The sequence below is a fragment of the Olivibacter sp. EAT-5 genome, from assembly GCF_044784325.1.
Classification (GTDB): Bacteria; Bacteroidota; Bacteroidia; order Sphingobacteriales; family Sphingobacteriaceae; genus Olivibacter; species Olivibacter oleidegradans.
This window is the reverse complement of record NZ_CP173028.1, coordinates 1,614,801-1,730,143: the sequence shown is the minus strand read 5'-3', so window position 1 is coordinate 1,730,143 and position 115,343 is coordinate 1,614,801. Positions and strand designations below refer to the sequence as shown.

General features: G+C 39.4%; 95 protein-coding genes, 2 tRNA genes and 1 riboswitch (2 of these 98 cut by a window edge). Of the genes, 51 read left to right on the top strand and 46 right to left on the bottom strand.

The annotated features are described in order from the left end of the window. The 3 genes in view from ACH11B_RS06970 to ACH11B_RS06960 are tightly spaced (each overlapping or abutting the next) and all read left to right on the top strand, a layout consistent with a single transcriptional unit that may run on beyond the window. Nucleotides 1–1,096 carry the 3' portion of a class I SAM-dependent RNA methyltransferase gene (locus ACH11B_RS06970; protein WP_013664622.1) on the top strand. The gene continues 80 nt to the left of window position 1, outside the view, so 1,096 of the gene's 1,176 nt are visible here — the last part of the coding sequence; its start codon lies beyond the left edge, outside the window; it ends in the stop codon at nucleotides 1,094–1,096. Then, complete coding sequence (locus tag ACH11B_RS06965; protein WP_013664621.1) at nucleotides 1,059–1,448, top strand: hypothetical protein; 390 nt, start codon at nucleotides 1,059–1,061, stop codon at nucleotides 1,446–1,448. Before ACH11B_RS06970 ends, ACH11B_RS06965 begins: the two co-directional genes overlap by 38 nt. Further along, the gene (locus ACH11B_RS06960; protein ID WP_377613145.1) at nucleotides 1,445–2,095 is read left to right on the top strand and encodes an HD domain-containing protein; all 651 of its coding nucleotides are present in this window, start codon (nucleotides 1,445–1,447) and stop codon (nucleotides 2,093–2,095) included. Before ACH11B_RS06965 ends, ACH11B_RS06960 begins: the two co-directional genes overlap by 4 nt. 60 nt (nucleotides 2,096–2,155) lie before the next feature. On the opposite strand, the gene rplS is transcribed toward ACH11B_RS06960, so the two are convergent. The 5 genes from rplS to ACH11B_RS06935 form a co-directional block, all read right to left on the bottom strand. Next, on the bottom strand, nucleotides 2,156–2,503 hold the full coding sequence (rplS, locus tag ACH11B_RS06955) for a 50S ribosomal protein L19 (RefSeq protein WP_013664619.1): 348 nt from the start codon (nucleotides 2,501–2,503) through the stop codon (nucleotides 2,156–2,158). Nucleotides 2,504–2,625: 122 nt separating this feature from the next. Continuing rightward, a complete protein-coding gene (trmD, locus tag ACH11B_RS06950) occupies nucleotides 2,626–3,303 on the bottom strand; it encodes a tRNA (guanosine(37)-N1)-methyltransferase TrmD (protein ID WP_041388015.1) in 678 nt (225 codons plus the stop codon). A 5-nt stretch (nucleotides 3,304–3,308) separates the two neighbouring features. Further along, complete coding sequence (gene rimM / locus ACH11B_RS06945) at nucleotides 3,309–3,833, bottom strand: ribosome maturation factor RimM (RefSeq protein WP_377613144.1); 525 nt, start codon at nucleotides 3,831–3,833, stop codon at nucleotides 3,309–3,311. A gap of 122 nt (nucleotides 3,834–3,955) precedes the next feature. Then, nucleotides 3,956–4,486 (bottom strand): 30S ribosomal protein S16, encoded by a 531-nt coding sequence (locus ACH11B_RS06940; RefSeq protein WP_013664616.1) that lies wholly within the window; start codon nucleotides 4,484–4,486, stop codon nucleotides 3,956–3,958. A 119-nt stretch (nucleotides 4,487–4,605) separates the two neighbouring features. Beyond that, nucleotides 4,606–4,761, bottom strand: a complete 156-nt coding sequence (locus ACH11B_RS06935; RefSeq protein ID WP_377613142.1) for a hypothetical protein — start codon at nucleotides 4,759–4,761, stop codon at nucleotides 4,606–4,608. Between the two features lie 197 nt (nucleotides 4,762–4,958). On the opposite strand from ACH11B_RS06935, the gene ACH11B_RS06930 reads away from it, so the two are divergent. Next, entirely contained in the window at nucleotides 4,959–7,136 is a 2,178-nt protein-coding gene (locus tag ACH11B_RS06930) for a bifunctional alpha,alpha-trehalose-phosphate synthase (UDP-forming)/trehalose-phosphatase (protein ID WP_130854612.1), read from the top strand. 5 nt (nucleotides 7,137–7,141) lie between these two features. On the opposite strand, the gene ACH11B_RS06925 is transcribed toward ACH11B_RS06930, so the two are convergent. The 3 genes from ACH11B_RS06925 to mqnB form a co-directional block, all read right to left on the bottom strand. Next, a complete protein-coding gene (locus ACH11B_RS06925; RefSeq protein WP_377613141.1) occupies nucleotides 7,142–8,935 on the bottom strand; it encodes a glycoside hydrolase family 15 protein in 1,794 nt (597 codons plus the stop codon). A gap of 75 nt (nucleotides 8,936–9,010) precedes the next feature. Next, entirely contained in the window at nucleotides 9,011–9,868 is an 858-nt protein-coding gene (locus ACH11B_RS06920; RefSeq protein WP_130854614.1) for a 1,4-dihydroxy-6-naphthoate synthase, read from the bottom strand. A gap of 106 nt (nucleotides 9,869–9,974) precedes the next feature. Continuing rightward, nucleotides 9,975–10,625, bottom strand: a complete 651-nt coding sequence (mqnB, locus tag ACH11B_RS06915; RefSeq protein WP_377613140.1) for a futalosine hydrolase — start codon at nucleotides 10,623–10,625, stop codon at nucleotides 9,975–9,977. A gap of 56 nt (nucleotides 10,626–10,681) precedes the next feature. Here mqnB and ACH11B_RS06910 point away from each other — a divergent pair, with 56 nt between their 5' ends. The 4 genes from ACH11B_RS06910 (at nucleotide 10,682) to ACH11B_RS06895 (ending at nucleotide 16,511) form a co-directional block, all read left to right on the top strand. Continuing rightward, entirely contained in the window at nucleotides 10,682–11,095 is a 414-nt protein-coding gene (locus ACH11B_RS06910; protein WP_130854615.1) for a 6-carboxytetrahydropterin synthase, read from the top strand. Nucleotides 11,096–11,115: 20 nt separating this feature from the next. Continuing rightward, complete coding sequence (gene folE / locus ACH11B_RS06905; RefSeq protein ID WP_041387150.1) at nucleotides 11,116–11,757, top strand: GTP cyclohydrolase I FolE; 642 nt, start codon at nucleotides 11,116–11,118, stop codon at nucleotides 11,755–11,757. 50 nt (nucleotides 11,758–11,807) lie between these two features. Continuing rightward, nucleotides 11,808–12,695 (top strand): ACP S-malonyltransferase, encoded by an 888-nt coding sequence (gene fabD, locus ACH11B_RS06900; protein WP_377613139.1) that lies wholly within the window; start codon nucleotides 11,808–11,810, stop codon nucleotides 12,693–12,695. Nucleotides 12,696–12,788: 93 nt separating this feature from the next. Further along, nucleotides 12,789–16,511, top strand: a complete 3,723-nt coding sequence (locus ACH11B_RS06895) for an ATP-binding protein (protein WP_377613138.1) — start codon at nucleotides 12,789–12,791, stop codon at nucleotides 16,509–16,511. A 9-nt stretch (nucleotides 16,512–16,520) separates the two neighbouring features. Here ACH11B_RS06895 and ACH11B_RS06890 read toward each other — a convergent pair whose 3' ends face one another. Then, a complete protein-coding gene (locus ACH11B_RS06890) occupies nucleotides 16,521–17,489 on the bottom strand; it encodes a hypothetical protein (RefSeq protein ID WP_130854618.1) in 969 nt (322 codons plus the stop codon). Between the two features lie 240 nt (nucleotides 17,490–17,729). Here ACH11B_RS06890 and ACH11B_RS06885 point away from each other — a divergent pair, with 240 nt between their 5' ends. After that, a complete protein-coding gene (locus ACH11B_RS06885) occupies nucleotides 17,730–19,280 on the top strand; it encodes a glycoside hydrolase family 10 protein (protein WP_130854619.1) in 1,551 nt (516 codons plus the stop codon). 19 nt (nucleotides 19,281–19,299) lie between these two features. Here ACH11B_RS06885 and ACH11B_RS06880 read toward each other — a convergent pair whose 3' ends face one another. Both ACH11B_RS06880 and ACH11B_RS06875 read right to left on the bottom strand, forming a co-directional pair. Further along, nucleotides 19,300–19,662: a TM2 domain-containing protein gene (locus tag ACH11B_RS06880; RefSeq protein ID WP_013664604.1), complete on the bottom strand. Its 363-nt coding sequence runs from the start codon at nucleotides 19,660–19,662 to the stop codon at nucleotides 19,300–19,302. A gap of 108 nt (nucleotides 19,663–19,770) precedes the next feature. Then, on the bottom strand, nucleotides 19,771–20,265 hold the full coding sequence (locus tag ACH11B_RS06875; RefSeq protein ID WP_130854620.1) for a thioredoxin family protein: 495 nt from the start codon (nucleotides 20,263–20,265) through the stop codon (nucleotides 19,771–19,773). Between the two features lie 49 nt (nucleotides 20,266–20,314). Here ACH11B_RS06875 and ACH11B_RS06870 point away from each other — a divergent pair, with 49 nt between their 5' ends. The 3 genes from ACH11B_RS06870 to ACH11B_RS06860 all read left to right on the top strand — a co-directional run bounded on the left by ACH11B_RS06870 (nucleotide 20,315) and on the right by ACH11B_RS06860 (nucleotide 27,667). Continuing rightward, nucleotides 20,315–23,659, top strand: coding sequence for an exodeoxyribonuclease V subunit beta (locus tag ACH11B_RS06870; RefSeq protein WP_130854621.1), 3,345 nt, complete (start codon nucleotides 20,315–20,317; stop codon nucleotides 23,657–23,659). A 23-nt stretch (nucleotides 23,660–23,682) separates the two neighbouring features. Continuing rightward, nucleotides 23,683–26,595, top strand: coding sequence for a PD-(D/E)XK nuclease family protein (locus ACH11B_RS06865; protein ID WP_130854622.1), 2,913 nt, complete (start codon nucleotides 23,683–23,685; stop codon nucleotides 26,593–26,595). Between the two features lie 88 nt (nucleotides 26,596–26,683). Continuing rightward, nucleotides 26,684–27,667 carry a pyruvate dehydrogenase complex E1 component subunit beta gene (locus ACH11B_RS06860; RefSeq protein WP_013664600.1) on the top strand — a complete coding sequence of 328 codons (984 nt, stop codon included), beginning with the start codon at nucleotides 26,684–26,686 and terminating at the stop codon, nucleotides 27,665–27,667. Nucleotides 27,668–27,971: 304 nt separating this feature from the next. Here the strand turns inward: ACH11B_RS06860 and ACH11B_RS06855 are convergent, their stop codons facing one another. Both ACH11B_RS06855 and ACH11B_RS06850 read right to left on the bottom strand, forming a co-directional pair. Continuing rightward, nucleotides 27,972–28,445: an Lrp/AsnC ligand binding domain-containing protein gene (locus ACH11B_RS06855; RefSeq protein WP_013664599.1), complete on the bottom strand. Its 474-nt coding sequence runs from the start codon at nucleotides 28,443–28,445 to the stop codon at nucleotides 27,972–27,974. A gap of 532 nt (nucleotides 28,446–28,977) precedes the next feature. After that, the gene (locus ACH11B_RS06850) at nucleotides 28,978–29,490 is read right to left on the bottom strand and encodes a DUF2911 domain-containing protein (protein ID WP_130854623.1); all 513 of its coding nucleotides are present in this window, start codon (nucleotides 29,488–29,490) and stop codon (nucleotides 28,978–28,980) included. Between the two features lie 172 nt (nucleotides 29,491–29,662). On the opposite strand from ACH11B_RS06850, the gene hisS reads away from it, so the two are divergent. After that, on the top strand, nucleotides 29,663–31,054 hold the full coding sequence (gene hisS, locus ACH11B_RS06845) for a histidine--tRNA ligase (RefSeq protein WP_013664597.1): 1,392 nt from the start codon (nucleotides 29,663–29,665) through the stop codon (nucleotides 31,052–31,054). Nucleotides 31,055–31,136: 82 nt separating this feature from the next. Here the strand turns inward: hisS and ACH11B_RS06840 are convergent, their stop codons facing one another. Continuing rightward, nucleotides 31,137–31,937 carry a phosphatidate cytidylyltransferase gene (locus tag ACH11B_RS06840; protein ID WP_377613137.1) on the bottom strand — a complete coding sequence of 267 codons (801 nt, stop codon included), beginning with the start codon at nucleotides 31,935–31,937 and terminating at the stop codon, nucleotides 31,137–31,139. 17 nt (nucleotides 31,938–31,954) lie between these two features. Then, a complete protein-coding gene (locus ACH11B_RS06835) occupies nucleotides 31,955–32,830 on the bottom strand; it encodes a CPBP family intramembrane glutamic endopeptidase (protein WP_165446902.1) in 876 nt (291 codons plus the stop codon). A gap of 190 nt (nucleotides 32,831–33,020) precedes the next feature. Here ACH11B_RS06835 and dusB point away from each other — a divergent pair, with 190 nt between their 5' ends. From dusB to ACH11B_RS06810, 5 genes are all read left to right on the top strand, one after another. Continuing rightward, nucleotides 33,021–34,022 (top strand): tRNA dihydrouridine synthase DusB, encoded by a 1,002-nt coding sequence (dusB, locus tag ACH11B_RS06830; RefSeq protein ID WP_130854626.1) that lies wholly within the window; start codon nucleotides 33,021–33,023, stop codon nucleotides 34,020–34,022. Between the two features lie 74 nt (nucleotides 34,023–34,096). Continuing rightward, nucleotides 34,097–34,483, top strand: a complete 387-nt coding sequence (gene apaG / locus ACH11B_RS06825; RefSeq protein ID WP_013664593.1) for a Co2+/Mg2+ efflux protein ApaG — start codon at nucleotides 34,097–34,099, stop codon at nucleotides 34,481–34,483. Nucleotides 34,484–34,720: 237 nt separating this feature from the next. Continuing rightward, nucleotides 34,721–36,562, top strand: a complete 1,842-nt coding sequence (locus ACH11B_RS06820) for an ABC-F family ATP-binding cassette domain-containing protein (protein ID WP_377613136.1) — start codon at nucleotides 34,721–34,723, stop codon at nucleotides 36,560–36,562. Nucleotides 36,563–36,612: 50 nt separating this feature from the next. After that, nucleotides 36,613–38,475 (top strand): tRNA uridine-5-carboxymethylaminomethyl(34) synthesis enzyme MnmG, encoded by a 1,863-nt coding sequence (gene mnmG, locus ACH11B_RS06815; protein ID WP_377613135.1) that lies wholly within the window; start codon nucleotides 36,613–36,615, stop codon nucleotides 38,473–38,475. A 74-nt stretch (nucleotides 38,476–38,549) separates the two neighbouring features. Then, nucleotides 38,550–40,256 carry an Ig-like domain-containing protein gene (locus tag ACH11B_RS06810; protein WP_130854629.1) on the top strand — a complete coding sequence of 569 codons (1,707 nt, stop codon included), beginning with the start codon at nucleotides 38,550–38,552 and terminating at the stop codon, nucleotides 40,254–40,256. Here the strand turns inward: ACH11B_RS06810 and ACH11B_RS06805 are convergent. Together ACH11B_RS06805 and nadB are read right to left on the bottom strand one after the other, a co-directional pair. Next, nucleotides 40,234–40,749 (bottom strand): gamma carbonic anhydrase family protein, encoded by a 516-nt coding sequence (locus ACH11B_RS06805; RefSeq protein ID WP_013664589.1) that lies wholly within the window; start codon nucleotides 40,747–40,749, stop codon nucleotides 40,234–40,236. The two genes, ACH11B_RS06810 and ACH11B_RS06805, sit on opposite strands and share 23 nt — an antisense overlap. Before the next feature lie 4 nt (nucleotides 40,750–40,753). Beyond that, nucleotides 40,754–42,340: an L-aspartate oxidase gene (gene nadB / locus ACH11B_RS06800; protein ID WP_013664588.1), complete on the bottom strand. Its 1,587-nt coding sequence runs from the start codon at nucleotides 42,338–42,340 to the stop codon at nucleotides 40,754–40,756. 483 nt (nucleotides 42,341–42,823) lie between these two features. Here nadB and nadA point away from each other — a divergent pair, with 483 nt between their 5' ends. Together nadA and thiL are read left to right on the top strand one after the other, a co-directional pair. Beyond that, entirely contained in the window at nucleotides 42,824–43,819 is a 996-nt protein-coding gene (nadA, locus tag ACH11B_RS06795; protein WP_013664587.1) for a quinolinate synthase NadA, read from the top strand. A 29-nt stretch (nucleotides 43,820–43,848) separates the two neighbouring features. Next, nucleotides 43,849–44,886 carry a thiamine-phosphate kinase gene (gene thiL / locus ACH11B_RS06790; RefSeq protein ID WP_013664586.1) on the top strand — a complete coding sequence of 346 codons (1,038 nt, stop codon included), beginning with the start codon at nucleotides 43,849–43,851 and terminating at the stop codon, nucleotides 44,884–44,886. Between the two features lie 113 nt (nucleotides 44,887–44,999). Here the strand turns inward: thiL and ACH11B_RS06785 are convergent, their stop codons facing one another. Continuing rightward, on the bottom strand, nucleotides 45,000–46,343 hold the full coding sequence (locus ACH11B_RS06785; RefSeq protein WP_377613134.1) for a DNA recombination protein RmuC: 1,344 nt from the start codon (nucleotides 46,341–46,343) through the stop codon (nucleotides 45,000–45,002). Nucleotides 46,344–46,637: 294 nt separating this feature from the next. Between ACH11B_RS06785 and ACH11B_RS06780 the strand changes: the two genes are divergently transcribed. Next, nucleotides 46,638–47,330: a zinc metallopeptidase gene (locus ACH11B_RS06780; RefSeq protein WP_013664584.1), complete on the top strand. Its 693-nt coding sequence runs from the start codon at nucleotides 46,638–46,640 to the stop codon at nucleotides 47,328–47,330. A gap of 59 nt (nucleotides 47,331–47,389) precedes the next feature. Here the strand turns inward: ACH11B_RS06780 and ybeY are convergent, their stop codons facing one another. Next, nucleotides 47,390–47,824 (bottom strand): rRNA maturation RNase YbeY, encoded by a 435-nt coding sequence (ybeY, locus tag ACH11B_RS06775; RefSeq protein WP_377613133.1) that lies wholly within the window; start codon nucleotides 47,822–47,824, stop codon nucleotides 47,390–47,392. 535 nt (nucleotides 47,825–48,359) lie between these two features. Between ybeY and ACH11B_RS06770 the strand changes: the two genes are divergently transcribed. From ACH11B_RS06770 to ACH11B_RS06760, 3 genes are all read left to right on the top strand, one after another. Next, a tRNA-Pro gene (locus ACH11B_RS06770) sits at nucleotides 48,360–48,433 on the top strand. A 200-nt stretch (nucleotides 48,434–48,633) separates the two neighbouring features. Beyond that, nucleotides 48,634–49,131: a hypothetical protein gene (locus ACH11B_RS06765; protein WP_377613132.1), complete on the top strand. Its 498-nt coding sequence runs from the start codon at nucleotides 48,634–48,636 to the stop codon at nucleotides 49,129–49,131. A gap of 30 nt (nucleotides 49,132–49,161) precedes the next feature. Beyond that, nucleotides 49,162–50,277: a hypothetical protein gene (locus ACH11B_RS06760; RefSeq protein ID WP_377613131.1), complete on the top strand. Its 1,116-nt coding sequence runs from the start codon at nucleotides 49,162–49,164 to the stop codon at nucleotides 50,275–50,277. Between the two features lie 153 nt (nucleotides 50,278–50,430). Here the strand turns inward: ACH11B_RS06760 and ACH11B_RS06755 are convergent, their stop codons facing one another. The 8 genes from ACH11B_RS06755 to ACH11B_RS06720 form a co-directional block, all read right to left on the bottom strand. Continuing rightward, nucleotides 50,431–51,636: a GIY-YIG nuclease family protein gene (locus ACH11B_RS06755; protein WP_377613130.1), complete on the bottom strand. Its 1,206-nt coding sequence runs from the start codon at nucleotides 51,634–51,636 to the stop codon at nucleotides 50,431–50,433. Then, nucleotides 51,629–53,620 carry a DEAD/DEAH box helicase gene (locus ACH11B_RS06750; protein ID WP_377613129.1) on the bottom strand — a complete coding sequence of 664 codons (1,992 nt, stop codon included), beginning with the start codon at nucleotides 53,618–53,620 and terminating at the stop codon, nucleotides 51,629–51,631. The genes ACH11B_RS06755 and ACH11B_RS06750 overlap by 8 nt, the downstream gene beginning before the upstream one ends. Before the next feature lie 231 nt (nucleotides 53,621–53,851). Beyond that, nucleotides 53,852–54,349, bottom strand: coding sequence for a hypothetical protein (locus tag ACH11B_RS06745; protein ID WP_377613128.1), 498 nt, complete (start codon nucleotides 54,347–54,349; stop codon nucleotides 53,852–53,854). After that, nucleotides 54,339–55,094: a DUF3800 domain-containing protein gene (locus ACH11B_RS06740; RefSeq protein WP_377613127.1), complete on the bottom strand. Its 756-nt coding sequence runs from the start codon at nucleotides 55,092–55,094 to the stop codon at nucleotides 54,339–54,341. Before ACH11B_RS06740 ends, ACH11B_RS06745 begins: the two co-directional genes overlap by 11 nt. 2 nt (nucleotides 55,095–55,096) lie before the next feature. Beyond that, nucleotides 55,097–57,799: a class I SAM-dependent DNA methyltransferase gene (locus ACH11B_RS06735; RefSeq protein ID WP_377613126.1), complete on the bottom strand. Its 2,703-nt coding sequence runs from the start codon at nucleotides 57,797–57,799 to the stop codon at nucleotides 55,097–55,099. 154 nt (nucleotides 57,800–57,953) lie between these two features. Next, nucleotides 57,954–59,693, bottom strand: a complete 1,740-nt coding sequence (locus ACH11B_RS06730) for a hypothetical protein (protein ID WP_377613125.1) — start codon at nucleotides 59,691–59,693, stop codon at nucleotides 57,954–57,956. A 23-nt stretch (nucleotides 59,694–59,716) separates the two neighbouring features. Further along, nucleotides 59,717–60,934, bottom strand: coding sequence for a hypothetical protein (locus ACH11B_RS06725; RefSeq protein ID WP_377613124.1), 1,218 nt, complete (start codon nucleotides 60,932–60,934; stop codon nucleotides 59,717–59,719). Between the two features lie 5 nt (nucleotides 60,935–60,939). Continuing rightward, nucleotides 60,940–61,968, bottom strand: a complete 1,029-nt coding sequence (locus ACH11B_RS06720) for a hypothetical protein (RefSeq protein WP_377613123.1) — start codon at nucleotides 61,966–61,968, stop codon at nucleotides 60,940–60,942. 140 nt (nucleotides 61,969–62,108) lie between these two features. On the opposite strand from ACH11B_RS06720, the gene ACH11B_RS06715 reads away from it, so the two are divergent. After that, entirely contained in the window at nucleotides 62,109–62,519 is a 411-nt protein-coding gene (locus tag ACH11B_RS06715; RefSeq protein ID WP_377613122.1) for a helix-turn-helix transcriptional regulator, read from the top strand. Between the two features lie 106 nt (nucleotides 62,520–62,625). Here the strand turns inward: ACH11B_RS06715 and ACH11B_RS06710 are convergent, their stop codons facing one another. Then, nucleotides 62,626–63,600, bottom strand: a complete 975-nt coding sequence (locus ACH11B_RS06710) for a nitrilase family protein (protein ID WP_377613121.1) — start codon at nucleotides 63,598–63,600, stop codon at nucleotides 62,626–62,628. Nucleotides 63,601–63,662: 62 nt separating this feature from the next. Beyond that, nucleotides 63,663–64,460 carry an AraC family transcriptional regulator gene (locus ACH11B_RS06705; protein ID WP_289554201.1) on the bottom strand — a complete coding sequence of 266 codons (798 nt, stop codon included), beginning with the start codon at nucleotides 64,458–64,460 and terminating at the stop codon, nucleotides 63,663–63,665. 230 nt (nucleotides 64,461–64,690) lie between these two features. On the opposite strand from ACH11B_RS06705, the gene ACH11B_RS06700 reads away from it, so the two are divergent. Then, a complete protein-coding gene (locus ACH11B_RS06700; protein WP_013664580.1) occupies nucleotides 64,691–65,026 on the top strand; it encodes a hypothetical protein in 336 nt (111 codons plus the stop codon). Between the two features lie 36 nt (nucleotides 65,027–65,062). Here ACH11B_RS06700 and ACH11B_RS06695 read toward each other — a convergent pair whose 3' ends face one another. The 5 genes from ACH11B_RS06695 to ACH11B_RS06675 all read right to left on the bottom strand — a co-directional run bounded on the left by ACH11B_RS06695 (nucleotide 65,063) and on the right by ACH11B_RS06675 (nucleotide 69,241). Then, on the bottom strand, nucleotides 65,063–65,974 hold the full coding sequence (locus ACH11B_RS06695; RefSeq protein ID WP_377613120.1) for an alpha/beta hydrolase: 912 nt from the start codon (nucleotides 65,972–65,974) through the stop codon (nucleotides 65,063–65,065). Further along, nucleotides 65,916–66,515 (bottom strand): hypothetical protein, encoded by a 600-nt coding sequence (locus ACH11B_RS06690; RefSeq protein ID WP_377613119.1) that lies wholly within the window; start codon nucleotides 66,513–66,515, stop codon nucleotides 65,916–65,918. Before ACH11B_RS06690 ends, ACH11B_RS06695 begins: the two co-directional genes overlap by 59 nt. Before the next feature lie 107 nt (nucleotides 66,516–66,622). Beyond that, nucleotides 66,623–67,423: a GNAT family N-acetyltransferase gene (locus ACH11B_RS06685; protein WP_130854646.1), complete on the bottom strand. Its 801-nt coding sequence runs from the start codon at nucleotides 67,421–67,423 to the stop codon at nucleotides 66,623–66,625. A gap of 118 nt (nucleotides 67,424–67,541) precedes the next feature. Beyond that, nucleotides 67,542–68,705 (bottom strand): hypothetical protein, encoded by a 1,164-nt coding sequence (locus ACH11B_RS06680; protein ID WP_130854647.1) that lies wholly within the window; start codon nucleotides 68,703–68,705, stop codon nucleotides 67,542–67,544. A gap of 188 nt (nucleotides 68,706–68,893) precedes the next feature. Continuing rightward, nucleotides 68,894–69,241 (bottom strand): DUF4180 domain-containing protein, encoded by a 348-nt coding sequence (locus ACH11B_RS06675; protein ID WP_013664576.1) that lies wholly within the window; start codon nucleotides 69,239–69,241, stop codon nucleotides 68,894–68,896. 297 nt (nucleotides 69,242–69,538) lie between these two features. On the opposite strand from ACH11B_RS06675, the gene ACH11B_RS06670 reads away from it, so the two are divergent. From ACH11B_RS06670 to ACH11B_RS06620, 11 genes are all read left to right on the top strand, one after another. Beyond that, nucleotides 69,539–70,345 (top strand): siderophore-interacting protein, encoded by an 807-nt coding sequence (locus ACH11B_RS06670; RefSeq protein ID WP_377613117.1) that lies wholly within the window; start codon nucleotides 69,539–69,541, stop codon nucleotides 70,343–70,345. Between the two features lie 72 nt (nucleotides 70,346–70,417). After that, on the top strand, nucleotides 70,418–70,780 hold the full coding sequence (locus ACH11B_RS06665; RefSeq protein ID WP_377613116.1) for a hypothetical protein: 363 nt from the start codon (nucleotides 70,418–70,420) through the stop codon (nucleotides 70,778–70,780). Between the two features lie 392 nt (nucleotides 70,781–71,172). Beyond that, nucleotides 71,173–71,778: an RNA polymerase sigma-70 factor gene (locus ACH11B_RS06660; protein ID WP_377613115.1), complete on the top strand. Its 606-nt coding sequence runs from the start codon at nucleotides 71,173–71,175 to the stop codon at nucleotides 71,776–71,778. A 96-nt stretch (nucleotides 71,779–71,874) separates the two neighbouring features. After that, a complete protein-coding gene (locus ACH11B_RS06655; protein WP_377613114.1) occupies nucleotides 71,875–73,083 on the top strand; it encodes a FecR family protein in 1,209 nt (402 codons plus the stop codon). Nucleotides 73,084–73,382: 299 nt separating this feature from the next. Next, complete coding sequence (locus ACH11B_RS06650) at nucleotides 73,383–76,625, top strand: SusC/RagA family TonB-linked outer membrane protein (protein WP_377613113.1); 3,243 nt, start codon at nucleotides 73,383–73,385, stop codon at nucleotides 76,623–76,625. Nucleotides 76,626–76,653: 28 nt separating this feature from the next. Then, entirely contained in the window at nucleotides 76,654–77,781 is a 1,128-nt protein-coding gene (locus ACH11B_RS06645) for a RagB/SusD family nutrient uptake outer membrane protein (protein ID WP_377613112.1), read from the top strand. Further along, nucleotides 77,700–78,086 carry a RagB/SusD family nutrient uptake outer membrane protein gene (locus ACH11B_RS06640; RefSeq protein WP_377613111.1) on the top strand — a complete coding sequence of 129 codons (387 nt, stop codon included), beginning with the start codon at nucleotides 77,700–77,702 and terminating at the stop codon, nucleotides 78,084–78,086. Before ACH11B_RS06645 ends, ACH11B_RS06640 begins: the two co-directional genes overlap by 82 nt. 38 nt (nucleotides 78,087–78,124) lie before the next feature. Next, entirely contained in the window at nucleotides 78,125–79,777 is a 1,653-nt protein-coding gene (locus ACH11B_RS06635) for an FAD-dependent oxidoreductase (protein WP_130854653.1), read from the top strand. 130 nt (nucleotides 79,778–79,907) lie between these two features. Next, nucleotides 79,908–80,426, top strand: a complete 519-nt coding sequence (locus ACH11B_RS06630) for a DinB family protein (RefSeq protein ID WP_013664568.1) — start codon at nucleotides 79,908–79,910, stop codon at nucleotides 80,424–80,426. Nucleotides 80,427–80,458: 32 nt separating this feature from the next. Further along, complete coding sequence (locus ACH11B_RS06625) at nucleotides 80,459–81,241, top strand: helix-turn-helix domain-containing protein (RefSeq protein ID WP_377613110.1); 783 nt, start codon at nucleotides 80,459–80,461, stop codon at nucleotides 81,239–81,241. An 86-nt stretch (nucleotides 81,242–81,327) separates the two neighbouring features. Then, complete coding sequence (locus ACH11B_RS06620) at nucleotides 81,328–81,954, top strand: NAD(P)-dependent oxidoreductase (protein ID WP_130854655.1); 627 nt, start codon at nucleotides 81,328–81,330, stop codon at nucleotides 81,952–81,954. On the opposite strand, the gene ACH11B_RS06615 is transcribed toward ACH11B_RS06620, so the two are convergent. Together ACH11B_RS06615 and ACH11B_RS06610 are read right to left on the bottom strand one after the other, a co-directional pair. Further along, nucleotides 81,947–82,453 (bottom strand): hypothetical protein, encoded by a 507-nt coding sequence (locus ACH11B_RS06615; RefSeq protein WP_130854656.1) that lies wholly within the window; start codon nucleotides 82,451–82,453, stop codon nucleotides 81,947–81,949. The two genes, ACH11B_RS06620 and ACH11B_RS06615, sit on opposite strands and share 8 nt — an antisense overlap. Before the next feature lie 9 nt (nucleotides 82,454–82,462). After that, nucleotides 82,463–83,044 (bottom strand): hypothetical protein, encoded by a 582-nt coding sequence (locus ACH11B_RS06610; protein ID WP_130854657.1) that lies wholly within the window; start codon nucleotides 83,042–83,044, stop codon nucleotides 82,463–82,465. 180 nt (nucleotides 83,045–83,224) lie between these two features. Between ACH11B_RS06610 and ACH11B_RS06605 the strand changes: the two genes are divergently transcribed. Next, nucleotides 83,225–83,298: transfer RNA gene (locus tag ACH11B_RS06605), tRNA-Pro, on the top strand. 228 nt (nucleotides 83,299–83,526) lie between these two features. On the opposite strand, the gene ACH11B_RS06600 is transcribed toward ACH11B_RS06605, so the two are convergent. The 4 genes from ACH11B_RS06600 to ACH11B_RS06585 all read right to left on the bottom strand — a co-directional run bounded on the left by ACH11B_RS06600 (nucleotide 83,527) and on the right by ACH11B_RS06585 (nucleotide 90,781). After that, nucleotides 83,527–85,035, bottom strand: a complete 1,509-nt coding sequence (locus ACH11B_RS06600) for a choice-of-anchor I family protein (RefSeq protein WP_130854658.1) — start codon at nucleotides 85,033–85,035, stop codon at nucleotides 83,527–83,529. A gap of 171 nt (nucleotides 85,036–85,206) precedes the next feature. Beyond that, the gene (locus tag ACH11B_RS06595; protein WP_130854659.1) at nucleotides 85,207–86,727 is read right to left on the bottom strand and encodes a RagB/SusD family nutrient uptake outer membrane protein; all 1,521 of its coding nucleotides are present in this window, start codon (nucleotides 86,725–86,727) and stop codon (nucleotides 85,207–85,209) included. A 10-nt stretch (nucleotides 86,728–86,737) separates the two neighbouring features. After that, the gene (locus ACH11B_RS06590) at nucleotides 86,738–90,037 is read right to left on the bottom strand and encodes a SusC/RagA family TonB-linked outer membrane protein (protein ID WP_377613108.1); all 3,300 of its coding nucleotides are present in this window, start codon (nucleotides 90,035–90,037) and stop codon (nucleotides 86,738–86,740) included. 171 nt (nucleotides 90,038–90,208) lie between these two features. Continuing rightward, nucleotides 90,209–90,781, bottom strand: coding sequence for a 4'-phosphopantetheinyl transferase family protein (locus tag ACH11B_RS06585; protein ID WP_377613107.1), 573 nt, complete (start codon nucleotides 90,779–90,781; stop codon nucleotides 90,209–90,211). 41 nt (nucleotides 90,782–90,822) lie between these two features. Here ACH11B_RS06585 and ACH11B_RS06580 point away from each other — a divergent pair, with 41 nt between their 5' ends. Then, a complete protein-coding gene (locus ACH11B_RS06580) occupies nucleotides 90,823–92,121 on the top strand; it encodes a cytochrome P450 (protein WP_377613106.1) in 1,299 nt (432 codons plus the stop codon). A gap of 44 nt (nucleotides 92,122–92,165) precedes the next feature. Continuing rightward, nucleotides 92,166–94,097, top strand: coding sequence for a non-ribosomal peptide synthetase (locus tag ACH11B_RS06575; protein WP_377613105.1), 1,932 nt, complete (start codon nucleotides 92,166–92,168; stop codon nucleotides 94,095–94,097). Nucleotides 94,098–94,099: 2 nt separating this feature from the next. Here the strand turns inward: ACH11B_RS06575 and ACH11B_RS06570 are convergent, their stop codons facing one another. Next, entirely contained in the window at nucleotides 94,100–94,954 is an 855-nt protein-coding gene (locus ACH11B_RS06570) for a lysophospholipid acyltransferase family protein (RefSeq protein ID WP_013664550.1), read from the bottom strand. A 104-nt stretch (nucleotides 94,955–95,058) separates the two neighbouring features. Further along, a complete protein-coding gene (gene def / locus ACH11B_RS06565) occupies nucleotides 95,059–95,628 on the bottom strand; it encodes a peptide deformylase (protein ID WP_130854664.1) in 570 nt (189 codons plus the stop codon). Between the two features lie 120 nt (nucleotides 95,629–95,748). Between def and ACH11B_RS06560 the strand changes: the two genes are divergently transcribed. The 10 genes from ACH11B_RS06560 to ACH11B_RS06515 all read left to right on the top strand — a co-directional run bounded on the left by ACH11B_RS06560 (nucleotide 95,749) and on the right by ACH11B_RS06515 (nucleotide 108,936). Continuing rightward, nucleotides 95,749–96,579: a helix-turn-helix domain-containing protein gene (locus tag ACH11B_RS06560; RefSeq protein ID WP_377613104.1), complete on the top strand. Its 831-nt coding sequence runs from the start codon at nucleotides 95,749–95,751 to the stop codon at nucleotides 96,577–96,579. 179 nt (nucleotides 96,580–96,758) lie between these two features. Then, nucleotides 96,759–97,799 carry a fatty acid desaturase family protein gene (locus ACH11B_RS06555; protein WP_377613103.1) on the top strand — a complete coding sequence of 347 codons (1,041 nt, stop codon included), beginning with the start codon at nucleotides 96,759–96,761 and terminating at the stop codon, nucleotides 97,797–97,799. 10 nt (nucleotides 97,800–97,809) lie between these two features. Continuing rightward, on the top strand, nucleotides 97,810–98,802 hold the full coding sequence (locus ACH11B_RS06550) for an SMP-30/gluconolactonase/LRE family protein (protein WP_013664546.1): 993 nt from the start codon (nucleotides 97,810–97,812) through the stop codon (nucleotides 98,800–98,802). A gap of 38 nt (nucleotides 98,803–98,840) precedes the next feature. Further along, a complete protein-coding gene (treF, locus tag ACH11B_RS06545) occupies nucleotides 98,841–100,349 on the top strand; it encodes an alpha,alpha-trehalase TreF (RefSeq protein WP_256377671.1) in 1,509 nt (502 codons plus the stop codon). Nucleotides 100,350–100,388: 39 nt separating this feature from the next. After that, the gene (locus ACH11B_RS06540; protein ID WP_377613102.1) at nucleotides 100,389–101,735 is read left to right on the top strand and encodes a deoxyguanosinetriphosphate triphosphohydrolase; all 1,347 of its coding nucleotides are present in this window, start codon (nucleotides 100,389–100,391) and stop codon (nucleotides 101,733–101,735) included. Between the two features lie 287 nt (nucleotides 101,736–102,022). Beyond that, a complete protein-coding gene (gene rlmD / locus ACH11B_RS06535) occupies nucleotides 102,023–103,453 on the top strand; it encodes a 23S rRNA (uracil(1939)-C(5))-methyltransferase RlmD (protein WP_377613101.1) in 1,431 nt (476 codons plus the stop codon). A 65-nt stretch (nucleotides 103,454–103,518) separates the two neighbouring features. Then, a complete protein-coding gene (locus ACH11B_RS06530) occupies nucleotides 103,519–103,935 on the top strand; it encodes a hypothetical protein (protein WP_013664542.1) in 417 nt (138 codons plus the stop codon). Nucleotides 103,936–104,161: 226 nt separating this feature from the next. Beyond that, complete coding sequence (locus ACH11B_RS06525) at nucleotides 104,162–105,625, top strand: IS1182 family transposase (protein WP_404274010.1); 1,464 nt, start codon at nucleotides 104,162–104,164, stop codon at nucleotides 105,623–105,625. A gap of 89 nt (nucleotides 105,626–105,714) precedes the next feature. Next, nucleotides 105,715–105,966: a hypothetical protein gene (locus ACH11B_RS06520; RefSeq protein ID WP_377610158.1), complete on the top strand. Its 252-nt coding sequence runs from the start codon at nucleotides 105,715–105,717 to the stop codon at nucleotides 105,964–105,966. A gap of 246 nt (nucleotides 105,967–106,212) precedes the next feature. Then, nucleotides 106,213–106,357, top strand: a riboswitch (TPP riboswitch). A 71-nt stretch (nucleotides 106,358–106,428) separates the two neighbouring features. Continuing rightward, nucleotides 106,429–108,936, top strand: a complete 2,508-nt coding sequence (locus tag ACH11B_RS06515; protein WP_130854670.1) for a TonB-dependent receptor — start codon at nucleotides 106,429–106,431, stop codon at nucleotides 108,934–108,936. A 99-nt stretch (nucleotides 108,937–109,035) separates the two neighbouring features. On the opposite strand, the gene ACH11B_RS06510 is transcribed toward ACH11B_RS06515, so the two are convergent. Continuing rightward, nucleotides 109,036–110,133, bottom strand: coding sequence for a DUF2891 domain-containing protein (locus ACH11B_RS06510; RefSeq protein ID WP_130854671.1), 1,098 nt, complete (start codon nucleotides 110,131–110,133; stop codon nucleotides 109,036–109,038). 146 nt (nucleotides 110,134–110,279) lie between these two features. On the opposite strand from ACH11B_RS06510, the gene ACH11B_RS06505 reads away from it, so the two are divergent. After that, a complete protein-coding gene (locus ACH11B_RS06505; RefSeq protein WP_130854672.1) occupies nucleotides 110,280–112,409 on the top strand; it encodes a S9 family peptidase in 2,130 nt (709 codons plus the stop codon). A gap of 97 nt (nucleotides 112,410–112,506) precedes the next feature. On the opposite strand, the gene ACH11B_RS06500 is transcribed toward ACH11B_RS06505, so the two are convergent. From ACH11B_RS06500 to ACH11B_RS06490, 3 genes are all read right to left on the bottom strand, one after another. Continuing rightward, nucleotides 112,507–113,523, bottom strand: a complete 1,017-nt coding sequence (locus ACH11B_RS06500) for an asparaginase (RefSeq protein WP_130854673.1) — start codon at nucleotides 113,521–113,523, stop codon at nucleotides 112,507–112,509. A 182-nt stretch (nucleotides 113,524–113,705) separates the two neighbouring features. Next, on the bottom strand, nucleotides 113,706–114,470 hold the full coding sequence (locus tag ACH11B_RS06495) for a TatD family hydrolase (RefSeq protein ID WP_130854674.1): 765 nt from the start codon (nucleotides 114,468–114,470) through the stop codon (nucleotides 113,706–113,708). 91 nt (nucleotides 114,471–114,561) lie between these two features. Then, nucleotides 114,562–115,343, bottom strand: partial view of an FKBP-type peptidyl-prolyl cis-trans isomerase gene (locus ACH11B_RS06490; protein WP_130854675.1) — the 3' portion only. The gene runs 193 nt beyond the window's last position; only the last 782 of its 975 coding nucleotides appear in the window; its start codon lies off the right edge, out of view; its stop codon occupies nucleotides 114,562–114,564.

Sequence of the window (115,343 nt, the reverse complement as noted above, 5' to 3'; positions counted from 1 at the left end):
AGCACTCGGTTTTTCCATTAAAAGAGCTTTTAGTACCGGCGTCGAAATCAGCGCAAGTATGAACGACTGTATTACGCTCAATCTCAATTTGTATTGTGCGAGTCAAGTGCTATATTCAATCAGCTCTTTCATAGCCGCTGATGCCGCTCAGCTTTACAGCGAAATAAAGAAAATTGCCTGGGAAGATTTGATCGACTTTAATGGATATTTTTCCGTTACATCTACCGTTAATAACGAAACGATTACAACCCCATTATTTGCCAACCTGAAGGTAAAGGACGCTATCGTTGATCGTATTAAAGAAAAGAAGGGTGTCCGCCCCAATTCGGGAGCGGAACTTAATAAAGCTGTTGTTCACCTCTTTTGGCAAGAAAGCAAGGCAGATCTATACTTAGATACTTCCGGTGAAACCTTAGCCAAACATGGCTATCGCAAGCATCCCGGGAAAGCCCCCATGTTAGAGGCCTTAGCCAGCGGCGTGTTGTTTGCTACGGAATGGGACAAAAAATCACCGTTTATTAATCCGATGTGCGGATCAGGGACACTAGCCATAGAAGCTGCGCTCCATGCAACCAACAGAAAACCTGGCCTATTTCGCATGAATTATGCTTTTATGCATTTCTTGGGCTATGATGAGCAGGTATTTTTCGCTGCAAGGAGAGCGCTAAAAGAAAAAATCATCAAACCAACGGATTTAAAAATCATTGCTTCCGATATTTCGCAAGAAGCCGTGGAAATAGCAAAGGCTAATGCCAAAACGGCCGGCGTAGATCAGCTAATTACATTCGAAGTTTGTGATTTTGCACAAACGACCGTGCCCTCTTCCTCCGGCGTTATTGTTTTTAACCCTGAGTACGGAGAACGTTTGGGTGTTCACACCAAACTCGAACAGACCTATAAACGCATGGGTGATTTTATGAAACAATCATGCAAAGGTTACAATGGTTTTATCTTTACAGGAAATCCCGACCTTGCGAAAAAAATTGGGCTTCATACCTATAAACGGGTAGAGTTCTACAATGGAAAATTGGATTGCCGCTTACTGGCATACGAACTTTATGATGGAAGTAGAAGAACCCATCCTGAACATGATTAAAGCGTATATACTGTATACCGGTGCCGATGGCCACTCTCATTTTAAAGAGGGTTTCGTTACCAATGATTTAATAACCGATGTTAGGCATCTACACTTCAAAGAAACCGCCGCTAAAGCATCTTATGACTGGCATACCGCACCACGGACACAATATGTAATCACCTTGAAGGGAAGCTTGGAGTTTACCACTTCTTTGGGAAAGACATTCATACTACAAACAGGGGAGGTTTTAATCGCGACAGATACCACTGGCAAAGGGCATAAGTGGAAGCTGATCGGTACCGATCCTTGGTTAAGAGCCTATGTTGCTTTTGAGGAGAACGAACCCATCAATTTTCAAGAACACTTATGACCAACGGCATTATATTAAAAACCAAAGAATTTGTTCAATCAAAACTAAAAACGGCTGAAGCAGGTCACGATTGGTTTCATGTGGAACGTGTATGGAAAAACGCAAGGCTCATTTTAGAAAATGAAACAGCGAACATCATGGTTGTCGAGTTAGCGGCCTTATTGCATGATATAGCTGACAGCAAATTTCACGACGGCGATGAAGAATTAGGCCCCCGAATAGCCCGTTCCTTTTTAAGCTCCCTTCACCTTGAGGAGACGACGATTGCACATGTCTGCAACATTATTAAGAATATGTCCTTTAAAGCAAGCTTAGGGAAAATTGAATTTTGGTCAAAAGAATTAGAAATCGTTCAGGATGCAGATCGCTTGGATGCTATTGGTGCAATTGGTATCGCTCGTGCCTTTAATTATGGGGGATACAAAAACAGAAGCATGTACGACCCGGCCATAAAACCAAAAGAGAACCAAAGCAAAGAGGAGTATAAAAATACAACCGCTCCAACGATTAATCATTTCTACGAAAAACTCTTGCTGCTAAAGGACAAAATGAATACGGAAACGGGAAAACGTTTGGCAGAATCACGGCATCAATATATGCTAGACTTTCTTCATCAATTTTTCAATGAATGGGAGGGAAAGCAATAAAAAAAGCCTCTTGTCATTAAGAGGCTTTTTTATTTCGTGCGCAGAATGAAATCGCTCTGCTTATACTCTTTTCGATTTAATACGAGCGGCCTTACCGGTTAAGCTACGCAAATAGAATAGTTTTGCTCTACGTACTTTTCCGTATGTATCAACGACAATTTTATCAATATTAGGTGAGTTTACAGGGAAAATACGTTCAACACCAATGCCATTAGACATTTTACGAACCGTAAAGGTTTCATTTGATCCTGCCCCATTTCTTTGAATAACTACCCCTTTATATACCTGTATACGCTCTTTGTTACCTTCGCGAATTTTATAGTGAACGCTAACGGTATCACCAGCTTTAAATGCAGGAACTTCATTTTTTGCTACCGCCTGCTCTTCTACAAATTTTACTAAATCCATGATTTTAAGTAATTAACAACGATTTTTAACCCGTAAAAATCGGACTGCAATATTAGCTATTTTATTTTAAAATTAAAAACCTATTTTGCTTTTTTATTTTTACTTGCTTTTGTCTTTATCAACTATTCATCCAAGAGATCAGGCCTTCTTTCGCGTGTTCTTGCCAGCGACTGTTCATATCGCCAGTTATCGATTAATGATTGATTACCGCTCAACAGGATATCCGGAACTTTATGCCCACGCCATTCAGCAGGTCTGGTATAGACGGGTGCATCCAATAGTTCTCCCTGAAAGGAGTCAGAGAGCGCTGAAGTCTCATCCGATAGGACTCCGGGAATAAGGCGAGCAATTGCATCAACCAATACCGCAGCAGGTAATTCCCCGCCGGATAATACATAATCACCAATGGAAATTTCTTTCGTAACGTAGAGATCCCTTATTCGCTGATCAATCCCTTTGTAATGTCCACAAAGAATGATAAGGTTCTCGTGTAAAGCCAGCCCATTGGCAATCGTTTGATTTAAGCGTTCCCCATCGGGGCTCATAAATATGACCTCGTCATAATTCCTTTCCCTTTGAAGCTTCTCAATGCAAGCGGCAAAAGGCTCTATCTGCATAACCATTCCGCTTCCTCCTCCATAAGGATAATCATCTACACTTTTATGTTTATTGGTAGCATAATCACGTAGATTGTGAACATAAATCTCTACCAATCCTTTTTTTTGGGCCCGCTGCAGGATAGAATGAGCAAAAGGACTTTCCAAAAGCCCCGGAAGTACGGTTATGATATCAAAGCGCATAATTATCATTCATTGTAAACATCAACCAATCCCTCGGGTAGGTCGACATGCAAAACATGTTGTTCTTTATCTATTTTCACAATAAAATCATCATTCACCGGAAACATCAGCTCCTTAAACCGATAGTGAACCACCGCGATATCCTGTTGGGGATATTCATTGATCGCTATAATCTCCCCCAATTCGCCATGATGCTCATCATACACCAAATAACCTACAAGATCGGAGGTATAGAATTCATTTTCATCCCTTTCAGGCATTTTGCTTTTAGGCAGATATACAGACTTACGCAAAAGCTCTTTTGCCGCGTCTATATGTTCCACATCTTCAAAAAAGAAATATCCGGTTTTATTAGATTGGATTTTAAAAGAATCGACAAAAAAAGGAACGAGTTTTTTCTCGATCTCTAAAAATACCGTATCGAAATCTAACTTTTTATAGTCGTCAAACGCAAAATATAGCTGGACTTCCCCCTTTAAACCCCTTGTTTTACTGATATAACCAATATAAAAACAATCCTCAATATGCATGACTCATTCCCTTTGTAAATGCTAATGGAATATGTACTCTCCTGAAAAATAGCTTGAAAAACAAAATGCCATTCTTAAGATGTTTCTTTAAGAATGGCACTTAATATTAATACGCTATTCTATTACTCAGCGCTTGTAGTTTCTTCGCTATCAGAAGCATTCTCCGGAGCCTCTTCAGAAGCAGGCTCTTCCACAGGAGCATTTTTAGCCGCTAATGCCGCTGCTCTCTCTTCTTTCTTTTTGGCTTCTGCTGCTAATGCTGCTTTTTTAACTTCCTCTTTTGATTTAGAAAGCGAGTCTTTCTTTCCTTCTATTTTCTCCTCTTTTCCTTTTAACCAATCTTGAAAGCGACTTTCAGCCGTTGCTTCATCAAAAGCACCTTTCTTTACACCGCCTAACAAATGCTTTTTGTAAAGCACGCCTTTGTAAGACAAAATAGCACGCGCGGTATCTGTAGGTTGTGCCCCTTTCGTTAACCAGTCTAAAGCCTTGTCGAAATTTAGGTCTATTGTTGCGGGATTCGTATTCGGATTGTACGAACCTAACCGTTCAATAAATTTACCATCGCGAGGTGCACGTGAGTCTGCCACTACTACATGATAAAAAGGTTTTCCCTTTTTACCGAATCTTTGCAATCTTATTTTAGTTGCCATTTGAGATAATTTATGTATTCAACATATTTCCCGGAGCTATATACTGCGGGGCTGCAAAGATAAAAAAAATTCCTATTAAAAAATAAAAAACTACAGCAATTATTTGAAGCTCTTTAAACTTATATGTATTTTAACAGCAAATATACCCAAAACACAACGATGGCTACTACAAGTACCCGACCAAAACCTTTCTTCAATTTTTCCGGCATGCCTTTGTAATAAAAAGAGAAGAGGGCAACAAACAATATCAATAAAAATGGTAAAAGTTTTTTCATTATATTGATGTCAAACCTACGGTTTATTCTTATTGTTCTCACTATAAAAGATGCACTTTAACAGGTTTCGATTACGCTCCGCCCCTAAATAAATTTTGTTATATTTAACAACTTCGTAAAAAGCACGCCAAAAATTGGCCCTTTTCCAAACTGTTGATCCGTTTTTTGGTTAATAATCATAAAAAATTAAAAATATCGTGAACAAAACAATTATCGTTTCGAATAGATTACCTGTAAAGATTGTTGAAGAAAATAACGAATTGAGTTTTATTCCAAGTGAAGGAGGACTAGCTACCGGTTTGGGCTCTATTTATAAAGAGGGAAACAATATATGGATTGGATGGCCTGGAGTAGACGTTCAGGGAGAACGTGAACAACAGGAGGTTACGCAAAGACTAAAGTCGCTCAACTTAATTCCGGTATTCTTAAATAAAGAAGAAATTAAGCGCTACTATGAAGGCTTTAGCAATGAAGTCCTTTGGCCTATATTTCATTACCTGTCTACGTATGCAAACTACAACTACCAAAATTGGTTAGCTTATGTTCAGGTGAACCAAAAATTTGCTGACATTATCCTACGCGAACTAAATCCCGGCGATACGGTATGGGTCCATGATTATCAGCTTTTGTTGGTACCGGGCTTAATCCGGCTGAAACAACCCGAAGTGTCCATTGCCTTTTTTAACCACATTCCTTTTCCTTCGCAGGAACTCTTTCGTTTAATACCTTGGCGAAAAGAACTATTGCGTGGGATGTTGGGGGCAGATCTACTCGGTTTCCATACCTTTGACGATGTTCGTCATTTCCTTAGCGCAGCTACACATTTGCTTCCCATCCATGCAGATGCAAATCGGCTGCGTGTAGAAAATCGTATTGTTCTGGCTGAACCTTTTCCAATGGGCATGGATAGTGAGAAATTTTCGCGATTAGGAAACGATCCGGAAGTATTAGCGCATATTCAGAATTTTAAGCAAAACTTTAATGGAAAAAAGATTATTCTATCCATCGACCGGTTAGATTACAGTAAGGGTATTATTCAACGATTAAATGCTTTTGAACTGTTACTTTCAAAAAACCCTGAATATATTGAGCAGGTTACTCTTTATATGATTGTGGTACCATCCCGCGACACCGTACCGCAATATAAACGATTAAAAGACGAGATTGACCGGCTTGTGGGCCACATTAATGCACGATTTAGAACATTCGAATGGCACCCGATTGCTTATTTTTATCATGGGTACCCAATTGAAATTATCTCTGCTTTATATAATGTTGCGGATGTATGCCTCGTCACGCCGATGCGTGATGGGATGAATTTAGTAAGCAAAGAATATGTTGCGAGCCGAAACGATAATACCGGCGTCTTAATTCTTAGTGAAATGGCGGGAGCATCAAAGGAACTTAACGATGCTTTACTGGTAAACCCAAACAATATTTCAGAAATTCGAAAGGCCTTGATAACCGCTTTAAATATGCCGAAAGCCGAAATGGAAGAAAGAATGAAAGCCATGCGAGCGGTCGTTTTCAAATTCAACATCAAACATTGGGTAAAGATTTTTATGAATCGTTTACAGGATGTCAAACAGATGCAAAAGAATTCGATGGCGAATTTAGTGAAAGCTTCTATTCGGCTTGCCATACAAGAAAGATATAAGGCAGCCCGTAATCGCCTGTTGTTATTTGACTACGATGGCACGCTTGTTGGCTTTAAAAAGGAAATCGACGAAGCTTCCCCCGACCTGGCCTTATATAATTTATTGGATGCTTTCGTTGCGGATAAAAAGAACACATTGGTTATTATAAGCGGAAGAAAACACACCACGCTCGAACAATGGTTCGGAGCAAAAAGCTATACATTGATTGCCGAACACGGCGCTTGGAAAAAGAATAGCGTCGGCGATTGGGAGCAAGTTCCCGGACTATCCACTAACTGGAAAAGTGAAGTGCAAAAGTTGATGGAGGATTATACGGATAAAACACCAGGTTCCTTTATTGAGGAGAAAAGTTATTCGCTAGCCTGGCATTATCGCAAGGTACAGAAGGGACTAGGATCGCTTCGTGCAAACGAACTAATGGATAATCTTCAATATCACTTAAATGCCTACGGTCTTAAAATGCTTGATGGGGACAAAGTCGTAGAGGTGAAAAATGCAGACGTAAATAAAGGTCGGGCTACACTAAATCTTTTACACGACACTGATTATGATTTTATTCTAGCAATAGGTGATGATAGAACCGACGAGGACACTTTCAAAGCCCTGCCTGAAAAAGCGATTAGTATCAAGGTTGGTAGCAATGTGTCAGCAGCAAAGTATTATTTGGAAGATCAGGAAGAGGTCCGCGATTTGCTTACTTTCTTGGTAGAAACGTAACGGGATTAAGATCCCGTTACCAAAAATCGTGGTGTCCCTAATTTCACAGCAATTCTGTTAACGGCATTAATAAGCCCCACATGGCTATATGCCTGGGGGAAGTTTCCCCACTGATCGCCATTATTTGCATCAATATCTTCGCTAAACAGCAGCAGATGGTTTGCATAAGGCAACAGATTCTCGAAGGTTTCAATCGCATCTTGTGTCCTTCCTACAGAAGCCAGGGCCTCGACATACCAAAAGGCACAAATAAGAAAAGTCGATTTGGGTTTACCGAAATCATCGGCATGAAGATACCGATAGAAAAGACCATTTTCAGCTCGGAGCTCTCCTTCAAGCGCTCTTAAATGATCTCGGGCCTTTTGAGACGCCGGATCCAGATAATTCATGATAATAAGCTGCAACGTACTGGCATCCAGATGCCCACTACCTACCGCGTGCGTGTAAACTTTTCTTTGGGGATCATAACAATCTTCAATATGCTTTGAAGCCCGTAAAATCAATGCTTCTGCACGTTGTTCTAATTTTGGTTCCCGGATTTCCTTAGCAATCCGATAGGCCGCTTTGGCTCCTGCCCATTGAAAGAGATTCGTATAGCAATGGTAATTGGCAAAATTTCTAAATTCCCAAATTCCTGCATCCTTTTCGTCAATTGTTTGCTCTATTTTACCAATGATCATATCCAACCATGCTGAGGAATGCCCTTTCTCTTTTCCTACGAAGCGCTTGTCTGTATACAGGGGCAGCAGTGATAATAAGACTTGGCCGTAAACATCGTTTTGCACGTGTTCATATGCTTGATTCCCTAACCGAACCGGCTTATTATCCATATAACCCGACAGATGACTCAGTTCCTCTTCGATTAATTCCTTTCGTCCCGTAATGCTATAAAGTGGTTGATACCGCCCTTCTTCATTAGCAGATATATTCGAAATAAATTCGGCATAATGTTCCATTTCTTCAAACTGACCGATACGAAGCAGTGAAGCCAACACATAATAGCTATCTCTTATCCAACAATATCGATAGTCCCAATTTCGTCCGCTGCCCGGCGACTCAGGCAAACTGGACGTGCTCGCGGCAATGAATGCACCGGTATCTTCATATTGATGAAGCTTCAAAGCCAATGCCGATCTAATAACCGCCTCCTGATAAAATGGAGGAATCGTGGTGTGTTTAATCCACGTACGCCAATAATTTATGGTTTGTCGCAGAAATGTTTCTGCCGTCTCCTCAAGAGGCGCTTCTAAGGGCTCTCCATAAGTTAATATTAAATACTTCGTGTCATGAAGTACAAAAGTACCTGGCTCAAAAAAATGGCTGATAGGAACATTCGTTGTTAACCGCATGTGATCGCTGCCGCCCGTAAATTCGACATGATTACTCCCTCTATGCCGGTCCTGCGCAGTCCTTCCATAATCGGTTACCGGATAACAACGCATGCGAACACGCGGCTCCCCACTAATACGCTCTACCTTCCTAATTAACATCAATGGCTTAAAATAGCGGTCATATTGTCTAAATCGAGGAGCAAAATCGGTTACTTTATAGGTCCCCTCTTCATTAGAAATTATCGTCTCCAGAATATTGGTATTTGGAATATACCGCTGCTCCGACTGGAACTTCCCATCGGGAAGAATTGAAAATTCACCGCCTTTTTCCTTATCAAGTTTACTGCCAAAAACAAAGGTGCTATCGAAGGCCGGCCAGCATAACCAAGAAATATTCGTATTTGTTTGTACATGCGCAATGTAGGCACAATTTCCTATTATTCCACTTTGATAGGTGTGTCTATTCATTCTTTAAGTATTTTCAGTTTTAGAACAACAAAAACATGTTTCTGTTTAGGCCAACGGATCAAAAGGCACTTTTTGCTAATTTAAGAACAAGTTTTTCCGGATCGCAGGTATTAAATTTAACTGGCGTGCTTTCTCAAACATAACCTGTACGGCCTTCCTGCCTTCTTGTCCCAAATTAAGCGAGTACTTGTTAACATACAATTCAATATGCTTATACATGACCTCCTCACTCATTTCCTGCGCATGTTGACGAATAAAATCAATGCCGGAATCCGGATGTGCAAAAGCATATTCTACACTTCTTTTTAGAATACGATTGACCTTCATTTTGATATCATTCGGTATATCTCTTCTTATTACGATTCCTCCCAATGGAATGGGACATCCGGCTTCTTTTTCCCAAAAATCGCCTAGATCGAGAACCTTATGCAGCCCTTTATCTTGATAAGTAAAACGATTTTCATGAATTATTAAACCAAGGTCGACCTGCTCTTTCAATAACGCTGGTTCTATTTCGGAAAAAACGAGTATCTCTTTGTTTTGAAGCTGAGGAAAGGCTAAACCAAGCAGAAAGTTCGCCGTTGTATACTTCCCCGGTATTGCAACTTTTAAATCCGATATAACTTGTTCGTCCCTTCCCTGAAGCACTTGCTGCACCAGTTCCTCCTTTTTGCAAATAAGCAAGGGGCCGACGCCGAAACCCAGAGCACTTCCTGCGTCCAGCAAGACGTATTTTTCAAGCGCATAAGCATAGGCATGAAAACTTAGCTTGCTAATATCAAGCGTGCCATCAAATGTTTTATGGTTTAAGGATTCTACATCCTCATAAAATACATCAAAAGTTAATCCCTCCGTATCAATTTTGTGATGGATCATAGCATCAAAAATAAAAGTATCGTTGGGACAGGGAGAAAATCCAAGTGTCAAATTCATTGCTTTTCTGTTTACGTTCTATTTCATGTGAACATCCATAGCAAAAGTAGCAGAACCCGCAGCATCTTTCTTGTTTAGAATGTCATTTTATCTCAAAAGATGCTGTTTAGTTAAAATAAGAGATGAGCCAATCATTTAGATTTTTGACAGCGAGCCCGATCTGCCAATTTTCCCGATTACGCCTTTCAATATAGTTGGATATGCTTCGTATCTGTACACAAGGTAGCATTATTTGTTCGCAGGCGTAATAGAACGCTGCACCTTCCATACTTTCAACTTCCGCTTGTTGCCTTTCCAGTGCAAGCTTAATACTTTTATCATTTCCATGAACCCTGTTGACGGTTAGCCCGCTTACGCTTCTAAACCTTCCGATAAGATCTGCGGGGAAGCCCGGTATCGCCCGAAACGCAGCCTTCCCAAAACCCAGTTCATCTATCGATAAAAACTGCAGATCATCTTCTGCCCCCAATTCATAAAACAGGTCTTTTTCAATGAAAACGATGTCGCCAAGACCGATATCCCTTGAGAAAGACCCGCCAATCCCAACATTAATCGCAAAATCATAGCTTTTGTTATGTAAGGTCTTTCCCAAGGCAAAAGCGGTAGCAACCATGCCAACACCTGTTATTAAGATATCCGGTTTTTGCTCCTTTCCTTCTAGAGATTGAATAAAGGGCCCTATCTCTGCAGCGGTTGCTGCAACTATTAAACATTTGGTCATAAGTAATAGAAAGGCAATATAATGATTTTCATCCATCAAAATCCTAAAATGTTAAAATTATTAAGCTTATCTTTGCGGGCTAATAATTGATTATGATTTATATTACTCGTAGAGAGCGTTTTAGTGCAGCCCATAAATTATACCGCGACGATTGGAGCTTGGAAGAAAACGAAGCGACCTTCGGTAAATGTAGCAATCCTAACTGGCATGGTCATAACTATGAACTATTTGTTACCATCAAGGGCGAGATAGACCCCACCACCGGGTTTGTAATGGATTTACGAATCCTTAAGACTATTATTTTGCAACACGTTGTCGAAAAGCTAGACCACCGAAACGTAAACTTGGACGTGGATTTTATGCGTGGTAAAATGGCTTCTACCGAAGTTCTTGCCGTAGAGATCTTCAACCAGCTCAAAAGCCCTATTGAGACGGCAGGCGCACAACTGCATAGTATAAAACTTCAGGAAACCGAAAACAATTCGGTGGAATATTTTGGAAACTAATAATAATGAGGAACAATCCGATGAATATTAACAATAACGAAGCCCCTTTGGATGATGAGGAGCTTGATGGTTATGTAAAAATTGATCGTTATAACACCGATAAAATTGAGAGTATAGCCAACCACTACGAAGACATTCTATCTCAACTTGGCGAAAACCCAAAACGTCAGGGCCTATTAAAGACACCCGAGCGTATTGCTAAAGCCTTGCAATACCTAACCCATGGCTATGATATCGATCCTGCTGCCATCTTAAAAAGCGCTATGTTCGAAGAAGATTATAGCCAAATGGTGGTCGTAAAAGATATAGAAGTCTATTCAATGTGTGAACATCACCTTTTACCCTTCTTCGGAAAGGCACATATTGCCTACATTCCAAAGGGACACATTGTTGGTCTCAGTAAAATCCCGCGGGTAGTAGATGCTTTTGCCCGCCGCCTGCAGGTACAAGAAAGGCTTACCAATGAAATAAGGGATTGTATTCAAGAAACATTGAATCCGGCTGGAGTTGCGGTAGTAATCGAATGCAAGCACCTGTGCATGGCTATGCGAGGTATACAAAAACAGAACTCGGTTACCACTACTTCTGCGTTTACCGGAGAATTCGCCCACGAACGCACGAGAGCTGAGTTCTTGCGGCTGATAACCGCTAGTCTAGACTAATTTGCTTCATCTTTCTTTCCTTAATTATCCATTAAAACAATCATAAACGCATGAAGAAGGCCTATTTATTCCCTGGACAAGGAGCCCAATTTGTAGGAATGGGACGGGATCTTTACGAATACAAAGAAAATACCCGTAATCTATTTGAACAGGCAAATGAACTCTTGGGATTTCGTATTACGGATATAATGTTCGAAGGAACAGAAGAGGATCTTAAAAAAACGAACGTTACACAACCCGCAATTTTTTTACATTCCGTTATTCTAGCTCAAGCACTCGGCGATCAATTTGATCCACAAATGGTAGCAGGACATTCACTGGGTGAGTTTTCAGCACTTGTGGCAGCCCAAGCGCTAAGCTTTGAAGATGGTCTTATCTTAGTATCCAAAAGGGCCAACGCCATGCAGAAGGCTTGCGAGATTCAGCCTTCGACCATGGCTGCTATTTTAGGCTTGGACGATTTTACGGTCGAAGATATTTGCCAGCGCGTTAGTGACGTCGTTGTTCCTGCCAATTATAATTGTCCCGGACAATTGGTAATTTCCGGAACGATTGCGGGAGTCGATAAAGCTTGTGAACTCTTATTGCAGGCGGGCGCAAAAAGAGCGTTGAAATTAAATGTCGGAGGCGCTTTTCATTCCCCATTAATGGAAACGGCACGCGCAGAATTGCAAGAAGCCATTGAAAAAGTGTCCATCAAAGAACCGATCTGTCCGGTATATCAAAATATTGATGCCAAAGCCTATTCCGATCCTGCTAAAATTAAAGAAAATCTCATTGCGCAGTTAACCGGTGCCGTTAAGTGGACACAAACTATTGAACACATGTTAGCCGATGGGGCAACGTCTTTTACAGAAGTAGGTCCGGGAAATGTGTTACAGGGACTGGTAAAGAAGGTAAATAGGCAAGCAGAGACCGCCGCTGCTCAGCTCCCCTAAATTTACGGATACCGTATTCTTTCTACACCTCATACGTTTTCTTTATACGTATGAGGTTTTTTCATATTTTTACCAAAAGCAATACTTTTTACTTTGAATAACTCTTTAAAAATACGGGTATTACTTCTGGTACTAACACTCTGCTTTATTGGCACGGCACTAACTATTCATTTAACTTTCAGAAAGGAAGAAATTTTACGGATAGAGGCAAAACGGATCGAGCAGAACCTACATAAAAAGGAACTCTTCATAAAAGCTTTTCTTAAAGATAGTGCCAGTTTTAATGCGCTTAAAGACATTCAAAACAATGAGAAATTAACGGCGCACGTTGTTCAATATTTTGGGGAAAAGAAAAAAGTTCTGGTATATACCTATTCCAATAGCGAGCTGACCTTTTGGGGCTCCGATAAGATCGTGCCGCAATCAGATGCCGGATTACCCGAAGGAAGCTCATTAATTGTAGCAGATAATGGTTGGTATGAAGCGATTAAAAGATCAAAAGGTGGATTTTCTGTAGTTTGCCTAATTCCTATTAAATCGAAATATGCACTAAAAAACGATTATCTCAACGAGGACTTTTCACCGGATTTAATCCGTAGCCAGAATCTGACGATTGCCAATTATGACGATAATCCTGTATATAATATACGAAGTAGCGATGGGAAATACCTGTTTTCGGTGAAGCTGAAACAACAGACATACAATACGCTCTTCTCCAAGTTAGAGCTGGCGATGTGGCTTGCCGCTATGTTTTTTGCAACCGTTCTAATGAACAGCGTTTGCGCGTGGATGGCAGGTAAAGGAAAAGTAAAGTTGTCAGCCTTGGCCTTTCTCTCATTTTTTATCCTGACAAGATACCTCGATTTATCTAATGGTTTACTCGCCACTCACTTTTTTAACGAGATTTTTGATCCGAAATATTATGCCTCAAGCTTTGTTTTCCCCTCTTTAGGTGCCTTTTTATTGAATGTAATTGCCGGTGCCTGGTTTATGTGCTATATCTACAATTATCGATTTCAGCTTTTTGTAAAGAGGCCTTCCATCAATACTTTTTTAAAAGTAGTATTTTTCGTAATATCATCACTTCTCATTTATCTGATCAGTTCTCAAATTGTTCAGGTTTTTAGTGGGTTAATCGGAAATTCAAATATTCAATTCGATGTCACGAATGTTTTGAAACTCAACATTTTTAGCTGGCTGGGAATCTCTGCTTTATGCCTGGTTATACTCAACCTTTATTTACTGTTGGAAGTGTTGATGGCAGTTAGTTTAAGCTTTGATATTCACAAACGCCAATGGTTCACGTTGTCTTTTATAACACTTGTTGTTTACAGCGTTACTCTTCTTTTCATAAACGAACTGACCTTATCCTTCTTTCTTTTTAGCAGCATCATTTTACTGCGAGCCTTAACTTTCTTCAGCAAGAAAGATTTTAACTTAGTTGTATTCATTACCACCCTGCTGCTTTTTGCATGGATTGCATCCTTAAATCAGACTAAGTTTATTAATGATAAAGAACTGGAAACCCAGAAATTAATCTTGCAGCGCTTGGAGTCGGCAGACGACCCGGATGCTGTATTTATTTTTTACAGCATAGAAAATACGGTTGCGAAAGATCATTATCTAATAAACTATTTCTCACAACCTCAAAAGTATAATGTTCATGTGCTGAACGATTACATCAAACAAACCTATTTCAGCGGTTACCTTTCTCGCTACGAATTTAACATATATGAACTGAAAAAAGGTTTCACCAATGAGGTTAAGAATGTTCAAAAATTAGCTTATTACAAAGAAAAGGTGGAATCTGGTTCCATCAAGGTTTCGGAATATTTTTATCGCATTAACAACAATTTCGGAAGCCTTTTATATTTTGGTCTAATCCCGGTTATTGCCGATGGAAAAGAAGTGGGCACTACATTAATTGAATTGACAAGTAAGGCCTTCGAGCGTTATGCATCCTTTCCTGAAATCCTGAGTAATGGTCGACTTAATAAGCAAGAAAATCTAGAGCAATATTCCTTTGCCCTTTACCGGAACGGAAAGTTGCTCAATCAGTTCGGGGATCATCTTTTTCCTGCAAACGATCGTGATTATCCAAAAGAACGTTTTCAATTTATTCGGGTAAACACGGTAAATGGGGGAGGGGAACTCATGTATCGACCAAATGAGCATATATTAATGGTATTAAGCAAAGATCGGCAAGGCCTTTGGATGCAATTAGCCTCCTTGTCCTTTTTATTCCTTGTACTTCTGGTTTTTGCGGTTACGGTCTATGCCTCACAATGGTTGATTATAACTTTTAAAAATTATGATTTCAGTTTTCGAACAGTAAGGCGCTCTTTTTGGATAACACAAAACAAGATCCTGTATCGGACACGTATACAAGCTTTTGTTGTTTCGGCTGTTGTAATTACCTTGATTATCGCCGGTGTTATTACCTTCTTCAGTGTAAGTAATCAATATGCACACCAACAGGAAATAAATACAGTTAAACGCATTAATCAAATGGTTTCCGGTTTAGAAACCATTACATCCGGGCTGGAATCTTCCGCCTTTAAAAATACCGAAGCCAAAAATCCCGAAATTGAAAAAGAACTTTACAATACCGCAACTTCAAACGCAACCGATATCAGTCTTTACAATACAGAAGGTGTTTTATTTTATACTACCCAAAGTAAGATTTACGACCTGGGCTTAACGTCAAAACACATGAACGCCAAAGCTTGGTTGCATATGTCTAAATTCCGGCGATCTGAATATTTCCATAAGGAAGCGATCGGCAATTTAGAATACCCGGTTGCTTATGCCCCTATAAAAAATGATCAGGACGAAACGATTGCTTATTTAAGCCTTCCTTATTTTTCTGACGAAAAGGAATTTGCGGATCGGATAGGGATGTTGCTAAGTACGCTGATAAATATATACGCACTGGTAATAGTCGCTTTAGGTTTATTTGCCGTGTTTATTGCTAACCGGATTACCTCGCCTTTAAGCCTAGTTCAGAGAAGTTTAGCAAAAACTTCTATCGGAAAAACAAATGAGCCCATTTTCTGGAAAAGAAACGATGAAATCGGCTCCTTAATCAAAGAATATAACAACATGATTGCGGCTTTGGAAATAAGCGCTAACAGAATAGCGCAATCTGAAAGGGAGTCTGCTTGGAGGGAGATGGCTAAGCAGGTGGCTCACGAGATAAAAAACCCGCTAACGCCTTTAAAACTCGGTGTGCAATTACTAGAACGCTCGTGGAAGGAAAATGATCCTAATTTTGACCAAAAATTCAAGCGCTTTAGTAAATCGTTCATTGAGCAGATCGATAGTTTATCCACTATTGCCTCCGAATTTTCAAATTTTGCGAAAATGCCCGACACACAGCTTGAAGACGTGGATATTATCGATACAATAGAAAAAATAATACCGATCTACAACAACACCGCCGCCGTTGAGATTTCTTTCAGCAACCAGGCAGAGGGATCTGTGATGGTAAGAGGAGACAAAGACCAACTCCGAAGATCCTTTAGCAACCTCATTAAAAACGCGATAGAAGCAAAGGCTGGCCGCGGAAAATGCTTAATCCATATCTCTGTGAAAAGAAATAAAAGCTTGCTGATTATCGCCATTAAAGATAATGGAAATGGAATAGATGAACAGGTTCGAGATCGCATATTCCAGCCAAATTTCACGACCAAAAGCTCCGGTACCGGACTGGGTTTAGCTTTCGTAAAACAAACCGTTGAAAGTATGAAAGGCTCGATCAGCTATTCAACAGAAATCGGTAAAGGAACGACCTTTTTTATAGAAATACCACTCTGAGCTTTCCGTTTACGTCAGTCGAATGGTCCCCTTTCCCATGGTTCCCTTATTCGTATATAATACAATGGTGTATGTTCCGGGTTTAAAATTTTCAGCGCCTTTCCACTCAATCGTATAAAGTTTTCCGTCGTTTGAAAACTCTATTCCCGTCTTGTCTGTATATTGCATCTCTACGCCGTCTACTTCGAAAATGTGGTTCTCTGTAATCAACAGATTTCCATTGGGTTCTATCACTCTGATGTAAACATCGTAAATCGCTTTTTTTGCAAGTGGATTATCGGCAATACTAAACTCTATCTTTAACTTATCCGTACGTTTTGCTTTGGTCTCTACACTTTCATTGTTGCTTTTTCGTTCTCTAACTGCATTTATATTGATCGAAGAAAGCTTCAATGCCGTAGCAATTTCTACTTTATGTTCAAGTTCACTATTAATATTCTCCAGCTCGCTTGCTTTCTTTGTCGCTGTAGTAACACTCTCTTTCAGACGATCCCTCTCCGATACCAATAACGCATTTTCGTTTTTCAACTGCTTGATATCCTTTGTATACCTAGATACTGCTCCTCTCAGTTCGGCAATTTCCTCCCTCGCCCTTTGAAGCTCGGTACGATTCAATTCGTTTTGAGTCAGTTTTGCACGCAATTCCTCTATTTTGGTCCGCGCATTATCTTGTGTTGCTTTTAAGGATTCCGTTAAATTCAGGTTTTCTTTGGTAACGCGGTCCAACTCCACTTCGATCCTATCCAGCTCGGTCTCCATCTGAATTTTCTCACTCAATATCGTTGTTTGTTGTTCGCTGGAACTCTTATATTTAATATAAAAATAAATGTTCGTAGCTAGTAACGCTAAAATAGCGAAAATGAAAAAATAAATCTTTGGATTGTCTTTTCCTCGTTCCTGTACGTCTACTTGCTGCTCAACACCCCCATTGTTATCTAGTTTAACAGACGGTTTATAGACTATATCATTCTCTTCCATTTTTGTACGTTTAAACATTAGGCTCAAAACGATTAGCAAAAATTGTTCCAACAACAATTATCCTAAAAAAGCAGTATATCAGTGTGCTTTCATGGTGATAAACCTTCGCCTGTACTATTATCAATACATACCGCGATCAGCAGTTACACTTTTGCTCAATTTTTTTCTCATACTCAATACTATACTTATCTTTACAGCTTTTTATAAAGAAAAGCTACTGAAACAAATACTGTATATTTGATGAACATTCACCTCTTTAATAAATCATTAGGCCTCTTATTTTACCTTTTTCCATTTCTTTGCTTGAGTACGCAAGCACAAAGTACAGATCCTATTCCTAAGAGAGAACTAAGAGGTGTTTGGGTATCCACTGTTGTCAATATAGATTGGCCAAGTAAAGCCGGCCTGTCATCCGACATCCAAAAACAAGAACTTTTACGGCTCTTAGATGCCCATCAACGGGCGGGCATTAACGCTATATTCCTACAGGTCAGGCCCTCCGCCGATGCAATATATGCACGAGGAAAGGAGTTGTGGTCACGCTTCTTAACCGGCAGCCAGGGACAGGCTCCCAATCCTTTATATGACCCCTTGGATTTTGCCATACAAGAAGCCCACAATAGGGGAATGGAGCTACACGCTTGGTTTAATCCTTATCGTGCTACCTTCGACTTAAACGAAGCAAATGTTAGTAGCAATCATATTACCAAACAACATCCCGACTGGTTTTTCACTTATGCAGGAAAAAAGCTCTTCAATCCGGGTATCCCCGAAGTAAAAAAGTACATTGTGGAAGTAATTATGTCTGTTGTTAAAAACTACGATATTGACGGCGTTCATTTTGATGACTATTTTTATCCTTATCCAGCGGGGGGACAATCTATTCCCGATGCAAATACTTTCCAACGCTATGGACAAGGCTTTTCAAGGATAGATGATTGGCGAAGAAATAATGTCAATCAATTGATAAAAACATTGGCAGATAGTATCCACCACGAAAAGAAATATGTAAAATTCGGTATCAGTCCTTTTGGTATCTGGCAAAATAAAAAACAACATCCTGAAGGCTCTGAAACTTCCGGTTTAAGTGGTTATTCTCAATTGTACGCTGATGCAAGAACATGGCTCCAAAATGGCTGGGTTGATTATATTAATCCGCAGATATATTTCCCTTTTAATAATCGCGCTGCGGCCTATGAAATACTCATCGATTGGTGGAATACAAATGGCTACGGCAAGCATATATATATTGGACAAGCCGCCTATCGAGCCGCGGACAATAGCACGGGGTGGAGGGACAGACGTCAACTTCCAAATCAAATTCGCCACTTGAGGAAGTTTTCGGCTATACAAGGAAGTGTTTATTTTAGCTCCAAATCACTTGTGAATAATCTTGGTGGCTTTAGGGATTCCTTACAATACAATTTCTATCGATACAAATCCCTCCAGCCTACCATGCCCTGGCTCGATAGTATTCCTCCATTGGCTCCACAAAATCTCCTCTATCATAATTTAACTACCGGCGGTGTATCCTTACGATGGGATAAACCCCCAATGGCAACCGATGGGGAAACGGCCTATGGCTATGTTGTGTATCGATTTGACGAAGGGGAGGAAATTAATTTAAATAATGCTCAAAATATCCTGGAAATAATCTTTGATGCGAATCGAACCTTTTATACCGATCAGGCTGTCAGAGGAGGGTCGCGATACACTTATGTCATAACAGCTATTGATCGCTTAAAAAACGAAAGCGGGCCATCGAATATGCAGACTACGATACCTAACTGACAAATGCAACCCTTTGGAGTTAAGCGCGATAGATTTGCATAAGCTGCATTGTTTCAAGAGCCATTTGTTCGTTATAATCGCTCGTAAGCCTTTTGTGATTGATGAGATCTACAATTGTTCCGACATAACAAAAGCCAAAGGTCAAAAGATATAATATGCCCATGCCGATTTGTTTTAGCATAAAGCGTTGGATGCCTGCAATGCCAAGAAAGCCTATTAAGGTCATCAGCATCACTTCTTGCGTCCCTTTTCTTTTCCCTTTGTAAAGAAAAAGAAATTCTTCTGCATTCTCTTCCTTAATAGCTTGTAAAGCGCTCCTTAAAAATATCATTTCCTCCGGTGCAATATCCGGAATCATCATCAAGATTTTTTGCTCTTTCATTACCTTTACTTTTAATATTGGAGCTTAATATAGCACTTTTGTTACATAACTTCATGAGTAAAGTATGATACGTCATTTATTTCCATCACGAGACATCCTCCTGAAAAATTACTGCTTGTACGATTTCGGGTCTAATGCTGTGGGTGACCAGTTCTCCAAAAATTCAAGTACCTTCTTGGCGCTATGTCCTTTTCCTTCTTCCAAATAGGCACTATTCTGGGTATGAATCCGATTCCCCTTTTCGTTCAAAATAACAAATACCGGAAACCCGAACCGCTGTGGATACTCTAAGGAAGCTAGTACGGCTTCGTTCTTGTTCTCTTTACTATAATTCACATGCACAACCTCATAATTACGTTGTATATAATTCTTCAATGTATCATTTCCGGTAACCAGTTCATTAAATCGCAAGCACCAGACACACCAGTTTCCTCCGATTTGGATAAAAACATGCTTTCTTTCTTTTTTTGCCTTTTCGACAGCTGCTTGTATTTCAGATTGTGCATCTGCTTCAGGGTGGTACAATTTCTGTCTTTCTTGCTGTGCAGCTACTTGTAAAACAAAAACAATATAAATAAAGAATATACCCAGGATTTTCTTCATCACGCTGAATAAATTTACGTACTTTACAAAGTAAAGCGTTTTGTTTAATATGGCCAATCTTCCTCCAGTAAAAATATTAAAGGCTTCGGCCGGATCCGGGAAAACTTTTAGCTTAACCGCTCATTACATCAGTCTGCTCTTCACTAGTAAAGTTCATTTTTCGGAAATTCTAGCCGTCACCTTTACCAATAAGGCTACTGCCGAAATGAAACACCGCATTTTAACGGTCATTGAAGGCCTCGCGCTAGGCAGCGAAGCGGTCGAATCTTATCGCAATATTATATTAGAGGCCCATCCACAACTCTCCAGGCAAGATATACAGCAAAAAGCGATGGAGGTTTACAGGCAAATTTTACATAACTATAGTCGATTTGCCATCAGTACAATCGACGGTTTTTACCAAAAGATTATTAGAAGTTTTAGCTTCGAACTGGGCTTAAATGCAGCCTATCGCTTGGAAATGAATAGCGATAAAGTGAAGCAAGATTTGGTAGTACGGCTCAATAAACTATTGAACGATCGTGATGACTTGCTACAGTGGATTATCAATTACGCCAGAAAGCAGATAGAGAACGACAGGAATTGGAATTATACAACGGTACTGAAAAAACTTGCCGATGAACTTTTCAAAGAACGATTTCATCCTTTTGACGAAGCCATTTCTCAGCTGAGCGAAGCTGATCGACAAGTGGTTTTCACAACGATTAGCGATCTTTCGGACGAACTCATTACTCGTTTTGAAAAAGAAATCGAACGCTTGTTAAAAATTGCGACCGAAATAGTGAATAGCTCGGGGGTATCAAGCGACCTTTTTCTACGTAAATCGCAAAACCTGATTCCTAAAATCCCGTCCTTGGCTCCCGATAATTTAGAAGCCATCGACAAGTTTGCCGATTATATTGATAATCCGGAAAAGTGGCAAAAGAATGGCGTCAGTGGGGCTGTATCCGACCTGTATAATAAACTGAATCCGCTTTTGCGGCAGATTCTAAACTATAAAGAAGAACATAGTCGCACTTACTTTTTAGCAAAAGCGGTTCAGGCTAATTTTTACTACCTACGTCTACTAAAAGAAATGAGCGTGTTGCTTGCTGATTACAGAGCAGAGCATGACGTCTCTCTTATTAGTGATGCACAAAATCTCCTGAAAGAAATCAATCGCCATCAGGACCAAAACATTTCTTTTATTTATGAGAAAGTCGGGAATCGTTATAAATATTTTCTGTTCGATGAATTTCAAGATACTTCGTCGAACCAATGGTATAACTTTCAACCTCTGTTGGTGAATGCGCTGGCTAGTACAGAAGGGAACCGATCGATTCCCCATCACCTCATTGTAGGTGATGTTAAACAAAGCATCTATCGTTGGCGAAATGGCGACTGGCGGATTCTACAGTATCAGTCCACAAGAGATTTAGGCGATCATCACATCCGTTTTCAGACGCTTCAAGAGAACTATCGAAGCCTTCCCAATATCATTAAATTCAACAATTTTTTATTTACTCAAGCACCTAAACTTTTACAACAAATAATAAATGATAAGATTTACACCGAAATAGGTGATAGCTTATATAATTCATGGTGGCAGGCTTCGGGATATACACAGATATTAACCGACGCCTATGCAGAAACCGTCCAAAAAATCCCCTCCGACAAAGGCGAAGAAGGAGGGAGGGTTACCGTTTCTTTTTTTCCCGTTACGAGCTCCTTCGCAAAAACACGCGGTAAAGAGATTAAACCAGCAGCTTTAAAAGCGCTATCCGACACGATTATCAATTGGCTGACTGAGGGCAGATACCAAGCTCGCCAAATAGGTATTCTGGTACGAAACAACACGGAGGCCCGCGAAATTATCGAGTATTTGCTTCACATTCAGAAGGAACTGGACGAATCTCATAAGTTCGAGGTAATCTCGGGAGACGCGCTTTTATTGGTCAACAATCCCGGCATACGCTTGCTTATTAACACCCTGAAAGCTATGATTACACCCGTAGAGGAGGCCTCGCTTTATCGAGCAAATTGCCTCCTTCTTTATCAACAAGTTTACGGATTAAATCAAGAGGACGAAGCCTCGATTTGGTTAAATGCCACGCAATACGATATTAAAGTCTGGGGAAAGATCTTGCCCCCTATTGTCATTAATAATTGGTACGTATGGCAACAACACCCTTTAACAGAATTAGTTGAATCGTTGATCAATGGCTATGGAATAACCCATGATGAAGCCACCATTCCTTATTTAATAGCCTTTAGGGACATTATAGCTGAATTTAGTTCGCAGGGCGAACGCGGCATCGCTTCCTTCCTTAGTTATTGGGATGAAGAAGGAAAAACGAAGGCATTGCCGGCAAACGAAGGCAGTAATGCGGTAGAAATTATGACTATTCATAAGTCAAAAGGCCTGGCATTTGATGTTGTAATGATTCCGTTTTGCTCCTGGGAGCTTGACGGAATGGTTAACAGCAACTTTTGGGTGGATACAAGTGGCACCTCTTATGAAATTCTTCGAAGTGTTCCCGTAAAATACAACAGTATGCTGGTCAAATCATCGCTATTCAAGGCATACCTGGAAGAAATGCTTTTCAACTATATGGATGCGTTAAACCTACTTTATGTAGCTACTACGCGTGCCAGAAAGGAACTTTATATAAGTGCGCCTGATATTAAAGAAGGAAAAGAAAGTGACTCCTTAATTGCGGATGTGCTCCGCTCGGTACTAGCACTACATAGCGACGAACTCGGTATAGAATATAGCCATGGCATTGTTTATCCATCAACAACGCCTTTTAAAGATATAAAAAAATCCCCTATACTTCCGGTTAAATACCAAGAAGGGTGTATCGATTTCTGGGAAAGCCCACCCAATTACAATTGGAGCTTTAATAAATATCCTATTTCAGAATTGTTAAAGGAAGCCTTAGACAACCGAAAAATAAAAAAGGAACTGCTGTCGCTGGGCGAACAGAACGCAGCAACACGTCAAGGCTTATTGCTGCATGAGCTGTTATCCCTGACAACTGAAATAGCGGAATTTCCAAATTATCTCCATGCAATGCAAAGTGAGGGCTTAATTACAAAAGATGAGCTTATGACTTTACTTGATGAGGCCATACGACTTCGTAATAATGAACAATTAGCGGCGCTTTTGGACAAGCCTTATCAAAGTCTGAATGAACAACGTATTATAACGAAAGACGGAAGTGTGTTACGCCCGGATAAAGTATTAATTGGAGAGCATGAAACGATCATATTGGATTTTAAGTTTACCGGAATGGAAAGACCTCAACATATTGCCCAGGTGAAAGAATACCAGCAGAACTTACAGGAAATGGGTTACCCAAATATACGCACCTTTTTATTTTATGCATTCAATAACCGGTTGGTAGAAGTTTAATCTTTCTCTTTATCTCGCTTACAATGATCCCATTTTTAAAAGAAGTTGCAAATGATTTAATCGCTCGCTTTGGTTCAGAGTTAAAGGATATTGCTATTATATTCAATAATAAGCGTCCTGAAATGTATATGAAGAAGTACTTAGCTGAGCTTATCGGTAAACCAATCTGGAGTCCTTCTTTCTTTACTGTTCAACAATTTTTCAATAACGCTTTTGTTGAGCGGGAGGCCGATAAACTGACTCAAATTCTTACGCTCTATCAATGCTACAACGCCATCCAGCAACGCATAGATGGAAAAACAATGAGTATAGAGCGATTCTATCCTATGGCCGAAATTATCTTAAATGATTTTGCTCAATTAGACTACGACCTCGTTGAACCGAATGAGGTCTATACCGAATTATACGATATTGCCTTAATAGAAAAACAGTTCCCTCATTTCTCGGAAGAACAATTATCGTTTATGGCTCAATTCTGGTCGACCTTCAACAGCGAAAAACACAGTTATATACAGGATCGTTTTATTGAACTTTGGAAAACACTTCCACTGCTTTATACGGATTTTCATCAGGCATTAAAAGAACGTGGACTAGCTACGAACTCCCAATTTTATCGCTCTTTTGCTAAAGGGGATGAAACCAGTCCGTCCTATATATACCAATTTAAGCAATTAGTTTTCGTCGGCTTTAATGCCTTGAACAAAGCGGAAGCGCTCTTATTTAAAAAATGGCAAAAAGAGAAACGTGCACTTTTTTATTTCGATGTAGATCGATACTATTTGGATGACGTTCAGCAAGAGGCCGGCGCTTTTCTCCGTCGTAATTTAAACAGCCATGGATTGCTTCATGCACTCGGTGCCCCGTTTAATCAGCTAGCAGATCGTAACCAAAATATTAAGATCGTCCAAACGACAAGCTATACGGCACAGGCAAAGCTGTTGGATAGCTTCCTTGTTGATAAAAAATCCACGGATGCTATCAGTCAGGGCCTGACAGCAGTATTGTTAGCAGACGAACGTTTGTTAATTCCAACATTACAAAGCATTCCGGTATCAATAGAGACTAATATAACCATGGGATTTCCAATTTCACAATCTCCAATCTATGGAATTGTCGACTTATGGTTAAGGATACAAGAACGATATCTGCAGCAAAAGAGCGATCTTATATATTATAAAGATGTCGAAATTTTTCTTTCCCATCCCCTTATTCATACACCTGATCCCATCAAAGAGCAAGTTCAGCAACTCATATACACCAATCATTATATAAATGTACCCCTTGTCGAATTACAAGCGGTAAGCCGGACCTCTTTCTTTGACAAAAGAACCGACGGAAGATATCTAATCAAAAACCTGCAGGAAATTATTCGCGAAATTTTCCAGATCAGAAAAGAAAAAGAGCTATTAACTTATCCCGACGCGGCTATTTTTACAGAAGTATTCAAGATACTTAACCAACTCTATGATGCATTGAGCACACTCCCCTCACTCAGCGTCGAATTTACAATTTCGTTGATCAGGAAATCGCTGCAAGGAATAACGGCTGCTATCGAGGGTGATCCCTTATCCGGTGTACAAGTTATGGGTCTTCTTGAAACAAGAAATCTTGATTTTAAAGAAATTTATATACTAGGTGTTAATGAAGGCATTTTACCAAAAACAAGCTCTTCAGCGACTTTTATCCCTGATTCTATTCGCCGAGCTCACGGTCTCCCCGTACTGGAAAATCAAGAGGCACTTTCCGCTTATTTGTTTTACCGACTCATGCAGCGAGCCGAACAAATTACACTTGTTTATAATGGCCATGTGGATGAAAACAGCTCGGGAGAGATTAGTCGATTTGTCAAACAACTACAATTCGAAAGTCACTTTAATTTCATCGAATTAAAGCAGCAACAAATAATTAAAACAAACGAAGCGCCCCCCGCAATGGAAATAAAAAAGGTGAATGAGATTGGGAAGATTTTGCAGTCCTATTTGAACCGTGACAATAGCCTACGTCCCGGTATTTCGGCAACGGCATTCACAACCTTTCTTCAATCTCCTCTTCTTTTCTTCCTCAAATACGTAGCTAAGATAAAGGAACCCCAATTGTTAACCGAAGATTTTGAAGCAAATAGGATCGGTTCCATTATACATGAAATCATGCAATGGTTTTACGAAGAACTTAAACGTGTAAGCCCGCATATCACCGCACAACGGATAAAAGATCAATTGAGCCGGTTAGATCATTTGTGTCTGAAGGCAACGGCAAAAGATTTTTATGGCAATCCTGCTTATTTTGACATAAATAGCCCATCCAGCACAGAAAAAATCGTGCTTGAAATCGTTAAAGAATATGCACAGATTTTCATCCACCATGATTTAAAGAATACACCCTTTACGATTATCGAGTTGGAGAATAAACAAGATTATGTCATTGACTTTCCAATTACAGTCGACGGGAAAGAATCATCTGTTAAACTCTATGGAATCATTGACCGCGTAGATGAAAAAGATGGGAAAATCCGTATTGTAGATTATAAAACAGGAAGCGATGCGCTCGACTACACCGATATCGATTCCCTTTTTGATCCATCTTCAGGAAAATTCAATAAAGCCCTCTTGCAAACACTCTTTTATACGTATATCTATGAGAAAAAAACCGGCAAGATAGGGGTGGAGCCGAACCTGTATGTGGCAAGAAGATTAAGGCAAGAAGGTAGTTTGTTTTATACCAAATCAAGAGGCAGTAAATTTCTGCTTTCAGAAGCAAGTTTGTCCAGCTTTAAAGAAGCATTTGAGCTTCGCTTAAGACAGGTTTTAGAAGACCTTTTTAACCAACAAATACCTTTCAAACATGATCCGCGTATTAATTTACCCTATAATGATCACTATCAGGAATTCTTTCGGTCAGGTGTAGATCAAGATATTGAAATCGAAAGTGAATATTAATGAATTAGCGATCATTTACTTCATATTTTCAGTTTTTTAAAGTACTTTTGCGTACAAAAAATTGATTTAAATACATTACTTATATCTAATGAGAGAAATACAGTTCAGAGAAGCACTTCGCGAGGCAATGGTCGAAGAAATGCGCAAAGACGAGAAAATTTTCTTGATGGGCGAAGAAGTTGCTGAATACAATGGTGCCTACAAAGTAAGTCAGGGCATGCTTGACGAATTCGGAGCTAAGCGTATTATCGATACACCTATTGCCGAATTAGGCTTTGCTGGTATCGGTATTGGAGCAGCTATGAAAGGTCTAAAACCGATCATAGAATTTATGACCTTCAACTTTTCATTGGTAGCCATTGATCAAGTGATCAATGGTGCAGCAAAGATCCACTCGATGAGTGGCGGCCAATATTCCTGTCCAATTGTATTTAGGGGCCCAACAGGTAATGCAGGCCAATTAGCTGCGCAACACTCACAGAATTTTGAGAATTGGTATGCAAACTGTCCCGGATTAAAAGTTGTTGTTCCTTCTAATCCCTACGACGCAAAAGGTTTATTAAAGCAATCCATCCTTGATCCGGATCCTGTAATTTTCATGGAGTCAGAAGTGATGTACGGAGACAAAGGAGAGGTTCCGGAAGAAGAATATTATTTAGAGTTAGGAAAAGCACATAAAATACAAGAAGGAACGGATGTAACCATTGTATCTTTTGGTAAGATGATTCCACGGGTCGTAATACCTGCTGTCCAAGAGTTGGCTAAAGATGGCATCTCCGTCGATTTATTAGATTTAAGAACCGTGCGTCCGATTGATTATGCAGCGATTATAGAATCGGTAAAAAAGACAAATCGCCTGGTCATTGTAGAAGAAGCTTGGCCTTTAGCCTCTATCTCATCAGAGATCGCTTTCAATGTTCAAAAGAATGCTTTTGATTATTTAGACGCCCCGGTTATTCGTGTTACCTCTGCAGATGTTCCTCTTCCATATGCACCAACGCTTATTGAAGCCGCTTTACCTAGCATTAAAAAGATTATAAACGCAGTAAAAGAAGTTTCTTACGTAAAATAAGAAACATTCGTCTCTTAAATAAAAAGCCTATCATTAAATGATAGGCTTTTTTGTGCCATCTTCCTAAAACCTATGACAAATACGAATGAGATAATTAAACGTTCTCCTCCTCGTTTGAATCCGGTAATTAGCTTAACGACTACACCCTTTCCAAAAATATGCGCTTATTTTAGAGAAAATTGAATAAACATCATATCCTCCTACAGAACAACAAAGCGGTAATAAAGCTTCTATTAAAGAACAGGTAAAATATAAAAAATAATAAAATAATAGCATTTTACTCATTTTTATTACCTTTTTTGTACTATATCAGTGAAATTTGTCTCTTTATGCTCTCTTCCAGCGATATAATTGTCTCAGTTCTTGCTATTCCTTTAATAGCTTGTATGTCTTCATTCAAAACATGACGTAAATGATTGGTATCTCTACATATAATTTTAGCAAACATGCTATATTGACCTGTACAATAATGCAATTCCACCACTTCTTTAACCTCTTTTAGCTGTTCAACAGCCGTTTTATATTGAGATCCTTTCTCTAAATATATACCTAAGAATGCACATATATCAAATCCTATAGATTGAGGGTTAATAATTAGGTTAGAACCTCTGATAATGCCAAGTTCTTCCATTTTTTTCATGCGAACGTGAATCGTTCCACCTGAAACTACTAGCTTTTTTGCAATTTCAGTGTATGGAACTGATGCATCGTTCATCAAAATAGATAAAATCTGCGTATCTAAGTTATCAAGTTCTAAAAATTGAGACTTTTTTTCCATGATTTTTTGATGTTTATAAATTATTGACGGTATTTTTTAAAATATTTATAAAAATGAAAAATTTTATTAAAAATATGGTAAATATTATGAAGTTTTATTATGTTTGTATCAACAGAAGGGAATAAGTTATTGATAAGATATCAAAAACAATTCAACTTTTGTCTGGTTTTGCCCCTCAGTTTAATATAGGTTTATAATTGGTTAGCGTTGAAGCTCCTCTCCCAAAGGAGCTTCATCTTTTTAAAAAATAACATCCTATCCCGAAATATCACCATACCAAATATATATTTTTTAATTGAATGCCTATATTTTAAAAATTTTGTCAAAAATAACGAGTTTTTTTCTCATTCGAGAAACTTTTTAAACCTTTTATTTGATAATACGTTTTATTAATAAAATTTATACAAAAGTTTTAAGGAAATTAGGTCGTACTTATCTTACATGATGTCCGTATACACACCATAAAAAATGACTTCCATGAAATGAACGATTAATCATCCACTTCATGGAAGTCATTTAATCCTTTAATCTCTTATTTTACCGTAAAAGCTATTTTATAAGTCCCCCACATCAATTCTATCCTTCCCTCCTTAGAACCCGATATGGTAAACTGTTCTACTGATTGGCTATTCTGTTCCGTCGGAACCTCTACACGTAATGCATCTTCCTTTTCATCGTAATCGAGTCCCCATTTTTTCCATACTTTGTTAAAAATAATGGTTGAAGTTTGTTCGCCCGGTATGCTGTGTAAGCTATATTTGCCCGCCTTCAATGCTTTTCCTTCAATTGTAACGTCTTTATTTACTTCAAAAGTTGTTGCTTCATTAGCACCTGTCCGCCATATTTTTCCTACCGGGGCAATATCCTCACCCACCGTTCTCCCTTTAACAGAGGGTCTGCTATAATTGATCGATATAGTCACTCCCGATGATGTTGTTATACGAAGGCTGTCAGGAGGACTAGCGCGCTTACTTTTATCTTGTTGCGCATAAACGCCTAGGCCCATAAATAATAGGATGGCACCCAAAATTAAATTTCTTTTCATGATTTAATGGATAAATAATAATGTCTCTATAAAACATTTATTTTGAAGCTTTGTTTGTATGCTCCGTTTGATTTGTAGGTTGATTAGAAAAAATTCCTTTTTTGTTGGTTAACCCCTCCGCTTAATAGCTTTAAGCAATCTGAAAGAGTAAAATTTTATCTAAGTTTGTGCCATGGCACAAATTAAACCATCTTTAGCAAAAGGTACACGTGACTTTTCTCCACTTGAAATGGAGAGAAGGAATTATATTTTCAATACAATAAAAGACGTATTTAGGAAATATGGGTATCAGGAAATACAAACTCCTTCGTTTGAAAATTTGCAAACCTTAACCGGTAAATATGGAGAGGAAGGGGATAAGCTCATATTTAAAATACTCAATTCCGGTGATTTCATTTCAAAAATATCCGCCGAAAAATTTGCAACACTTCATTCAAATTCGATTACGCCCCTTATCGCTGAAAAAGCCTTACGCTACGATCTTACGGTCCCTTTCGCTAGATATGTAGTAATGCATCAAAATGAGATCACATTGCCTTTTAAGCGTTTCCAGATCCAGCCCGTTTGGCGGGCAGATCGCCCACAAAGAGGTCGATATAGAGAATTCTATCAATGTGATGCAGATGTGGTTGGCTCAGAAAGCTTGTTAAATGAAGCGGAATTTATCCTTGTATACCAGGAAGCGCTGTCATCCCTCGGTCTAAAAGACTTCGTCATTAAACTAAATAACCGAAAACTACTGGCCGGCATTGCGGATATTATAGGAAAGCCCGAACTACTTATCGATATGACCGTAGCTATCGATAAGTTGGATAAAATTGGATTGGTAGGTGTAAAACAAGAACTAGCGGCTAAAGGCTTTTCAACGGAAGAGCTTGCAATGTTAGATCCTATTATTACTTTATCAGGCAGCAATGTCGATAAATTAGCCACATTAAAGGAAGTATTGAAAAGTTCAGAAATGGGGCAAAAAGGAATCGAAGAAATTGAAATGGTCCTGGCTTATGCGCAAAAATTAGATGCCAATGCATTGCCCTATATAGAAGTTGATATTACCCTTGCCAGGGGATTAAACTATTATACCGGAAGCATCTTTGAAGTCAAAACCAACGAAGTTTCTATGGGAAGTATAGGCGGAGGCGGAAGGTATGATGACTTAACCGGAATGTTTGGTTTACCGGGTCTCACCGGTGTAGGAATATCTTTTGGAGCCGATCGTATTTATGATGTACTCTTGGAACTCGATCTATTTCCGGAGAGTACAACAAAAACAACGCAGGTGTTGGTAACAAACTTTGATCAGTCTACCGAAGATTATGCGTTGAGTCTACTCCAAACCTTAAGAAAAAACGGAATAGCAAGTGAGCTTTATCCAGTAGCTGCAAAACTTAAGAAGCAGCTAACTTATGCCGACCAGAAAAAGATTCCTTATGTTATATTCATAGGGGCAGAAGAGCTCTCCTCCGGTATGTTAACTATAAAAAAGATGATTACGGGCGAGCAAGAAAAAATGGCAGCTGATGATCTCTTCAGCTATCTTATAAACACCGCTGACCCAAACTAAAAAGTATCACATCTTGTTTCTGCCTGTCTTGAAGTCAGGCAGAAATATGATCGGCCCGATGGAGACTGCGAACACCTCGTGCTTAGGCAACCAGTTTCAAAAAACAATAGACTAAAGGCGCCGCCAACAGCAAGCCGTCAAATCGATCCAATAATCCACCATGTCCTGGCAACAATGATCCGGAATCTTTTACCTGAAAACTTCTCTTCAACATAGATTCCGTTAAATCTCCCCAGGTTCCGAATACAGAAATTATAACCGCTATCACACACCACTCCCAGCGAGCCAGATTGGCATAATAATAGTGTAAAATAAGACTTACACCAACACTTAAAGCTACACCTCCAATAAAGCCCTCCCATGTCTTCTTAGGCGAATGTCGTTCAAATAGCTTCGTTTTACCAAATTTCATACCCACAAGGTATGCACCGGTATCGTTTGCCCAAAGCATAAACAAGAACGACATGGGAAGATAGTATTCGTAATGACCTCCTAGGAATCCGAGTCTGAAAAAAAACAGGAAAGGAATTACTGCATAGATAACACCTAAAAAAGTAAGTGCAATATTGTAAAAAGGCCGTTCGTTTTTTCGATATAACTCCCGTATGTAAATAAAGGCTAAAAGAGGGACAGAATACAATAATGCAGAAGGCGTTACAAAATTTAAATCCAGCAGTGCCACGATTATAAAAAGAACTATTCCCAATAAGGTACCGCCCAAACGATCAGGTTTTACACCCTCTTTATCTATTAATCTATAAAATTCGATTAAGCTAAGAATGGCTAAAACAATAAAGAATATACTAAATGCATAAGCCCCTGAAAGTACAGATGCCAGCATAACTAAAACGAAGAAAAAACCTGTTATTACGCGCGTTTTCATGTGAATAATAATGATTTTTAATTTATTTGCTTCGCTTTTCGTCTATAGAAATACAGAACGAAGATACCTGCAAATAAGCTGGCGATCGCCAAAGGCCACTGATTAAGTTCAAATGATAGTGAATCCAAAGGCTTGTTTGATTTAACAAGATAATAGGCAATAAGAATAGCTGATACATTATTAATAAAGTGCGCTGTTACCGGAAGCCAGATACTTCGTCCCCAAAAGTATAAATATCCACATAAAGCACCGATTAACATTCGGGGCAGAAATCCATAAAATTGAACGTGGATTGCGCTAAATATGGCTGCCGTTAGCCATATCGCCATATGCGGCTTCCCGATCCACTTAATAAAAATGTTCTGTAAGCATCCTCGGAATAAAAACTCCTCACCAACGGCTGCTAAAATTCCGATCATGAAGATGTTAATAATCAACCCGGTGAAAGATTTGCGGGATAAAAAGGCATTCGTCAAAGCCCCGGTTTCATCTTCTTTCGCGCGCATCCATTGTTCGATATTCTTCATAAAATCCGGAAGATGCATTTGCTCGTTCAATAAGATTGTTATTTCAAAAAAGGGTGAAAATACCACCATTAATAATAAAACCAATGCATAGAGCTTAACATTAGGCTTAAAGGATAAATCAAAATACGGTCGGTTGTTCTTTTCTATTCGATTAAGCAATAGGGATGGAACCACAAATGTTCCTATCGCTGAAAAAATCTGTGATATACTGATAAAGTTTAACTCATCCGCTGTTAATCCGGTAAAACCCTTGGCTCCTATTTGCAAAACATCACGCCCAAAAAGTAAAAAACCAATAAACACCCCCACTAAACTAAAAACGGTGGCAGAAAGCAATACCGTAATGAGTAAGTAAAGAAAAGACATACTTGGATGATTATCAGAACGATTATAAGGATAAGCACTCAATTTTTTATATTTTTGCAAACTTAGATAAATTGCCTTTTATATGCAATATAATCGCGTTGCATATAAAAGGAATTATCGGTCTCTCCTCTGCCATTAAGAGCTTATTTTGTAGAGGAAATTATTTTAATGATTGAGTTGAATATAGATAATGTCTGTCAAGATAGGAAATAATATTGATTTAGGAGCGTTTCCGTTGCTGCTTGCTCCAATGGAAGATGTGAGTGATCCGCCCTTTAGGTATGTATGTAAACAAAATGGGGTAGATATGATGTATACCGAATTTATTTCTTCTGAAGGACTGATTAGACATGCGGCTAAAAGTAAGCAGAAGTTAGATATTTTCGAATATGAACGCCCCATCGGTATTCAAATTTTTGGCAGTGATATCAAAAGTATGGAAGAAGCTACTGAAATAGCCACTTTAGCCAAACCGGATCTCATTGACATTAATTATGGCTGCCCGGTTAAAAATGTAGCTTGTAGAGGGGCGGGGGCAAGTTTATTGCAAGACATTGATAAGATGGTAGCAATGACCAAAGCCGTAGTTAATGCAACGCATTTACCGGTAACCGTGAAAACAAGACTTGGATGGGACGATCATACCAAGAATATCTATGAGGTAGCGGAAAGACTACAAGATATTGGAATTCAAGCGCTTAGTATACACGGGAGGACACGATCACAAATGTACAAAGGAAATGCTGACTGGAGTTTGATCAAAAAGGTAAAAAAAAATCCGCGTATACATATCCCTATTTTCGGTAACGGGGACGTAGATAGCGTTGAAAAGGCCGCTGCTTGGCGTTTAGAATATGAAATTGACGGTATCATGATTGGCAGAGCTTCTATCGGTTATCCGTGGATATTTCGCGAAATCAAGCACTTTTTTGAAACAGGTACCTACCTTGACGGTCCTACCATCAAAGAACGAGTGGATGTGTGTAAGACTCATTTCGTAAAGTCAATAGAATGGAAGGGTGAGAAAACAGGTATATTCGAAATGAGAAGACATTACGCAAACTATTTCAAAGGTATTCCCAATTTCAAAGAATATAGAATGAAACTAGTAAGCCTAGATAAAGTACCGGAGATTAATGAAGTTTTAGATGAGATAGCATTTCAGTTCGCGGACGTCACGACTGATGTATAAATGAACAAAAATTGATAACGGAGTATTTCTATTTTAATTCTCCATTTCCTATATTGCCTCAAAATAAGAAAAGAATGGTTACTGAAATTACTGAAGGTGTTAAAGTTTCGGTAGAGGCAATATACCAACCGGAGTATTCAAATCCGGAAAACGAACATTTCATGTTTGCTTATAAAATCACCATAGAAAATATGAGCGACTACAATGTTCAATTATTAAGAAGACACTGGTTTATATTTGACTCAAATGGAACACATAGAGAAGTAGAAGGTGAAGGAGTAATTGGCCAGCAACCGCTCATTGCGCCTGGAGAACGGTATGAATATGTATCAGGATGCAACTTGAAGAGCGACATGGGCAGTATGCAGGGCAGCTATCAAATGTTGAGGGAAATAGACGGAGCGGTATTTGATGTAGTCATTCCTAAATTCCATTTAATTCCCGACCATAAGCTCAATTAATATATTCAATACCCCCTTCTATTGACAGATATTACTTAATTTTACAAAAATTTAGGTATTCTTTGATAGTTAGTCCCAATGCGTGTGGCTAGGCGCAATTTAGTATGATAAATAACTTCAAGAACTGTCAAGCTTGATAGTTATGGTAAAAGATGGTGGCCAACATAAAATTAGCATTTTAATACATAACTACTTGTAAAATAAATATTTACATATAACAAATAACAATATTATAATTTGAGTATATTATCAGTAGAGCGTATAAGCCATACCTTTGGTGATCGATGGCTATTTAAGGACCTCACTTTTGGTTTGCAGAAGGGGGATAGGGTGGCGCTTGTCGGCATTAACGGAACGGGCAAATCTACCTTGTTAAAAATCCTTAGCGGAAAGACGATCCCTATCGAAGGAAAAGTAGTAAAAACCAAAGATCTGAAAATAGGCTATCTCGAACAAGAACCTTCCTTTGAAAATCTTACACTCGTGTCAGATTTTATTTATAGCATAGACAACGATATCCAGCAATTCATAAAGGAGTACGATTTTCTTATACGAACAGAGCAAACGAGTAATCCCCGTCTACAGGAATTGGCAGATATACTTACCATTAAAGATGCCTGGAATTTTGAAAATAATATTAAGACCATTTTGAATAGAATGGGTATTGTTGATTTAGAACAACCAATCAACAAGCTTTCGGGCGGCCAAAGAAAAAGACTGTCTTTAGCCAAGTTATTAATAGACGAACCGGACGTATATATATTAGATGAACCAACCAACCATTTAGACATTGAAACAATTGAGTGGTTGGAAAATTTGTTAACGATCGGACAGAAAACTATTATATTCGTAACGCACGACCGCTATTTTCTAGACAATATCTGCACCGAAATAAAGGAGCTTAATGAAGGAAACCTTTATTCTTATAAAGGCAACTACGGGTATTTCTTAGAAAAAAAGGCAGAACGCGAAATATCCGACACGGCATCTCTAGAGAAAAATAAAAACTTATTAAGAAAGGAACTTGAATGGATGCGTCGCCAACCCAAGGCACGTGGTACCAAGTCAAAAGCAAGGATTGACGCCTTCTACGATTTGGAGGAAAAAACAAAAAGTGATAAAAGAAAGGACAGTCTTCGTTTAGACATTAAATTAAGTAGACAAGGTAATAAAATATTAGAGCTCAATCATATTAATAAGTCATTCGGAAAGCATACCATAGTTGATAATTTTTCTTACATTTTCAAGAAAGGAGATCGGATCGGTTTAGCAGGAAAAAACGGTAGCGGTAAATCTACCTTTCTCAATTTAATTACCGGTCAAGAGTTACCTGACAGTGGTGAAATCATCACAGGGGAAACAACTGTTTTCGGTTATTATAAGCAGGGCGGATTAAATTTCACCGAAAAGCAACGAGTAATTGATGTTGTCAAAGAAGTAGCTGAATACATCACAACCGGAAAAGGGGAGACCATTACTGCATCTCAACTCTTAAGTCATTTTCTTTTTACTCCAGAAAAGCAATACAATTTAGTTGAAAAACTAAGTGGCGGCGAAAAGAAGCGGCTTCAATTAATGCGTGTTCTTATCAAGAATCCCAACTTTCTTATCCTGGACGAACCAACCAACGATTTAGATATCGACACCCTAAATGTTTTAGAAAATTTTCTGGAAAATTATACGGGAGTCTTACTTCTTGTTTCACATGATCGCTTCCTTATTGATAAACTTACTGATCAATTATTCATTTTTCAGCAAGAACAACCAATAAAAATCTATAATGGAAATTATTCGGATTTCAAACTAGAGGAAAACCCGGTAAAGAAAGAAACAAAAACATCAAACATTCCTGAACCTAAAAAAGATAAGGTCAAGTTATCTTTTAAAGAGAAACGAGAATTTGAGATTTTAGAGCAGGAAATTGCACATATAGAATTTACAATTAAAGAAAAAACCGAACAATTGCTATCTACTACAGATCATCAACTTATTACGATACTTTCGAAAGAACTAGAAGTACTAAATAACGATCTAGAAGAAAAGAGTGTTCGCTGGATAGAATTAGGAGAATTAATATAAACGTTTCACGTGAAACACAATAAAATGTTTCACGTGAAACACGAAGAGTTATGTTTTCAAAATATAATGTTATTGTTGTAGGTGCCGGCCATGCAGGATGCGAGGCGGCGGCAGCGGCTGCTAACTTAGGATCAAAAGTGCTACTCATTACTATGAATATGGGTACAATTGCTCAAATGAGTTGTAATCCTGCCATGGGAGGTGTTGCTAAAGGTCAAATAATTCGCGAAATAGATGCGCTAGGTGGTTATTCTGGGATAATCGCTGATAAAACCACTATTCAATTTAGAATGTTGAATTTATCTAAAGGTCCGGCCATGTGGAGCCCGCGGTCGCAAAACGACCGAATGCGTTTTGCTGAAGAATGGCGACTCCAATTGGAATCATTATCAAACATAGACTTTTGGCAAGATACCGTTAAAGAAATTATTGTAGATCAAGGACGAGCAAAAGGTGTTATTACGTCACTGGGAATACGAATCGAAGCGGATGCAGTTGTATTAACGAATGGCACTTTTCTAAATGGTATTATTCATATCGGTGAAAAAAAATTTGGTGGAGGTAGAACGGGTGAGAAGGCCGCCACTGGACTAACCGAGCAACTCATCTCAATTGGCTTTGAGTCTGGTCGCATGAAAACGGGAACACCTCCTCGTGTGGATGGAAGAACGCTCGACTATACCAAAATGGAAGAGCAGTGGGGAGACGAGAAAAGAGGTCGCTTCTCTTATCAATCCATTGATTTACCTCAAGAGCAACGCTGCTGTTGGATCACCTATACGAATACCAATGTTCATGATACCTTAAAAGAAGGCTTTGAAAAATCACCGATGTTCACTGGCAGAATTAAAGGATTGGGCCCTCGGTATTGTCCTTCTATAGAAGACAAAATAAATCGCTTTGCAGAACGTGATAGACATCAAATTTTTGTTGAACCCGAGGGATGGAGAACCCACGAGATCTATGTTAACGGCTTTTCCACATCACTGCCTGAAGATGTACAATTCAAAGCTTTGAGGCAAATTCCAGGTTTTGAAAATGCCAAAATGTTTAGACCTGGGTATGCGATTGAATACGACTATTTTCCGCCAATGCAATTGGATTTAACACTTGAAACAAAAAAGGTAAAAAACCTATTTTTTGCAGGACAAATTAATGGCACCACCGGCTATGAAGAGGCAGCAAGTCAAGGCCTCATTGCCGGTATAAATGCGCATCAACGAATTAACGATCTACATGAACTTATACTTAAAAGATCAGAGTCTTATATAGGTGTTTTGATTGATGACTTAGTGACAAAAGGTACAGAAGAACCTTATCGTATGTTTACTTCTCGAGCAGAGCATCGATTACTTTTAAGACAGGACAATGCTGATATTCGACTAACACCATTGGCCCATCAACTTGGTTTAGCTTCGGAAGAGGCCTTAGATAAAGTGAAAACTAAAATTAGCAAGTCTGATGAGATAGTAGAGTACCTTCGCAAAACGTCTGTTGAAGCTTCTAAAATGAATCCAATATTGGAAAAATTATCTTCCAGTCCACTCACCCAAAATATAAAAATGTTCAATGTCCTTACTCGACCTCAGGTAAATATCTGGAATTTAGCTGAAGCAAATAGTAGCTTAAAGGACTTGCTCGCTGATTTTTCCGAGGAAATAATAGAACAGGCCGAAATAAAGGTAAAATACGATAGCTACTTCGATAAAGAAATTGAGATTGTAAATAAAATGAAGAAAATGGAGGATAAAGAAATTAATCCGCATTTTGATTATAATCAACTGATATCCCTTTCAAAAGAAGCTCGGGAAAAACTTATAAAGATAAAACCGAGAACGCTCGGTCAAGCCTCTCGAATTTCCGGCGTATCACCAGCTGACGTTAGTGTTCTTATGGTTCATATGTCAAATTAATATAAAATATTGAATATCAATACGTTATATAAAAATTAAATAAAGCGATAAGAGACATTATCTTTTAAAAAACGATGCTAATCTCCAAAAAGAAGAAAAACGTGTTAAAAGGCTTAAAAATAAGCTTAAATACAAATTACCTTATTTTACTCATTCTTTTCGTCACTTTATTATTCAATACGCATTGTGCAAGCATACAGCAACCGATGGGAGGGCCAAAGGATAGCATTCCTCCAAAAGTTTTAAAAGAAACGCCTATCAACCTCAGCAGAAATTTTAAATCCAAAGAAATCGTTATCGAGTTTGACGAATTTGTTAAACTTCAGAACGAACTGAAAGAAATCAGTGTAACGCCTGATATGGATAAAATTCCAATTTATAAAATAAAGAAGAAATCCTTAGTCATTACCTTACCTGATACCCTGGAAGAAAAAACAACATACACCATAAACTTTGGAAAAGCCCTCGGGGATTATAACGAGGGAAATCCTTTACTAAATTACAGCTATGTCTTTGCTACTGGCGATCAAATAGATTCACTTAATATATCAGGTAATGTCAGCAACGCACTTACTTTAGAAAAGGAAAAGGAGGTGACGGTTATGCTTATACCTACCCGGCAAGATTCAATATTCGGTAAGAGAAAAGCGAATATTTTTACGCTTACCGATTCAGCAGGCAATTTCAAGATTCACAATCTAAAAGAAGATACATATCGCATTTATGCTCTAAAAGAAAAAAATAATGATCGTATATTTAACGGAACAGACGAGGAAATTGGCTTTTTAACTGACTCCTTCTTATTGAACAAGGACACTAGTAATATTCGTTTAGCGATATCTAAACCTGTTCCAACAACTTTCAGACTGCTCGACCGTAAAATTGAAAAAAATGGTACGATAAATTTCATTTTTAATAGACCTATAACAAACCCCGATATTGAGGTCCTTAGCCCAAACTCCTTAGATCAGGATAAAATTGTAAATTATAGTTCTACACGGGATAGCGCTTCGATGTGGCTAAGTGAATTAACCTTCGATTCTTTAAAAGTACGTATTACCGAAAACAATCAGGTCTTAGATTCAACGACCATTCGCCGAAGCAAAAATGAAAAGTACGATCGGGATCTCATTATTACCGATAATATCAATAGCCAGAAGGTTAACAAAATAAAACACATCATATTAAACAGCACCGCTCCCATAAAGTCGTTTGACAAACAAAACATAATACTTACGGAAGATTCCGTTTCACGTACTAACTTCCAACTAGTAAAAGATACCAGCAGTAATAGATCGTACATTATACGGTACAATTGGCGCCCTAAACGAAACTATGAATTGGATCTAAAAGAGAATGCGTTTCAAGGCCATTTTGGTGAAAAATCAAAGGCTGTAAAGCGAAAGTTTACACTGGACGAAACGGAAAATTTTGGAGACGTTATTCTAAAATTAAATGTACCTGATACCATTGGAAATCAATACCTCGTTCAGATAACAAACGAAAAGAAGGAAAATATCTTTCTCTCAACTGCCATTCGGAAATCCGATCGCCTCGTCTTCAAGCAATTTCCGGGTGGGAAGTACTTAATTAGAATCGTTTATGATATAAATCGAAATAATAAATGGGACCCAGCTGATGTAGAAAAGCGTACACAGCCTGAAAAGGTTTGGTATCATAGTAAACCAATCACGGTTAGACCTAATTGGGAACAAGAGGAAGTCATCGATATACCGAGTGAAGATAAGTCGATGGAAGCTAATCCACCCCAAACCAACTAGCATATAGCACATAATTGTGTGGCAATTTATCTAACAAGGTCCTTTGTTCGGCTGTTAAGGGCTTAATCTTTTTTGCAGGTACACCAGCGTATAAAAAACCACTTTCACACACCATGTTTTCCAAAACAACCGCTCCCGCCGCTACAATTACATATTCCTCAATAACCGCCTTGTCCATCACAATTGCCCCCATTCCCACCAAACAATGATCCCTTAACGTACAGCCATGAACTATAGCATTATGTCCTACATTCACATAACTTCCTATATCCGTTCCATTCTTTAAATAAGTACCGTGAATCACCACACCATCCTGTATATTTGAATAATCGCCTATTCTAATATAATTTACATCCCCTCTTATAACCGCATTGAACCACACAGAACAATGATTCCCTATCGTTACATTACCAACTATGGTGGCGTTCTCTGCAATAAATGTATCAACGCCAATGCTTGGAGTCTTACTTAAAACAGCCTTTATTAATGCCATATACCTAAAAAACAGTGTCTATCAGCTCCTTTGAATGATTCGGATAGTCTGTAGTATAATGTAAACCTCTACTCTCTTTCCGAGCCATTGCCGATTTAATGACAATATACGAAACTTGGATGACATTTCTAAGCTCGCACAGTTTCACAGACAATTTCGTGTTCTTATAGAATTCTTCCGTTTCCTCATAAAGTAATTTGAGTCGCCGCATGGCACGTTCTAAGCGAAAATCCGAACGTACAATACCAACATAATCACTCATAATCTTCTGTGTTTCTCTTAAATTATGCGTAACCAAAATATCTTCGTTTGATAGCTGTGTATCCGTGTCATCCCAATCGGGTATATTAAGAGGTAAAGTGATCTTGTCAAAAACGCTTATTGCATGTTCAAATATCCGATGGGCATAAATCAAAGCTTCCAATAATGAATTGGAAGCTAATCTGTTAGCGCCGTGTAAACCGGTAGAAGAGCATTCGCCACAGGCGTAGAGATTATTAATAGAGGAAAGACCGAATTCATTTACCAAGATACCCCCGCAAAGATAATGAGCAGCGGGAGTCACGGGTATATAATCCCTCGTAAGGTCAATACCAATACTAAGGCATTTTGCATATATATTCGGAAAATGCTTCAAAAGCTCTGCCTTATCGCGATGCGTAATATCCAAATAAACGTAATCGTCTCCCGATTTCTTCATTTCATTATCTATTGCTCGCGCAACGATATCCCTCGGCGCCAACGATCCACGATCGTCATACTCATACATAAACTCTTCTCCATTCTTCCTTCTTAAAACGGCACCAAATCCGCGCAACGCTTCTGAAATCAAAAATGATGGATACTCACCGGGGTTATACAACGAGGTAGGGTGGAACTGAATAAACTCCATATTTCTTACTTTTCCCTTAGCCCGATAAACCATTGCTATGCCGTCCCCTGTAGCAATCACCGGATTCGTAGTAGATGCATAAATATGCCCGGCTCCGCCGGAAGCCATTACAGTAATCTTACTTAAGATTTTTTCAACTTCATTTGTCAACGTATTTAATGCATAAATCCCATAACAGGTAATATCGTCACTGGTCTTATTAACAAATAAGCCGAGGTGATGTTGAGTAATGAGATCAACAGCAAAATAATGGGTTAATATCGTAATATTGGCAGACTGATGAACTTGCTCCAATAGAGCCCGCTCAATCTCAAAACCCGTAATATCTTTATAATGTAAAATACGATGTTCCGAATGTCCGCCCTCTCGCGCTAAATCATAACTACCTGTTGTTATTTCGTCAAAATGAGTTCCATATTGAATGATTTCCTTGATCCGCTCCGGACCTTCCTTAACAACGTTTTCCACAACCTTTTTATCACACAAACCATCACCAGCAACCAGAGTATCAGCGATATGCTTTTCAAAGCTGTCTGACTTATCCACAACGACGGCTACACCACCTTGTGCATACTTTGTATTCGATTCGTCCTCGTTCGATTTCGTAACTATCAGAACCTTACCATATTTTGCGGCCTTCAAGGCAAAACTCAGACCCGCAATACCCGAACCCACAACTAAGAAATCAACATTCGTCATATTGAAAAAATTATTTACTGATATCTTCCGTCAAAACGGTGGAAAAACATGTTAAATATGTGGATTTTTTTGTAAAAAGTCAGTGGAATAAAAAGAATAACTTGTTAAGAAGCCATCATATTCACATTTACCAGAACTTTTAGATTATTTATCCATCCGATGAACCGCTAGTTCCTAACCAAAATTCCGTCATAAAAAACTGACAAAAAAATATGGAAAGAAAAAACAGCAAAATAAATAGCGATTGTAAATCAATTCATTAACTTATCAATAATGTTAAAAACTTGTTGATAAAAATAGAACATCAAATAAAACAAGAAAAAAGATATCCCATTTTCTAACATTACTAACACACTAATAAACGATAAGAAGATTTTATATAAAAAGAATTATTGTTTTTATTGAACAGTGGAAAAGCCACAAAATCCGATTTCATTTTCTTTGCGTACATTTGTATAAGTGAACTATGCTTAGGCTAAGAAAATGGAAAACTATACTGAACAACTGACTGCTAAAGGCTATATCGATGAAGCAATTGACCCTCGACTGGATTTAGTTCAAGAGATCAACAAGCTTAAAAAGGAAAAGAACGCAGTTATTTTAGCACATTATTATCAGGATGCTGAAATTCAAGATATCGCAGATTATATTGGGGATAGCTTGGGACTTTCTCAAGAGGCTGCAAAAACAGATGCTGCTATAATCGTTTTCGCCGGTGTTCATTTTATGGCTGAAACAGCTAAAATTCTATCACCCACAAAGAAAGTGTTGCTACCGGATCTTAAGGCAGGCTGCAGCTTATCAGATAGTTGTCCACCCCATTTGTTTGCGAAGTTTAAAGAGCAATACCCCGATCACCTTGTCATTACCTATGTCAACTGCACAGCCGAGCTGAAAGCACTTAGCGATATTGTGTGTACATCATCCAATGCCGTACAAATCGTTGAAAGCCTGCCGAAAGATCAAAAGATTATTTTCGGACCTGACAAAAACTTAGGCGACTATGTAAAAAAGAAAACCGGCCGAGACCTTGTTCTTTGGAACGGTGCATGTATGGTACACGAAATATTTTCGCAAGAGAAAATTGATCGTTTACGATTGCAGTTTCCTGATGCGAAATTTATTGCACACCCCGAGTGTGAGGAACACATTTTAAGGCAGGCTGATTATATAGGGTCGACCACCGGTTTATTAAACTATACCATAAAAGACCCAGCTAGTACCTACATTGTTGCGACCGAATCGGGTATTATTCATCAAATGCAGAAAGCTAATCCACAGAAGACCTTTATACCCGCTCCTCCTAATAATGCATGTGCATGCAACGATTGCCCGCATATGAAGCTGAACACCTTAGAAAAGCTTTATAACGCTATGAGGTTTGAATTACCGGAAATAGATTTGCCACTGGACGTGATAAACAGAGCAAGGAAGCCAATTGAGCGTATGTTGGATATATCTGCACAATTCGGACTCTAAATTAGAAATACATACTATATTAATTCTACATGTTTGATAACAAAGAGAATACCGGTTTAGATAAACTGGGCGAGTTTGGCCTCATTGACCTGATTAATAAATCAATTGAAATAAAGGAAGAATCAACCGTAAAAGGCATAGGAGACGACGCCGCGGTTATTCAGCATGGAGGAAAACAGACACTTATTTCAACCGATTTATTATTGGAAGGTGTACATTTTGACTTAAGATATGTTCCGCTTAAGCATTTGGGATATAAAGCGGTACAAGTAAACTTAAGTGATATTTACGCAATGAATGGCATTGCCACTCAAATAACCTTTTCTATCGGCTTATCGAGCAAGTTTCCTTTAGAAGCAGTTGAGGAGTTATACGCAGGAGCTATTCTAGCATGTAAGAAGTACAATGTGGACTTGGTGGGAGGAGATACATCCGCTTCCAAGCAGGGATTAGTTATTAGTGTGACGAGTATAGGTTATGCTGATTCTTCCGCTGTAACCTATAGAAATGGGGCAGAGGAAGGTGATTTGATTTGTGTGTCCGGCGATTTGGGAGGGGCTTATGTCGGTCTTCAGTTATTAGAACGGGAGAAGCAAATATTTTTAGAGAATCCAAACATTCAGCCCGATCTGGAAGGAAAAGATTATATTGTAGAAAGACAATTAAAGCCGGAAGCACGACGTGATGTCGTTCAATTGCTTAAGGAACTTCAAATTAAGCCAACGTCGATGATTGACGTATCTGACGGATTAGCCTCCGAAGTTTTGCACCTATGTAAACAATCATCAAAAGGCTGCAGATTATACGAAGAAAAAATCCCTATTGATCAAATGACCTATGACACAGCGCGCGAGTTCGGATTGGATCCTACGGTCTGCGCACTTAGTGGAGGCGAGGATTACGAGCTGCTATTTACCATTAAGCAGAGCGATTATGAAAAGATAAAAGGTGATCTGGATATCAGCGTGATTGGGTATATAATGGAAGAGAACGCTGGATGTAATTTAATATCAAAAAGCGGAAATCTATACCCAATTACTGCCCAGGGATGGAACGCATTTAATTAGTTAACAGGTAGCGGTTAACCGGTAAATAAATTATAATCGGTAAACTGCAAATTCTTCACCGGTTAACTTGCTTCCTTACTCACTGAAGACTAGCCGGTTTCACGTGAAACCGGCTAGTCTTCAGTGAGTTCCTCCTCATCAAATAAACTTATATCTATTTGTTTGCTTGCTTTTGCGCCCAGTTTTTTTAGCTTTTCTACTTTAGATATGACGTTACCTTTACCGGTTTCTAGTTTCTTGCGGGCATCTTCATGTGTCCTTGCTAATATGGTTATCTGTTTGTCAATCTTATCCATGTCTTCGGTAAAACCAACGAATTTATCATAGAGTGCGCCGGCTTCTCTTGCTATTTCCATGACATTACGTGTTTGTCGCTCTTGTTTCCAAATACTGGCTATGGTTCGAAGGGTGGCTAGTAGCGTTGACGGGCTTACAATTACGACACGTTTATCCCACGCATCGCTAAATAGTTCGCTATCAATCGTGATTGACATACTGAAAGCAGATTCAATGGGCATAAATAACAAAACAAAATCGGGTGACGTGATTTTGTATAAATCCTGATAATTTTTGCGCGAAAGCTCCGTAACATGATTTTTGATAGATTGTATATGTTGTTTAGCAAACAATTCGCGCTCATTATCATTATCCGCTGCATTTACCCATCTCTCGTAGGCAACCAGTGAAACTTTTGCATCAATTACGAGGTGTTTTTCTTCCGGTAGATCAATGATCACATCGGGTTGCAGACGTTTACCGTCTTCAGTTTGAAAACTAGCCTGTAAACGATATTCGCTATCTCTGGTAAGACCCGATCGTTCTAATACTCGTTCTAGAACCACTTCTCCCCAATTCCCCTGTTTCTTCTGATCGCCTTTTAGGGCTCTTGTTAAATTAATAGCCTCATCCTTAATTAGCTGGCTTTGCTCCATTAATTGCATAACGACCCCTTTAAGGGAGTTTCGCTCCGCAGCTTCATGGTTATAAGTCTTATCGACTTTCTCTTCGAAGCTTTTGATATTCTGTTTTAAAGGATCTAAAAGTTGGTTGATGGTCTTGTGATTTGTTTCCGTAAATCGAAGTGTTTTTTCTTCCAGAATTTTATTAGCAATCAATTCGAACTCCTTATTGAACTGGCTTTTCATGGTTGCTATTTCTAATTTCTGTTCATTCAATTTTTCTTGTTGCGATTCAAAATAGGCATTTAAGCTTTCAATGGTTCGCTCGGCTGCTGCAGCTTTTTCACGCTCGGTTTTAACCTCATTCAACAAGCGTTCATTTTCCAAGCGGTAGTTCTCCGCTTTCTGTTCTGCTTTCGCAATTTTTACAAGGAGATCGTCGCGTTCTCCCTGGAAGCCGGGTATATTATCATTACCCGATTGATTGGTTCGTTGCGTCAGTTTATATAAAAAGAAAAGTAAGACTATGAGTAGAATAACGATCAGCAGATTTTCCATGTTAATTGTTTTGTACAAATTTAGACAGAAAAATTGATTCAGGTAGCCTCGGTTTTTTTAGTGCTCTTTCCTATGTGTCCTTTTAGTACGGGTTTATTTATCAACCGACCTCGGATAAATTGTCAGTTTTTTACTTATCTTCTTGATATAATGTCAGGTAAGGTCAGCTTTTTTAATGCTATTTTAATCTTTTTGTCGTAAATTTAGGAGAAAAATGCATATCTTAGGTAGAAGGCCGGAAAAAGTAAATGTCGGTATGCAGTTTGAGGGAAGTAATATATAGTTGATAAAAAAATGGGAACAGAGTATTTGTTATTAATAGGTATTGCAATCGTTAGTTTTATTGTTCAATGGCGATTCAAGAGTAAGTTTAAAGAACATTCCGAAACACCATTAAGCAGTGGCATGTCAGGTAAGGATATTGCGGAGAAGATGTTACATGACAATAATATTTATGATGTTAAGGTAGTTTCGGTGGAAGGACGATTAACCGATCATTATAATCCGGCGGATAAAACAGTGAATCTGAGTCCGGAAGTATATAGTGGACGAAGTGTTGCCGCGGCCGCTGTGGCTGCGCACGAATGTGGTCATGCCGTGCAGCATGCAAAGGCATATGCATGGTTACAATTTCGTTCAGCAATGGTGCCGGTAGTCAATGTAGCTTCTACGCTAACATCTTGGACTTTGATGATTGGTGTTATGTTAGTTTTTTTTGCAGGTAATATTATTGTACTAGCGGTAGGTGTTGCTGCTTTAGCATTGGTTACCTTATTCAGTTTCGTAACCCTGCCTGTGGAGTTTGATGCTTCCAATAGGGCTTTAGCTTGGCTGGAAACAAACAAAGGAATAATGGCAAGCAGAGAGGAACATGATGGTGCGAAAAATGCCCTTTGGTGGGCTGCCATGACTTATGTGGTAGCTGCTCTATCTTCACTGGCAACGCTGGTATATTATGCAAGCATCTTATTTCGCTCCAGAGATTAAAAAAATAGACATACAATGCAGAACAAAGGGATTCATTTATTTATGAATCCCTTTTGTTTTTATACAAATGACCGTTTAGATAGATATTCATTTTCTTTTTCTGTCATTCGCTTTTTATCAACAGGTTTCTTATCTAAATAGCCACATAGGTGTAAAATACCATGAATAATAACGCGATGCAGCTCATCGACTTCTTTTACTAAAAAGCTTTTTGCGTTTTCCTTGATTCTATCAATACTGATGAATATATCACCTGCGATGACGAAAACGTCATCGCTATTATCAAAGGTTATAATATCGGTATAGGTATCGTGATTAAGATACTCCACATTTATCTTATGCAAATATTCGTCCGAGCAAAAGATGAAGCTTATTTCACCAGGTTTTAAACCTTCATTAGCAATAGCATCCTTTATCCATTGTTTTAATAGCAGTTTGTTTTTTATAGTGTATTTAATTTCTTCAGTAAAGAAGTTTACGGTAGCACTTGGCATCTTTATTTTTTTCTTTCAAATGTACAATGTTTAATACTTATAAGTAAGTTAAAGCGTAAAAAGCTGAGTCGTTAAACAATCTGCCTAAAGCCTTATAAAAAGTGGAGTCGTTAAATAGTTTGCCTAGAGCTTATTGCCTCTACGCTTGTTAATAGTTGCTATAAGGCCTAATAATCTTATGCCCAGCGATCTAACTAATATGAAGTAAAAGAAAGACAGAAATTATATAGATTATAGAATAATATTCAAATACATCGTAAATTGATCAATAAAGTGTCGTAAATCCATCGTATATTTTACGATGAATTTACGATAAAAATACGATAGATTTACGGCAAAATGTAATATCTGACATATTTCAATTTCTTCTTTATACAATTTTTGTTATTTGTTTTTTATGGTTAAAGGGTTAACGTTCGCAGGAGTAATCAGAATAAATAACGGTATTTGATAAAGCAATATTCAGCGAATAATATGTGCTTGGTAAAAAATTGTGATTTACAGATTTTTTCTATAAGTTTGTCATCCTAAAATTCGGGATGTAGCGTAGCCCGGTATCGCGCCAGCATGGGGTGCTGGAGGTCGTCGGTTCAAATCCGGCCATCCCGACTTTTAACAAAACAACCTACTGATTTTCAGTAGGTTGTTTTGTTTTACGGACAATATGCGGACAGATTTTTATTTGAAAGAATTGGGATGTATTAATATATTTTAAATTGTCTTTGTTATAGAAATCAGATATATGTTGCTATCATATCCTTACTTTAGCGTTTGATATTGATTTCTTACCTTTGGTAAAATATAATTTTATGAACGACCTAAACCGTGAGAATGCCGATAAAATTTTAAGGACGTTATACCATTTAAAAGTAAACACTATTGAAGCTTATCTAAATATCTGTGATTCAAATTTAGTGCCTGAATATGAACGAGATATGATTTATAGGTACCTTGATTCTAGAGGTTTTCTTAAAATTATGGGTAAAGTAGGTAATGGAGATGTATATGTAGTGTTATCAAAAGAAGGCTTCAAGTTCTTTTCGGAAGATAATTTGGTTTCTGAATATGACAGAAAGTATAGTCGGCAAACTCAGGGGAATTCAAACACATATTATATAGCTGGCGACGCCTCTAATTTTGGCAACACAAATAAAGGACCGGTTGAAAATGCAAGTTCACATACGCATAACAATGAATCAAAAGAAGAAAGTTTCTTTTATAAGCTGATGCATGATACTTTTACTCAAACGATAAGCGGATTGATTGTAGGCGCGATAATAGCATTATTAACATGGTATTTTGCTTAAAACGTTGATTTTTGTCTATCAATTAGGTGAATGTTAGGCAAAAGTTATGAGTACCCCATTATTATTGGAATATTTACTGCTACTGGATCTAATAAAAAATTTGCAATTATGACGTTGGTATCGGTCGTTAATAGTCATGGAAATATTGTTGTAGTAAGCGACAGAGCTATTTCTGATAACTATGAGTCTAATAAGATACTGTTGCCGTCTACCAATGATTATACAAATCAACCAACAACAATTGTTGGTTATAATGTGAAAACTATTCTTGTAAAGGAAATACTTTGCATTGGATTTTCTGGAATCGTTTATGAGATAGAATTACTTATATCTGATATTGAAGATTATTTTTTACATCGTCCAGTTAATAAAGATACATTGATGGAGGTGTTTTCAGAACTAAAAGATAGATATAGTTGTTCAGCAATTTACGTGCTTGGTGCACAAGGTAATAATAAAGATCAAATTTTGGTTCTACGTTCGGGATATTGGATTATCGACCAAAGCCGTATAGATCTGGAAATCATTTCGTCTGGCTCAGGTGCCGCCGATTGGACATCAGAGGTTTTAGAGAATTTTATAATAGTAGAAGGAGAATTATTTGATTCTAAGTTTAGTCGCCAGTTTGTCCTTCAATCATGTATCAAATTTTTGGGTAATGAAAGAATCACTCAAGAAATTCTCTCAAATGGCTGGGGAGGGGGATTTGATATTATATATTACGATGACGACAAATTTAAAAGGCTTGATAATGTAGCATATGCCTTTTTCGGTGTGGATATATCAAATATAAATACTTTAACCCCTCTCTCAATAATTCATCAAGGGTATTCACTGGGGAATGCGATTATAAAGCATTATGAGAAGAGGGGTTTTCAAACATATGTTATCCCAGAGCTGGGTAATAAAACTGTTTTTGATGATAACGTATGCTCTGAGAGTATTGCCTACGAAGTAATATCATGTATACATTTATTTAAGGAGAAAGAACACATTTCTGATATAGCAGTGCTGTTTTGGGACAATGACCCTAGCAACGTGGAACCTACGTTGTTTACAACACGAGAGGGGGGAATATTTGGTATAAAATTTCGAGATATCTATTTCGAAAAATTAAAGGAGGCTATTGAAAATTACTTATCATAAAATTTCAATATTGTATCCTTCTTAAATGTTGCCTTTTTATTGTGTAAGTGCAGTATTAACCATTTCGTAAATTATGGGAACGTAAAAACCTTTGGTGCATTAGGTATGAAAGTCTTTAAAAATTAGAAAAAAAAATAAAACATATTGTAATAGTCATTTCAACACAATTTTTTCTTGACTTTCATCATATTTAAAATTGAATATGGTATTATTTTTAACCAACTGAATAGCTTCGTTGATAATGTTTACGGGAACACAAAACCATTCTCTTGGCACAAATCTATTACCGCTCTGATCATAAATATCAATATTCAAACAAACACCACCAAAAAATCGATGCAAGAGATTTTCTAGTGCCTGTACTTCAACTCCATAACAATTATAGCTAGCCACTATTTCTACATCAGCAAATAGATACGTAGCTTCTTTATTGGCATTTTTAATTCTTTCTCTAACAGGCAATTTTGAGAAGCCTACTTTGTATAAGTTTTTTAAATCACTAACGTTAGGATTGTTTGATTTAGATCGTAAAACGTATATCCAGCCAGATTGTAAGGATTCCTCTTGTGCTAGATTGGCATTATTGATTAACTGCTTCTGTAAATTTTCATCTGTCTCGGTGATCATTTTTCCATTCTTGTGAATAGCTTTTCCTAATGATCTGAATAGCATATTGCTAATCGTGCCGTTTTCAAATATGGTGACCGTCCTTCCTTCCAATCGCACTCTGTCTCCGGATTTATTTTCTTTCAATATCTTTTCGGCATCCGACACTTCCAAGTAAGCAAGAATGCCATCCACAAGATAGAAATTGCCCTCCTTCAGGTTTCTTTCAGCATCGGAAAAAGGAAGTAGACGTCGCTTGCCTTCCTTTAATTCTTTATGCACCTTTTTAAACATGAGGTCATAGCGTTCGAATTCTTTATCGGGCAATGCTTTTCGCTGCGCTATATACTCCGCATCCGCCCTACTTCCACTTTTTGGTGCGTGAACAAAATCAAAAATAGAGGTATCTCCTTCCGTTTCCAATAACCCCATATTATCGTTTGCCAATATATCTTCTATGGATTCAATTTTGACACTCTCTTCTTTTCCCAATAAATTAAATCTGTCAAACGGCTTGAGCACATTTTTTTTTGCTGCATTTGATCGCAATTCTTTCAAACGGGCAAACAAAGCATATTCAGACATTGATGTTTTAGCAGGTTCTCGGTTATATTTTTCAAAAAAAACATTTAACTCTTCAAAAGCATCTATCAAACGGTCTTCATCTGTACGCATATAATTATGATGAGGTTCTTTGGCGTTTAATAATCCAAAATCATCGTCATCAAAAATATCGTCTAACGTCTTAGCCATTTTTACCTTGTTTACGTTTAGCGTCCTGCAAAAATAATAAAGCTTGGGCTAATCGTTGTTCTTTTGGATCGTAGGAATTGATATCAGGGGCTTTTCCAGTATTTAATTTCCATCGCTTTATCGCTTCCCAAGAAGCAACTGCTTCCTCTTCAGTCATTTCAATCCTTGTAATATTTATAGCATCCTGAATAGATTTTAATACTGATTTTGTCACATTTTTAGAAAGGATTTCAAAAGCCTTTTGAAAAGGATTAATTGTGTCTATCAGATCGACATGAATGTCATCTATATTAACAAATGAACCTGCCATACGTATAAATTTCTTTGAACCATGATCTTCTACCTCACCATTTTTAATAACAGAATCTACGACAACATATTGCCTTACAGCTTCAACATCTTCCGCACTCAAATCTGGATATACTTCACGGATAATTCTCGGAATAATCACCGTATTGATAACTTCCGGTTCTATGTTTCCTGGCATCGCTTTCAACATGGTGTCATCTTGCAAAATTTTGGCTTTCAAATCATTCAAGTCGCTTTCTATAATATCTTTAGCCCTTTGTGAAGTTGGTTTTTTAAATCCGCGAATTTTGATCGTATTTCTATCGTCATCTGAGTCGTCTTCATCTTCCATAGGCTTGAACTTGAAATTTGGTGCGAGCACCTGTTCCATTAGTAAAGAGGCTGTAATCGCCTTCAGCATATTATTTACCGCTAGCTTTACGTCATCATCAACAGCGTCAGGCTGTGCAATTAGATTGGTAAACTGAGCATGTGACTTATTACTGCTGTCTCGAGTGGCACGCCCAATGATTTGGATAATCTCGGTAAGCGATCCACGATATCCTATGGTCAAAGCGTGCTGGCAATAAGGCCAGTCAAAACCTTCCTTGGCCATTCCTAATGCGATAATCATATCAATATCATCGGGTGAGCTAGCCCCCCGCAAATACGCCACAATTTTATCGCGTTCTTTTAAGTTATCATTAACCAAATCCGCAATCTTCAATATCCGTGCAGATCGTTTACTTTTTACATAAAGGACACCCGTTTCTGTATCCTGATATTCCAGATTTCCTATGCAATCGATGATATGGTTTACCTCTTCCAGTTTTTCTTTAGAGGATTCGGCAGAATTGACACTGGGTATATGGATGATTGTTTTCAGGGTCTCATCCAATATTTCCTCCAATGCCGACGTTCCTTTTTCGGGATCATATTTGTAATATCGGCCTCTATAAAAATGATATCCTATTCCCAATGATTTAAGATATTCGTAACCATTAAGCTGATCATAATAATTGTAAGTTACTGGTGTGAACTTAGCTTCGTCTTCTGGCAATAAAACCGGTACGCTATCACCTCTAAAATAGGAACCTGTCATGGCTATGATATGAGCATTGGATTTTGCCATTATATTACGAAGCACATTGCCCAATATGTTCTCTCCGTCCGCAGAAACATGGTGAAACTCATCAATCGCTAAAAGGCAGTTATTAAAATCTGTCTCTTTTAATCCATCAAAAGCAAAGCGTAACGTTGAATGGGTGCAAATTAAAATACGTTCATTAGATGCTAAGAATTCATGAAAGGCTTTTACCTTACTTTTATCACTGCCCGGAGTACAGAGATTATAACGTTGGTTAGGTTCCCAATTCGCATAAAAACCATATTTTGATAATTCAGTTGGTGCAAACGAATTTCCTATGGAGCGTTCCGGAACAGCAACGACTACCTTTTTTAAACCCTGATTTATCAATTTGTCCAAAGCTAAGAACATCAAGGCCCTAGATTTTCCCGAAGCAGGCGGAGCTTTTAATAGAATGTATTGGGCAGTCCTAGCTTCAAACGCTTTAGCCTGCATCTCCCGCATACCTAAAGCATTCGTAGATTTGCTTTGCCCTGTTTGGGCATAAGTTACTTTTACCAAATTGATTGGTTTTACGTATTTTTGGTGTTCGATGTTTTTCTGCTCCATTTCTATAATACTCTCATCTCTTTAAAATTTTATTCTTGTTGTGATTGTGTCGCTAGCAGCGACACAATTTGTGGTTTATACCTTTTGAAAACGACTACAATTTAGAATCTATAAAAATAATATAAAAGGTATATACTTTATGGCTATTTATTCGTACCTTTGCAAAAGCTCAGTAACCAAACTATTATTAGTTGTAAGTGTTAAAGGAGTATAAGAGACCGTTTAGTTCCGCTAAGCGGTTTTGGCTTTTATATATGCTTCATACTCCGCCAATAATTTCTTCTTCCGATGAGTCTGTTCAATATAGTATGCCGTGATAAACATATAATAATCACCTCTATCCGTCAAAATTACAATATAATCTTCCATATCATTAAATAAGACAATTCGCTCATCTCTTCCTCTTTTGTTTTTCCAGATCAAGATTTCTTTATGTAAGCAATTATCAATGACAAATTTAGGAAAACGAATACGTTCCATTCTCCTTACATCGGGCTGTCTGTTTTCTTCGTCTTCCCCTTCGTGTGTGATATGGTAAAATGTTCTATGCATTCCGTCAACTTCCGGATACCTTTTGACGGAAACCTTTAAACCTTCATAAGTTGGTTGCGTACTGATGAAATTATTTTTAAAAACGCGGTATACAGCATCGATGTAACTTTGAAAATCACCACCAAATTCATCAAGAAGAAGTAATTCAGGAAAGACCAATGATTCATTATTGCTCATAAACAAAATAAGGTTTTTGCGGTTCCCAAATAAAAATATTGAATTTGCGTTCCCTTAATAAAGTTGATTTTGTCAACGAATACTTAGAACGATGTCTAATCAAGTTAACTAGCTCATTCTTCGCCTTACTGCTTGTTAGTCCTCTATTGACATATCCTGTTGCGCCAACCAATAAATCAGTCAATTGCAAAATTTCAACTTCGTGCGATCTTACTTGCTGAACTTTCTTGATAATCTCTTTTGAGTAATCATATTTATCGTTTCGGAGCACCTGTTCCAATTTATGGACTTTTTCCCGACTTCTGGTATCCTTGATATCGATATAAATATGATGTGAAAAATCGGGATTAAGGATGGCTTTCAGCATGCCAAAATACATTTTATAATAAAAGGTATCGTGGGTATGTTGAAATGTCTCATATGCTATTTCCGATTTATTGGAAACGACAAGTACACGAAACTGCAAGTGATCATCATCAAAGAAATAATTAATGACATCCTTGAAATATTCCAATTTGCCTTCCGATACTTTGTTCCACTTCAGTTCATAGTAAGCTCTATTGTCCTTTTCATCCTTTTTGTTCTTAGGGATAAGTCCGTGCTTAACTTTTAAACTATACAATCGTTCAAAAATCTCGTCTTTCTTTTCAATCGGACAATATACTGCCCCAAGGACCATCACTGGCTGTCCATCGGTCTCTAAATGACAGCTTTCATCACAATAAATATTGATTGTTGGTCTCATATTCATTTCTTTTTGCTCACTTTCTTCTCCTTAGCAAATAATGTATTCTTTCTGCTCATCTCATCATATAGCTTAAACAAATATTCTAACCGCTCTTCGTCTGAATGAAAAGGAGCTAATCGATAGATGCGCTCAATCGCCAAGTCTAGGGCATGGTGCGCTTCCTTCAATCCGGCAGGCATCGTTTCTGGATTGTACATCCATGCCATAGTTTTCTCACTATATTTGGCACGCTCATCCAAGATGTCAAAGACATATTGTGTAATAGTCTCTTTTTGCCTTTCGTTGATATCGGGAAATGGAAAAGTATTGTAACACAGCTTAGCGGAATATCGATATCTTGTCTCTAATTTACCTCCGACAGCATCCACCCAGACCATGTGCATTTTGGAATGCAGGACACCGAAAAGCCAGGGCTCGGCATCGTAAATGGTCATGGCGGAATCGCCAACAATACTACTTGCATTTAATAAACCAAGGGGAATATATTGTCGCTTTTCAGACGAGTGTCTTGGAACAATAATAGAATCCGTTGATTTATATCTTATTTCTGCAAATCTATATGGATAAGCCGCTAATCTCTTAGTAGCCAATTTTGTACTATTTCCTCTCATTTCTCTAATTGCAGATAATCTTTCTTTAATTTCTGGAATTTGACCAATATCTTTTAATTGGTTTTCTTTAATCCACAGACAAAACCGTTTTTTACCGTTAATAAATTCTTCCGCACCATAGAAAGGCATTATAATGTTTTCCAATTTTGGAAAACTCATGAGCAATTCGTTTGACGTCCGAACATCTAATAATAAATTTCCTCCATCGGTCGGCTGACTTCCTTTTCGCATTTCCGGAAAAACAGATATAGGCTTACTTCTCTCTTGAATAGTTATATTCGGTGCATCTAATAGGTAGAAATTTATATTTTTACTCTCTTTCTTAATCCCTGCATTATAAATATACTTAGGAAATCCGGAAGCATTCCTTAAACCAATAATAACTACCGTGACACCAGCGTTTCCTTTAGCATTATTAGTCCATTTGAAGGAGTGATGGGCGAAACCGATTTCTATGCCTTCATTTAGAACTTTAGGCCAAAGCAAAGCTACTTGTTCTCCTTGACAAACGGAATTTGTAGAAACAAAGGCTAATTGTGCATTATACCCATCAATGTATCTACTTCCTTTATAAAACCAACAAGAAATATAATCTAATTTTTTATAATCTTTCACACCTAAAAAGGTGTATGCCATATCATTTTTCTGTTCAGTATTTTGTATAGCATATCCCAAATACGGTGGATTACCAATAATATAGATTTCGTCATTAGTGTTTTTAGGACAAACTTCTTCCCAACTGACACGAGCCGCATTCCCTTGAACAATACTTCCGGCTTCTTTTAATGGAAGTATTGGTTTGGATTCACCATAGTCTAATAATTCAGATTCAAAAACTTGGTTCATCTGGTGTTCAGCCAACCAAAGCGAAAGTATCGCCATTTCATGAGCAAAATCCTTGATCTCTATTCCATAAAATTGCGTAAGTGATAGCGAAGTAAAATATATTTTTCGTTGATTCTGATTGAGATCAATCAATTGCTTAATAATCTGCACTTCCAGATTGCGTAATTCTTTGTAGGTAATAATTAGAAAATTACCACTTCCACAAGCAGGGTCAAAGAACTTAATTTTGGACATGCGAAACAGAAGTTTTTCCAGACCTTTAGCGTTATCCTTACTTTTCTCAAATTCTTCATATAATTCATCTAAAAATAGAGGTTTGATCAATTTGAGAATATTCTGTACCGATGTATAGTGCATACCAAGGTTAGTACGCTCCGACGGATCTGCTACAGCTTGTATCATTGATCCAAAAATATCGGGATTAATCTCTGACCAGTCCAATTCGCCCGAATCCAGTAAAATTTGTCGGGACTTTCTAGAAAATTTTGGGCATACGATTTCGTCACGAAACAATCCACCATTTACGTAAGGAAAGTTGTTAAGGTAGTCTGGAAATTCTGTTTTCCCAGATTCAGTATTCAATTTTTTAAATAATGTTGAAAGAAAATCATTTACATCAGCACCATCTACGTTGGTATTATTAGCTAGGGCCTCGGTAAACATACTTTTTACCGGAAAAATGCCAGTATCTTCTGCAAAATAACAGAACAAAAGCCTTGATAAAAACAAATTGAGCTGGTGGCTTCCTTGTCCTAACCATTCGGGGTTATCTACGACTAATATATCATAAAGCTCACCCAATTTGTACGCTGCATCCCGATCAGCTTTATTGTCTGAACTAACTCGATAGATTTCGGCTCCGGATAGAGGTAAGAAAAAATCGATTTGCTCAGCCAAATCGTGTAAGGAAAACTCTTTATTGGTTTTTTTTCTGGTATCTGTAGCAAGTACATTTACAAAATCAGTTACGACGATGAAACGTGGCTTTTGCTTTAAAACACCTTCATTCTTACTTATCTCATCAATTGTATTAATAAGTTTATCCGACTGATCGATTTTAAAGAATATCTTGCCTTTATAGAACAACTCCCCTTCAACCTTAGAAAGGTTATAGTCTCCCTTTTTTAGACGCGCGATGGTCGTTCTAGATAAACCGAAACAAGATAAAAAGCTGTAAATGAAAGTGTCTCGCTCTATATTTTGTGCAAGGTTATTCAGACGTTGTTGGATTTCAGATTTTTTCATACAAGCGATGCTCCAAAAAAGCAGTTAAAGATACCAAAACCATTAAAGATTCTTTACTTGTATGGGCTAATTACTTTAGCAAGAAGATAATTGGAGCTATGGCGCAGCTGAGGGTTATTTAAAATCTGGAATAAGTAGAAAGTATGGTTTTAGATTAATTTTTACTTATTTCCGAAATTTCAAGATAACCCTCAACTTCCTCAGTAACAAACTCCAACCAATATTCGCATCTCCTGTTTAAAATGGCTATGTCCGTGGGATGATAAAATAAGGAAGAACGGAATCTCAAATTGTTGATTCCCTGTGCCAACAATCCGAACAACCTATTATCCTCTTCCGTAATCCTTGGAAAAAATTCATTCGCCTTTACGCTGATATAGGCGCAAAGGTTATAGAGATGTGAAAGGCTTTGCAGATTTGGCTTGTAATCTAATAGCGTTTCGATATAAGCTAGACAGATCTGCTCAAGCGCAAGTGCAAGCATGCATAACTCCACATCTTCATTATCATCATAACCTAAATTTGAGGCCGATTCTATAAATGCATTAATTTTCCGCCTCCGTTTCCACCAGTTCATTTTTTTTGTTTCAAGGTCTACTTCGGCCTTTTTCACTTCATTGGGTATTTGCCAAATATCGTAAAGCCCTTCATTTATAAACACCTGTTCCCCAGTTATAATTATACGGTGAAAGAAAGGATTGCCGTTTTCCAGTGCTTTGGTAACAGATGCCATGCTGTGAAAAAGTAACACGACTTTTGCGGCCACATTTTTATCCTGATTAATATCGCTCTGTATCCGGTAAATATCGTTCGGTTGTTCGTCTTCGGTAATTACCAATAAATAGAAACGATCCTCGGAAGCTTTTTCTGTTGTTTCCATGTAATAACTATCGTGAGAGAAGAATCGTGAGCTTTTTCCCATACAATAAATGCGAATGGTACCTACCTCCCTTGTTATTTTTTCAATGATCTTTTCCATGATACATAAGGGTTTTAATGGTTCAATTGTTGGACTAGAAATAAATTTTTCAGAGGTTGCAACCTCCTGTTCACTTGATGGTTCCGATTGTTGCTCTTCCTCTTTGTAATTTCCGAAACGCACTTCGAACTGTTTTTGCGCCAGTCTTGAATTTTCGTCTACTATTTGTTGCAGGTCAAGTGATTTCTGTATTAGGTAGGATAATTCATCTTTTGAAATCTGATAGCTGTTTTCATAACGAACGGTGAGATAGGCTTCATCTAAAATGAAAAGAATGGACATTTCTTTTTCGTCATCCTCGTTGAAAAGCGTTTTAAGCTCGGGAATATAGGGAATCAGGAATTTGTGATGGTTACGCAATGAATGGGAGATCTTTTCTTTTCCTATGAGCGCAAGCTCGGCAAATCGGTAACATAGCTCAAAAACCTGATGTAACATCAATGCGCAGAGCTGGTCGTTTCCCTTTTCAAAGTAAAAGTCCATTCCCTCCCTGAACGAACGTATTTTGTTTCTTTCTTTTCCCTGCTCAATGATTGCCCTGTTGAATACCTTTTGATAGGTGGTTTTATTATTAAAAAGGGGAATATCACTTTCGGGATTTATATATACCAGCATATCAGGTTGGCAGATGGAAAAAAACACCATGCTGCCCTGTTTGAGTCCGGCTTTCACGTCGTGAAAATAGAATAAGCGGTATCTGAACTGAATATGAAGCGTCATTACCATTCTAACCAGTGGTCGTGCTTCGGTAATATGCTGTGTGCTTGAATTGGGAATGAGGATAATGAGTTCCCAATATGCTGCACCATGCTCAACTATATGATTCAGATATACCTGTTCTATCAACAGGGTATCTACCAAGCGTGAGGTAATGAGGTTTGCCTCCTGAAGGACTTCTGCTGAAATTGTGTCCATAGCTATAAAATTTAATCATGTTCTCAATGTTGCCTGTTTGGGTATTTCTTTGCCTGTACCAGATATCCCGCTTCCAACAATTTGACCAGATTGGCATGAAAGCTTGTTACTTCCTTTTTATCAAAAGGATAAGGTTCTTCATGTCCCAAAGCTGCCGTAAGCGATTCAAAAAGAATATGGAAACAAAACTGGAGATCGTATAGGTCGAAAAACTCACGCAGATAATTTTCTGGATTTTTAATTATTTCCGCTTCTAACTTATAGCGATAATTCTCTTTTGGTATTGGGGCATGCTGAAAAGAATAGGTTGTATTCGTGTTGTTCCAGCTTTTAGGGTAATTCGGGCCTAATTGCCTTATTAGCCAAAGACAGTCTGTCATGTGTACAAGGGTTTTAAACAGGTCAATCAGATCCGCTGGTGTTCCTTCCCATATTTTTTCCCGTTCAAATACAAGTTTCATCCATCGGCCAAGGTCTCTTTTATATGCCATAAGCGAGGTGTAATGAAAGAAACCATATAAATCGCTGTAGGGATTAAAAGTGCTTTCGATAGTACCCATATAGGGGTAATTATTCATATCGAACCACGGAACCAATTCGTGGTAAAGAAGTTCTCTTTCCTGTTTTTCTACCAGCCAAACGATTTCCATTAACTTAACAAGATCAAGATAGTCCTCATATATTTCTGCCGGGGAAAATCCGTGAGCTTCAATAATGCTTCTATCATCAAGTGCGCTCTCCATCCAGAGGGTAAGGTAACGTTTCCAATCGCCCTGACTCCTCCGTCCAAAGAATTTTCTATGGAATGCTTTTGACGAGCGAATCTCATCCTGATTCAGAAATTGGATTTCGCCTTTAAAACGATGGTTCCGTTCAACTGGCCATGTGCTTTCCTGTAACTGTGGGTAATATTGATCTATCGTATAATCTGAAAAAGAAGGTTGCAGAACGTCTACCTTAAATTCTTCATCTCCGCTACCATAACGTGCCTCGATCTGTAACTGGTGTTCATGTTCCAACCATGCGGCATCCAGTGCAAATAATAATTCTTCAAAATTATTCTGTAGGGTGGGCAGCGTTTCTTCCGGCCACCGTTCTGGGCTAATGACCACTCTATATAGATTTTGAAGGAAAAGTCGGTAGTGATGGGTCGTTTTTATAAATTTCAGCGAACTGCGGATATTGTAAATAGAGCTTTCATACGAGGAAAGAAAGCTTTCTTTTCCTGTAAATTTTTCCATGATGATTAGGGTTTAATGTGATATATGAAATAGTTTGTGGTTAGATTCAGGATGTTTTCTACGTGTTTTAATTCTTTTTCATCCGGTTGGAAACGTTCGGATACGTGCCTAAAAGTCCAAGAAAGCGAAATACAGTCGGTTAGGAACCGTGCTGTCTTGCCGATGGAAATTTTCCTGAATTTCTTTTTAAGAGCGTCAATTATCCGTGCAGAATTGTGATCCTGTGAAAGGAGGTCAACATTGATAGTTAGGTAATGGGCTAAATGCACAAGCTTATATAAATCACCATAATGCTGCATTAATTGAAATGCAGCGGATGGGTGCCATTCCTGTGACCATCTCTTAATGTGGTACAGAAAAGCAAGACTGTTTAGAACGTCCTTTATTTCTTTTGTTTTGAAATAACCCATACCCCAATTAATGGGACTAGCTATTTCGGATGTATCCAAACACCAGTGGTAATCAGCATTAAGATTATCTGTGTTTCCTACCAATAGATAGGTTACTTCCGCTAAAGTGTTTAGATTAACGTACTCACCGAATTCCCTAAGATCCATCGAATTACCGTGCATCCAGAAAAAAGGATCCAATAAAGCTAGTTGTCTATAGTATACAGCAATTGTCTTCCATCGATGGAGTTTAGATCCTTTGAAAAGTTTTCTCATCGTTTTGATAGGGTTTCTCGCCTCTTCCAATGAAAGAAAAGAAAGGCTATCTGAAGCGATCAGATCCTTCAAATTTGGATCGGCTTGATAGGTTATTTCTTTATGCTGGTTAACCAAAACCCACGCTGCGTCAATCAGTCTGTCTAATTGGTTACCTAATCGGAAAAGGAAAAGCCGTTGTTCTGGTGTTGGTGTGATTTCATCTGTCATTTGAAAAGGGAGCCAGTTCCATAGTGCTATCTGTATTTGCTTTAACGTGTACCGGTCAAAGACCTGTTTGACAGCCCCTATGGGATCGGCATATTCATGGGGATAAAGGGAACTTGGATAATCCGTCTGCCAGAGGCTGATTGCGTTTGATTCCATCATAGTCGTTGGTGTTATACCACCAAATTTCCTTAATAGTATCGTCGTACCGAACCAGAGTTCAGGGTATTTTACCAGCGATGTATTGTAATTTACCGAATAGGCCTCTTTATTACATTTGTTAAAATTGTTATCTTTGGGCTATGAGTGCAACACAAAAACCGAATCGTATTGGTCCAAAAATAAGCCGTGTCCGTGAGCTTCGTGGAATGAAGCAGGAAGCTTTAGCCATTGAGCTTGGAATGAGCCAGCAGGCAGTTTCGGCAATGGAAAAGAAAGATACTATCGAAAGTGAGTTGTTGACACAGGTAGCAGAAATTTTAGGCGTAACTCCCGAGGCGATAGAGAATTTTGACGAGGATAATGTGATCAATTATTTTAATACTTTTAATGATAATAGCGGTGCGGGAGCTTACAGTTCTAATCCTGCTTATACCTTTAATCCTCTTGATAAATTAATTGAAGCGTACGAAGAAAATAAAAAACTGTACGAACGGCTGTTGGAAGCGGAAAAGGAAAAGATTGCTTATTTGGAAAAGCTTTTGAAGGGGTAATCACTACTATTTACTTCTTGCTGATACAGGCGTGAGCGAATAGGATAAAAGCCCTTGCGAAAGCAAGGACTTTTATTGTTTAAGGATCTACGGTAATCTAACGTTATTAAAATTTGAGATTTGAATTCTTATTTTTTTCAGTTAACCAAGATACTTCTTGCTTACTTTCGTTGGATGTACTTAAGATGGAGCTATATATTTCCGGCCTACGAGCTTTAATATAACGGTTGCCACCGGCATCTTGTAATTTCTGAGGCGTTAAAACGGCTGTAACCATTTCATCATCCATTGTACGACATTCATTAAGTATATCGCCGAATGGATCTAGGATCATGGAGCAACCATTTTTAAGTTGGTCATCATCCATGCCAATGGCGTTTGAGAAAACGCAGTATACACCGTTGTCATAGGCTCTGGCAGGAAGCCATTTCATCAGCCATTCACGTCCTTTCATACCATTGAATTCTATTCTTAAACTGGTTGGATCTTCTTTTCTATTTTTCCATAGCTTGGGATCAACAAAACCCGCTCCCGGACGTGGTGAGGGCGTACACATGGTTACGTGCGGCATGAAAATAATTTGGGCGCCCAATAAACGAGTTGCCCGCACGTTTTCTATGATATTATTATCATAACAGATTAATATACCACATTTCCAACCGTCCAACTCGAATATACAATATTCATTTCCTGGTTTTAAATGTGGGTTGATAAATGGGTGTAGTTTCCTGTACTTAGCAACGAGGCCATTTTTATCAACGCATACATAAGCTTTAAACAAGTTATCTTCACTGTCTTTTTCAAATAAGCCTGCTAATATGCTTATATTATTTCGAGAAGCTATTTCGGTTAATTTTTGTATGGAATAGCCATCTGGGATCGGTTCTGCTAATTCAAGCATTTCCGCTAAAGATAAATTTCTTGCAAAGGTATACCCTGTAATTGAACACTCGTGAAAAGTAATGGCCTTTGCACCTTTCATAGAGGCTTCTTTGGATAAACGATCTATCACAGACAAATTATATTCTTTATCAGCACTTCTGTGCTCAAATTGTGCAGTAGCAATGGTTATATTGTTCATGTTTCTTTTTTACAAAGGTAGTACTGCTATACGGAATAAAATTGTACAGAATCGACATCTCATTACAGTTGTAAGAAATTAACAGCAAGTTTATTACGTGTTTTAAAATAAGACGAAGGTGTCAATCCCGTGATCTTCTTAAATTCGCGAATCAGGTGAGACTGATCATAATAACCGGCCCCATAGGCTACTTGACTTAGCTTGGTTTTTGTTGATGTTTTTCTGATATCGCTTAAAAAGAAATGTAGTTTGATTAAATTGGCAAAACGTTTGGGTGTCATCCCTGTTGTGTGATTAAAAATCCGTTCTAATTGGCGTTTTTCATATCCTGAAAATTTTACCATTTCATCAACACTCAATAAGCCTCTTTTTTTAATCACATGTGAAATAGTTGCAGGTACAACCGGCGGGATGGCATACAGTATGTCAAAAAACGACTTCATGAGAAAAGGCTCAAGCACTTCAATTTTTTCATAGATACCGGCAGTGGCCTTCATTGTTGATAATAAGCCCGAAGCTGTGTTTCCTAAAATATCAGTCAAATCGAGGATAGTTTTATCCAGCGAGTTGTCTAAAAATCGATAGGTTACATAAGGTTGTAATACAATTATGGTGAGTTTTAAGGAACCGTGACAGATAAGATCTTCAAATTTCTCAACTTTTCCGTAAAGGAAGCTTGCCGGAAGATCATGTTGATAAGTTGGATGATTGTTGATAAATAGCTTTCCTTCTTCGCACAAAACAATACCCGGATTCCCATCGGGAAACAAACGAAGATGATGTAAATAGTTACCTTTTGCTTCAAGAAAAAGATAATGCTTTACCAAGCTTTTTAAGGATGCTGAGGGCAAGAGTTGCATTTGCAGTCAAACTTAGGAAATATACTTTTACCTATTAAAATGCCGTAGTAGGAAAGATAAGTATTATTCTTTAAAAATTGAAATATTCTCTGGATGATCGGATACCATTCTAGGAACTCAGCCTATTTGCCATCCTTTTTTCACGTTTTTGGAGATAGAACTTCTGTGTACTGATTTGGCATAAAATTAGATAACGGTTATTTTGAATAAAAACACGTTATCAATAACCTATGAGTAAGCGTTATATCCAGGAATATAGAAAGAATTTATTACGGGCAATTTATCATTTGGAAGAAGCCTACAAAGGGTTAAATCAAAGTCTCCGGCAACTTGCTGTAAGCGGTGAGCTTCACGAAGTAGAGGAAATATTTACAGAAGGAGAAAAGTTTGAGTTTAAGCATAGCGACTTTGACCACTTAAATGATCAAAACATTCAACATGTATTACCAATTATTCAGCTGATTGAGGAAAAATATGAAACCCTAAAGAATATCAATCAAGTTTCAACTGAAGAAATTACCAAGCAATGGGAAGAAGATAACCATTTAGAAGATGAGGAAGATTGATGTCTTTTCATTGTAGATTACATTATCAATAAACATTTAATCCTGTTTATACCAGTTTTTAAGTGCATGTATAAATGAGAAAAGACCGACATCCATATGATCCATTTCTCGATAGGTTATTGAGGTGCAATCGAGGTTTTTTACAGCATCTGAATTTAGTTTTTCTGCCATCACTTCGGCTGGTTTTACATACCAAACAGAATCCTCTAACCCACCTACGCTTAAATAGATAGCTGTGCTGTCCTGCTTTCCGTTATTTTTCAAACTGTCCGTCAGGCGGTTTAAATAGAAATCATTGTACCAAATAGTTGGACTCGCCGAAACAAACTTATTAAAATTGCTTGCTCCACTTCGCACCTGTTCAAAGTAAGTTAATAAGGAGAAGTAACCACCAAAGGAATGGCCTAATAGCACTTTATCAGTATTTAGTCTTAGAGAATCTGCTAATCCCGGCAATAATTCGTTCGCAAGAAAGGCTTGGAATCTCCTGGCTCCTCCTTCAGCTTGCATTTCGTCAGAAGCAATGGAATGCGGATATAGGAAATCGCGTACCCGCAGGGAATCCATTTTCTCCAACGAATCATAACCAACTCCAACTAGAATGATGGGTTTCATTAGGCCTGTCTGTTCAAATTGGTGGACAATAGGAGCCAGCATAGGAAAATAAAAATTGGCATCGGTCACGACAACCAATGGATATGTTGATTTAGCCTTTTCTTCATATTCCAAAGGCTTTTGAATATAGATGGAAAACGTGTCTTTTACTTCATTTGAATATAAATTAAAACCGGATTTGCTTTCCGGTTTCCTTTCGCTATTTGGTTGACAGGCAGTTAGACAACCTATGCAGGCTAGTACATACGAGAGAATAGACTTATGAAACTTTTTATTATTTGCGAGGCGCCCGGTAATCTTTAAAAGATTCTTTAATGTGGGTAAGTATATCATATTCAGACATTTTAGTTAATTCTTCTTTATTAGGTCGATAACGTTGAATGAAAAGAAAAAGTGAATCGCCCTGAAGTCCTGTTATTTTTTGCACTTTTTCCGACGAAAAAACGTGATCTAAGTATTTTTCTCGCTCTTCTTGTAAGAGAATCTTTTGAAGCTTGGTTATAGGGCTTTTGTTCTTTCCGACAAGATTCACTAATGAAAGCAAATTTATACTGACAATAGACGCTGTACTGCTGGCTGCTCTGTTGTAGGGTAATGGCGTATTATCGAAGTAGTTTTTGGATGAGAATAGATCTTTCCAAGAAGGCTTGTTGGCATTGAAAACGGATGCATATTGTTTTCGAAAATATATAGAATCCATTGAATGGTCTTTCTTAGCCGTAATATTGATTTCATCCAATAGAATTATTCTATTGGACTTGGTGCTATCTATATTTACCGATTTTTCGACACTGTCTAATATTATCGTAGGATTGTTCCGGGCATATAGAACGGTGAAGCAAAAAACAAAAATGATCGTAAATGTAAAACGCATAGTCGTTCTTTATTGCGATATAAAGAATTTATCAGCTGATTTACAATTAATTAACAGTTTTTAACAAGGCGCTTTGGACAAGAGAGGGAGAGGGAAAGGAAAATGGTTTAACCCAGGTACCCCGCAATGCGATTATAGATAAACGCCATTTTCGTTGGTTTTAGTTCTCCAAAACGCATTCTTTTACAGGAAGAATTTGCCACATATCCGTAGGTGGATAAAAAATGGAGTAAACACCTATTTTCTTTTGGAAAGATTAATTGATGATGGTTTCTTAAATGTAATTTGGTAAGTGCTAATCCAGCCCTTTCGGTTTTGGCTATAATAGGTCCGTTTTCTAAAGTTGGTATATAGTATCCTTCAATTTCATTTTCCTCTAAGTAAACAAGCGCATCTTTGAGAAATTTTTCTAAATAAAATAAGCGGTTTTCGGCAGATGTTTCTTGATCAAGTTTCGAAATTCCCTGCCTGAAATCTTCTTTATAAGGTTGAATATGGCTCGTTTCAAGCGTTTCCTGTGGAAAATTAATATCGGTAAAAATCATGTATTCCGTTTCCGTTACAAAACCAACTTTTTCATATACCGGTGCACCAAGCGCTGTGGCCAACAAATAAATGGTTTGGCAATTATATTCTTTGGCAATATTGACTAATGTTTCGGTAATCAGTTTACCCAAACCTTTACCTCGGTATTCAGGGCTCACAATAATATGACCCAGCCAGGCGACGTCACCATGAATAATAGTAGCGCCAACACCCGCCAATTGGTTGTCCATGTCAACCTTTATCGGATATGAAAAAGGTTCCTCTATATAACGAGAAAAGGCGACTCGTATATCAGACCAACCATCTTGTTGTAAAGATGTTACCGGTGCTAAATCAACAGAATCCATCGGAGCTATAACCATGTAAGAAATCGATATGTTGTATGCTAATGTAAAAGATTTTACCGGATAACATTACATATCATTTTCACAATTTGCGATCGATACGAAAGCAAACCGATCGCAAATTGACTTAGGTTATTTATAACGTATTTTCTCCTAAAGAAGTGATTCCATTTAAATCGCGAAGGCGAGCGATGATACCCCAGCCATAAAAACTATTGGCTACCCCAATAAGTATTTCGTTATCTCCTTTTTGTAAAGGTAAATTAATAGCACTGTTTTCTATCGAACATCTGCCAAAAGGAGCTTTCATAATGGGGTGAGCGTAATAATTCTTGTCTACATAAATATAACGACCATTGATCAGTACCCATACTTCATCACTGAATCCGAAATCCATCCATTTCTGTTGATCGTTGTCCGACGTAATTTTCGTTTTTAACCAAATGAGGCGCCTGTTGGGATTTACGCCATAAAGCCTTGTTAAGTTTACGAGTCCTCGACGTTCAGTGTTAATTGATATCCACTTGTTGTCCGATTTTGGAAAATCATCACTCTTTGGTTCCCGGCCATATGGAAAATCGATCGGTTCAATAAGTTGCCAATGGCGAATATAACGCGGATCATTAGCAGTTGGATCGATCCCTGGTGTATTTGCAAGTCCTTCAATCGAACCGGGTTTAACCTTTAAGTTAGCAATAATCGATTCTCCGTCAAACGCCAGCGTTCCACGCGAAACATCTCCTTCCAGTTGAGGGACCCAAAGGACCGGTTTGGTTTGATCATTCAGGTATATTTGCATCTGCTTTTCCGAAATAACCAATTTAATGTGATTCCACTTTCTTTTCGAGAAATTAGCAGGTGCTTGGTAATGTGCCAACATATCCCATAGATTGACACCTTTTAGAAAAGGAGCATATTGCAGGGCATCCATTGCCAACGGATTACCTGCTCTTGGTGTGCGAAGGTACACACATTCAGATGCTTCGTTGCTCTGAAATCTGAAGTAAAAAGACGAGAACATGGTATCTATTGGCTGCCAGTCAAATTCAATTGTCCCGGTAGCAAATTCAAAGTCCTTTAGGCGAGTCAACCCTGCTTTCGGATGGATATGCATTGTTTGCACATCTTGTGTTTTTTTGTAGGATACCCGGTTTGAATCGTTTTGCCAATAAGACTTTTCCAGTGGAACGGTAATAATGCCATCCTTTACTTTCAACCCATTAGATTTTTGTTGTGCCGGCAAAGAAGTAGCAAGAAAAACATAAATAATTGATAAGATAAAGCGCGATGTTTTCTTCATGACTTTTGATTAGATATAATGGTTTTCCGCAAATAACGAATACGATAAACCATTTAAAGAATCAAAATCGATTCAAAATCATTCATTTCCGTTCAACCTTACTTCCGTAGGGATACAATGGAATGGAGATCAAGCAAACGAGGGCCTTGATTCGAAACCAATGAAGAAAGCTGATATTGATGGGGATGTTAATCGATGGCGAAAGAGACAGAGCTAACAAAATTGACTAATTTTCCCTTATTACACTCATATATAAAGTCTCTTAGCGCTTTACTGGTATATTTTTCAAAATCTCCCACAATGGCAAGTTGCATACGATAATTGGAAAACTTTTGTAGAACCTCTCCGGCAAAACCACTCTTTAGATCGAAGAAGGAAGGACTTATATCTTTCTCATGAAGTATAATTTTTTCAAATCCCTGATAGTATAAACTCCCCATTAAATCGAGTGCGTCATCTTTGGTTTTCAAAATAATTTCATCCGAGACGATCTCAGCGATTTCTTTATTTTGTACTTTGTGTGCTTTTATCTGCATTATTACAGTTGTTTGTTAGCGTATAAAGGGATAACTAATCTAAATTTCGTTAAACTTAGTGAATTTTTTCCTTATAGGCTTGTATTCGTTATCGTATCTCGTAGTGGAGAAAAGTCTCGTTTATGTCAATAAGTATATATATTCCCGAGTGGGTTGTTTTTTCTCCGTATAACGTTACTATTTAGTTCTTAGAAAAAATACTTTTGTGAAAAACATAGATTTATTCTTAATAGGTTGTCTTGTGCAAGTTATCTGACGAATGCACGGATAGACTAAGTACATGAGGAGAGAGAAGAAATGAAAGCAAAGACAATTCAGACTGAACTGCGTGTAAAGAGAAAGCAATGGATTACACCACACTATCTTCGGGTTTTTTTAACAGGCGAAGACATTGAGCAATTTGACAATACAACAATAGGTGTCAATAATAAAATTTTGATACCTCCTAAAGGTGTTAAAAAGATCTTCTTTCCAACCTTTGATTATGAAAAGGGCGAATGGATACATCCTCAAGAAGATGTGCGACCAGTTGTACGTACGTATACGCACCGGGGTATAAACTTACAAACAAAGGAAATATGGATAGACTTTGTGGCACATGGGGAAGAAGGACCTGCATCTGCCTGGGCCATCAGCGCTAAAGAAGGAGATGTGCTTGGTGTTTTGATGCGGGATGGAAAGACAGAACTTTTTCCATTAACTGATAATTACGTGCTCGTTGGGGATGCCACGGGAATACCGGTTTTAGCGGCAATTTTAGAACAACTACCTCCAAATACAAAAGCTACGTGTATATTAGAAGTACATGATAAGGATGACGAACAAAGTTTGACAAGTAAAGCAGACCTAGAATTGATTTGGCTACATAACGATCATCCCCAAAAAGGAAGCTTGTTGGCCGAATTGATTCAGCATATAAATTTGCCGGAACAGCGACGCTTTGCCTATGTAGCGGCAGAATATACAACGGTGAAAGCTATCAGAAATTATCTTCGTTCCGATAAACAATGGCAGCGAGAAGAGTTATATGCATATTCCTATTGGAAAGCCGGAGTTGCAGAAGATCAATCGACATCGGATCGTCGTAAGGAAAAAGAGGAATAGAAAAAGATCAAATATTCATATAAAAAACGTATCTTGCTATGAACCAATAGTATCACTATTAAATAGCAAATTATGAGGCGTTTAATTACTACACTTATTGCATTGAGCTTTATCGCGATCCTCTATGTTTTGTTGAAACCGGTTGATGATCAGCGGACACAAACAGTGCAGATAGAATCGGTAGTCACCAAAATAAATAAAGGACGAATGGGTGACTATATTATCGAATTAGAAGACAAGACAGGCATGTTCTTTATTAGCAAAGCGAACATTAAAGATGTGAGTTTAGATAGTTTGGTAAATAAACTAAGTGGGCAGCGTGTTTCGATCTCATTTATTAAGCCGAATATTTTAAGTCGTTTTGGACCAATGATTAATAAAAAGCAGGTTACAAAACTAACGGTTGGATGTCAAACGGTGTTTTCGACAATCTAGCTCTTTTAACATTATCAAAGATAACGTATAAAAGAGCTAGTTACTGCATAAAATAACGATAAGCGTACTCACAGAAAATTATTTTCATTAATACGGAACCGTTAAAGGGCCATAGATGGCTCTACAGACCTTGCCTTCTTATAAAAGAGAGTCTCCTAGATTAAATTCCATTGACTTCCCCTTCCCCTATCTAGATCTCCTCTGCCGCAATATGCTATTAAGTTGTGAATAACTAGCAGGCAAGTATAAAGGAGAGGTTCAAGAATTAGATAGAGACGGAAAAAATTTCTATTTTCGGCATAAGTATTAACGAAGCATAAAACCAATTATACCGTGAGTGACCCGTTTAAATATCATAAACTTTTGTGGTATCAATCTAAAACATAATGATCATGCATACGCAAATGTCTGACGCTGAATTGATCGAGTTGTTAAGGCAAGACGATCAGGCCGCTATGCGCGAAATCTTTGAGCGTTACTGGAAAAAGCTATTTAGCGTTGCATTGAATCGCTTAGCCGTTCCGGAGCAAGCAGAAGAGTGCGTATTGGATGTTTTAATATCTGTTTGGGAGCGCCGGAACAATCTCAGCTTAAAACATACACTTGCCACCTATTTGGCCGTAGCAGTAAAATATAGAGCTATACGCATACTGGCGAAAGAGTACCAAAAAGGCTTACAAAATACGGTGGAGTTGAAAGCATATGAATTATACGGCTACGATGTGTCTTCCGTAGATGAGTATATCCTTGAAAAGGAACTAATGGAGACTTTGGAAACAGCGGTTAAACAACTACCTGAAAAATGCCGGTTGATATATCGAATGAGCAGCGAGCAAGGCATGAGCTACAAAGAAATAGCAGAAAAACTAAACCTTTCAGAGAAAACAGTACAGGCACATCTAACAAAAGCTACCAAAACCCTTCGGAGCGATCTGGGAAAACAATATCCAACCTTTTTAATAAGCGTTGTTATTACGTCTCTACACCAACTTTTATAAAGCTATCTTGCTGCTTTCGGGCAAGAATAAAAAAAGTTCTCTTTAGACTAAGGTTGGTAGACCAGAATTGATACTATAAAATAAAGACGGTATATAATGGCGGCAAAATTTACCAACGCATATATTAAAGAATTGGCCTATAAATGGGAAAGAGGACTATTGACAGATTCAGAAAAGGCAGACTTTGAAGCGTGGTATAACAGCCATAATGATAAATTAGCAGAAATATCGGCGAACTATGATGCGGAAGAGGTGATCAAGAATAGGCTCTTGAACCAATTAGTATCTCATATGGGTGCCGGGCATACAGAAAAGCGGTATCCAAAACGCCGTTTTATTTCTTGGATTGCGGTTGCTGCTATCCTTCTTTTAATGTTTAGCATTGGCACTTTTGTGTATGTAAGTGAATCGGTAGGCTTTAAACAAAGTTTGTTGACCAACAAAAATGATATTAATCCAGGGAGGAATAAAGCCATATTAACGCTCGCAGACGGGCGTAAAATTAACTTGGATGCGGGCACAGATGGTGCGATAGCAGAAGAGAACGGTATGAAGATCACAAAAACAGCTGATGGCCAACTCATTTATGAAGTGGTAGCGGATCCTGTTAAGCAAGGAAGACGAGGGGATAAAAAGGCAGAAATAGTTTATAATACGATAGAAACACCTAAGGGGGGACAATATAAGATTGTGTTACCCGACCGATCGTATGTTTGGCTCAATGCGGCCAGTACCTTAAAATATCCGACAGATTTTACCCAAGAAAATAGAACGGTAGAGTTAAAGGGGGAAGCCTATTTTGAAATCCAACCCGATAAATACCGACCTTTTATAGTGAAAAATGAACACCAGATAACAAAAGTTCTGGGCACACAATTTAATATTTCAGCCTATAACAAGGAAGAAGCGGTGAAAACCACCTTGGTGGAAGGAGCAGTTAGTGTGGTAGCTATTTCTTCAAAAGAAAATGCAGCGAGTGCTTTGACTACCCTTTTAAAGCCAGGGGAGCAGAGTACCGTACATAACGGAAAGACTTCTGTACTTAAAGTTGATGTCGCGCCCTATATCGCTTGGAAAAAAGGAGTTTTTTATTTTGATGAGACGAAAATTACCGATGCAATGAATCAACTAAGTCGATGGTATGACGTCGAAATCGTATATAAAGGAGACGTCCCTGATACTTATTTCTATGGTGAAATCAGTAGAAAAAAGAGCCTATCCGCAGTATTGGCAATTTTAGAGGAGGGTGGTGTGAAGTTTAAAATTGATAAAACAACCGGGACAAATAAACTTATTGTGTATTGAGAAAAGCGTAAGTGGTGCTAGATTATGGCACAAACAAGTAAACCAAATTATTAACCATTAAACAAAAAATGTGATGATAGCGTACCAAACTTAAGACCAATGAGCCCGTCGCATTTTGAATAAACCGGATAGTGCTAGTGACACCACCCGGTAGATTTGGATGCGCAATATCGCTTCCTTTAAGGAAGCAAAAGGATCTAACCGATTATATTACATCATTCAAACAGTACAAACATATGATTTTTTACGCATGTGTTAAAGGCTCGTTTTGGCCTTTAGCTTATCGATGGCTACTGATTATGAAACTAACAGTTTTCATTACACTTCTATCTGTGATGCAAGTAGTTGCAAGCGGTTTTGCTCAAACAATTACCTTAAAGGCAAAGAACATTCCCTTGTCGCACGTAATGCGTGTTATTCAGAAGCAAAGTGGCCACCCCTTTTTTCTTAATGGAAAAGATTTGGCAGAAAAAAAAGTAGAAGCAGATTTTAAAAATGTGCCGCTCAATAAAGCGATGGCCGATTTATTAAAGCCGTTGGCATTGGAATGGACATTGAAAGATGGCACGATTGTGATTAAGCAGAGTCAGCATCAGACCGGAAATGGAGACATTAATTTTGCAGATATACAACCGAAAAGCGTGAGAGGACGCGTGACGGATGAGCAAGGAAAGCCCATTGAACGGGTTACAGTTTTATTGAAAGGAACTTCTCTAGCCAGTTCTACGGACGTGCAGGGGAACTATCAGATTAATTTAAGTAAAGAGGGGAGTATCCTTGTTTTTACCGCCTTAGGTTATGAAACCGTTGAGAAGCCAATTGATGGTTTAACAACAATTAATATCATGATGAAAGAATCGATAAGTGATTTGGATGAGGTTGTGGTAGTGGGGTATGGTACACAGCGAAAGCGCGATCTTACAGGAGCAGTCGCTTCCATAAAGGCCGAAGAAATAAGTCAAGTACCGGCTCCCAATATGATTCAATCACTCGCGGGTAGAGCATCGGGCGTTTATGTTTCACAAAACACAGGCTCGCCTGGAAGTCCTGTTAGTGTTCGTATTCGAGGTACAAACTCTATAAAAGGCAGTAATGAACCGCTCTATGTGGTGGATGGGTTTCCGTACTCCGGTTCCCCTTTACTATTGAACAATGCGGATATTGAATCGGTTGAGATTTTAAAAGACGCATCAGCAACGGCTATATACGGCTCTCGAGGTGCAAATGGCGTTGTTTTGATTACTACTAAAACAGGGAAGTCCGGCAAGATTAAAGTGGATTACGACGGGTATATCGGTATCCAATCTTTACGTAAAAAGCTTGACCTAATGAATGCAACAGAATATGCGAATTTTTATAATGAACAGGCTGCTAATGATGGCTTGGCACCTCATTTCACAGCGGAAGAAATTGCTTCATTTGGCGAAGGGACAGATTGGCAAGATGTGGTATTCCGCAGTGCACCAATTATTAGCAATACGGTTACCATCAGTGGCGGAAATGATAAAACAAGATATTCTATTTCTGGAGGAAACTTCAAGCAGAACGGAATTATTGAGGGGAGCGATTATATGCGGAACTCCTTGCGTGTCAACTTAAACTCCGATATCAGTGATAAACTTAAATTCGATTTTAGCGGTATTTTGAGTCGCTTTGATGAAAACAGAAAGGAATCGGAGAAAGGAAACCGTGGTTCTACACTAATTTCAGCAGCGTTATCGGGCTATCCGACGATGCCTTTGTATAATGCAGATGGAAGTTATTCAAATCTAACAGAAGCCTATACCTGGGGATCGAACGTTATGGTGAATCCATTAAATTTTTTACATGAGGAGTCGGATAAAATAAAGTCGGATAATGTACTTGCCAATCTATCGCTAAGCTATGAGCCTATTAAGGGTTTAGTGTTTAAAACATTAGGTGGGATTGAAAATAGTAGTGATCGTAAAGATAGATACCGAACCACGCGATTTGTTAATTCTACCGGCCAAGCATGGATTGAGACCCCTCAAAATACCAGTATACTAAGCGAAAATACAGTGAATTATCGAAAGGATTTTGGTAAACACAATCTCAATGCTTTGGCGGGGTTCACGTATCAAAACTATGTTGCGACTACTTTTACTGCTTCAGGTACCGGGTTTATCAGTGATAATCAGGAAACGTATGACATCGGTGCGGCGGCCACGCAGAGTGTACCTAGCTCCTCTTATACGAAATGGAGTTTAATTTCTTATCTGGCTCGTGTAAATTACTCATTTGACAATCGCTTTTTAGCGACTATTAGTTTTCGAACAGATGGTTCTTCCCGTTATAGTGAAGGGCAAAAATGGGGTTACTTTCCTTCGGCGGCGCTTGCGTGGCGTCTTTCTGAGGAAGGGTTTATTAAGCGTATTCCAGCCATTTCGGATTTAAAAGTCCGAGTAGGCTACGGCGAAACCGGGAATACAGCTATCGATCCCTATTTTACGTTAAACCAGTTGGTTTCTAGCCAAGTAGTATTTGGTGATGCTTTGGTTCCGGCGTATTCACCAAGCGACCGCTTGGCCGGACCTTTGAAATGGGAGACAACATCCCAAACCGATGTGGGGATCGACTTAGGCTTACTTGACAATCGCTTGAGCTTAACCGCTGATTTTTATGTGAAGAACACACGCGATTTGTTGAATAACGTCACCTTACCGGCGTCACAAGGGTACAAGTACACTGTTCAGAATGTAGGCAAAATTCGAAACAGGGGGATTGATCTTAATGTAACAGGTGATGTTTTTAAAGGAGATTTTAATTGGCAGTTAAGTGGAAACATATCCTTTAATCGAAATAAAGTAATGGAACTATATGGCGGGAACGATATCTTGGGCGCGGCAATCGGAGCTGCATCGATCGACAATATCAATATTTTGCGGGAGGGCTATCCACTAGGGTCCTTTTATGGCTATGTCGAGGAAGGCTATGATGCGAACGGTTATATAGTCTATAAAGACTTCAACGGAAATGGAAGCAGAGATCAGGGAGATAAACAAATTATCGGCGATCCCAACCCAGACTTTACTTACGGTTTTACCTCTTCTATGTCTTATAAGGGTTTTGATCTCTCCATTTTTTTGCAAGGAAGCCAAGGCAATGATATTTATAATCTGAGTGCGCAAGGACAGGGATATGATTATGGGCAAGCCCTCAATATGTTGCGAGAAGTATATACCGACCATTGGACTCCAACAAATACCAATGCAAAATACCCCATTATCAAAACCAATTCACAGGCACAGGTATCCGATCGTTTTGTGGAAGATGGCTCCTTTTTTCGTGTGAAGAATATTCAACTTGCATACAATCTACCAACGGATAAATGGCAATTAAATTGGTTGTCGAGCGGACAGGTATATATAAGCGCGCAGAATTTATTCACAATAACCAATTACTCTTGGTATGATCCGGAGGTGAATTCCTATGGTGGAACTAATTCGATCGAGCAGGGTATAGACCACTATGTTTATCCAACTGCCAAGACAGTGACGTTTGGTATCAGGGCAAGTTTTTAATAGATGTCATTTAATTAAAGAGATCAACATGAAGAATTTAATAATAGGACTTGTAGGGTTGTTTGTTTTTTCGGCTTGCTCGGATGCCTTGACGGAGAAACCCAAATCACAAGCAGAAGACAATTTTTATAATACAACGGCCGAAGTAAAAGCGGCTGTCAATGCAATTTACGGGCCTATGCGGGAAGGGGATGCTTTTGGATTGAATTATCCCGCTCAGCTGGAGGGATTACCTGATTATGGATACTCAAGAGGTTCGCAAGCAGTGGTCAGTACCTATCAAGGATTAGATAACACGAATATCAATCGAGTATCCGTTGTGTGGGACAAACTATATCGTTCCATTCGAAATGCTAATATTGTTATTTCGAAGGTGCCATTAGCTACTGAAGTAAGCGATGAAGAAAAAACGCTTTATATTGCTGAAGCGAAATACCTTCGCGCAATGATGTATTTTTCATTAGTTCGCTGCTTCGGAGGATTACCCATTCGAACGGAAGCTAATATTGATATCTCGGATGTTCCCCGATCATCGGTGGAAGAAGTGTTCAATTTAATACTGCAAGATGCAACGGATGCAGAGGCCGGGTTACCACCAACAGTTCAAGACCTTGGAAGGCCAACTCTATGGGCAGCGAAGACCTTGTTGACAGAAATTTATCTATATCAGCAAAAATGGGAGCAGGCCGCGGCTAAATCGGAAGAGGTGATTTCTTCGGAAAGATTTGCTTTGGTTGAAGTTTCCACTCCCGATGATTTTCAAAAGATATTCGGTCCTGATGTGGTGAATACACCGGAAGAGATCTTTTATTTGAAATTTAATAGACAGCAAGGTTTCGGGCTGGTCAGCTATGCCCACCGCAAAACTTCAGAATACAATTACTACGGGCCCGGAGGAGTTTATGCCCAATATACAGATTCGTTGAAAAACCCTTTCATAAAAAATTGGGATCATGCTGATCTGAGAAAAGAACACATCTTATACAATGTGGATGTCGGTCTAGGACCAACAACATGCTTGTTTAGAAAATTTAGGGACCCCGATGCAACGGCAGGTGCCGCGAATGACTACCCTTGGTACCGTTACGCAGATTTATTATTATTTCATGCGGAAGCGAGGCTCGAGCGAAAGGTGCTCCTACCGATGCCGCCATAGAAAGTCTAAACAAAATACATAGACGTGCTTATGGTTATCCATCAACGGTTGCATCGGCGATAGACTTTAAGATTCAGGATTTTAATCTCGATTCTTTTTTGGATAAAGTGATTGAAGAAAGGGGATACGAAACCATGTATGAAGGGAAACGTTGGCTGGACTTGGTGAGGCTTGGTATAGCGAAACAGCGTATCTTGGAAGTTAAAGGGATTACCGTTGCGGATAAAGTGATGCTATGGCCACTTCCAAATTCGGAGATATTATACAACAAAGCAATGGAAAGCGAACAGAATCCCGGTTATTAAGAGGAAAACTTAATTTTAAAATATATAGACACCCTATTATGAAAAAGACACTATTCAAGATTTATCTGCTATTAGCAATAGTTGGTTGCAGTTCTAAAAAGCAATATTATGAGGAAGCAGATATTATTATTTACGGCGGCACTTCTGCCGCCATTACTGCTGCGGTGCAAGCAAAGAAATCGGGTAAGTCGGTTATCGTTGTTTCTCCCGATACGCACTTAGGTGGCCTGTCTTCTGGCGGCCTAGGTTTTACCGACACAGGAGATAAGTCGGTTATTGGAGGCTTAGCCCGAGATTTTTATCATCGTGTTTATATGGCTTATCAGGACAGTGCTACATGGCGTTGGCAAAAGCAAGCGGAATACGGTAATAAAGGTCAGGGAACTCCGGCAATTGACGGTAATGCCCGCACCATGTGGATTTTTGAACCACATGTAGCCGAACAAATTTTCGAAAACTACGTAAAGGAATTCGATTTGGACGTGCGTAGGGACGAATGGCTTGATCGTGAGAAAGGGGTAGCGATGGAAGACGGCAAAATAGTGTCCATTACAACACTTGCCGGCAAGACCTTTCGTGGTAAAATGTTTATTGACGCAACCTATGAAGGAGATTTAATGGCTGCTGCAGGGGTAAGCTACCACGTGGGGCGCGAAGCCAACAGCCAATATGGCGAAAAATGGAATGGCGTACAAACAGGCGTGCTACATCATGGACATTACTTCAAGTCGAACATCAGTCCCTATAAAGTTCCAGGCGATTCAACAAGCGGCTTGCTCTTTGGTGTATCGAACGCCGATCCCGGTAAATATGGTGAAGGTGATAACAAAGTACAAGCCTATTGCTTCCGTATGTGTTTGAGTAATCATCCGGATAACCGTGTTCCTTTCCCTAAACCGGCCAATTATAATGCGGATAATTACGAGTTATTAGCACGGGTTTATGCTGCCGGCTGGCGAGAAACATTCCAAAAATATGATCCCATACCGAACCGGAAAACCGATACCAATAATCATGGTCCTTTCAGTACCGACTTTATTGGTATGAATTACGATTATCCGGATGCTAGTTATGAACGGCGTAAAGAGATTATCAAGGAGCATACCGATTATCAACAGGGTCTTATGTATTTCTTGGCAAACGACTCGCGCGTACCGGAAGATGTACGTCAAGAAATGGCACAGTGGGGGCTAGCCAAAGATGAATTTAAAGACAATGGAGGCTGGCCACATCAGATTTATGTACGGGAAGCACGAAGGATGATCGGTACCTATGTGATGACAGAGCATGATACCTTTAGTGAGCGCGAAATAAAAGATCCGGTAGGTATGGGCTCCTATGCCTTAGATTCGCATAATGTACAACGGTATGTGAAACCGGATGGTTTTGTTCAAAATGAAGGGGATATTGGTGTATCTCCAAAAAAAGGACCTTATCAGATTGCGTATGGGGCCCTTACGCCCAAAAAAGAAGAATGTAGCAATTTACTGGTGCCGGTTTGTGTATCAAGTTCACACATCGCCTTCGGGAGTATACGCATGGAACCCGTATTTATGATTCTTGGTCAAAGCGCATCCTTGGCTGCATCTTTAGCTATTGATAAAGGGATCGATGTACAGGAAGTCGCCTATGCCGATCTGGAAAAGCAACTAAAGCAAGAAAAGCAGGTATTGGAGAAGCCGGCTAAATAATATAAAACGAAAAGTACGCATTAATGCGTACTTTTCATTCGTCGCATTTTACGTCGCTTTTGTCGTAATCCTTCCCCGTTTGACGGTATAAACTTTCGTAAGTTTGTATTGGTCAGTATTGAAAATTATCATGAAAAGCAAACATCAGGAACTTGAGAATCTTTTTGAACAAGTTATGGCAGAAATGCTAGAGTTATTCGACTCAATGACGGAGCAACAGATGAATCGATGCTTGGTCATCGGAAAATGGACACCTGGTCAATTGGGGCTGCATTTGTACAAATCTTATGCTTCGATCTATACGATGAAAGGGACGACCATAGAAGCGAACAGACCAATTGATTTAAACCTACCACTGATAAAGAGTGTTCTTCTGAATTTCGAGAAGCAGTATCAAGCACCGCAGGAAGTGGTGCCGTCCGCTGATCGGATCGTAAAGAAAAAACTGATGCACGGTCTTCAACAGCGCGTCGAACAACATCGCGAAGTATGGCAGCAAGAAGATGTATCACGCTTATGCACAGATTTTGCTATCCCTCAATACGGCCCATTTACACGGTTGGAATGGTTGGGTTTTAATACGTATCATACCCTGCGACACCTGCAACAACTGACAGAGCAATTAGCCTCTTCCACGCGCAGCCTATGATTTAGCATTTCTTTTCTATATTCGCTTAGGTTATGGATCATCAAAAACTGCGAGCACCTGAATGTATATCCTTATTTGTAAACGATATCTGGATATATAAAGAAGATACCGTCAATGGGCAAGTCAACTTACCCTTCTTTGCCGATGGTTATCCAGGGCTCCTTTTTCAACAGACAAAAGAGGGCTTACTTATTAAGCCACATGGGAAATTGATGCCCCTATCTTTTTTGTATGGACAGACAATCCAACCGATTGAAATGCAGCTAACCGGGCCATACTTGCTTATTATATTTCGGCTTTATCCCTTTGTTTTCAAAAGTTTCTTTAATGTCGACCCGCAATCCATTAATGATGGCTGCTATGATTTAACGTCTTTTCGTGAAATAGATATGGCCTCGTTTAACGATAGATTGTTGGCTTATCGCACAGTGGACGAAAAGATAGAAGCCATTACGCAGCTTCTATCTTCATTGTTAGCACAAAAAAAGCAAAAGCTTGACTTAAAGATTAAACAAGCAATTGAGCGGATTATTCAAACGAACGGACAGGAAAGTATTCATGCAATTGCCTCTGCACTATATATCCATGGTAGGACCCTTGAAAGGCGCTTCATAAAAGAAACAGGCCTATCACCAAAGCAATTTGCCAAGATTATTCAATTTCAGGCGTCTTTTTCTCAACTTGCGCTCAAAGATTTTAAAAAGATGAATGAAATTGTTTATGAAAATGGCTTTGCCGATCAGTCGCACTTCATTCGCGTATTTAAGGCATTTACCGGCGAAACCCCACGAGTTTTCTCTCAACGGACGGACTAGCTTTTGTCGTTTTTTTTCTATTTCTCAGACTGAGATACGCAGAAATTCGTGATATCATTTTGTGTTAAATTTAAAAAGGAATTATCATGAATTTAATTGTATTCGGATCTACCGGAAGTATAGGTACACTTATCGTAAAGCAGGCCCTTCAAGAAGGCCATCGCGTAACAGCCTTTACCAGAAGCCCTGAAAAGTTACAAGCGCCGGCATCTCCACTATTGCACATTTTCAAGGGAGACCTAACAGATAAAACAGCGATACAAGAAGCGGTTAAAAACCAGGAAGCCGTGTTATGCGCAATAGGCGATGGAAATAAAGGGAGTATCCGAGCAATCGGTACCAAAAATATAATTGACGCCATGAAGCAGGAAGGGATAAAGCGATTAATCTGTGAAACGACTCTTGGCCTTGGGGATAGTGCCGGAAACCTCAATTTTTTTTGGAAATACGTTATGTTTGGTATGCTTCTTAAAAAGGCTTTCAAAGATCATCAATTACAAGAGCAGCATTTAGTAGGCAGCGATTTAGATTATACAATTGTACGGCCTTCGGCTTTTACCGCGGGCGAGCGAACAGATCGTTATAAGATCGGCTTTGATAGCAAAGCAAAAGGACTGTCCTTGAAAATTTCTCGGGCGGACGTAGCCGGTTTTATGCTAAAACAGGTGACAAGCAATGAGTATATCAGGAAAGCCGTGAGTATATCTAATTAGATATACTCACAACGGATTTGTTTTTTTGTCGAAGATTTTTATCGTTGTTGAGTTGGAAAGGATCTGTGCTCACAGGATGGCTAAACGATTCTACAGGTATAGTTAAAGAAGGATTCTGTTTTAGCTTCTGAGATTTGCTGATATTGATTTTTTTGTTGTGTCTAGGCGGAAAATATTGCTTATCGGAATCCTTACTATCGGAAAAAGGATGATTGTCCTCTTTTTCTGAAGCAAGGGGCAAGGCAATGGTACTAACCGTGCCGTTGGCGTTAATGACGGATGAACCTGCAATTACGGAATGTGAACCGTCTGCGTTAACGATGATAGAACCATGAACAGTTGATACCGAACCGTTGGAGCTGATAATTGTGGATCCATTTTGTATGGAAATGGTTCCGTCTTGATTAACGATAACACCTTGAGCAAAGGAACTGAGGGTAAGAAGGGTCAGTCCGCTTAGTAGTAACCATATTTTTATTGATGTAAAGCGCTGCTTCATAAAAATTCGCTAATTGAAGAGAACACGTACGTTCTCCTGTCCATTACCATTAATTGACTTTATTTTACCTGCACGATGTTCACCATCAAATCGATCGTAATAATCAATTTCAACCAAGCCGATCGATTTTAATTTTCCTTTTTTTTCATTTCCACTGAATTGATCGTAATAGGTGACAGGTTGATGGCCGATCGATTTTATTTTGCCCTGAAATATGCCGTCAAAGCGGCCATAATAGTCGATTTGTATATCACCTATTTGTTTTACTTTTCCCCTTTTGGCTTCGTCATCGAAATTGTCGTAATAATCTATATGAACATTTCCGATTGATTTCATTTTTCCTATCTTTTCTTTGTTATCAAATTGATCATAATAATCGAAAGATACGGTCTCCTCCTCCACATGATTCCAAGTATTGATAAGCTGGCCATTTCCGTTTAGATCAACCTGCAATTCGGGATAGAATACGCGAATGTAGGCAATGCCATTGCTTGGATTCAGACGAACAGCGAGTTGAGGTTTTGTTTGGGCGATCGTCAATCGAACAAAAGCAACGAAACAAATCAGTATAATATAGATGGGTTTTCTCATAGATAGCTTTTTTTATTAGAGGTTTTCGGGTTGTTAAGGTTTAAATATGCTTGCAAATTCTTAGCATATGTAAACTTGTTGAACTGGCTAGACCATGAGAGAACAGGCTTTGCTAGACACTGTTTTTTTTAGACTATTGACAGATTTAGATCATTTCTCTAAGTTTGTTCTGTGAGTATTCGGGATGTAGCGCAGGCCGGTAGCGCGCTTCGTTCGGGACGAAGAGGTCGCAGGTTCGAATCCTGTCATCCCGACGGCCAAAAGGTGCTTGCAGAGCAAAGTTCGAGGTTCATTTACTAGATTCAAGCTTATTTGAAAACACGGTAAATGGATCTTGGACTAAGTAGAGGGGACGAAAGCTTTTTGGATATTCTCCCTCTTAAGAATCACTGAGTTAAGTGAGATAATCTTATCCATGCTGCATGCGAGAAAAAGAATAAGGCCTTCGTTTTGATCGGAAGGCCTCCGAGTTGAAAATTATTCTATATAGTATTAGGCGTATATACTTTTAGCACGCCATCTTCTTCACTACTCACTATTAACAAACTTTTCTTCGTTGGGCTGTCGGCCGCGGAAATGAATAAAACACCTTCCGGTGCGTCACCGGTTTTAAAGATTTGTAAAAAAGTTGGCGCGCTCGGATTCGTTACATCATAAACAGCAATGGCGTCAGCCCTTTCCATACCGATGAAAGCAATATCCTTATTTCCCACCCTTCCAAGGGTGATACCTTCAGGTTCTACGCCTTTATCATCGCTGCGGTCGTCATCGTAATAGCCAGCAGCATTAGCTTTTACCTCCAATTCGTTTTTACTATCGTAGACCATTTCGCCGGTCGTGCCATTCCATACACTAAAAGAACGTGCACCCAAAGAATAAAGGGCTTCGTATAAGCCATCCTTGTTGCTATCTCCCAAGGTAGTAGTAACATTCAAACGACCAAGTTGCGCATCCTGTTTAAGCTCCTGCTCGTTTGGAAATACAGCAGGATCGAGACTCATATTTTTTATTCGTTTGAGTTCTTCTATTGCATCGTATTCCCGCGCGTCGCCTTCATTAACCGTAAATAAAAATGGAATGCTTCCCGTCTGCAACACAGCAATGGCGTCGGGCATGTAGATTCCTTTCACCGGACAGGGCTTAAACGCGACAGTACCATCTTCATTGGACGGGTCTATTGCGTTTGCTTCAACATTGTAATCTTTAAAACCTAAGGGGAATATATTCGTGGCCGTTTTAGTCGCCAAATCAATTTTGGCAATGGCATTGTTTTCTTGTAAGGTCACCCAAGCCGTTTTTGAGTCCGGTGAAATGGTGATGTATTCTGGTTCTATGTCTTGCGCAAAAGAAGCCCCGGGACCGAAAATGCGAAATCCTTTTTGTTGCAAAGCCGCTTGCTCCGATTCAAAACGGCTAAAATCTACATTGACAACCTGATAATTATCCTTCACACTAACAATAGACACCGAACCGACGGGATCAAGGCTATAATCGGAATTGGGTTCACCTTCGTTAGCTGTAAGAATATAATTGCCATCAGGGCTGAATGTCACCATATCAGGCAAAGGGCCGGTGCTTACGGTTTTTATTTCTGAATAATCGTTGGTATTATATACCGTTACCCTTCCGGGTTGTTGTTTGTCGGGCGATTCAATGGCCGCAGCCAACAAACCGTTCTTTACGGAAACACTATTTACCGCGCCGCTGTTAGTTGGAATAGAATGAATGATAGTCATCTTGGAAGGGTCAGCTATATCAATGACATCAATCTTATTTATTTCGCCATTGTTTACAACAAATAATCGTTGCATTGAAGGGTCATAGGCACTGATTTCTGCTGCGCCCGTATCGCCGATATCCAAAGTCCCGATTTCGGTAAATGAAGCAGGGTCTTCTTGCTGACCGGGCTCGTTTCCATTTGCATCGTCATCTTTCGAACAGGCATTTAGTATTACGATGAGAACAAAAGGCAGTAAATGTTTAAATTTCATAATTGTATCAAGGCTTTATTAAAACTAGGCAAGAGTAAAGAAGAAAGATGAACCTATTGTTAACATAGCGTTGCTAAATTGTTGCGACAAGTAAAACGGCTGATAAATGGAGAAGTCTCCTATGCTTCTTAGCGAAAACAAGGAGACTTCTTTTAAGATGGGTCAATGTGTTTAGTAACCAGGGTTTTGATACATTTTTTCCGGATCCAGTTGATATTCATCATAAGGAATTGGAAAATACCGGTCTTTGGTACCGATGTTATTCAAATTAGCCAAACCGTAATCACTTTGGTTTTTGGATTTAAAATAAGCAACTAGTTCTTCGGCAGTATAATTTCGGATCAAATCGAACCAGCGATGGTTTTCAAAAGCCAGTTCTACACGACGTTCGTGCAGAATGGCTTCTTTTAAGGTTGGATACTTTGTGGCATAAGCCGTATTTCGCATGGCCTCCTGATAGGAAGGCATGCCAGCGCGTGCTCTAACCTGATTCAATAAAACGATCGCTTCGCTATCTTTACCTAATTTCATTTTAGCCTCCGCCAGTAATAACATGATGTCGGCATAGCGGATCACGATCCAATCATTTCCACCCCAGCCTTGTGCACCAGCTGCCGGACTGGTATCTCTAAATTTAGTAATAAACCAATCGCTTACTTGCGGATCCGCAGCGAATTTCACAGAGAAGTCTTTTCTGAGGTCGCCTTGTTCGTAGTCATTCACTAAATCACGTTTAGCCATACCTCCCGATCCTGTAGATGGTTTTAAGGAGTTGATGGTCTCTCCTTTTGCTTGATTATTGCGTGCAATAGCAGAGGAATAATTTTGATCACCTTGTAGGTATTGAATCTGGAAGACCAACTCCTTACAGGTGTTTTTCTTATTTACATCAAATACATCGGTATAGGGAATCTCTTGTAATTCGCCAAAACTGCGCATGTTGTAGGCCGCCGAAAGATAAGCCTCTGCCTGTTGAAGATTTGCTTGCGGATTTTCGCTCAAGGTAGATCCCATAGTTAAGTAGACTTGGCCAAGCAGCGCATTGATAGCCGCTTTGGAAACCCTTCCAACGGCGTAATCCCATTGCTCATTGGGCAAGTTGCTGTCCAAAGCCTCGGTTAGGTCTTTTATAATCTGTCCATATACTATACGTTCCTCTTGTCGATAGGCAATTGCCGATACTTCATCCGTTGTTGTAGGAGGAACTGTTGTTAAAGGAATAGCACCCCATTTCCGCACCATATGGAAATATAGAAGTGCGCGGATAAATTTAGCTTCGGCCATATAGCGTTTTTTGGTGTCTTCATTTGAAAAAGACACTCCATCAATATGAGCCAGTAAGGTGTTGCATCGGGCAATTCCATCATACATGTTTACCCAATGCGTTTTTAGATAAGAATTGCTCGGGAGCAAGGAAAAATCATTGAACTGAAAAGGTTCGCCCGAGTTGGACTGATTATCGTTAGTTCCGGTATTATCTGAACGTTGTTCACTATAGAGGCTGCTGGTTTCCCCAATGGTATTTCCACTGCGGAGCGCCTGGTATAAACCATTAACAGCCAATAATACATCGTTCTCTGTTTTAAAATAGTCATCTATTAATGTTGCATTCGGATCTTTTTGATCCAGAAAGTCTTTACTGCAAGAGCCTAATGTCATGATCGCAATAGGCAAGATATATTTCCACTTCATGGTGTGCTATTTAAAAAGTTACTTTTAATCCCAAGTTATAAGAGCGAACCAACGGATATAGGCCATAATCTACTCCAGGTGTTAGGTTGGTGGCATTTTTACCGTTATTATAATCAGGCTCCGGATTATAACCTTTGTAATCCGTAATCGTAAATGGATTATCTACACTGGCAAAGAATCGAGCACCGGATATTTTTAAAGAAGAAATCCATCTCTCCGGGAAGGTAAAGCCAACCATGATATTGGTCATTCTCAAGTACGATCCGTCTTGCAGATAGAAATCAGATAAACGCGTGCTATTACTCTGGGTGCCTGCTCTGGATGCTCGGTATACCTTTCCGTTGCCGGGACTTGCTGCTGAACGCCAGCGTTGATCAACATCGGCATATTGATTACCGGATCCCTCCATATTATAGAGGTAATAATCATAGCCATCAAGAATTTTATTTCCCTGAGAGCCATTAAAAGACGCCCTTAAGTCGAATTTTTTATAACGTGCACTAATAGCAAAACCATAAGTGAAGTCGGGATAAGGACTACCGATAATCTGTTTATCACTATCGTTGACGATACCATCACCGTTGATGTCTTCAAAGTAAAGATCGCCCGGATGCATCGGATTCGATTGAGCCGCAGAAGGAGCCACCTGTTGGTAATTTTCCTCGTTCGCTACACCGAGTACTTTGAACCCCCAGAACATACCAACGGGCTGACCCTCCTGGGTAACGTGGGTGATATAAGAACGTTCGGCACCGTTCACATAGATGGTAGAAGCTCCTCCTAAATCCAACACCTTATTCCGGTTTACGTTAATGTTTCCGCTGAACGAAAGATTAAAATCCTGTTTTTGAATGAGTGCGGCATCAACCTGAAAATCAAAACCCTTGTTCTGCACCTTACTGTCTTTCAAATTGGTTAAGATAGAAGAGGTTCCTGATACTGCCGAAATGGGTTGATTAAATAGCAGGTTATACGAGCGACTTAGGTAAACGTTTGCTAAGAAGTTCACTCGGCCATTCAGAATGCCCACATCCAAGCCGGCATTATATTGCGAAGTAGACTCCCAACTCAAGTTCGGGTCCTTTAAATCGTCGGGCCAATAAGCTGTTGCCACTTGACCGCCTATAATCGCCCCTCCCGGCGCATTATAAGCCGTTAAGGCTTCGTAGTCGCCAATGTTATTATTTCCACTCAAGCCCCAGCTTGCTCTAACTTTTACCGACGACCCCATACCTAACCAGTCATTATAAAAGTCTTCGTTCGAGAGTGTCCAACCTCCCGATACAGATGGAAAATAGCCCCATTTATTATTAGGACCAAAACGAGAAGAACCATCTGCACGGAAAGTTCCCTGTAAAAAGTATTTCGACTTATAATTGTAACTTACCCGGCTGAAATAGGATTGTAGTGTAGTACGTTGTTTATAAGCCTTTTCTAACCAAAAGTTTGTTGGTGCGGCTCCTTTATCCGTGATTTCACCAATGGCATCGCTTTGAAAACCATTAGCCCTTACCGAAGTGAAATCTACATCTGTTTGCTGTGCGGAATAACCGATCAACGCGTCGAGGTTATGATCGCCGAAAGATCTTTTATAATTTAAGGTCGCTTCTCCCAGTATATCCAGATCGCCTTGGTTATCTGCCTGTGCATAGGCCGCATTAATGGCCTGTGGCGAATACGGAGCATAGTTACCATCGCTTAGGCTGGTCGGTTTATAATAATCGTATTTTTCGTTATACGTTGTTATGCCACCATTTACTCTTAGCCGAAGGCCCTCGATAATGTCAAAATTAGCAAAGGCATTATACAAAGACCGGCGCTCCTTGCGATTATCTTTCACCATGGAAACATAAGCAAGTGGATTTTCAGGATTCTGAATACCATAATTTTGCGCAGAAAGTTCTGCCATCTGGTATTGAATGGGATTACCCTTTTCATCCCGCGCCGGAAGGTAAGGCAGGTAAAGCAGGGCTGCCATGGACGGACTTTGGTTGTAACGACCGGTACCAACTTCATTGTTATCATTATAAGTAAAGGCAATATTCGCTCCTACTTGTAATCTTTTGCTGATCTGTGCATCAATATTACTGCGAAAGTTGAAGAGCGTTTGGTCGGTACCAAGCATAATGCCATCTTGCTTTTGATAAGATCCGCTGACATAATAATGAACTTTTTCGCTACCTCCGTAAAACGATAAATTATGTCGTTGAAAAGGCGCATTGCGATAGAGTTCGTCCTGCCAATCGGTATCGTATTGAGGCGCTTTGGCCTTTCCTGTTGAAAAATCATATATATCGGCAGGAATCTGTACGGATCCTGCATTTCCAACTAGTTTCACCCGCGTAGCATTATCATCCAATAGCATATTGTCTGACCAGGTTTTACCCGAGTTGATTACCAAGTCTTTATAGGCGTTGTTACGTCCATCGATCAATAAGTCAATGAACTGAGAGGCATTTAGGAGGTCTACTTTCTTTGAAAGTTGACCAAAGCCGGCTTGCACATCGTAATCAACATGACTGGTGCCTTCTTTTCCTCTCTTAGTCGTAATCAAAATAACACCACCGGCTCCGCGGGATCCATAAATAGCGGCAGAGGCAGCATCTTTAAGTACGTCTATGGATTCAATGTCGTTGGGATTAATGTTGATATTGTTGCCGGCAGGATATCCATCAATGACATATAAAGGATCCGAGCTGGCATTGATAGACCCAATACCTCTTACTCTGATCCGAGTACTGTTATAGGGTGCTCCACTGGTTTGGGAAACCTGCACACCGGCCAATTTACCTACTAACGCTTGGCCAAGCTTTGGCGCTGTTAGGTTTAATTCGTCACTCTTCACGCTCGAAATCGCGCCCGTTACATCCGATTTCCTGACCCGTTGATAACCAATGGAAACAGTCACTTCTTCCAATTCATTGGCACTGGCATTCAAACTTACTATTAACGGAGTATTTCCTTCTTCTACAAGAACTTCTTTGGTTTCGTAGCCAATATAGGTAAAAACCAAAGTTGCCCCTACCGGTGCATTCAAAGAAAAATTACCGCTACCATCTGTTGTTGTACCGTTTGAAGATTTGTTTTTCTCTCTTATGCTTACCCCGGGAATAGGCACTTGCCGATCATCAGTAACGGTTCCTTTTACGGTTTGCTGCATTGCTGCAACCGGTTGCTTTTCTTTTAACGACCTCCCTGTCATTGCCATGGAAGGACTCGCAGCGAGACTGCAAAGTAGCATAATCCCTGCTTTAGTAGGCAAAGACCCTCGCTTCTTTAGTAGACTGCTAAATCGTTTTTGTAAATACATATCAAATTGCGTTGTACATTAAGTTAGGTGTAGTTTTTACACTTACGCAGGCAAAGTTGATGTTTAGGTGTTATATTGATGTTAGGTATATATTAAGTTAAGGCTGTTGCTTTTCTTTTTTAACATGGAAAGATTGCGGCCGCAAAAAAGAGGATATAATTACGGAAGCATTTACCGTATTAAGGAGCATTTGGCGGCGTAGTATTCAGGAAGCATCTCTATTTCCTGCAAGAGGAAGGCATAATCTGCAAAAGTTCCTTTATTCGCTGAGTCCCATATTATGTCTTGACAGTAATTCATATCACCCCAGCCAAACATTTTGAGGACTGCTTCCTGGTGCACCCAAGCCTTTATCCAATTTTCGACACCAGTGAAGAAAAGTAGTTTTTTATTAAGGTGTATTTCGGGGATGATAGGCGAACGGGCTTGGCGATGCTCAATATCAAGCCCCAAGGAATGATCACCTAAACCTACTAACACCATTCCGCAGGCATGTGCTATGGAAATATGTAAATTTCTATCCCTAAAATAGGGTTTCCCCTCAGCGGTATACATAATATCCTGAATTTGGCACTGACTGTCAATTTTACGTAATAAATCTGACAACAATTTGAGTCCTAGTAGCGACTCCAGTTTTCTGTCCGTATTTTTAGTTTTAAATATCAAATGATTTGACGGGAAAAATCGGCTATAGGGGAGTAATATTTCCCTGTCGTATTCATGAATATGTGCATATTTTTCCATAAGGCTTCGTAAAAATAAGCTTTTAAATTAAACGGTAGATCATGGACCTGCTAACAGATAAAAATATTCCTTTTGGTCCCAAAGAGGCATCGGAAGTCGAGGAAGGGCCTCAGGCCTTATCGAACATCTTGAATTTATTTCATCAATACGGCGATATATATAAGATTTACTCTGAAAGACGGAATAATTATACCTATGTAATTTCTGATCCTGAAATGGTGAAGCATGTTTTGATCACCAATAACAGAAATTACGAAAAAGGCGTCGGCATAGACCGAGTAAAGATCTTATTGGGCAATGGGATCATGGTAAGTGAAGGCAATTATTGGAAAAGACAGCGACGGATGATACAACCCGCATTTCACAAACGAGTGATAGCCAAACTGACTGATGATATTGCGCAAGCCAACGAAACGATGTTATCGAACTGGTTGACCGGCAACAAAGAGATAAACCTAACGGCAGAATTGAGTTCGGTAACTTTGCGCATCGTACTACAGGCATTGTTTTCAGTTGATTTTCAACAATTGGAAAAACGCGAAGGAGTAAATCCCTTTGCGCTGCTTACCGAAGTTCACGAACGTAATCTCGTATTTGCCATGAAATTTAGGGCTTTGGCGAAAACCATTCAAGAGATTATCAATCTTCGACGCAAGGAACATCGGGTTGAAGAGGATTTTCTTTCGATGATTATGGAAGCTAAAAATGACGAAGGACAAGGAATGTCTGATAGGGAAATTATAGATGAAATGATGACCTTAATTGTTGCCGGTCACGAGACGACAGCCAGTGCGTTGACCTGGGCTTGGTACTTATTACATAAGCATCCGGAGGTTTATGCGAGAGCGAAACAGGAAGCCTTGCAAGTGCGAAACGTCCATTTGGGATTTCATCATTTAGAGCAGCTACCCTATATTAGGCAGGTTATTGAAGAAACCATGCGACTTTATCCACCCGGGTGGCTTCTTACCAGACGCGCTATGCAGGACGATGTCATTGGTGGATATCATGTGCCTCCGAAAACCGATATATTCATATCTCCATATGTTATCCACCGACATCCTGGGTATTGGGAACAACCGGACCTATTTAATCCCGAACGCTTTGATGCTTCTTACCGAAGGGAAAGACATCGCTTTGAGTATTTTCCTTTTTCGGGGGGGCCACGTCAATGTATTGGCGATTTTTTTGCTCTGGTAGAGATGCAGTTGCACCTCGCCTTGATTCTTCGCACTACAGATATGGAGATTTTGGTGGATGAGCCAATAAGCATGGAAGCTCAAATAAATTTAAGACCTGATAAGCCCCTCTTTGCCCGATTGATAAACCCAAGGAACTAATGCCGGAGCTATTATCATTCCCTGTTGAAATAGAATTTTTTTAAATGAAGACACTTGTAGATACGATTATAAGTAATAAAGAACCAAATGCACGTATACACTTTATCCGAGGTGCAGAGGAAGAGTTTGCCCTGTCATATGAAACATTAAAGCAGCGGGCATTGGGCTTACGCGCCTTTTTGCACGGCCAGGGTGTGACCCAAGGCGATGAGATCATCTTATTGAGCCAACGGAATGAGGCATTCATAGAGGGTTTTTGGGCCGCCATATTGGGCGGTAATCCGGCCATTCCGCTTGCTTTCGGAATTTCCGATGAACATAAATGGAAACTCTTTCGGATATGGCAACAATTGCAGTCCCCGTGGTTACTCTTAGATGCAACACAAAAGGAACGATTGGAAAAATTTGTTGCTCTAAATGGTTTGAACGGCCTTTGGCAAAGTGTTCAGAAGAAAAGTATTGTGATTGAAGAAATACCGCCCTTAATTGTCGCTGACGACTTTATTGCTGTAGAAGAAACTGATACGGCAATTATTCAGTTTTCATCTGGCACAACCAGCTCGCCTAAGGGGATTGTTCTAAGCCACAAAAATATATTAACCAATATTCGTGGGATTATCAAGGGCATGGCGATGACGGAGGCGGATAGTACATTTAGTTGGATGCCGCTCACACACGATATGGGACTTATCGGTTTTCATCTAACCCCTTTCGTGCAGGGTGTAGATCAGTATTTAATGCCCACGGATTTATTTATCAGAAGACCGTGGCTGTGGTTTCAGAAAATCAGTCAAGTGCGTAGTACCGTTACTTGCTCTCCGAACTTTGGTTATCAACATTATTTGAGTGCTTTGGAGAGAAACCAATCACAAGATGCCTTAGCCCTCAATCACGTTCGTCTAATATTTAATGGTGCAGAGCCCATTGCGGTCCCTTTAGTGCAGCAATTTTTAAAAAAAATGCAGATTTATGGACTTAACGATACGGCGATGTTCACCGTTTACGGATTGGCTGAAGCGAGCTTGGCTGTCGCTTTTCCCGAACCGGGTAAACGTTTTCGTTATGTAACGCTTGATCGAGAGCGGCTGCAAATGAATACACAAGTGCAATATACAGAGAATGGCGTTTCATTTGCTGTCGAGGGAAAGCCTATTGCCGATTGTTTTGTTCGAATTGTAGGGCCCGATCAGTCAATTCTGTCGGCTAATCATATTGGTAAAATCGAGATAAAAGGCGAGAACGTAACGAAAGGTTATTTGAAGCAGGAAGAGCTCAATCGCGAAGTTTTCCACGAAGATTGGCTAGATACGGGAGATCTGGGCTTTCTTACGACCGATGGGGAGTTGGTCGTTACGGGAAGATGGAAGGACATTATCTTCGTAAATGGACAGAACTATTATCCTCATGACCTTGAGCAAATATTACAAAGCAAAGGCGTAACGGGAACAGGGAGAGTCGCTGTAACTAGTGTGAGGGGAGAGGGTGAGGAACGGGATAAAATATTGGTTTTTATACTATATAAGGGGAGGCTGCCGGATTTTGTTCCGATCATCAATGCTGTAAAGGGAGTGGTAAGTGAGCAACTTGGAATTGAAGTGCAGGAGGTCCTTCCGATAAACCAATTACCGAAAACGACGAGCGGAAAAATTCAACGATACCAATTAAGTAGTAGATATCAACAGGGGGATTTTAATCAGGTGATTCAAGAGCTTTTAGAATTGAGCGCTATGGATGACAAAGGCCAACAGGGAGTGAGCACAATAGAGAAAACCTTAAAAGGAATCTGTGACGGACTATTAGCCAATAAACGAATCGACTTAGATGAAAATATTTTCGAAATTGGTACCACTTCATTGGTGCTTGCACAGATTCACCAGCAGATCGAAGAGATTTACCCGGGAAAAGTGGAAGTGACCGACTTTTTTGATTATCCAACTATTCGGCAACTAGCAAGCTATATAAATGGGAAAAAATGACACTATTCGTAAGCGCCGCGCGCATACTTCCATCTTTTATGCGTCCATAGCCAATTATCGGGATGCTCTTTAAGGAGCTCCTCAACCTTCTCGATATAGGTTGGCATGATTTCCTTTTTGAGATAGTCATAAGGAGGTTCGGCTATTTTCTCTATGGAAACAGTGTACCGGCCTCTTCCAATTTTGCGTGTTCTCAGGAAGAAGACCGGAAGCTTGGTAAACTTGGGCAGCGATTCCGCTCCCGGGTAAAAAGCGGTTTCTTGCTGCAAAAAATGCGCCCAATACTTGTCTGTTACATGTTGAGGGGGGCGTTGATCTGCCACCATGGCAATAATCCGCTTCTTTTTGATTCGCTTGATAAGTGTCGGTAAGGCCTCGTCTTTCGGGATAGGTAAACCACCAAAGCGGCTTCGTATGGCAAGCAACAGCGATTCTACCCGCTTATTGTTAACAGGCATGTATATGGCATCGATGGGCGTTTCAAAGGCAAGGCAGCCGGATAAAAGTACCCACTCCCAATTGAATTGATGAGCTGTTAAGACGATAACCGATTTATCTTGATCAAGATATTCACGAATGCTTGCGGTGTTTCTAAAATCGACACGCTTTCTAAGTTGGGCCTCGGAAAGATTAGACGCTTTTAACGTTTCTACTAGCCAGTCAGCCATGTGTTTATAAAATTTCCTCGCAATCTTGCTTAGTTCTTTCCGTTCTTTATCCGGGAATGCTTTGGAAAGGTTGTCGAATACTACCTTGCGACGATATTTGACTATACTGAACGCGATAAAGGCTAAGCAATCAGATAAAAGATATAGTACCGAAAGTGGTAGTTTTCTAAGGATATTCAAAAGAAACATATGCGCTCAGAATTTAGAAGGAAGCTCCTTACACCCATAATTTTTGTTGAAATTAGGGTAAATACCAATACCTTCGGTAAGGGAATCGTCATAAAACACCGATGTTAATAACGCATGGGATAGCCGGGATTTATGCGACCATTTCGGATTTTGTTCAATTTTTTATTTATCATTAGTTTCTGCAATTCGCTTAGATAGTCAATCGGTAATTTTCCAAGTATATGGTCATATTCATGTTGTATGATTCGTGCCGTTCTGCCATAAAAATAATCGGTATGTAGTTGAAAGTTTTCATCCAAATAGGTCATTTTAATCCAAGAGAATCTTTTTACGGGGAAGCTAATGCCAGGTATACTCAGACAACCCTCCTCATCCAGTTCCATTTCGTCGGAATGGGCCATGATTTTCGGATTGATAAAAGCTTGCCGTATGCCTGGGTAGTCTTTTTGCGCCATATCCTCGGTATTAACGCTGGAAAAGCTAATTCGACTATCGACTACAAAAAGTTGTATGTTTTCATTGACTTGTGGAGCTGCCAAGCCTACACCCGCGGCATTATCCAGGGTTTGCCAGAGATTTTTTATGAAAGAGTTTAAATCCGGATATGATGGGGAAACAGTTAGACAGGCTTTTCTTAAGTTTGTAGCCCCATATGCTAAAATTGGTAATATCATCTTTTTCTTTACAAAATTACTTGGGTTGGCCGCATAGTGATAGTAAAAAATAGACAGTTCTCAGATCGTACACTATGGATAGTTTTAAAGGAAAACCAGTATCTTTGTAGCGATATGCCCGTGGAGTTACTTAGACATATAACTTACAGCAATCAAAGGGAGGCATTTAAAAAACTACTCCCATCTGCCGATTTAACTAAATTTATCGATTCCTATGTTATCTTCGAGTCGATAAATTTGGAGGATTGTGTAGCGCTAAGTGATGGCGTGCCCACGCTGGTATTTCTTTCCAATCCGGATATAAACGTAACGTTCACCAACAAAGAAAGTTCGATAAATATAGTTGGAGCATGGTGCTGCGGTCAAAACTTAAAACAGGTAAAAATCACTTGTGATAGGCAGATCGATCAACTATTAATCATCCGCTTTCAGGCTGATGCCTTACAGCAACTCGATGCAAAAACCAATAACAATCTTCGAGGAGCAAAAGCCTTCCCTTTAGATTCTTTATTCGGTAAACCGGCCAAAAACCTATTGGATCTCATGTATACAACGAGCGATATCCGGGCTAAAATTGGATTTTTTGAACAGTTTATTAGAAGGCATTTAACTATGAAGCATGGACAAAATGGTATTTTGAGAGAAGCCATGAAATATATCGGCATGCATCATGGTAATATTTCAATACAGGAAGTATCGAAGCGGGTGGGAACAAATTATAAATGGTTAGAGCGGAACTTTCTTCAATGTATTGGGATAAGTCCAAAGGAATATGCGCGGACACAGCGTATTTTACGAACCTGCAACTATTTTGAGGAAGGAGAGGATAAGCTCTTATCAATCGCACTTAAAAGTGGCTTTTATGATGAGAATCATTTGTTGAAAGATTTTAAGAATTTTTTTGGTGAGAGTCCGTCGTCTTATTGGAAGAGGAATAGAAAAGAAAGCTGAGTCTTGCTTATGTAAAAATAAAAATCGCTAGAAATTAGCTAGAACTAAATCGTCTCATTTTTGTAGTGAGATAGAATCAATGAACATTTTTGTCGAACCAAGCGATTACTTTGAGAAATATGGAAAAACTTATAAAACCTACATTTAAAAAAGCTTCAGCTGACGATTTTTTTAAAAAAATGCAGAAAGAAGTACATGAAAACATTCTTAAAAATCCACGTATACAAACAGGAAATATTATAAAGTCCTTTTTTCTATTATTTGGTTTTTTAGGAAGTTATGTAGGGATATTGGTTTTTGGCCATACCAAAGGAGGTCTTTTTTTCTTCTATATATTAGCGGGTATGTTTATGATTGTATTATTTGTAAATGCCTTTCACGATGCCGCTCATAATGCTGTCTTCAGAAACCCTAAATACAACAAATGGTTTACCAACGTGCTCGAACTTTTCGGCAGCAATAGCTTTATCTGGAAAAAGAGGCATCTGGTTTTACACCATCCTTATGCGAATATACAACACTGGGATATCGATATTAAACAGAGTGACTTAGCACGTATATTCCCATCCAGCCCGTTTTTTAACTATCATAAATATCAACATATTTATATGTTTTTATTATATCCCTTTTACACCCTTAATTGGCTTTTTATAAGAGATTTTAAAGATTTTTTCGGAACGAAGGACAATTACTTAAAACGGGTAGTTACCATCCCGAAAATTGAATATATCAAATTATTTGCCTGTAAGATTTTTAACCTGTTTTATTTGCTGTTTGTGCCGATGCTGGTTTTACAGCAACCATGGTATATGATTTTGTTGGCCTGGTTTGTGATGCACTTATCGGGAAGCGCATTAGGTGTTATAGCCTTGCTATCAACCCATGTTGATGAACACGCACACTTTCCGATGCCTCCCGAAGACGGGAAAATGCAAACAACGTGGGCGGAGCATCAGATGCGTGTAACAAAGGATTTTAGTGCCGATAGTATGTTGGCCAATTTCCTCTTTGGCGGCTTTACGCACCACGTAGCCCATCACCTATTTCCAGGGGTTGCGCACACCTATTATCCTTATATCACGCGGGTAATTCGTAGATATGCAGTTGAATATGGTTTGCCTTATCACTGTTACCCGTTCTGGAAGGCGATAGCATCGCATTTCCGGCTGTTACAAAAAAACGGAAGAGAAGAAAACTTATTTAGGACAGGGGAGTTATAGAAGAAACCACATGCTAAAATTTTTCACCATAATAGCGCTTACAGGATTGTTCTCTTGCGGCAACGATGTTAAAAATCGACCTACTAAGAAAATAGAAGCCAATATCGAAAGAATCCATACGGATCTGGACAAATTAATTAATGTCGGGGCTGATTTGGAGATCATTGCTGAAGGGTTCACATGGGTGGAAGGGCCTTTGTGGGTAGAAGAAGCGGCAATGCTTTTGTTTTCCGATATTCCACCCAATAAGGTTTTTAAATGGACGGAACAAGGGGGCTTAGCATTATATTTGGAACCTTCCGGATATACAAGTAACAGGGCAAGAGGAGGAGAAGTCGGATCAAATGGCTTGCTATTGGACCGGCGGGGAAATTTAGTTCTTTGCCAGCATGGTGATCGGCGGATAGCCCGTATGGACGCTTTATTAAGTCATCCCGAAGCTAAATATACCACGCTCGCCGCCAAATGGAAGGGGAAAAAATTGAACAGCCCGAATGATATTGTAGAGCGAAGTAACGGAGATTTATTCTTTACTGACCCGCCTTATGGATTGAATGATCAACATATTGAACAACAGGAGTTGGATTTCTGCGGGGTCTATAAACTAGATACGATGGGTCGCTTAAGCTTGTTGATCGACAGCATCCACAGGCCTAACGGAATCGCTTTTAGCCCCAATGAAAATAGGTTATATGTCGGTAATTCGGACAATCAAAAGCCGATGCTCTATGCTTTTGACATTACTCCCGATGATTCCCTGAAGTCGGCCGGGATTGTTTTCGATTTTAGCAAATTTGGTGGCGGGCCCGATGGCTTTAAAGTAGATAAAAATGGAAATATTTTCGCTAGCGGCCCTGGAGGAATTTGGATCTTCAACAGTTCGTATGAATTGATAGGAAAAATACATATAAAGCAACGTGTTTCCAATTGCTGCTTAGCGGACAATGATAAAACCCTGTACATTACAGCTAGTAATCAGGTATTGCGTTTGCGCATGCGTTAAGATAAAGTAATAGCAAGTCACATCGGAAGGAGCAAAAAATAACGGGCATGTCCATCACAGAACATTGTTTAACTCCAGATCAAATTTATGGCGATTTGTTTAAGGAAGTCCAGTTGCAACGGATATTCGCCGATAATAAAACATTCGTAGACGCTATTCCGAAAGAAACACCGGAAGTGATTTTACAACGCTTTCGAATTCAGAGGCAGATAAAAGACTTTTCATTAATCGATTTTGTAAAAGCAAATTTTGAACTCCCACAGCCTCACGACGTTCAGTATTACAGTGATGCGAATACCCCAATTGTTGAGCATATAGAAAAATTATGGTCGGTTCTGAGAAGAGAACCCGATAAAGTGATTCCCGGAAATTCATTGTTGCCACTTCCCTTTCCCTATATCGTTCCCGGTGGCCGTTTCAATGAGATCTACTACTGGGACTCCTATTTTACCATGCTAGGCTTACAAGAAAGTGGCGAGTATGAGATGATTGAAAATATGGTAAAGAATTTCGCTTTTATGATCGACCGCTATGGACACATTCCAAATGGCAATAGAAGTTACTTTTTAAGCCGATCCCAGCCACCCTATTTTTCACTTATGCTGGATTTATTGGCAGAAATAAAAGGCGGAGCAGTGTACCGGGATTACCTCGGAACTTTGTTAAAAGAATATGCTTATTGGATGGACAAAACCCAAAAGGCCAAACATGTAGTGGAAATGTCGGATGGGCAATTCTTAAATCGGTATTATGACCAGTTAAATATTGCCCGTCAAGAGTCGTACTATGAAGACGCTCATTTAACTGTTGTTGCGGAAAAGAAAGATTCCCGTTTATTTCGCGACATCCGCTCGGGTGCCGAAAGCGGTTGGGATTTCAGTTCGAGATGGATGGTAGATGGCAAAGACCTGCACACCATTGAGACAACGAGAATTATACCCATCGACTTGAACTGTCTTTTGTATCATCTGGAAAGGACGATTGAAAAGAGTTATAAACTTTTGGGCGATAAAGGTAAGGCAATCAAATATAAACGGATTGCTAAATATAGAAAGCAAGCTATTCATCAGTATTGCTATAATAAACGCGACGGTTGGTATTATGATTATAATATTCGGACTGATTCCTTGTCAAAAGAAACTACAATTGCAGGTTTTACGCCCTTCTTTATTGGTATTGCACCGCAAAAAGGAATAAAGAAAGCGGTCGAGATGATTCGTAAAAATTTTCTAAAGAGTGGCGGAATTATCACGTCGCTCAAAATCTCAGGCCAACAGTGGGATGCACCCAACGGTTGGGCGCCCTTGCAATGGATGGTAGTAAAAGGTTTGCAAAATTATCGTCAATTTGATTTGGCTTCAAATGTCGCCAAACGATGGATCGCATTAAATACCAAAGTTTACCAACAAACAGGAAAGATGATGGAGAAATATAACGTGATTGATGCCCATGTAGAGGCTGGAGGTGGAGAATATCCTGCTCAGGATGGTTTTGGTTGGAGTAATGGGGTGCTGCTTAAATTTATAAAGATGTACGGAGAGTTTTGATTAAACAATTAAGCCTTATCTTTGTGGCAAACTTGAAGAATGGACTGGAAACAACTACTTTCTGCAAAACGCTGGGGATACGAACATCGGGAAATAAAAAATCAAGATATCGCGAGATCGGAATTCCAACGAGATTATGATCGATTGATCTTTTCTTCGCCCTTTAGGCGTCTTCAGAACAAAACACAAGTGTTTCCTTTACCAGGAAGTGTTTTTGTCCATAACCGGCTGACACATAGTTTAGAAGTCGCCAGTGTTGGACGATCACTGGGCAGAATTTTCTATACCAAAAAGAAAGAAGTGTTTTCAGCGCTGGATGAACAGTACCCTTATTTACAAGAAATAGGAAATATCGTTTCCAGCGCCTGCTTAGCACATGATATGGGAAATCCTGCCTTTGGGCATTCGGGAGAAGCGGCTATTTCTCATTATTTTTTAAGTGGAGATGGCTTGAAGTATAAAGAGCAAGTAACAGCTGCTGAATGGCAAGACCTCACTCACTTTGAGGGAAACGCAAATGCATTGCGCATTTTAACGCATCAATTTAACGGGAAAGAAGCCGGCGGCTTTGCATTAACCTATAGTACTTTAGCGGCAATTGTAAAGTATCCATGTGCAGCGATTGATGGAAACGTTAAAGGAAGAGGCCTCCATCGAAAAAAATATGGATATTTTCAACCTGAAAAAGAATCGTTTATTAAAATAGCCAAAGAACTTGGTATGGAACAAGATGAATCCTGCCAAGAAGTGTATAAACGTCATCCTTTGGTTTATCTGGTAGAGGCTGCTGACGATATTTGCTATAATATCATTGATGTTGAGGACGCTCATCGGTTAGGCATACTCTCTGCTGTCGAAGTGGAAGAATTGTTGATTCCGTTAACAAATGACGGAAATATAAAAAAGCGGCTGACAGATATAAATGATGTTGATAGTCGCGTGAGCTTGTTAAGAGCAAAAGCTATTAGCACCTTGATCCAGGAATGTTCTCATGTCTTTTTTGCAAAAGAGCACGAAGTTTTGTCCGGTAATTTTGAATCCTCTTTGATCGACAATATTTCGAGTCACTTGAAAGAGGTTATGAAAACCATTGAACGAATTTCAATTGATAAAATTTATAACGCACCGGCGGTTGTGCAAATTGAGGTTGCAGGTTATAAGGTAATGAGCGGTTTACTGGAAGAGTTTGTACCCGCTTATCTCAACCACGCCTCATCTTACGACAAGAAAGTGGCCGCGCTGATTCCTAACCAATATAAACGGGAAGAAAGATCTACCTACGGAAAAATACGATCGGTATTAGATTTTGTTTCCAGTATGACAGATTTATACGCAGTAGAACTATTTCGAAAAATAAAAGGGATTTCTTTTCCGTCGCTCGATTAAACATCACCCGCGGTTTTACCCGTGTGCTAAGCGCAGAACCGTTTTGGTTTTTGGTATAAAAAACATACATTTATATCAAAATTCATTTCTATGCGCCGTGAGCTCCTTCATTTTTCGATGATGATAGAAAGTCGCTTCGATAAAAGCGCGGTAAAAAAGAAGGGATTCTTCTTCCTCTTCAAGCGTTTTTTCTTCTGTCGTTAATAAAAACGATGAAGTATCTTTAAGAGACACGCTTCATATTTCCGTTCGCGAATAACGAGCATTTTACCTAATTTTGCATCCTCATGAAAAAAAAGATTCCACAGGACAAAAAGCTGCTCGAGAATATTGAAGTTATCGACATAGCGGAAGAAGGAAAGGGCGTTGGGAAGACCGATGACTTAGTAATTTTTATAGAAAAAGCGATTCCCGGAGATGTAGTTGATGTTGAGCTTATCCGTAAAAAGAAAAATTTTGCAGAGGCGAAGATCACAAAGGTCAAACAGGCTTCAAAACATAGACTCGACGCTTTCTGTGCGCATTTCGGAGTGTGCGGTGGTTGCAAGTGGCAACATATGGACTATAGGGCACAACTAGTGTATAAACAAAAGAGTGTCGATAATGCTTTAAGCCGAATAGGCAAGATAGACACCTCCTCTATGGAAGAAATTTTGCCCTCGGCTCATACGGTATACTACAGAAACAAACTGGAGTATACTTTTTCAAATAAGCGCTGGTTAACGACGGAAGATATCGCAAGCGGAAAGGAACACGAGATGAGTGCTTTAGGTTTTCATGTTCCGCTACGATTCGACAAAATTCTGGGAATAGAACATTGCTATTTGCAGAAAGATCCGTCTAACGCCATTAGAAATGAACTTAAACAGTTAACAATCGAAAAGGGGATTAGCTATTATGATCTTCGAAATCATGAGGGGGCGCTCCGGAATCTGATGATTCGTACTTCAACTACGGGCGACTTAATGGTTGTGGTGGTTTTTGCTTACCCGACGCAAGAACAAATTGTGCAAGTAATGGAATTTTTGAAGGAACGGTTTCCGGAGATTAGCTCCTTGCAGTATATCATTAATCAGAAAAAAAACGATACGATTTTCGACCAGGAGATTATTACCTACGCAGGAAAAGACCATATTTTTGAAGAAATGTCCTTACCGAACCGTTCCGTGCGATTACGGTTTAAAATCGGAGCTAAATCTTTTTACCAGACAAATTCAGAACAGGCATATGAGCTTTATCGTATAACCAAAGAGTTTGCGAACTTAAAGGGCCATGAATTGGTATACGATTTATACACAGGTGCCGGAACCATCGCCAATTTCGTTGCATTGGATGTTAAACAGGTAATCGGAATAGAATATGTACCATCGGCTATTGAAGATGCAAAATTGAATTCATCGATCAACGGCATTGAGAATACCTTGTTTTTCGCGGGGGATATGAAAGACGTGCTGACTCGCGAATTTACGGCAACCCATGGAAAACCGGACTTGATCATTACCGATCCGCCGCGGGCAGGGATGCATCCGGATGTGATAGCTAGACTGCTAGAACTGGAGGCTCCGAGAATTGTATATGTTAGCTGTAACGCGGCGACGCAGGCAAGAGATTTAGCTTTGTTAAATGAGAAATACCTGGTAAAACGAATTAAACCGGTTGACATGTTTCCTCATACGCAGCATGTGGAAAATGTAGTTTTATTGGAGTTGAAGAAGTAATATGCTTTAAGTTCTACGTTTTAAGACTTATAACGTACTACGTAAAACTTATAACGGTAAAGAAAATGAATTTAGAAGAATTATTATCCGCACAAGCCGGTGACGATGGACAGGCTCCGAAAAAAGATAGTCCCTTAAAGAGCTTGCGCGTTGATTTGAACTTTTATAAAGATTCAATTAAGGAAGTTGCTATCGAGATTATGGCGGAAGGGCTCTCTCAATATCCTATTTTTATCGCTCATCAACATGAGGTCAATCTGGGCGAACTCATATTAGATAGAAACGAACTCGGCACGCAATGGACTATCCAAGCATCCACCTTGGAAGAGTTTGTAGAGAAGGGAGTCATTCTTAAATCGCGAAAGGAACATTTTATAAAGACCTATAAAAAGCCTGAAGATTTCATGTGTCTTTTCGTTATTGTACCCGAAGGTGCAAATTTTGTCTTTTATCCTTATAAGGGAGAAGAAGTTAAAAGCTAAAAGTATATCGTTTAAAATGCATAAAGGTCGGAGAATCACAAAGGCCTTAATAAGGATAAAAACCAGATAATCAGTGATTTATATTTTGCTGTATGTTGTGGTGGTTGTATTAAAAGAACGTTTATTTTAATCATTTTTTGTCGCTTTGGCTTGAGTGGCTGTTGCACAACTCACAAGCGTTGATAACTTGTTTTAATAAAATCCTTGAATAGTAGTAAATTAGGTCATGCAAGGAAGAAAGACCTATCAAGAGAAACTGTTCATCCAATTTCAACTTTCGGACTATGTTCCGGTGGATAATTTTTATCGGCGGCTAAAAGAGACTTTGGATTTTGAGTTTCTGTACGCGACTACATCTAAATACTATGGCAGTGAAGGTCAGAAAAGCATTGATCCGGTTGTTTTCATGAAACTGGTCTTGGTAGGTTATCTGGAGAACCTTAACAGCGACAGGCGTATCATCAGCACTGCGGGAATGCGGATGGACATTCTTTATTTTCTTGGATATGACCTTGGCGAGGAACTGCCGTGGCATTCCACGCTGAGCCGTACCCGTCAGCTGTACGGTCAGGAGGTTTTCTGCGAGCTCTTCAAGCGGGTGCTGGGCCAATGTATCGAAAAAGGGATGATATCCGGCAGGAGGCAGGCAGTCGATGGTGTGTACGTGAAGGCCAATGCCTCACTGGACAGTATGGTGCAGAAGGATATACTCGAAGATGCGGAGAATTATGCAAGGGAGCTGAAAGAGAATGAAGAAAGCCCATCTCCCCGCAGCGTGGAAATGAAAAAGACAAAGGATCGTCACTACCCTTTACTCAGACCAAAAAAGAACCCGCATAACGATACGCATATCAGTCCTTCCGATCCCGATGCAAAAATGTCGGTAAAAAAAGGGAAAGCAATGGCGCTGAACTATCTGGGGCAGGTCTGTGTGGATACGGCATCCCATATGATTACCCACATACAGGCCTTTACAGCAGACAGGAAAGACAGCATGTGCCTGCCTGTTCTGTTGCCACAGCTGGTGGATAACCTGAAAGAACAGGGCTTAAATATGGAGGAGCTTCTGGCTGATACGGGATATAGCAGCGGAGAGGCCCTGAAAGCTTTGGAAGACAATAATATCATAGGATATATACCCAACAGGCCGCAGTTTATATACGAAAGGGCCGGTTTCACCTATGATCACGATGGAGATTATTACATCTGCCCCAACGGTAAACAGTTGACCTATAGAGGTACAGGTATGAGCCTGGGATATCTGAACAAATACTACAGGGCAAACAAAAAAGAATGCAATGTATGCCCCTTACGCGATAAGTGTACTGTGTTTAAAAATAAAAGCAGGGGTGCGTTGATACAGGAGACCGTTGACAAACCCTATTATGATAGAATGCACCTGCGTATGCAGACAAGGAAAGCTAAAATCCTGATGAAGAAACGGCAGAGCACGGTTGAGCCCGTCATCGGCACACTGGTCAACTACCTGGGAATGAAAAGGGTAAATACCAAAGGACTCGCCCAGGCCAATAAATGTCTGACTATGGCCGCAATTGTCTACAACCTTAAAAAAATGCTAAAGTTCAGCCCGAAAAAGCGGATCGACAACCTGCAAAGAATAAAATTGGCCGGAAAAAGACTTGTGCAGTTCATTTTCGATCAGTTAGACCTATTCGTTCCCGCCACCTGACCGCCTGTTTTCTAACTTGGCAAAGTGCCGGAGAATGCCTGTTAAAACATGTGCCAAATCCAAATCTTTAAAATCTTAAAAAACAGGTAGTGCAACAGCCACTTGATCCAAACCGACGCAAAGATCAAGGCTATGGATGCTACCTTGCACCTGATGGCAAAGCATCACTGGCGCGTATTGGAGCCGTTTCACTTCTTCAATCCGCTTGGGTATTACAATATGAACCTATGTACAAATGCTTTGCTGCTCGTTGCGTCGATATCCTCCAAGGCCATGTAAGCACTTCGGAACGGTTTTGCAAGGGGCCTCGATGGGCCGGAAAGAACGGCCTCACAGCGTGAGCGTTAAGAAGATTTAGGATAGCCAAGGCAAAAAAATCATGTGAAAAGCGAAGCGTGGATTGAAGGGAGGGGCGGCTCCACATGATTTGATCGATGAACCTAAATCTTTAGCGAAGGATGTGCAGCCTTGATTGTTTGGTTCTTTATGATCAAGCATAAAGAACATATATTAAGTTCACTGAAGGTAATTCCTGGGACTAAATTCAGATTGGTGAAAGCAAAAAAATAATTCGTAAATTTGCCCGTACATCACTAAAGGGGTGCCTTGTTTTTTTAAAACACAAATCAGGGCTGAGATTATACCCATCAGAAAAAGGAAGCGACAAGCTGTACTTTTCTGAACACCTGATCCGGATAATGCCGGCGTAGGGAGGGAAGAATTACCAAATGAGGTTATATTTTATTTAAGTGTAGTAATTAACTGTTGTAACCCCTATCAACGGTAAGGCGAATTAAAAATATATGTATATTGTGAAAAAGAGAGGCTTGCTTTTTATCTTGGCCGCATTTAGTCCGATGTTCTTATGGGCGCAGACCAATCTATCCGTGAAAGTAGTCGATAAAGACGAAAACAAACCACTTGGTGGTGCCAGTGTTTCTGTAGTAGGGTCTTTAGCAAACGGGCAAACCAACCGGCAAGGTAATATCTTGTTTAAGAATCTAAAAGACGGAAGCTATACGATCCGTATAAGTTATGTTGGTTATAAGCCCGTTGAAAAGAAATTGGTTTTACCATCGACTGAAGAATTTATTGTGTCATTGAGCCAACAGGAGTTTATAGCCGATGAAGTTATTGTTAATGCCACTCGAGCTAATGCAAATGCGGCAACAACGTATAAGAATCTTAACCGTCAGGATATCGCAAAGAATAATTTAGGGCAAGATTTGCCGTACTTGCTTGATCAAACACCCGGTGTTGTCACTTACTCAGACGCGGGTGCAGGCGTTGGTTATACAGGAATGCGTATCCGAGGAAGCGACCCTACGCGGGTAAATGTGACGGTCAATGGAATTCCTTATAATGATGCAGAAAGTATGGGGTCTTTTTTTGTGAATCTTCCCGACTTTGCGTCCTCTGTGGACAATATACAGATTCAGCGTGGTGTTGGTTCTTCTACGAATGGAGCGGGCGCCTTCGGTGCCAGTGTCAATATACAAACGAATACACGGGTTGATACATCCTATGCCGAATTAGATAACTCTTACGGATCATTCAATACCTGGAAAAATACCGTGCGAATTGGTACAGGGCTAATCAATAATAAGTTCACTTTTGATGGTCGTCTGTCTCGCATTAAGTCGGACGGTTTCGTTGATCGTGGTGCGTCTGATCTTAAGTCTTTCTTTTTAAGCGGTGCTTGGTATGGAAAAAAAAGCTTGTTAAGAGCCAATGTCTTTTCCGGGAAGGAAAAAACCTATCAAGCGTGGAACGGTGTGCCTGAAGAAAAGCTTTTTGGAACGGCCGCTGATATAGAGGCCTATATATCAGCAAATGGGTTAATTGGAGAAGATGCAGAGAATATAAGAAACGCAGATCCCCGTCGCTATAATTCTTTCTTATATAAAAATCAAAACGACAATTATCAGCAGGATCATTACCAACTTTTATACTCTACGAGTGTATCGGATAAACTTAATTTAAATGGCGCTTTACATTACACGAGAGGGCGTGGTTATTACGAAGAATATAAAACAGGCGCTGCATACGAAGACTATGGTTTAGCCCCCGTAGCGGTTGGAGATAGTACTATTTCTTCAACAGACCTGGTACGGGAAAGATGGTTGTCCAACCATTTTTACGGGATAACGTATTCCGGGCAATATAAAGCCAGCGACCAGCTTAATCTAACCCTTGGCGGGGCTTATAATGAATATAAAGGAGATCATTATGGAGACATCACATGGTCTAGAAACCCCTTGTTTGAACGTGCAGCTCATGAGATTGATAAGGGCGCATTTGATACGCGTTATCGGTATTACTTTAATGATGCCAAGAAAACAGACTTTAATATATTCGCAAAAGGGGAATATCAAATGGCAAACTTTTCACTTTTTGCAGATGTGCAATACAGGCGTGTCACCTATTCTTTCCTAGGTTTTGATAGAAATCTGAATAACGTGCAACAAGAAGCGGACCTCAATTTCTTTAACCCAAAAGTAGGTATGACTTATCGATTTGCCAACAATAGCCAAGCGTATCTTTCTTATGCCGTTGGCAATAAAGAGCCTGTGCGGGATGACTATGAAAACTCCACACCGGATAGTAGGCCAAAAGCAGAGCGTATGCAAGATATCGAGTTGGGCTATCGCTTGTCAACCGCTCACGTTAATATGGGAATCAATGGCTATGCGATGCTATATAAGAATCAGCTTATTCTAACAGGACAGATTAACGATGTTGGCGCCCAAACACGCATGAATGTCCCCGATAGCTATCGCCTGGGATTGGAAGCCGATGTGAAATGGCAGCCTATCCGTACCTTCTCTTGGGCATTGACCGGTGCTTTAAGTAGCAACAAAATCAAGGACTTTTACGAATACATTAATATTTATGACGCTGATTGGAATGTGTCAGATCAACAGGTAAATCATTACGAACGTACAACGATTGCGCTTTCACCCTCTTTCGTTGGATCAAGCGAATTGGCTTTCGTACCGGTAAAAAACGGAGAAATTGCGTTTATCTCTAAATATGTATCAAGACAATACCTCGACAATACCTCGAATGTTGATCGAAGTTTAGATGCCTTTTTTGTCAATAATTTACGATTGTCCTATCAATTGAAATTTAAAAGCGTAAAGAATATCGGGTTATCCTTATTAGTTAATAATATCTTCAATGAAAAATATGAGTCGAATGGTTATACCTATAGTTCTATTTATCAAGGAGATCCGGCGGTTTATACATCAAATTTCTACTTCCCGCAAGCAGGAACGAACTTTCTATTGGGACTTAATGTAAAATTTTAAGGACGGGAAGGTTTGAGGTAAAAGGTGTAAAGAATACGGTGTAGGGGCAAGGCTTTAAGCATACGGTGCCTTAATGCCTTGCCCTAAACCCTTACCTTCTTACTGTATGGTTAAAGCATAGACGGCGAAAGAAGCCAGCCAATGCTCGCCCATGTAATCTCCGCTAGCGACATGTGGTAAAGCGGCTGTAAGGTGTTTCTTTGCCAGATTAATTAAAGCCGCCTTGTTTTTACGACTGTGGTGGGCAATACCGTATAGACACCAGGCACGACTTAAATTCAAACCATCTAGATGCACCAACTTACCATCGGTTCTGTCTGTTACGGTTCCGGGTGTGAGGGTTGCCGGACCGTTAAATAAATCAGGTAAAAACCGCTCGATCCAGGAAGCATAGTCTTTTGCGGGGAGTATACGCCACATTAAATCGGCCTCCTCTAAACAAGGACTCAGAAAATCTGAGCCACCCGGTTCGTAATTGATTGGACATCCCGTGTCTTTTTTGTAGAAGCGTAGCGCGGTTTCCCGAACAATATGAAGCAAAGAATCATTTTTTGTTTCCATTCCATAGTCATAGGCCAAAGTCAGCCCAAAAGCCAGATTGCTATGTTCACCCACGCGTACCGCATAATTCATCTTGGGTAAGTAATTTATATACAAGCGAACGAGTTGCTGTGCCAAGGGCTCAAGGTTTTTACTTAGTTCTTTTCCTAAGGGATCGTTCCACGATAACAGCTCTTTTTGCAGCTGTAGGAGCCATGCCCATCCATAGGTCCTTTCAAAGCCCCGCTGCTGCTCATCTTTAAAAATTTCGACTTCCGTTAATATATTGTCTGCACTTAGGTTGGTACGAAGTTTAGTTCGAATCTCTGCTGCCTCCGGGAGATGAGGGAAAAGTTTGAGCAATCTTACCAACATCCAATGACCGTGTACACTGCTATGCCAATCGAAGCAACCATAAAATGCCGGATGGTAATTTCTGGGCCTTGTTATTAAGGAGGTGTCCGAAAAGGTGACACTCGTTTTGTAAGGAAATTCTTGCTGCATACATTTCAGCGGTAGCTTAGCTAGGTGGGAGGCACCGGCTACATTGAGAACATACTTCCCTTGAGCTTCACTATAGAGTTTTTCTTGGGCATGCGATAAGGAATAGAGACCATATAGCAAGAAAAGTGAAAGGATAAAGGTTTTATTTATCATTGTGAACGTTAATTTAGCGCTGAATATAAGTCTTTGAATGAAGCGAGACAAGGGTAGCGTCCTATTTTATTTACTAGGTACAGATCGCTTCAAAATGTTTATCTTAGTACTGGTAAGTTCCGTTGTCCAACATGAAACATATACCCATGATATTATTAACACTTTTAGCCTCCTGCGGAGAGAAAAATCAAGAAACACAAGGATATCGGTGGCCCGATTCAAAAGCACCGGTTGCAGAGAAGATTCCCCACGAAAGAACAATCCATGGCGATACGGTAGTAGATAATTATTATTGGATGATTGATTACTTTAAAAAAGGACCTGATAGCACGAAAGTAATCGATTATTTGAATACTGAAAATGCCTATCTCGACACCATGATGTCGGGTACTAAAGAATTTCAGGAAACCTTATTCAAAGAAATGCGGGCTCGTATAAAAGAGAAGGATGAGTCTGTACCTTATTTTAAAAACGGGTATTTTTATTATACTAGAACGGAAGACGGCAAACAATACTTTAAGTATTGCAGAAAAAAGGGATCGCTCGATGCAACAGAAGAGATTTTATTGGATGTTGATAAAATGGCAGAAGGACATCCTTACTTCAGTGCAACCGGCTTCAGTATCAGCCCTGACAATAAATTAATGGCTTTCGGTGTAGACACCGTATCTCGTAGAGAATACACAATATTTATTAAAAATCTGGAAACCGGGGCGCTTTATACGGAGGAGATTAAAGGAACCACCGGTGCCGTTGCGTGGGCAAATGATAACAAAACCTTCTTTTATACGGCGAAGAATCCGGTGACATTGTTAACTGAAAAGATAAAAAAACACGAGCTTGGTACCGATGTGCGTATGGACCTGGTTGTTTATGAAGAGAAAGATAATAGTAATTACATAGGCGTAGCCAGAGCTAAATCGGGCAAATTTATTTATATCTATTCGGGGGCAACAACCAGTTCGGAAACCAGATTTATCTCTGCAGATAAACCAAGCGATTTGTTTAAAGTGTTCCAGCCTCGAATGAAGGATGTGTTGTATGAAGTGACTGCCTTAGAGGACCGGTTTTTAATCTTGACTAATAGAGACGCGTTGAATTTCAAGGTGATGGAGTGTCCCTTGGATAAGACGGATATTGAACATTGGAAAGAAGTTATTCCGCATCGCAAGGACGTGCTTTTGGAGGGCATAGACGAGTTTAAGGACTTTATAGTCGTTTCCGAGCGAAAGAATGGATTAACGCAGTTGAATATTAGGAGCCTCCGGAACGGGGAAGAACATTACCTGGATTTTGGCGAGGCAGCCTATACCGCCTACACACAGGCAAATGTGGAATATAATACGTCGATCGTTCGTTATGGATATACCTCACTGACGACTCCCTCTTCCACATTCGACTATGATATGGTAGAGAAGAAAAAAACGCTTTTAAAACAGCAAGAGGTACTGGGAGGCTATGATTCGAAAGCTTACGTAACCGAGCGACTTTATGCAGAGGCAGAAGACGGCGTTCGCATTCCCATATCATTGGTTTACAAGAAGGGATTTGAACGGAATGGTAGCGCCCCTTTATTGCTTTACGGATATGGCTCTTATGGGGCATCGATGGATCCAACTTTTAGCAGCCCCCGTTTGAGTCTGTTGGATCGAGGGTTCGTCTTTGCGATCGCTCATATTAGAGGGGGACAAGAAATGGGAAGACAATGGTATGAAGACGGGAAGATGATGAAAAAGAAAAATACCTTCACTGATTTTATTAGCTGCGGGAAATATCTTATTAATAAACAGTACACAAGCAAAGGACATCTATATGCGCAGGGAGGAAGTGCCGGCGGGTTGTTAATGGGGGCTGTAATGAACATGGCGCCGGATTTGTGGAATGGTATTATTGCACAAGTGCCTTTCGTAGATGTGGTAAACACCATGTTAGATGAAACAATACCGCTCACTACGAATGAGTTTGATGAGTGGGGAAATCCAAAGAATAAAGAGGCCTATTTTTATATGAAAAGTTATTCGCCTTACGAAAACATAGAAGCAAAGGCTTATCCAAATATGTTAGTAACTACGGGCTTGCACGATAGCCAGGTTCAGTATTTTGAACCGGCAAAATGGGTAGCAAAGTTACGGGCTACGAAAACGGATAAAAACGTATTATTACTAAAAACAGAGATGGACTTTGGACATGGAGGCGCTTCCGGTAGATTTGATTATCTGAAAGATATTGCCTTGAATTACGCGTTCTTATTAGCCCTGGAGGGGAATGTTGAGTAGTTGCGTCGTTAAGTAGTTGAGTAGTTAAGTCGTTAAGTAATCCTTTAACAATTTCCCTACTCAACTATTTTCTCCATTTCTCTACTCAACGCATAAATTAGTCTGTCAATTCTCCTCTGATATTCACTTCTACCCACCGAGCCACTTCACTTTGGCTTTCAAACTCGCCCTGAAGGTACATTAGCTTGGTTACCGCCGCTTCGAAAGTCATATCAAAACCACTGAGTACGCCCATTTCCTTTAGCCATTGACTGGTTTCATATCGGCCTAATTCAACAGAACCTACCTTACATTGTGAAATATTAACAATATTCTTCCCATCGCGAATAGCTGCTCTAAGCATATCCAGAAACCAAGTAGCCGTTGTGGTATTGCCGGAGCCAAAGGTTTCCATAATAACGGAACGTGCATTGGATTCCAGCACGGCCTTAACAACTTCTTTACTGATACCCGGATATAACTTGAGGACTGATATCGAATTGTCTATCCTGGTATGTAATATAAAATCTTTACCGGTATTATTCATCAATGCAGGGCGATTGTATTTCAAGTGCACGCCTGCCTCGACTAAAACCGGGTAGTTTGGCGACCGGAAAGCTTCGAATTTCGCCGAATTATATTTAAAGGAGCGATTCCCGCGAAACAATTTACTATCAAAATAGATGCAAACTTCTTGTATTAGGGAGCGTCCATGCTTTTTCGCTGAAGCGATTTCCAGCGCTGTAATCAAATTTTCGCGGGCATCGGTTCTAATTTCGCCGATAGGTAACTGAGAACCCGAAAAAATCACCGGTTTTTGCAAACCTTCCAGCATAAAACTTAAAGCGGAAGCAGAAAATGCCATCGTATCCGAACCATGTAAGATTACAAAGCCATCATATAAGTCATAGTTATCTTTAATAAGCTCCGCCATTTGCACCCATATGGCCGGTTGCATGTTGGACGAGTCGATGATAGGATCAAAAGAGTGAATAGACAGGTTATAGTTTAGGCGACTTAGTTCAGGTACATTTTTATGTATCAATTCGAAGTTGAAAGGAACAAAGCTTCCTGATGTCTCATCAGTAACCATTCCTATTGTTCCCCCAGTGTATAATATCAGTATATTGTTCATGTAAATTAGCGTTGCATCTCTTAACAGAGCTCGTTTTGCCCAGGTTCAAGGCATTGTAAACTTAGATAAAATCGTCTTTTTTCACAAGTATTCGTTTTGGAGCTCCTTTGGACACAAGTATATGCAATATAATGCGTATGGTTCTCCTCGTCCATCAGACCCTATTTGTAGCAGTGAAATAGTTACATTCCAAAAACATGCAGTGCGTTTTGAGTGGTCATATTTGCTACTTCCTCTATCGCTATGCCGTGTAAATCGGCAACTTTCTGTGCTACGTGGATAAGATAACTACTCTCATTTGGTTTTCCGCGAAAGGGAACGGGCGCCAAATAGGGCGCATCTGTTTCGAGGACGATATGCTTCAAGTCTATCTGTTCAACTACTTTATCGAGACCCGCATTTTTAAAGGTAACAACTCCCCCAATGCCTAAATAGAAGCCCAGGGAGATAGCATGTTGTGCCTGCTCCAAGCTGCCGGTAAAGCAATGGAAGATCCCGAATAATTTGTCGTCCTTCAGTTCCTCCAGTAAAGCGAATTGCTCGTCAAAGGCTTCACGGCAATGAATAACGATGGGGAGACCACGTTCTTTTGCCCAAGCGACCTGTATTCGGAAAGCTTCTTGCTGTTGTGGAAGTGTTGATTTGTCCCAATAAAGATCAAGGCCTATTTCACCGATTGCTACCACTGATTTTGCTAATAGTGCTTTTTCAATCAGAGCCAACTCCTCCTTGAAGTCATCCTTGACACTACATGGATGTAGTCCCAACATCGGATAACACATATCAGGGTACGTATCTGTTACATGAAAAACTTTTTCGATCGATTCATTATCCACGTTGGGTAGAAATAAACGGGTAATGCTGTTCTCCCTACAACGCACGATCTGTTCCTCTAATGCGCTTCCTTCATTATAGTAAATATGCGTATGGGTGTCGGTAAGTTGCATATGGGCAAACTTATATAAAAAAACTTAAAGACGGTCAGTCATGAGCCGAACAAAAACAAAAAAGCCCATCGAAATGCGACGGGCTTTATCATTATTTTTTAGCAGTTGCGGGTGTGTCCGGTGCTGCGGCAGTTGGTGCCGGTTTTGCTTTTTGTGGAACGATGTCAACAATTTCTACGGTGAAAGCCAGGGGCGTGTAAGGTTGAATACCCATGCTTCCATGCTCACCATAAGCCAATTTTGAAGGCAAGACCAAGGTTGCTTTAGCACCTTTAGATAATAAAGCTAATCCTTCATCCCAGCCCGGAACAACGGCTCCTACACCGATCGGAATACGAATCGGATCGTATGGTTCGCGCATTTGATTGTATACGTTTCCTTTTTTTGCGTCCTCTTTAACGCTTGAATCGAAGATCTTTCCGCCCAAAAACTTACCGGTATAATGTACGACAACGGTATCGCCTACATTTGGTTTGTTACCGGTTCCTTCTTTTTCGATCGAGTATTTGAGGCCTGAGCTTGTCGTCTTGACTTCAAGATCGTTTTTCTTAATATAGTTTTCGATCTTTCCTGCTTCCGCGTTCTTTGCTTTTTCGCGATCTTGGGCAATATATTTTTCTACCTCCTGGTTGAAGACACTGTCTGTAAGCGTTCCTTTAGGGATGACTTTGTTGATCTTGAACGTATGTACAATGTATTGTCCTTTAAATGGAGGACGAGGTTGGCCCGTTTTTGCTACCATGGTATCAATATTCAATCTGAACACGGCACTGTCTCCTTCTCCCAACATGGATAAAGCCGTGAAGATGTCGCCGGGATACATAGATTTCTGTGCTGCCAAATAGAAAGGTTGCTCCATTTCATAGCTGCTAT

What these genes read in the sequence shown, in the direction of transcription:
- ACH11B_RS06965 (WP_013664621.1), top strand. Translation starts at nt 1,059, where the DNA reads ATGATGGAAGTAGAAGAACCCATCCTGAACATGATTAAAGCGTATATA.
- ACH11B_RS06960 (WP_377613145.1), top strand. Translation starts at nt 1,445, where the DNA reads ATGACCAACGGCATTATATTAAAAACCAAAGAATTTGTTCAATCAAAA.
- rplS (WP_013664619.1), bottom strand. Translation starts at nt 2,503, where the DNA reads ATGGATTTAGTAAAATTTGTAGAAGAGCAGGCGGTAGCAAAAAATGAA.
- trmD (WP_041388015.1), bottom strand. Translation starts at nt 3,303, where the DNA reads ATGCGCTTTGATATCATAACCGTACTTCCGGGGCTTTTGGAAAGTCCT.
- rimM (WP_377613144.1), bottom strand. Translation starts at nt 3,833, where the DNA reads ATGCATATTGAGGATTGTTTTTATATTGGTTATATCAGTAAAACAAGG.
- ACH11B_RS06940 (WP_013664616.1), bottom strand. Translation starts at nt 4,486, where the DNA reads ATGGCAACTAAAATAAGATTGCAAAGATTCGGTAAAAAGGGAAAACCT.
- ACH11B_RS06935 (WP_377613142.1), bottom strand. Translation starts at nt 4,761, where the DNA reads ATGAAAAAACTTTTACCATTTTTATTGATATTGTTTGTTGCCCTCTTC.
- ACH11B_RS06925 (WP_377613141.1), bottom strand. Translation starts at nt 8,935, where the DNA reads ATGAATAGACACACCTATCAAAGTGGAATAATAGGAAATTGTGCCTAC.
- ACH11B_RS06920 (WP_130854614.1), bottom strand. Translation starts at nt 9,868, where the DNA reads ATGAATTTGACACTTGGATTTTCTCCCTGTCCCAACGATACTTTTATT.
- mqnB (WP_377613140.1), bottom strand. Translation starts at nt 10,625, where the DNA reads ATGGATGAAAATCATTATATTGCCTTTCTATTACTTATGACCAAATGT.
- ACH11B_RS06910 (WP_130854615.1), top strand. Translation starts at nt 10,682, where the DNA reads ATGATTTATATTACTCGTAGAGAGCGTTTTAGTGCAGCCCATAAATTA.
- folE (WP_041387150.1), top strand. Translation starts at nt 11,116, where the DNA reads ATGAATATTAACAATAACGAAGCCCCTTTGGATGATGAGGAGCTTGAT.
- fabD (WP_377613139.1), top strand. Translation starts at nt 11,808, where the DNA reads ATGAAGAAGGCCTATTTATTCCCTGGACAAGGAGCCCAATTTGTAGGA.
- ACH11B_RS06890 (WP_130854618.1), bottom strand. Translation starts at nt 17,489, where the DNA reads ATGGAAGAGAATGATATAGTCTATAAACCGTCTGTTAAACTAGATAAC.
- ACH11B_RS06885 (WP_130854619.1), top strand. Translation starts at nt 17,730, where the DNA reads ATGAACATTCACCTCTTTAATAAATCATTAGGCCTCTTATTTTACCTT.
- ACH11B_RS06880 (WP_013664604.1), bottom strand. Translation starts at nt 19,662, where the DNA reads ATGAAAGAGCAAAAAATCTTGATGATGATTCCGGATATTGCACCGGAG.
- ACH11B_RS06875 (WP_130854620.1), bottom strand. Translation starts at nt 20,265, where the DNA reads ATGAAGAAAATCCTGGGTATATTCTTTATTTATATTGTTTTTGTTTTA.
- ACH11B_RS06870 (WP_130854621.1), top strand. Translation starts at nt 20,315, where the DNA reads ATGGCCAATCTTCCTCCAGTAAAAATATTAAAGGCTTCGGCCGGATCC.
- ACH11B_RS06865 (WP_130854622.1), top strand. Translation starts at nt 23,683, where the DNA reads ATGATCCCATTTTTAAAAGAAGTTGCAAATGATTTAATCGCTCGCTTT.
- ACH11B_RS06860 (WP_013664600.1), top strand. Translation starts at nt 26,684, where the DNA reads ATGAGAGAAATACAGTTCAGAGAAGCACTTCGCGAGGCAATGGTCGAA.
- ACH11B_RS06855 (WP_013664599.1), bottom strand. Translation starts at nt 28,445, where the DNA reads ATGGAAAAAAAGTCTCAATTTTTAGAACTTGATAACTTAGATACGCAG.
- ACH11B_RS06850 (WP_130854623.1), bottom strand. Translation starts at nt 29,490, where the DNA reads ATGAAAAGAAATTTAATTTTGGGTGCCATCCTATTATTTATGGGCCTA.
- hisS (WP_013664597.1), top strand. Translation starts at nt 29,663, where the DNA reads ATGGCACAAATTAAACCATCTTTAGCAAAAGGTACACGTGACTTTTCT.
- ACH11B_RS06840 (WP_377613137.1), bottom strand. Translation starts at nt 31,937, where the DNA reads ATGAAAACGCGCGTAATAACAGGTTTTTTCTTCGTTTTAGTTATGCTG.
- ACH11B_RS06835 (WP_165446902.1), bottom strand. Translation starts at nt 32,830, where the DNA reads ATGTCTTTTCTTTACTTACTCATTACGGTATTGCTTTCTGCCACCGTT.
- dusB (WP_130854626.1), top strand. Translation starts at nt 33,021, where the DNA reads ATGTCTGTCAAGATAGGAAATAATATTGATTTAGGAGCGTTTCCGTTG.
- apaG (WP_013664593.1), top strand. Translation starts at nt 34,097, where the DNA reads ATGGTTACTGAAATTACTGAAGGTGTTAAAGTTTCGGTAGAGGCAATA.
- mnmG (WP_377613135.1), top strand. Translation starts at nt 36,613, where the DNA reads ATGTTTTCAAAATATAATGTTATTGTTGTAGGTGCCGGCCATGCAGGA.
- ACH11B_RS06810 (WP_130854629.1), top strand. Translation starts at nt 38,550, where the DNA reads ATGCTAATCTCCAAAAAGAAGAAAAACGTGTTAAAAGGCTTAAAAATA.
- ACH11B_RS06805 (WP_013664589.1), bottom strand. Translation starts at nt 40,749, where the DNA reads ATGGCATTAATAAAGGCTGTTTTAAGTAAGACTCCAAGCATTGGCGTT.
- nadB (WP_013664588.1), bottom strand. Translation starts at nt 42,340, where the DNA reads ATGACGAATGTTGATTTCTTAGTTGTGGGTTCGGGTATTGCGGGTCTG.
- nadA (WP_013664587.1), top strand. Translation starts at nt 42,824, where the DNA reads ATGGAAAACTATACTGAACAACTGACTGCTAAAGGCTATATCGATGAA.
- thiL (WP_013664586.1), top strand. Translation starts at nt 43,849, where the DNA reads ATGTTTGATAACAAAGAGAATACCGGTTTAGATAAACTGGGCGAGTTT.
- ACH11B_RS06785 (WP_377613134.1), bottom strand. Translation starts at nt 46,343, where the DNA reads ATGGAAAATCTGCTGATCGTTATTCTACTCATAGTCTTACTTTTCTTT.
- ACH11B_RS06780 (WP_013664584.1), top strand. Translation starts at nt 46,638, where the DNA reads ATGGGAACAGAGTATTTGTTATTAATAGGTATTGCAATCGTTAGTTTT.
- ybeY (WP_377613133.1), bottom strand. Translation starts at nt 47,824, where the DNA reads ATGCCAAGTGCTACCGTAAACTTCTTTACTGAAGAAATTAAATACACT.
- ACH11B_RS06765 (WP_377613132.1), top strand. Translation starts at nt 48,634, where the DNA reads ATGAACGACCTAAACCGTGAGAATGCCGATAAAATTTTAAGGACGTTA.
- ACH11B_RS06760 (WP_377613131.1), top strand. Translation starts at nt 49,162, where the DNA reads ATGTTAGGCAAAAGTTATGAGTACCCCATTATTATTGGAATATTTACT.
- ACH11B_RS06755 (WP_377613130.1), bottom strand. Translation starts at nt 51,636, where the DNA reads ATGGCTAAGACGTTAGACGATATTTTTGATGACGATGATTTTGGATTA.
- ACH11B_RS06750 (WP_377613129.1), bottom strand. Translation starts at nt 53,620, where the DNA reads ATGGAGCAGAAAAACATCGAACACCAAAAATACGTAAAACCAATCAAT.
- ACH11B_RS06745 (WP_377613128.1), bottom strand. Translation starts at nt 54,349, where the DNA reads ATGAGCAATAATGAATCATTGGTCTTTCCTGAATTACTTCTTCTTGAT.
- ACH11B_RS06740 (WP_377613127.1), bottom strand. Translation starts at nt 55,094, where the DNA reads ATGAGACCAACAATCAATATTTATTGTGATGAAAGCTGTCATTTAGAG.
- ACH11B_RS06735 (WP_377613126.1), bottom strand. Translation starts at nt 57,799, where the DNA reads ATGAAAAAATCTGAAATCCAACAACGTCTGAATAACCTTGCACAAAAT.
- ACH11B_RS06730 (WP_377613125.1), bottom strand. Translation starts at nt 59,693, where the DNA reads ATGGACACAATTTCAGCAGAAGTCCTTCAGGAGGCAAACCTCATTACC.
- ACH11B_RS06725 (WP_377613124.1), bottom strand. Translation starts at nt 60,934, where the DNA reads ATGGAAAAATTTACAGGAAAAGAAAGCTTTCTTTCCTCGTATGAAAGC.
- ACH11B_RS06720 (WP_377613123.1), bottom strand. Translation starts at nt 61,968, where the DNA reads ATGATGGAATCAAACGCAATCAGCCTCTGGCAGACGGATTATCCAAGT.
- ACH11B_RS06715 (WP_377613122.1), top strand. Translation starts at nt 62,109, where the DNA reads ATGAGTGCAACACAAAAACCGAATCGTATTGGTCCAAAAATAAGCCGT.
- ACH11B_RS06710 (WP_377613121.1), bottom strand. Translation starts at nt 63,600, where the DNA reads ATGAACAATATAACCATTGCTACTGCACAATTTGAGCACAGAAGTGCT.
- ACH11B_RS06705 (WP_289554201.1), bottom strand. Translation starts at nt 64,460, where the DNA reads ATGCAACTCTTGCCCTCAGCATCCTTAAAAAGCTTGGTAAAGCATTAT.
- ACH11B_RS06700 (WP_013664580.1), top strand. Translation starts at nt 64,691, where the DNA reads ATGAGTAAGCGTTATATCCAGGAATATAGAAAGAATTTATTACGGGCA.
- ACH11B_RS06695 (WP_377613120.1), bottom strand. Translation starts at nt 65,974, where the DNA reads ATGATATACTTACCCACATTAAAGAATCTTTTAAAGATTACCGGGCGC.
- ACH11B_RS06690 (WP_377613119.1), bottom strand. Translation starts at nt 66,515, where the DNA reads ATGCGTTTTACATTTACGATCATTTTTGTTTTTTGCTTCACCGTTCTA.
- ACH11B_RS06685 (WP_130854646.1), bottom strand. Translation starts at nt 67,423, where the DNA reads ATGGTTATAGCTCCGATGGATTCTGTTGATTTAGCACCGGTAACATCT.
- ACH11B_RS06680 (WP_130854647.1), bottom strand. Translation starts at nt 68,705, where the DNA reads ATGAAGAAAACATCGCGCTTTATCTTATCAATTATTTATGTTTTTCTT.
- ACH11B_RS06675 (WP_013664576.1), bottom strand. Translation starts at nt 69,241, where the DNA reads ATGCAGATAAAAGCACACAAAGTACAAAATAAAGAAATCGCTGAGATC.
- ACH11B_RS06670 (WP_377613117.1), top strand. Translation starts at nt 69,539, where the DNA reads ATGAAAGCAAAGACAATTCAGACTGAACTGCGTGTAAAGAGAAAGCAA.
- ACH11B_RS06665 (WP_377613116.1), top strand. Translation starts at nt 70,418, where the DNA reads ATGAGGCGTTTAATTACTACACTTATTGCATTGAGCTTTATCGCGATC.
- ACH11B_RS06660 (WP_377613115.1), top strand. Translation starts at nt 71,173, where the DNA reads ATGCATACGCAAATGTCTGACGCTGAATTGATCGAGTTGTTAAGGCAA.
- ACH11B_RS06655 (WP_377613114.1), top strand. Translation starts at nt 71,875, where the DNA reads ATGGCGGCAAAATTTACCAACGCATATATTAAAGAATTGGCCTATAAA.
- ACH11B_RS06650 (WP_377613113.1), top strand. Translation starts at nt 73,383, where the DNA reads ATGAAACTAACAGTTTTCATTACACTTCTATCTGTGATGCAAGTAGTT.
- ACH11B_RS06645 (WP_377613112.1), top strand. Translation starts at nt 76,654, where the DNA reads ATGAAGAATTTAATAATAGGACTTGTAGGGTTGTTTGTTTTTTCGGCT.
- ACH11B_RS06635 (WP_130854653.1), top strand. Translation starts at nt 78,125, where the DNA reads ATGAAAAAGACACTATTCAAGATTTATCTGCTATTAGCAATAGTTGGT.
- ACH11B_RS06630 (WP_013664568.1), top strand. Translation starts at nt 79,908, where the DNA reads ATGAAAAGCAAACATCAGGAACTTGAGAATCTTTTTGAACAAGTTATG.
- ACH11B_RS06625 (WP_377613110.1), top strand. Translation starts at nt 80,459, where the DNA reads ATGGATCATCAAAAACTGCGAGCACCTGAATGTATATCCTTATTTGTA.
- ACH11B_RS06620 (WP_130854655.1), top strand. Translation starts at nt 81,328, where the DNA reads ATGAATTTAATTGTATTCGGATCTACCGGAAGTATAGGTACACTTATC.
- ACH11B_RS06615 (WP_130854656.1), bottom strand. Translation starts at nt 82,453, where the DNA reads ATGAAGCAGCGCTTTACATCAATAAAAATATGGTTACTACTAAGCGGA.
- ACH11B_RS06610 (WP_130854657.1), bottom strand. Translation starts at nt 83,044, where the DNA reads ATGAGAAAACCCATCTATATTATACTGATTTGTTTCGTTGCTTTTGTT.
- ACH11B_RS06600 (WP_130854658.1), bottom strand. Translation starts at nt 85,035, where the DNA reads ATGAAATTTAAACATTTACTGCCTTTTGTTCTCATCGTAATACTAAAT.
- ACH11B_RS06595 (WP_130854659.1), bottom strand. Translation starts at nt 86,727, where the DNA reads ATGAAGTGGAAATATATCTTGCCTATTGCGATCATGACATTAGGCTCT.
- ACH11B_RS06590 (WP_377613108.1), bottom strand. Translation starts at nt 90,037, where the DNA reads ATGTATTTACAAAAACGATTTAGCAGTCTACTAAAGAAGCGAGGGTCT.
- ACH11B_RS06585 (WP_377613107.1), bottom strand. Translation starts at nt 90,781, where the DNA reads ATGGAAAAATATGCACATATTCATGAATACGACAGGGAAATATTACTC.
- ACH11B_RS06580 (WP_377613106.1), top strand. Translation starts at nt 90,823, where the DNA reads ATGGACCTGCTAACAGATAAAAATATTCCTTTTGGTCCCAAAGAGGCA.
- ACH11B_RS06575 (WP_377613105.1), top strand. Translation starts at nt 92,166, where the DNA reads ATGAAGACACTTGTAGATACGATTATAAGTAATAAAGAACCAAATGCA.
- ACH11B_RS06570 (WP_013664550.1), bottom strand. Translation starts at nt 94,954, where the DNA reads ATGTTTCTTTTGAATATCCTTAGAAAACTACCACTTTCGGTACTATAT.
- def (WP_130854664.1), bottom strand. Translation starts at nt 95,628, where the DNA reads ATGATATTACCAATTTTAGCATATGGGGCTACAAACTTAAGAAAAGCC.
- ACH11B_RS06555 (WP_377613103.1), top strand. Translation starts at nt 96,759, where the DNA reads ATGCAGAAAGAAGTACATGAAAACATTCTTAAAAATCCACGTATACAA.
- ACH11B_RS06550 (WP_013664546.1), top strand. Translation starts at nt 97,810, where the DNA reads ATGCTAAAATTTTTCACCATAATAGCGCTTACAGGATTGTTCTCTTGC.
- ACH11B_RS06540 (WP_377613102.1), top strand. Translation starts at nt 100,389, where the DNA reads ATGGACTGGAAACAACTACTTTCTGCAAAACGCTGGGGATACGAACAT.
- rlmD (WP_377613101.1), top strand. Translation starts at nt 102,023, where the DNA reads ATGAAAAAAAAGATTCCACAGGACAAAAAGCTGCTCGAGAATATTGAA.
- ACH11B_RS06530 (WP_013664542.1), top strand. Translation starts at nt 103,519, where the DNA reads ATGAATTTAGAAGAATTATTATCCGCACAAGCCGGTGACGATGGACAG.
- ACH11B_RS06525 (WP_404274010.1), top strand. Translation starts at nt 104,162, where the DNA reads ATGCAAGGAAGAAAGACCTATCAAGAGAAACTGTTCATCCAATTTCAA.
- ACH11B_RS06515 (WP_130854670.1), top strand. Translation starts at nt 106,429, where the DNA reads ATGTATATTGTGAAAAAGAGAGGCTTGCTTTTTATCTTGGCCGCATTT.
- ACH11B_RS06510 (WP_130854671.1), bottom strand. Translation starts at nt 110,133, where the DNA reads ATGATAAATAAAACCTTTATCCTTTCACTTTTCTTGCTATATGGTCTC.
- ACH11B_RS06505 (WP_130854672.1), top strand. Translation starts at nt 110,280, where the DNA reads ATGATATTATTAACACTTTTAGCCTCCTGCGGAGAGAAAAATCAAGAA.
- ACH11B_RS06500 (WP_130854673.1), bottom strand. Translation starts at nt 113,523, where the DNA reads ATGAACAATATACTGATATTATACACTGGGGGAACAATAGGAATGGTT.
- ACH11B_RS06495 (WP_130854674.1), bottom strand. Translation starts at nt 114,470, where the DNA reads ATGCAACTTACCGACACCCATACGCATATTTACTATAATGAAGGAAGC.